Annotated in this window: 106 protein-coding genes, 2 tRNA genes, 4 pseudogenes and 1 riboswitch (2 of these 113 running past the window's edge); of the genes and pseudogenes, 48 read left to right on the forward strand and 64 right to left on the reverse strand. The window is 64.5% G+C overall.

Annotated features, from left to right (window positions below; translation table 11 throughout):
- The 4 genes and pseudogenes from HU772_RS25335 to HU772_RS20740 all read right to left on the reverse strand — a co-directional run.
- Positions 1–31: pseudogene (locus HU772_RS25335) on the reverse strand (methyl-accepting chemotaxis protein) (its annotated part extends 1,043 nt beyond the left edge of the window); the annotation flags it as partial.
- A 180-nt stretch (positions 32–211) separates the two neighbouring features.
- Positions 212–1,042 (reverse strand): regulatory signaling modulator protein AmpE, encoded by an 831-nt coding sequence (gene ampE, locus HU772_RS20730; RefSeq protein ID WP_186658908.1) that lies wholly within the window; start codon positions 1,040–1,042, stop codon positions 212–214.
- A complete protein-coding gene (gene ampD, locus HU772_RS20735) occupies positions 1,039–1,605 on the reverse strand; it encodes a 1,6-anhydro-N-acetylmuramyl-L-alanine amidase AmpD (RefSeq protein ID WP_186658910.1) in 567 nt (188 codons plus the stop codon). The genes ampE and ampD overlap by 4 nt, the downstream gene beginning before the upstream one ends.
- A 313-nt stretch (positions 1,606–1,918) precedes the next feature.
- Positions 1,919–4,069, reverse strand: a complete 2,151-nt coding sequence (locus HU772_RS20740) for a DUF1631 domain-containing protein (RefSeq protein WP_186658913.1) — start codon at positions 4,067–4,069, stop codon at positions 1,919–1,921.
- A gap of 244 nt (positions 4,070–4,313) precedes the next feature.
- On the opposite strand from HU772_RS20740, the gene nadC reads away from it, so the two are divergent.
- On the forward strand, positions 4,314–5,162 hold the full coding sequence (gene nadC, locus HU772_RS20745; protein WP_186658915.1) for a carboxylating nicotinate-nucleotide diphosphorylase: 849 nt from the start codon (positions 4,314–4,316) through the stop codon (positions 5,160–5,162).
- 232 nt (positions 5,163–5,394) lie between these two features.
- On the opposite strand, the gene trxB is transcribed toward nadC, so the two are convergent.
- Complete coding sequence (trxB, locus tag HU772_RS20750) at positions 5,395–6,351, reverse strand: thioredoxin-disulfide reductase (RefSeq protein WP_050703773.1); 957 nt, start codon at positions 6,349–6,351, stop codon at positions 5,395–5,397.
- Between the two features lie 327 nt (positions 6,352–6,678).
- On the opposite strand from trxB, the gene cysZ reads away from it, so the two are divergent.
- Positions 6,679–7,407: a sulfate transporter CysZ gene (gene cysZ / locus HU772_RS20755; protein WP_186658918.1), complete on the forward strand. Its 729-nt coding sequence runs from the start codon at positions 6,679–6,681 to the stop codon at positions 7,405–7,407.
- 144 nt (positions 7,408–7,551) lie between these two features.
- On the opposite strand, the gene HU772_RS25340 is transcribed toward cysZ, so the two are convergent.
- Together HU772_RS25340 and HU772_RS25345 are read right to left on the reverse strand one after the other, a co-directional pair.
- Complete coding sequence (locus tag HU772_RS25340; protein WP_371923703.1) at positions 7,552–7,983, reverse strand: methyl-accepting chemotaxis protein; 432 nt, start codon at positions 7,981–7,983, stop codon at positions 7,552–7,554.
- Between the two features lie 162 nt (positions 7,984–8,145).
- A pseudogene (locus HU772_RS25345) lies at positions 8,146–8,991 on the reverse strand (PAS domain-containing protein); the annotation flags it as partial.
- 44 nt (positions 8,992–9,035) lie between these two features.
- Here HU772_RS25345 and HU772_RS20765 point away from each other — a divergent pair.
- On the forward strand, positions 9,036–10,244 hold the full coding sequence (locus HU772_RS20765; protein WP_186658923.1) for a glycosyltransferase family 4 protein: 1,209 nt from the start codon (positions 9,036–9,038) through the stop codon (positions 10,242–10,244).
- On the opposite strand, the gene HU772_RS20770 is transcribed toward HU772_RS20765, so the two are convergent.
- The 3 genes from HU772_RS20770 to HU772_RS20780 form a co-directional block, all read right to left on the reverse strand.
- Entirely contained in the window at positions 10,213–11,316 is a 1,104-nt protein-coding gene (locus HU772_RS20770) for an NADH:flavin oxidoreductase (RefSeq protein ID WP_186658926.1), read from the reverse strand. The genes HU772_RS20765 and HU772_RS20770 overlap by 32 nt on opposite strands.
- 125 nt (positions 11,317–11,441) lie before the next feature.
- Positions 11,442–11,924, reverse strand: coding sequence for a glutathione peroxidase (locus HU772_RS20775; RefSeq protein ID WP_186658928.1), 483 nt, complete (start codon positions 11,922–11,924; stop codon positions 11,442–11,444).
- Positions 11,925–12,070: 146 nt separating this feature from the next.
- Complete coding sequence (locus tag HU772_RS20780; RefSeq protein ID WP_050706853.1) at positions 12,071–12,556, reverse strand: FKBP-type peptidyl-prolyl cis-trans isomerase; 486 nt, start codon at positions 12,554–12,556, stop codon at positions 12,071–12,073.
- A 14-nt stretch (positions 12,557–12,570) separates the two neighbouring features.
- Between HU772_RS20780 and HU772_RS20785 the strand changes: the two genes are divergently transcribed.
- The 4 genes from HU772_RS20785 to HU772_RS20800 all read left to right on the forward strand — a co-directional run bounded on the left by HU772_RS20785 (position 12,571) and on the right by HU772_RS20800 (position 18,433).
- The gene (locus tag HU772_RS20785) at positions 12,571–12,858 is read left to right on the forward strand and encodes a DUF3565 domain-containing protein (RefSeq protein ID WP_186658930.1); all 288 of its coding nucleotides are present in this window, start codon (positions 12,571–12,573) and stop codon (positions 12,856–12,858) included.
- A 32-nt stretch (positions 12,859–12,890) separates the two neighbouring features.
- Entirely contained in the window at positions 12,891–14,993 is a 2,103-nt protein-coding gene (gene pta / locus HU772_RS20790) for a phosphate acetyltransferase (RefSeq protein WP_186658932.1), read from the forward strand.
- Positions 14,994–15,324: 331 nt separating this feature from the next.
- Entirely contained in the window at positions 15,325–17,331 is a 2,007-nt protein-coding gene (gene lodA, locus HU772_RS20795) for a CTQ-dependent lysine 6-oxidase LodA (protein ID WP_189664962.1), read from the forward strand.
- Positions 17,321–18,433, forward strand: coding sequence for an FAD-dependent oxidoreductase (locus HU772_RS20800; protein ID WP_186658936.1), 1,113 nt, complete (start codon positions 17,321–17,323; stop codon positions 18,431–18,433). Before lodA ends, HU772_RS20800 begins: the two co-directional genes overlap by 11 nt.
- Positions 18,434–18,564: 131 nt before the next feature.
- Here HU772_RS20800 and HU772_RS20805 read toward each other — a convergent pair whose 3' ends face one another.
- The 10 genes from HU772_RS20805 to HU772_RS20850 all read right to left on the reverse strand — a co-directional run bounded on the left by HU772_RS20805 (position 18,565) and on the right by HU772_RS20850 (position 31,491).
- The gene (locus HU772_RS20805; RefSeq protein WP_134690053.1) at positions 18,565–19,284 is read right to left on the reverse strand and encodes a YiaD family glycine zipper/OmpA-like lipoprotein; all 720 of its coding nucleotides are present in this window, start codon (positions 19,282–19,284) and stop codon (positions 18,565–18,567) included.
- A 95-nt stretch (positions 19,285–19,379) separates the two neighbouring features.
- Positions 19,380–20,024: an MBL fold metallo-hydrolase gene (locus HU772_RS20810; RefSeq protein ID WP_186658939.1), complete on the reverse strand. Its 645-nt coding sequence runs from the start codon at positions 20,022–20,024 to the stop codon at positions 19,380–19,382.
- 14 nt (positions 20,025–20,038) lie between these two features.
- Positions 20,039–20,386 (reverse strand): type II toxin-antitoxin system ChpB family toxin, encoded by a 348-nt coding sequence (locus HU772_RS20815; RefSeq protein ID WP_186658941.1) that lies wholly within the window; start codon positions 20,384–20,386, stop codon positions 20,039–20,041.
- Entirely contained in the window at positions 20,383–20,661 is a 279-nt protein-coding gene (locus HU772_RS20820) for an AbrB/MazE/SpoVT family DNA-binding domain-containing protein (RefSeq protein ID WP_202885379.1), read from the reverse strand. The genes HU772_RS20815 and HU772_RS20820 overlap by 4 nt, the downstream gene beginning before the upstream one ends.
- Positions 20,662–20,820: 159 nt before the next feature.
- Positions 20,821–21,513: a sensor histidine kinase gene (locus HU772_RS20825; RefSeq protein ID WP_186658946.1), complete on the reverse strand. Its 693-nt coding sequence runs from the start codon at positions 21,511–21,513 to the stop codon at positions 20,821–20,823.
- On the reverse strand, positions 21,510–23,117 hold the full coding sequence (locus HU772_RS20830; RefSeq protein ID WP_186658949.1) for a tetratricopeptide repeat-containing response regulator: 1,608 nt from the start codon (positions 23,115–23,117) through the stop codon (positions 21,510–21,512). The genes HU772_RS20825 and HU772_RS20830 overlap by 4 nt, the downstream gene beginning before the upstream one ends.
- Positions 23,118–23,267: 150 nt before the next feature.
- Positions 23,268–25,985: a winged helix-turn-helix domain-containing protein gene (locus tag HU772_RS20835; RefSeq protein WP_186658962.1), complete on the reverse strand. Its 2,718-nt coding sequence runs from the start codon at positions 25,983–25,985 to the stop codon at positions 23,268–23,270.
- A gap of 210 nt (positions 25,986–26,195) precedes the next feature.
- On the reverse strand, positions 26,196–27,560 hold the full coding sequence (locus HU772_RS20840; protein WP_186658964.1) for a DUF1329 domain-containing protein: 1,365 nt from the start codon (positions 27,558–27,560) through the stop codon (positions 26,196–26,198).
- A gap of 26 nt (positions 27,561–27,586) precedes the next feature.
- Positions 27,587–29,476: a DUF1302 domain-containing protein gene (locus HU772_RS20845; protein ID WP_186658967.1), complete on the reverse strand. Its 1,890-nt coding sequence runs from the start codon at positions 29,474–29,476 to the stop codon at positions 27,587–27,589.
- A 332-nt stretch (positions 29,477–29,808) separates the two neighbouring features.
- Positions 29,809–31,491: a fatty acid--CoA ligase gene (locus tag HU772_RS20850; RefSeq protein WP_186658970.1), complete on the reverse strand. Its 1,683-nt coding sequence runs from the start codon at positions 31,489–31,491 to the stop codon at positions 29,809–29,811.
- Between the two features lie 187 nt (positions 31,492–31,678).
- Between HU772_RS20850 and HU772_RS20855 the strand changes: the two genes are divergently transcribed.
- The 3 genes from HU772_RS20855 to HU772_RS20865 all read left to right on the forward strand — a co-directional run bounded on the left by HU772_RS20855 (position 31,679) and on the right by HU772_RS20865 (position 34,529).
- Positions 31,679–32,644: a 2-hydroxyacid dehydrogenase gene (locus HU772_RS20855; RefSeq protein WP_186658973.1), complete on the forward strand. Its 966-nt coding sequence runs from the start codon at positions 31,679–31,681 to the stop codon at positions 32,642–32,644.
- Between the two features lie 51 nt (positions 32,645–32,695).
- Positions 32,696–33,694 (forward strand): methyltransferase, encoded by a 999-nt coding sequence (locus tag HU772_RS20860; RefSeq protein WP_186658976.1) that lies wholly within the window; start codon positions 32,696–32,698, stop codon positions 33,692–33,694.
- Between the two features lie 39 nt (positions 33,695–33,733).
- A riboswitch (yybP-ykoY riboswitch) is annotated at positions 33,734–33,854 on the forward strand.
- A gap of 90 nt (positions 33,855–33,944) precedes the next feature.
- Entirely contained in the window at positions 33,945–34,529 is a 585-nt protein-coding gene (locus tag HU772_RS20865) for a TMEM165/GDT1 family protein (protein ID WP_186659047.1), read from the forward strand.
- 109 nt (positions 34,530–34,638) lie between these two features.
- On the opposite strand, the gene HU772_RS20870 is transcribed toward HU772_RS20865, so the two are convergent.
- On the reverse strand, positions 34,639–35,454 hold the full coding sequence (locus HU772_RS20870) for a M48 family metallopeptidase (RefSeq protein ID WP_186658978.1): 816 nt from the start codon (positions 35,452–35,454) through the stop codon (positions 34,639–34,641).
- A gap of 1,331 nt (positions 35,455–36,785) precedes the next feature.
- Here HU772_RS20870 and HU772_RS25350 point away from each other — a divergent pair.
- A pseudogene (locus HU772_RS25350) lies at positions 36,786–36,845 on the forward strand (hypothetical protein); the annotation flags it as partial.
- A gap of 198 nt (positions 36,846–37,043) precedes the next feature.
- Complete coding sequence (locus tag HU772_RS25355; RefSeq protein WP_437182454.1) at positions 37,044–37,748, forward strand: methyl-accepting chemotaxis protein; 705 nt, start codon at positions 37,044–37,046, stop codon at positions 37,746–37,748.
- Between the two features lie 217 nt (positions 37,749–37,965).
- On the opposite strand, the gene HU772_RS20880 is transcribed toward HU772_RS25355, so the two are convergent.
- The 3 genes from HU772_RS20880 to HU772_RS20890 are packed head-to-tail and all read right to left on the reverse strand — an operon-like array spanning position 37,966 to position 39,044.
- Entirely contained in the window at positions 37,966–38,586 is a 621-nt protein-coding gene (locus tag HU772_RS20880) for an SOS response-associated peptidase (RefSeq protein ID WP_186658983.1), read from the reverse strand.
- Between the two features lie 15 nt (positions 38,587–38,601).
- Positions 38,602–38,862, reverse strand: a complete 261-nt coding sequence (locus tag HU772_RS20885; RefSeq protein WP_186658986.1) for a putative signal transducing protein — start codon at positions 38,860–38,862, stop codon at positions 38,602–38,604.
- Positions 38,862–39,044, reverse strand: coding sequence for a CPXCG motif-containing cysteine-rich protein (locus HU772_RS20890; protein WP_056795571.1), 183 nt, complete (start codon positions 39,042–39,044; stop codon positions 38,862–38,864). The genes HU772_RS20885 and HU772_RS20890 overlap by 1 nt, the downstream gene beginning before the upstream one ends.
- A gap of 125 nt (positions 39,045–39,169) precedes the next feature.
- Between HU772_RS20890 and HU772_RS20895 the strand changes: the two genes are divergently transcribed.
- Positions 39,170–40,336, forward strand: a complete 1,167-nt coding sequence (locus HU772_RS20895) for a 1-acyl-sn-glycerol-3-phosphate acyltransferase (RefSeq protein ID WP_186658989.1) — start codon at positions 39,170–39,172, stop codon at positions 40,334–40,336.
- A gap of 116 nt (positions 40,337–40,452) precedes the next feature.
- Here the strand turns inward: HU772_RS20895 and HU772_RS20900 are convergent, their stop codons facing one another.
- Positions 40,453–40,713 (reverse strand): hypothetical protein, encoded by a 261-nt coding sequence (locus HU772_RS20900; protein ID WP_186658992.1) that lies wholly within the window; start codon positions 40,711–40,713, stop codon positions 40,453–40,455.
- 158 nt (positions 40,714–40,871) lie between these two features.
- Here HU772_RS20900 and HU772_RS20905 point away from each other — a divergent pair, with 158 nt between their 5' ends.
- Positions 40,872–41,078: a hypothetical protein gene (locus tag HU772_RS20905; RefSeq protein ID WP_186658995.1), complete on the forward strand. Its 207-nt coding sequence runs from the start codon at positions 40,872–40,874 to the stop codon at positions 41,076–41,078.
- An 87-nt stretch (positions 41,079–41,165) separates the two neighbouring features.
- Here HU772_RS20905 and HU772_RS20910 read toward each other — a convergent pair whose 3' ends face one another.
- Positions 41,166–41,750, reverse strand: coding sequence for a YajG family lipoprotein (locus HU772_RS20910; RefSeq protein ID WP_186658998.1), 585 nt, complete (start codon positions 41,748–41,750; stop codon positions 41,166–41,168).
- 783 nt (positions 41,751–42,533) lie between these two features.
- Here HU772_RS20910 and mqo point away from each other — a divergent pair.
- A complete protein-coding gene (gene mqo / locus HU772_RS20915; RefSeq protein ID WP_186659001.1) occupies positions 42,534–44,039 on the forward strand; it encodes a malate dehydrogenase (quinone) in 1,506 nt (501 codons plus the stop codon).
- A gap of 219 nt (positions 44,040–44,258) precedes the next feature.
- On the opposite strand, the gene HU772_RS20920 is transcribed toward mqo, so the two are convergent.
- The 4 genes from HU772_RS20920 to HU772_RS20935 all read right to left on the reverse strand — a co-directional run bounded on the left by HU772_RS20920 (position 44,259) and on the right by HU772_RS20935 (position 46,185).
- A complete protein-coding gene (locus HU772_RS20920; RefSeq protein WP_186659004.1) occupies positions 44,259–44,549 on the reverse strand; it encodes a PA4642 family protein in 291 nt (96 codons plus the stop codon).
- 70 nt (positions 44,550–44,619) lie between these two features.
- Entirely contained in the window at positions 44,620–45,090 is a 471-nt protein-coding gene (locus tag HU772_RS20925; protein ID WP_186659007.1) for a hypothetical protein, read from the reverse strand.
- A 61-nt stretch (positions 45,091–45,151) separates the two neighbouring features.
- The gene (locus tag HU772_RS20930; protein ID WP_186659010.1) at positions 45,152–45,625 is read right to left on the reverse strand and encodes a WbuC family cupin fold metalloprotein; all 474 of its coding nucleotides are present in this window, start codon (positions 45,623–45,625) and stop codon (positions 45,152–45,154) included.
- Positions 45,626–45,627: 2 nt separating this feature from the next.
- Complete coding sequence (locus HU772_RS20935; RefSeq protein ID WP_134690078.1) at positions 45,628–46,185, reverse strand: hypoxanthine-guanine phosphoribosyltransferase; 558 nt, start codon at positions 46,183–46,185, stop codon at positions 45,628–45,630.
- A gap of 165 nt (positions 46,186–46,350) precedes the next feature.
- Here HU772_RS20935 and upp point away from each other — a divergent pair, with 165 nt between their 5' ends.
- The gene (gene upp / locus HU772_RS20940; RefSeq protein WP_028691132.1) at positions 46,351–46,989 is read left to right on the forward strand and encodes a uracil phosphoribosyltransferase; all 639 of its coding nucleotides are present in this window, start codon (positions 46,351–46,353) and stop codon (positions 46,987–46,989) included.
- Positions 46,990–46,991: 2 nt separating this feature from the next.
- Positions 46,992–48,266: a uracil-xanthine permease family protein gene (locus tag HU772_RS20945; protein ID WP_050703741.1), complete on the forward strand. Its 1,275-nt coding sequence runs from the start codon at positions 46,992–46,994 to the stop codon at positions 48,264–48,266.
- Positions 48,267–48,326: 60 nt separating this feature from the next.
- Here HU772_RS20945 and hemH read toward each other — a convergent pair whose 3' ends face one another.
- Together hemH and HU772_RS20955 are read right to left on the reverse strand one after the other, a co-directional pair.
- Entirely contained in the window at positions 48,327–49,340 is a 1,014-nt protein-coding gene (hemH, locus tag HU772_RS20950) for a ferrochelatase (protein ID WP_186659014.1), read from the reverse strand.
- Between the two features lie 13 nt (positions 49,341–49,353).
- On the reverse strand, positions 49,354–50,259 hold the full coding sequence (locus HU772_RS20955; RefSeq protein WP_186659016.1) for a TIGR01777 family oxidoreductase: 906 nt from the start codon (positions 50,257–50,259) through the stop codon (positions 49,354–49,356).
- A 188-nt stretch (positions 50,260–50,447) separates the two neighbouring features.
- Here HU772_RS20955 and HU772_RS20960 point away from each other — a divergent pair, with 188 nt between their 5' ends.
- From HU772_RS20960 to HU772_RS20985, 6 genes are all read left to right on the forward strand, one after another.
- Positions 50,448–51,434 (forward strand): NAD(P)/FAD-dependent oxidoreductase, encoded by a 987-nt coding sequence (locus tag HU772_RS20960; RefSeq protein ID WP_186659018.1) that lies wholly within the window; start codon positions 50,448–50,450, stop codon positions 51,432–51,434.
- Between the two features lie 107 nt (positions 51,435–51,541).
- Positions 51,542–52,510 carry a YbgA family protein gene (locus HU772_RS20965; protein ID WP_186659021.1) on the forward strand — a complete coding sequence of 323 codons (969 nt, stop codon included), beginning with the start codon at positions 51,542–51,544 and terminating at the stop codon, positions 52,508–52,510.
- The gene (locus HU772_RS20970) at positions 52,500–53,369 is read left to right on the forward strand and encodes a MerR family transcriptional regulator (RefSeq protein WP_186659023.1); all 870 of its coding nucleotides are present in this window, start codon (positions 52,500–52,502) and stop codon (positions 53,367–53,369) included. Before HU772_RS20965 ends, HU772_RS20970 begins: the two co-directional genes overlap by 11 nt.
- Before the next feature lie 22 nt (positions 53,370–53,391).
- Complete coding sequence (phrB, locus tag HU772_RS20975) at positions 53,392–54,834, forward strand: deoxyribodipyrimidine photo-lyase (RefSeq protein WP_186659026.1); 1,443 nt, start codon at positions 53,392–53,394, stop codon at positions 54,832–54,834.
- Positions 54,835–54,836: 2 nt separating this feature from the next.
- Positions 54,837–55,517: an SDR family NAD(P)-dependent oxidoreductase gene (locus tag HU772_RS20980; protein ID WP_496198486.1), complete on the forward strand. Its 681-nt coding sequence runs from the start codon at positions 54,837–54,839 to the stop codon at positions 55,515–55,517.
- A gap of 274 nt (positions 55,518–55,791) precedes the next feature.
- The gene (locus tag HU772_RS20985; RefSeq protein ID WP_217858720.1) at positions 55,792–56,763 is read left to right on the forward strand and encodes an IS110 family RNA-guided transposase; all 972 of its coding nucleotides are present in this window, start codon (positions 55,792–55,794) and stop codon (positions 56,761–56,763) included.
- A gap of 144 nt (positions 56,764–56,907) precedes the next feature.
- On the opposite strand, the gene murI is transcribed toward HU772_RS20985, so the two are convergent.
- Genes murI through hemA form a run of 5 tightly spaced genes read right to left on the reverse strand, consistent with a single transcriptional unit; the run spans position 56,908 to position 61,635 of the window.
- Positions 56,908–57,705 carry a glutamate racemase gene (gene murI, locus HU772_RS20990; RefSeq protein ID WP_186662808.1) on the reverse strand — a complete coding sequence of 266 codons (798 nt, stop codon included), beginning with the start codon at positions 57,703–57,705 and terminating at the stop codon, positions 56,908–56,910.
- On the reverse strand, positions 57,698–58,453 hold the full coding sequence (locus HU772_RS20995) for a molybdopterin-synthase adenylyltransferase MoeB (protein WP_186662809.1): 756 nt from the start codon (positions 58,451–58,453) through the stop codon (positions 57,698–57,700). Before HU772_RS20995 ends, murI begins: the two co-directional genes overlap by 8 nt.
- Entirely contained in the window at positions 58,447–59,277 is an 831-nt protein-coding gene (prmC, locus tag HU772_RS21000; protein WP_186662810.1) for a peptide chain release factor N(5)-glutamine methyltransferase, read from the reverse strand. Before prmC ends, HU772_RS20995 begins: the two co-directional genes overlap by 7 nt.
- A gap of 1 nt (position 59,278) precedes the next feature.
- Positions 59,279–60,361, reverse strand: coding sequence for a peptide chain release factor 1 (gene prfA, locus HU772_RS21005; protein WP_186662811.1), 1,083 nt, complete (start codon positions 60,359–60,361; stop codon positions 59,279–59,281).
- Entirely contained in the window at positions 60,358–61,635 is a 1,278-nt protein-coding gene (gene hemA / locus HU772_RS21010; protein WP_186662812.1) for a glutamyl-tRNA reductase, read from the reverse strand. The genes prfA and hemA overlap by 4 nt, the downstream gene beginning before the upstream one ends.
- Before the next feature lie 33 nt (positions 61,636–61,668).
- Here hemA and HU772_RS21015 point away from each other — a divergent pair, with 33 nt between their 5' ends.
- From HU772_RS21015 to HU772_RS21070, 12 genes are all read left to right on the forward strand, one after another.
- Complete coding sequence (locus HU772_RS21015) at positions 61,669–62,085, forward strand: hypothetical protein (RefSeq protein ID WP_217858797.1); 417 nt, start codon at positions 61,669–61,671, stop codon at positions 62,083–62,085.
- 141 nt (positions 62,086–62,226) lie between these two features.
- A protein-coding gene (locus HU772_RS21020; protein WP_437182400.1) for an IS3 family transposase occupies positions 62,227–63,590 on the forward strand; the annotation gives its coding sequence in 2 pieces (ribosomal slippage) (positions 62,227–62,692 and positions 62,692–63,590; 1,365 coding nt in all).
- 691 nt (positions 63,591–64,281) lie between these two features.
- A complete protein-coding gene (locus HU772_RS21025) occupies positions 64,282–66,003 on the forward strand; it encodes a tetratricopeptide repeat protein (RefSeq protein WP_186661694.1) in 1,722 nt (573 codons plus the stop codon).
- Positions 66,004–66,006: 3 nt separating this feature from the next.
- Positions 66,007–66,624, forward strand: coding sequence for a lipoprotein insertase outer membrane protein LolB (gene lolB, locus HU772_RS21030; protein ID WP_186661695.1), 618 nt, complete (start codon positions 66,007–66,009; stop codon positions 66,622–66,624).
- Between the two features lie 4 nt (positions 66,625–66,628).
- Positions 66,629–67,489 carry a 4-(cytidine 5'-diphospho)-2-C-methyl-D-erythritol kinase gene (ispE, locus tag HU772_RS21035; protein ID WP_186661696.1) on the forward strand — a complete coding sequence of 287 codons (861 nt, stop codon included), beginning with the start codon at positions 66,629–66,631 and terminating at the stop codon, positions 67,487–67,489.
- Between the two features lie 20 nt (positions 67,490–67,509).
- A tRNA-Gln gene (locus HU772_RS21040) sits at positions 67,510–67,584 on the forward strand.
- A gap of 45 nt (positions 67,585–67,629) precedes the next feature.
- A complete protein-coding gene (locus tag HU772_RS21045; protein WP_016391678.1) occupies positions 67,630–68,571 on the forward strand; it encodes a ribose-phosphate pyrophosphokinase in 942 nt (313 codons plus the stop codon).
- Between the two features lie 121 nt (positions 68,572–68,692).
- Complete coding sequence (locus tag HU772_RS21050; RefSeq protein WP_186661697.1) at positions 68,693–69,289, forward strand: 50S ribosomal protein L25/general stress protein Ctc; 597 nt, start codon at positions 68,693–68,695, stop codon at positions 69,287–69,289.
- Positions 69,290–69,368: 79 nt separating this feature from the next.
- Complete coding sequence (gene pth / locus HU772_RS21055) at positions 69,369–69,953, forward strand: aminoacyl-tRNA hydrolase (protein ID WP_050703727.1); 585 nt, start codon at positions 69,369–69,371, stop codon at positions 69,951–69,953.
- Positions 69,954–69,975: 22 nt separating this feature from the next.
- Positions 69,976–71,076, forward strand: a complete 1,101-nt coding sequence (ychF, locus tag HU772_RS21060) for a redox-regulated ATPase YchF (RefSeq protein ID WP_186661698.1) — start codon at positions 69,976–69,978, stop codon at positions 71,074–71,076.
- A 167-nt stretch (positions 71,077–71,243) separates the two neighbouring features.
- The gene (locus tag HU772_RS21065; protein ID WP_186661699.1) at positions 71,244–71,534 is read left to right on the forward strand and encodes a cupin domain-containing protein; all 291 of its coding nucleotides are present in this window, start codon (positions 71,244–71,246) and stop codon (positions 71,532–71,534) included.
- Positions 71,535–71,797: 263 nt separating this feature from the next.
- The gene (locus tag HU772_RS21070) at positions 71,798–72,970 is read left to right on the forward strand and encodes an MFS transporter (protein ID WP_186661700.1); all 1,173 of its coding nucleotides are present in this window, start codon (positions 71,798–71,800) and stop codon (positions 72,968–72,970) included.
- Here the strand turns inward: HU772_RS21070 and HU772_RS21075 are convergent.
- The 7 genes and pseudogenes from HU772_RS21075 to HU772_RS21105 all read right to left on the reverse strand — a co-directional run.
- Positions 72,945–73,871, reverse strand: a complete 927-nt coding sequence (locus tag HU772_RS21075) for a LysR substrate-binding domain-containing protein (protein ID WP_186661746.1) — start codon at positions 73,869–73,871, stop codon at positions 72,945–72,947. The genes HU772_RS21070 and HU772_RS21075 overlap by 26 nt on opposite strands.
- Positions 73,872–73,909: 38 nt before the next feature.
- Positions 73,910–74,848, reverse strand: a complete 939-nt coding sequence (locus HU772_RS21080) for an HlyD family secretion protein (protein WP_186661701.1) — start codon at positions 74,846–74,848, stop codon at positions 73,910–73,912.
- A 9-nt stretch (positions 74,849–74,857) separates the two neighbouring features.
- The gene (locus HU772_RS21085) at positions 74,858–75,064 is read right to left on the reverse strand and encodes a DUF1656 domain-containing protein (RefSeq protein WP_186661703.1); all 207 of its coding nucleotides are present in this window, start codon (positions 75,062–75,064) and stop codon (positions 74,858–74,860) included.
- The gene (locus tag HU772_RS21090; RefSeq protein ID WP_186661705.1) at positions 75,054–77,210 is read right to left on the reverse strand and encodes an FUSC family protein; all 2,157 of its coding nucleotides are present in this window, start codon (positions 77,208–77,210) and stop codon (positions 75,054–75,056) included. The genes HU772_RS21085 and HU772_RS21090 overlap by 11 nt, the downstream gene beginning before the upstream one ends.
- A 58-nt stretch (positions 77,211–77,268) precedes the next feature.
- On the reverse strand, positions 77,269–77,889 hold the full coding sequence (gene ycaC / locus HU772_RS21095; protein WP_186661707.1) for an isochorismate family cysteine hydrolase YcaC: 621 nt from the start codon (positions 77,887–77,889) through the stop codon (positions 77,269–77,271).
- Between the two features lie 34 nt (positions 77,890–77,923).
- Positions 77,924–78,613 (reverse strand): hydrolase, encoded by a 690-nt coding sequence (locus HU772_RS21100; protein ID WP_186661709.1) that lies wholly within the window; start codon positions 78,611–78,613, stop codon positions 77,924–77,926.
- Between the two features lie 259 nt (positions 78,614–78,872).
- A pseudogene (locus HU772_RS21105) lies at positions 78,873–79,613 on the reverse strand (Fic family protein); the annotation flags it as partial.
- 116 nt (positions 79,614–79,729) lie between these two features.
- On the opposite strand from HU772_RS21105, the gene HU772_RS21110 reads away from it, so the two are divergent.
- The 3 genes from HU772_RS21110 to HU772_RS21120 all read left to right on the forward strand — a co-directional run bounded on the left by HU772_RS21110 (position 79,730) and on the right by HU772_RS21120 (position 83,150).
- Positions 79,730–80,119, forward strand: a complete 390-nt coding sequence (locus HU772_RS21110) for a YybH family protein (protein WP_186661710.1) — start codon at positions 79,730–79,732, stop codon at positions 80,117–80,119.
- A gap of 87 nt (positions 80,120–80,206) precedes the next feature.
- Entirely contained in the window at positions 80,207–81,706 is a 1,500-nt protein-coding gene (locus tag HU772_RS21115) for a purine-cytosine permease family protein (protein ID WP_186661711.1), read from the forward strand.
- 13 nt (positions 81,707–81,719) lie between these two features.
- Positions 81,720–83,150 (forward strand): aldehyde dehydrogenase family protein, encoded by a 1,431-nt coding sequence (locus HU772_RS21120; RefSeq protein WP_186661712.1) that lies wholly within the window; start codon positions 81,720–81,722, stop codon positions 83,148–83,150.
- A 179-nt stretch (positions 83,151–83,329) separates the two neighbouring features.
- Here HU772_RS21120 and HU772_RS21125 read toward each other — a convergent pair whose 3' ends face one another.
- The 6 genes from HU772_RS21125 to HU772_RS21150 all read right to left on the reverse strand — a co-directional run bounded on the left by HU772_RS21125 (position 83,330) and on the right by HU772_RS21150 (position 90,505).
- Positions 83,330–85,732, reverse strand: a complete 2,403-nt coding sequence (locus HU772_RS21125; RefSeq protein WP_186661713.1) for a DUF3772 domain-containing protein — start codon at positions 85,730–85,732, stop codon at positions 83,330–83,332.
- 54 nt (positions 85,733–85,786) lie between these two features.
- Positions 85,787–86,845: a bifunctional DNA-binding transcriptional regulator/O6-methylguanine-DNA methyltransferase Ada gene (ada, locus tag HU772_RS21130; protein WP_186661714.1), complete on the reverse strand. Its 1,059-nt coding sequence runs from the start codon at positions 86,843–86,845 to the stop codon at positions 85,787–85,789.
- 177 nt (positions 86,846–87,022) lie between these two features.
- On the reverse strand, positions 87,023–87,649 hold the full coding sequence (locus HU772_RS21135; protein ID WP_186661715.1) for a DNA-3-methyladenine glycosylase family protein: 627 nt from the start codon (positions 87,647–87,649) through the stop codon (positions 87,023–87,025).
- A gap of 85 nt (positions 87,650–87,734) precedes the next feature.
- Positions 87,735–88,892: an MFS transporter gene (locus tag HU772_RS21140; RefSeq protein ID WP_186661717.1), complete on the reverse strand. Its 1,158-nt coding sequence runs from the start codon at positions 88,890–88,892 to the stop codon at positions 87,735–87,737.
- A 125-nt stretch (positions 88,893–89,017) separates the two neighbouring features.
- Positions 89,018–89,161: a hypothetical protein gene (locus HU772_RS21145; RefSeq protein ID WP_186661718.1), complete on the reverse strand. Its 144-nt coding sequence runs from the start codon at positions 89,159–89,161 to the stop codon at positions 89,018–89,020.
- Positions 89,162–89,299: 138 nt separating this feature from the next.
- Positions 89,300–90,505, reverse strand: a complete 1,206-nt coding sequence (locus HU772_RS21150) for an MFS transporter (RefSeq protein ID WP_186661720.1) — start codon at positions 90,503–90,505, stop codon at positions 89,300–89,302.
- 210 nt (positions 90,506–90,715) lie between these two features.
- On the opposite strand from HU772_RS21150, the gene HU772_RS21155 reads away from it, so the two are divergent.
- Positions 90,716–91,648, forward strand: coding sequence for a FecR family protein (locus tag HU772_RS21155; RefSeq protein ID WP_225923066.1), 933 nt, complete (start codon positions 90,716–90,718; stop codon positions 91,646–91,648).
- A 96-nt stretch (positions 91,649–91,744) separates the two neighbouring features.
- Positions 91,745–91,821, forward strand: a tRNA-Met gene (locus HU772_RS21160).
- A gap of 58 nt (positions 91,822–91,879) precedes the next feature.
- Here HU772_RS21160 and HU772_RS21165 read toward each other — a convergent pair.
- A complete protein-coding gene (locus HU772_RS21165) occupies positions 91,880–92,494 on the reverse strand; it encodes a LysE family translocator (protein WP_186661722.1) in 615 nt (204 codons plus the stop codon).
- Between the two features lie 226 nt (positions 92,495–92,720).
- On the opposite strand from HU772_RS21165, the gene HU772_RS21170 reads away from it, so the two are divergent.
- A complete protein-coding gene (locus tag HU772_RS21170) occupies positions 92,721–93,626 on the forward strand; it encodes a LysR substrate-binding domain-containing protein (RefSeq protein WP_186661723.1) in 906 nt (301 codons plus the stop codon).
- On the opposite strand, the gene HU772_RS21175 is transcribed toward HU772_RS21170, so the two are convergent.
- Positions 93,566–94,150: a D-Ala-D-Ala carboxypeptidase family metallohydrolase gene (locus tag HU772_RS21175; RefSeq protein ID WP_186661724.1), complete on the reverse strand. Its 585-nt coding sequence runs from the start codon at positions 94,148–94,150 to the stop codon at positions 93,566–93,568. The two genes, HU772_RS21170 and HU772_RS21175, sit on opposite strands and share 61 nt — an antisense overlap.
- Positions 94,151–94,217: 67 nt before the next feature.
- Here HU772_RS21175 and HU772_RS21180 point away from each other — a divergent pair, with 67 nt between their 5' ends.
- Positions 94,218–95,381, forward strand: coding sequence for a hypothetical protein (locus tag HU772_RS21180; protein ID WP_186661725.1), 1,164 nt, complete (start codon positions 94,218–94,220; stop codon positions 95,379–95,381).
- 59 nt (positions 95,382–95,440) lie between these two features.
- On the opposite strand, the gene rimI is transcribed toward HU772_RS21180, so the two are convergent.
- Both rimI and HU772_RS21190 read right to left on the reverse strand, forming a co-directional pair.
- The gene (gene rimI / locus HU772_RS21185) at positions 95,441–95,896 is read right to left on the reverse strand and encodes a ribosomal protein S18-alanine N-acetyltransferase (protein WP_186661726.1); all 456 of its coding nucleotides are present in this window, start codon (positions 95,894–95,896) and stop codon (positions 95,441–95,443) included.
- Positions 95,893–96,678, reverse strand: coding sequence for an energy transducer TonB (locus HU772_RS21190; protein WP_186661727.1), 786 nt, complete (start codon positions 96,676–96,678; stop codon positions 95,893–95,895). The genes rimI and HU772_RS21190 overlap by 4 nt, the downstream gene beginning before the upstream one ends.
- A gap of 285 nt (positions 96,679–96,963) precedes the next feature.
- Between HU772_RS21190 and mksB the strand changes: the two genes are divergently transcribed.
- The 3 genes from mksB to mksF are packed head-to-tail and all read left to right on the forward strand — an operon-like array spanning position 96,964 to position 101,778.
- A complete protein-coding gene (gene mksB, locus HU772_RS21195; protein WP_186661728.1) occupies positions 96,964–98,253 on the forward strand; it encodes an Mks condensin complex protein MksB in 1,290 nt (429 codons plus the stop codon).
- On the forward strand, positions 98,243–98,950 hold the full coding sequence (gene mksE, locus HU772_RS21200; RefSeq protein ID WP_134693607.1) for an Mks condensin complex protein MksE: 708 nt from the start codon (positions 98,243–98,245) through the stop codon (positions 98,948–98,950). The genes mksB and mksE overlap by 11 nt, the downstream gene beginning before the upstream one ends.
- The gene (gene mksF, locus HU772_RS21205) at positions 98,947–101,778 is read left to right on the forward strand and encodes an Mks condensin complex protein MksF (protein WP_186661729.1); all 2,832 of its coding nucleotides are present in this window, start codon (positions 98,947–98,949) and stop codon (positions 101,776–101,778) included. The genes mksE and mksF overlap by 4 nt, the downstream gene beginning before the upstream one ends.
- Before the next feature lie 129 nt (positions 101,779–101,907).
- Here the strand turns inward: mksF and HU772_RS21210 are convergent, their stop codons facing one another.
- The 5 genes from HU772_RS21210 to rplU all read right to left on the reverse strand — a co-directional run bounded on the left by HU772_RS21210 (position 101,908) and on the right by rplU (position 105,603).
- Positions 101,908–102,354, reverse strand: a complete 447-nt coding sequence (locus tag HU772_RS21210; protein ID WP_139121132.1) for a CreA family protein — start codon at positions 102,352–102,354, stop codon at positions 101,908–101,910.
- Between the two features lie 23 nt (positions 102,355–102,377).
- Entirely contained in the window at positions 102,378–103,496 is a 1,119-nt protein-coding gene (proB, locus tag HU772_RS21215) for a glutamate 5-kinase (protein ID WP_186661730.1), read from the reverse strand.
- 87 nt (positions 103,497–103,583) lie between these two features.
- Positions 103,584–104,807, reverse strand: a complete 1,224-nt coding sequence (gene cgtA / locus HU772_RS21220) for an Obg family GTPase CgtA (RefSeq protein ID WP_186661732.1) — start codon at positions 104,805–104,807, stop codon at positions 103,584–103,586.
- A gap of 187 nt (positions 104,808–104,994) precedes the next feature.
- The gene (gene rpmA, locus HU772_RS21225; protein WP_003247464.1) at positions 104,995–105,252 is read right to left on the reverse strand and encodes a 50S ribosomal protein L27; all 258 of its coding nucleotides are present in this window, start codon (positions 105,250–105,252) and stop codon (positions 104,995–104,997) included.
- Positions 105,253–105,288: 36 nt separating this feature from the next.
- Positions 105,289–105,603 carry a 50S ribosomal protein L21 gene (rplU, locus tag HU772_RS21230; RefSeq protein ID WP_003247466.1) on the reverse strand — a complete coding sequence of 105 codons (315 nt, stop codon included), beginning with the start codon at positions 105,601–105,603 and terminating at the stop codon, positions 105,289–105,291.
- A 245-nt stretch (positions 105,604–105,848) separates the two neighbouring features.
- On the opposite strand from rplU, the gene HU772_RS21235 reads away from it, so the two are divergent.
- The 3 genes from HU772_RS21235 to HU772_RS21245 all read left to right on the forward strand — a co-directional run bounded on the left by HU772_RS21235 (position 105,849) and on the right by HU772_RS21245 (position 107,741).
- A complete protein-coding gene (locus HU772_RS21235) occupies positions 105,849–106,817 on the forward strand; it encodes a polyprenyl synthetase family protein (protein WP_186661733.1) in 969 nt (322 codons plus the stop codon).
- A gap of 185 nt (positions 106,818–107,002) precedes the next feature.
- Entirely contained in the window at positions 107,003–107,344 is a 342-nt protein-coding gene (locus HU772_RS21240; protein ID WP_186661734.1) for a zinc ribbon domain-containing protein YjdM, read from the forward strand.
- Between the two features lie 151 nt (positions 107,345–107,495).
- The gene (locus HU772_RS21245) at positions 107,496–107,741 is read left to right on the forward strand and encodes a PA4570 family protein (protein ID WP_038707330.1); all 246 of its coding nucleotides are present in this window, start codon (positions 107,496–107,498) and stop codon (positions 107,739–107,741) included.
- A gap of 115 nt (positions 107,742–107,856) precedes the next feature.
- On the opposite strand, the gene bamJ is transcribed toward HU772_RS21245, so the two are convergent.
- The 5 genes from bamJ to HU772_RS21270 all read right to left on the reverse strand — a co-directional run.
- Positions 107,857–108,474 carry a BamJ family beta-barrel-assembly machinery protein gene (gene bamJ, locus HU772_RS21250; protein WP_186661735.1) on the reverse strand — a complete coding sequence of 206 codons (618 nt, stop codon included), beginning with the start codon at positions 108,472–108,474 and terminating at the stop codon, positions 107,857–107,859.
- A gap of 86 nt (positions 108,475–108,560) precedes the next feature.
- Entirely contained in the window at positions 108,561–108,866 is a 306-nt protein-coding gene (locus HU772_RS21255) for a DUF6482 family protein (protein WP_186661736.1), read from the reverse strand.
- A 179-nt stretch (positions 108,867–109,045) separates the two neighbouring features.
- Complete coding sequence (locus HU772_RS21260) at positions 109,046–109,534, reverse strand: TIGR00645 family protein (RefSeq protein WP_023631146.1); 489 nt, start codon at positions 109,532–109,534, stop codon at positions 109,046–109,048.
- A 234-nt stretch (positions 109,535–109,768) separates the two neighbouring features.
- A complete protein-coding gene (locus HU772_RS21265; protein ID WP_023631147.1) occupies positions 109,769–110,107 on the reverse strand; it encodes a PA4575 family protein in 339 nt (112 codons plus the stop codon).
- A gap of 163 nt (positions 110,108–110,270) precedes the next feature.
- Positions 110,271–112,380: the 3' portion of a Lon protease family protein gene (locus HU772_RS21270; RefSeq protein WP_186661737.1), read on the reverse strand. 329 nt of this gene lie beyond the right edge of the window; 2,110 of the gene's 2,439 nt are visible here — the last part of the coding sequence; the start codon falls outside the window, past its right edge — the gene reads right to left on this strand; its stop codon occupies positions 110,271–110,273.

Below are 112,380 nucleotides of genomic sequence, written 5' to 3' on the forward strand. Positions count from 1 at the left end.
TGAACTTCATGCCGAAGCTCAGCCGGTTCATCAGTGCGATGGCCGGATAGAGCAGACGCTTCACAGGTCACCTCCTTGAATTCTTGTTGTTCTGCGGGGTAGCACTAGGCCATCTTCGGGCCCGTGCCTTGTATAGCGCAGAATGAACGCAAGGTTTGTAACTTAAGGTTAAGCGCGAAGCAGGTAACGCGGTGGCTGGCTCCTGCACCGTTCAGATCAGCACGGTCCACAAGGCAAAGCAGGCGTACCACAGCACCGCGCAACGCAGCAGCAGTTCCCACAGGCTGTCGAGGCGCTCCAGGCCACGCTGGTGGTCTTCGTCTTCGCTAATGTCGTCCGCCACCCGGCCAACCTTGGCCACCAGATGCGCGGCACTGATGTGCCAGTCGAGCAGTTCGTGGAGCATCACCCGGGTGACCGCGACGAAGTTGCCGACCAGGGCGAAGCTCAGCGTCAGTACCCGTACCGGCAGCCAGTCCATGGCATGGCGCAACTGGCCGGCCAGGGTCTTGAGCGCGGGCTGATCGCTGTTATCGCAGGTCAAGGCCAGCAGCCTGTAGGCCAGTGCGGCGCCCGGCCCCAGCAGGAAATACCAGAAGATCACGGCGAAGAAACTCTGGTAGGCCTGCCACAGCAGATGCCCCTGGACCCGGTTGATCAACCCCGGGGCGTCCTCCGCGGCCAACCCCAGGTCGCGTTCGGCCACGTGCAGGGCGGCTTGCTCGTCACCTCGGCGCCAGGCATCGCGAAACGGCCCCAGGGCCGCCTTCACATCGCCACGTCCCAGGCTGTAGATCAGCACCAGCAGGTGTACGGGCAGCGCCAGCAGGCCATAGGCCACCGGCTCCAGCACATGCAACAGCAGCACCAGCAGCGCCACCGGCGCCAGGATCAGGATCGCCAGGGTCCACCACGGGTGGACCTTGCCGCTGCGCGCCAGGCGCACCAGTTCGCCCAGGTAGAAACCATCACGTTGCACCTGTTGGCGCAGGGCCGAGAACTTCTCGACCCACAGCGCCAACACCAGCACCAGGAAACTCATGCCTTGTCCTCGTTGCGTTGCAGGGCGGCCCGGTAACGTGGCCAGTCGAAGGCCGGGCCCGGATCGGTCTTGCGCTGTGGGGCAATGTCGCTGTGGCCGCAGATGCGCTGGCTGTCGATCACCGGCCAGGCCCGGCGAATCTCGCGGGTCAGTTGCTCCAGGGTGGCGTACTGGGCATCGGTGTAGGGCAGCTCATCGGTGCCTTCGAGCTCGATGCCGATGGAGAAATCATTGCAGCCCTCGCGGTCACCGAAACGCGACACGCCGGCATGCCAGGCGCGCTCGAGCAACGAGACGAACTGGGTCACCGCGCCGTCGCGCTCGACGAACAGGTGCGCCGATACGGTCAGGTGGTTGATGGTCGCGAAATAGGGATGCTCGTCCGGGTCGAGGCGGTTCTGGAAGAACTGCTGGACCTTGCCGGTGCCGAAGCACGCTGGCGGCAGGCTGATGTTGTGGATCACCAGCAGCGAGATGGCCTCGCCGTCGGGGCGGGCGTTGCAGTTTGGCGAGGGGCAGTGGCTGACGCCGGAAAACCAGCCGGTCGCACGGTCCAATTGCATGAAGGCAGATCCTGAATGACGCCACGGGCAGGCGGTCAGTATGCCGTGCCTGTAACGCCGGTGCATGTAAATGATTGTGTGGAAAACTTAGCGCTGCGTGGCTTGCTTCGTGGTGCCTGGCACCGGCTTCGCCGGTGTTCGGGGCGGTGCGGCGGTCCGATAAACCCGCTCCCACAGGGATCGAGCTGGATTCAACCATGCCCTATTGCCTGTGGAGTTCAGCTGGGCTCACGCCATGCCCTATACCTGTGGGAGCGGGTTTACCCGCGAAGCAAACGACGCGGTGTGTCGGCGCGCAGTAGTGTCCTCGGCATCAGCGGGCCTGCTGCAGGCGCAACTGTTCGAGCACGGCATCCAGCGCGCGCTCGAACAACAAACCGTCATCGAGCAAGCGCACCTCGCCCCGACGCAAGGCCACCGCCAGCCCATGGCGGCTCCACTCACGCACCTTCAGCCCAGTACGGTTGGCGAATACGAAGCGGTCATGGCTGTCGATGCGCGCCACCAGCTTGCAGCGCAGCGGCTCGTCATCATCCATCACCTCGACCCAGGAGCCCAGGCGCAGGCGCTCTACCTGACGCAGGGCCGGCTCCTGATCATCCACTGGCGAGCAGGGTACATGGGTCGACTCGTCGGCGATGGCCAACACGATGTCATCCTCCACCCGCACCTCGGCCAGGGCCTGTTCAGGCTCGAGCACGCCGCCACAGGCGCGCAGGTGCAGTTTCTCCAGTTGCAGGAAGAAGTCGCGAGTGGCCGTCGAGTCCAGCGCCACGCCGGCCAAGCCCTCGCGCAACGCCTTGAGCAGCCCTGGCACCTGCTCCAGCAGACGGGCCGGATCGGCGGTCGGCACCAGGCTGCCCAGCAAGCCATCCATCGTCGCCACGCCTTGCGCCCAAGCCTGCGAATCTTCGCCCTGCTTCAACCAGGCCAGCAGCAGTACCTGACTCCAGGCCTGCACCAGCATCTGCACCACCACCTGCGGCAATACCTGGCCGCGCAGGCGCAGGTTCAGCACCTGCTGCACCCGTTCACGGGCCAGCAAGGTACGCGCCCGACCTTCCTCGGCGTCACGGGTGCGCTGCTCGAGCAGCTCGTTGCGACGGCGTTCGTCCTGGCTGAACGACAGAAACTCATCGAGCAGTTCGCTGAACAACCCGCAGTCTTCGGAAAAATCATTGAGCAGGCGCTGGACGATCCGCTCGACCCGCAGGTGCAGGCTGTCACGCTGCTCGTCGCCCTCGCTGTCCCAGCCGATCGCCACCGCGGCGATTTCGTTGAGCAGGCGGCGCGCCGGATGGCTGCCCCGGCTCAGCAGCCCCTTGTCGATCAGGGCCACCTTCAGCAGCGGGATATGCAGGCGCCCGATCAGCGCGCGCAGGCTCGCCGGCAGGTTGTCGTCGGCCTGGATGAAGGCGAACAGCAGCTCGACCAGGTTGATCATGTCCTCGTCGGCGGTGGCAATGCGTCGGCGCGTGCCGCTGCGCACGCTGACGCGCAACAGCAGTTGTTCGAGCTGCTGGCCGAGCTTGAAGTCGTCGGGCTCGCCAGGCGCCGGCACATAGTGCTGCAGATGGGTCAGCAGACGCAGCAGGTCGTCGGTGCTGATCGGCTGGGCCGCGCGGGTCGTTTGCAAGCGCGGCGCAACGCGACCGCGACTGGGTTCGAGCAGCGCCTGCAACGAGCAGAAAAAGGCCTGGCCGGCGCTGTCGGCGTCCGATTCGTGCAAGGCGGAACTACTCGGCGCACGCCGGGCAATATGCCGGCGGTCCTCGGCACGGCGCCGCGGCGCCGGCATCAACTCCGGCAAAACGCCAGCACTGGCCAGCAACAGATTGGCCTCGCCATAGAGCAGGTCGAGGTCACGCAGGACATAACGCTCGAACAGCTTGAGCAGCACCAGCTTGACGTTTGGCCCCACGCCCAGGTCGCGTCCGGCCTGCAGGAAGAAACCACACAGGCTGCCAGGCCCCAAGGGATTGCGTGGCAGTTCGATGGTCAGCTCGAGCAAGGTTTCGAAACGCAGGCTCAACTGTTCGAGCAGGAAGCCGTCGCGGGACAGCACACGGTCGACCATGGCCTGCACCGCCACCGAGCGCTCCAGCGCCGGGTCTTGCTGCGCCAATTGGGCGCTGACCAGCGACGCGAGGGCATCGCATTGGCCAATGCGGGCGAAGGCATCATAGAAGGTATCGAGAAACCCACGCTCGATGCTCTTGCGCTTGAGCCGTACGTCGCGCATGGCTTCGAAATACAGGTTTTGGTCGAGGCGGCCACTGGCCTTGTCGGCCATTTCAAAGAGGGTGTCGTCAGCGTTGTCGAACAACGCCTGCAGACCTTGGCGCAATTGCAGGGCGGCCTTGTCACGCACCTGCAGGAGCAACACTGGAAGGCATGGAGAGGGTGCCCGGGCACCTCGGTCGAGGGTGGTTGCCAGGGGCACCACCTTGCCTTCTTTGTGCATCCCGGACTCCTTGCTGGATGTTACGTTGCGCCATTGGCGTAAAATCGTCAAAGCTATGACGCCAAATACAAGGCGCCATTATCAGGGAAAACGTTGACAGCTGCCAGCGCGCATTCGCACGCCCCCAACTGACCCCGCATTCGGGCAAATGCTCACCCGCCCCGACCAAAGGTCGTTGGCTCAGCGGCTGTACACACCGGCCCCCTGCCCTATAATCGCCGGCACCTAGCTTGTGGAGCCGACCATGCCGAACCTACGCCTCGCCGACCTGACTGCCGAAATCGAAGCCAACGTGCGCCGCGCGTTGCTCGAGGACATCGGCAGCGGCGACATCACCGCCCAGCTGATCCCGGCCGAGCGCCTGGCCAAGGCGACCATCATCACCCGCGAGGACTGCGTGATCGCCGGCACCGCCTGGGTGGATGCGGTATTCCGCCAGCTCGACCCGCGGGTCGCGGTGCACTGGCAGGTGGCGGACGGCGAGCGGGCCACGGCCAACCAGGCGCTGTTCCACCTCGAAGGGCCGGCGCGCTCGCTGCTCAGCGGCGAACGCTCGGCACTGAACTTCCTGCAGATGCTCTCGGGCGTGGCCACCCGCGCGCGCTTTCTGGCCGACCTGGTCGAAGGCACCCAAGTGCGCCTGCTCGATACCCGCAAGACCTTGCCCGGCCTGCGCCTGGCCCAGAAGTACGCCGTGACCTGCGGCGGCTGCCACAACCACCGCATTGGCCTGTACGACGCCTTCCTGATCAAGGAAAACCACATCGCCGCCAGCGGTGGCGTGGCCGAGGCCGTGGCGGCGGCGCACCGCATCGCCCCGGGCAAGCCGGTGGAAATCGAAGTGGAGAGCCTGGATGAGCTGCGCCAGGCGCTGGCGGCGGGCGCCGATATCGTCATGCTCGACGAGCTGACCCTGGACGAGATGCGCGAAGCGGTGCGGATCAATGCCGGCAAGGCCAAGCTCGAGGCCAGCGGCGGGGTGAACGAGACCACGTTGCGGGTGATCGCCGAGACCGGCGTGGACTACATCTCCATTGGTGCGATGACCAAGGATGTGAAGGCAGTGGACCTGTCGATGCGCTTGAGCCTTTAAGGGATCTGGCGCTTGTACTGGCCTCTTCGCGGGCAAGCCCGCTCCCACAGGGATCGCGCTAGCTTTAGCAGTTGAGCAAGACAGTTGCTCCCACAGGGACTCCGCCGACCTCAGGGCATGCACCACACCTGTGGGAGCGGGCTTGCCCGCGAAGAGGCAAGCACAGGTACAGCAAGGTTCCAGGCATGAAAAAACCGGCCAGTGGCCGGTTTTTTCATGCTGCGGTACAGACTCAGGCGTTGGCCAGGCCGTCCAGGTAGCGCTCGACGTCCAGGGCCGCCATGCAGCCCGCACCGGCCGAGGTGATTGCCTGGCGGTAGACATGGTCGGCCACGTCGCCGGCGGCGAACACGCCCTCGACGTTGGTGGCGGTGGCATTGCCTTCACGGCCGCCGTGAACCACCAGGTAGCCGTCCTTGAGGGTCAGCTGGCCTTCGAACAGCGAGGTGTTCGGGGTGTGGCCGATGGCGATGAACACGCCGTCGACCTTGATCTCGTCGAAGCTGCCATCGTTGTTCTTCAGGCGCGCGCCGGTCACGCCCATGTTGTCACCCAGCACTTCGTCCAGGGTGGCATTGAGCTTGAGCTCGATCTTGCCTTCGGCGACACGGGCGTGCAGCTTGTCGATCAGGATCTTCTCGGCACGGAAGGTATCGCGGCGGTGCACCAGGGTCACCTTGCTGGCGATGTTGGCCAGGTACAGCGCTTCTTCCACGGCGGTGTTGCCGCCGCCGACCACGGCGACCGGCTTGTTGCGGTAGAAGAAACCGTCGCAGGTGGCGCAGGCCGACACGCCCTTGCCCATGAAGGTCTCTTCCGACGGCAGGCCCAGGTAGCGAGCGCTGGCACCAGTGGCGACGATCAGCGCGTCGCAGGTGTAGGTGCCGCTGTCACCCTGCAGGGTGAACGGCTTGTTGGCCAGGTCAACGGCGTTGATGTGGTCGAAGACGATCTCGGTCTCGAAACGCTCGGCGTGCTCCTGCATGCGTTGCATCAGGGCCGGGCCGGTCAGGCCATGGGGATCGCCCGGCCAGTTGTCGACTTCGGTGGTGGTGGTCAGCTGGCCGCCGGCCTGCATGCCGGTGATCAGCAGCGGCTTGAGGTTGGCGCGGGCGGCATAGACCGCGGCGCTGTAACCGGCAGGGCCGGAACCGAGAATGATGACGCGCGAATGACGTACTTCAGACATGTCGAACTCCTGTCGAGCGGGCCGCACGGGGCCGGCATCGGGGTACCGGCTGCGCCAGCTGGAATTAAAACGGACCCACGCAGCACTTGGGGAAGGCTACAACGCGTTGGCCCAAAACCGAAAAAGATGAGCGCACTGTAGCGAGGCCGCAGAGATTAAGGAAATATCCTTCGACAATCCACCTTATAGACAGTCTCTATGTTTGGAATAAATCGATAGGGATTGTGCAGCCGCTTTGTTACAGGCCGTTTCCGCCAAGTGCCGTGCCTTTCGTCGCCGCGCCAAACTCGGTAAGGTCAGCGCGTTTTCCTTTTGTGGAGCATTCCGATGCAAGCCCCTGTCCTTTCCGGCCCACAGTACCTGCGCGAAGGCCTGAAACTGATCCTCAGCCCGAGCCTGCGGTTGTTCGTGCTGCTGCCCCTGGCGGTCAACCTGCTGCTGTTCGGCGGGCTGATCTACTTCGCCGGACATCAGTTCAGCCTGTGGGTCGATGCGCTGATGCCCACCCTGCCCGACTGGCTGAGCTTCCTCACCTATATCCTCTGGCCGTTGTTCGTGGCGCTGGTGGTGCTGATGGTGTTCTTCACCTTCACCTTGCTGGCCAACGTCATCGCCGCGCCGTTCAACGGCTTCCTCGCCGAAAAGGTCGAGGTGGTGGTACGTGGCCAGGACACCTTCCCGCCGTTCAGCTGGGCTGAGCTGGCGGCCATGGTGCCGCGCACCTTCAGCCGCGAAATGCGCAAGCTGGGCTACTTCCTGCCACGGGCCATCGGCCTGTTCATCCTGTCGTTCATCCCGGTGGTCAACGTGGTCGCCGCGCCGCTGTGGCTGGTGTTCGGTATCTGGATGATGGCGATCCAGTACATCGACTACCCGGCGGACAACAACAAGATGAGCTGGCAGGACATGCTCGCCTGGCTGCGGCAGAAGCGCTGGCAGTCCATGGGCTTTGGCGGGATCACCTACCTGGCGCTGCTGATTCCGGGGGTCAACGTGCTGATGATGCCGGCGGCGGTGGCCGGGGCGACGTTGTTCTGGGTGCGTGAACGCACCTGAGCCCCCATAAACCTGTAGGAGCGGCCTTGTGTCGCGAAAGGGCCGCAAAGCGGCCCCGGCGATATCAGCTTGATGCACGAATCCTGGGGGCGCTTCGCCCCCCTTTCGCGACACAAGGCTCCTACACAAGCGGTGTCAAGCCGGTCAGTGACTCAGCTGGCTGGAAAACTGCCCCACCGCATCCACCACCTTCTTCGCCCCTTCCTGGATCTCCACGATCACCCCGCCGGTATCGGCGGCCAGGGCCAAGCCTTGCTCGGCCTGGCGCTTGCTGGTGTCGATGATATCCACCGCGGCCTGGGCCAGCTGCTCGTTCTGCTGCACCACCTTGGCGATCTCCTCGGTGGCGCTGCTGGTGCGCGAGGCGAGCTGGCGCACTTCGTCGGCGACCACGGCGAAGCCCCGGCCCTGCTCGCCGGCGCGGGCGGCCTCGATGGCGGCGTTGAGCGCCAGCAGGTTGGTCTGCCCGGCGATGTCACTGATGGTCTTGATGATCGCACCGATCACCTTCGACTGCTTGTCCAGCGCCTGGATGCCATCGGCGGCGTCCTGCATCGAACCTTCCAGGCCACGCATCACCTCGACGGTCTGGGTCACCACGTCAGTGGCCTTGCGCGCACTGCTGTCGGTCTCCAGCGAGGTGGTGTAGGCGATGTCCGCGGCTTGGGCCACGGCCAGTTCCTGATTGACCTGGTCGGTGATCACCGTGGCGAACTTGACGACTTTGTACAGCACGTCATGGGCATCGATGATCGGGTTGTACGAGGCTTCCAGCCACACCACGCGGCCATGGGCGTCGATGCGCTTAAAGCGGTCGGCGACGAACTCGCCACGGCGCAGCCTGTCCCAGAATGCCTGGTAGGCCGTCGAATTGGCTTCTTCCGGCTCACAGAACATGCGGTGGGGTTTGCCACGCACCTGGTCGAGGCTGTAGCCCATGGTCTGCAGGAAGCGATCGTTGGCGGTCAGCACCTGGCCGTCGAGGTTGAACTCGATCACCGCGGTGGAGCGCATCAGCGCCTTGATCAGGCTCTCATGCTCGCGGGACGTCTCGATGGTGCGGGTCAGGTCGCTGGAGTGCAGGGAGAAATACTTGATCCGCCCTTCGCTGTTCTTCACCGGCTGCAGGATCGAGCGCAGCCAGGCCTCCTCGCCGTTGCCGCGCAACAGGCGAAACGCGCCGTTGAGGTGCTCGCCACGGGTAATGGCCTGCTTCATGCGCTGGTAGAAGTCGAGCTTCTTCACGTGGGACGGGACGATGTCCTCGATATTGCGGCCGATCAGCTGCTCGGCGCGGTAGAGCATCTCAGTCTCGAAGTTGCCGTTGACCGACTCGATGCGCCCCTGGGGGTCGAGCTGGAGGACCAGCATCTCGCTGTCCAGGCTGTTCTTGACCTGCTCGATGGACATCAACTCTTCGCGCAGTTGCTGGATTTCTTGCTTCAGTTTGCTGTTGAACATGGCCGCTCTCCCGGAGCGTATTCCTGTAGTCGAATGCAACTGCATCGGCTGCCTGCGGCGAGTTCTTGAGTGCTTTGCAAGGAAATATTCAAACGGGTGAAAGTGCCGAAAATCAGGCGTCATATCCCCGTCACACGGGCGTCACATGGCGGCAGGACACTTTTCCCATGAGCACACCGTCCTTGCGTATCACCCTGGTCAGCGAAACCTTCCCACCCGAGATCAACGGCGTGGCCAACACCCTTGGTCGCTTGAGCGACGGGCTGCGTCAACGCGGCCATCAGGTGGAGCTGATCCGCCCGCGCCAGGCTGCCGACACGACGCCGGACAACCCTGACCAATTGCTGCTGTGCCGCGGCTGGCCGCTGCCCGGCTACCCCGGCTTGCAGTGGGGCGAGGTGTCGATGCACAAACTGTGGCGGCGCTGGCGTCGGCAGCGCCCGGATGTGCTGTACATCGCCACCGAGGGCCCGCTAGGGCTGAGCGCCCTGCGCGCCGCCCGGCGCCTCGGGGTGGCGGTGGTCAGTGGTTTCCACACCAATTTCCCGCAGTACTCCGGCCAATACGGCCTGGGCCTGCTGTCGCGGCTGCTCACCCATTACCTGCGCTGGTTCCACCGGCGTACCGCGATCACCCTGGTGCCCAGCGCCAGCCAGCGCCTGGAGCTGGAGCGTCGCGGCTTCGAACGCCTGGGGCTGATGGCCCGCGGCGTCGATGCCACGCTGTTCAACCCGGCGCGGCGCAGCCAGGCCCTGCGGGAGCAGTGGGGGTTGGCGGCGGATGACATCGCCGTGCTGCACGTCGGCCGCCTGGCGGCGGAAAAAAACCTGGCCCTGCTGCGCCCCTGCATGGCGGCCCTGCACGACAGTTATCCACACAAACGCCTGCGCCTGGTGATTGTCGGCGACGGTCCGGCGCGCGCCCAGCTTGAACAACAACTACCCGAGGCGGTGTTCTGTGGCGCGCAGCGTGGCGAGGTGCTGGCCGAGCACTTCGCCAGCGGCGACCTGTTCCTGTTCCCGAGCCTGACCGAGACCTTCGGCAATGTGGTGCTCGAAGCCCTCGCCTCGGGCCTGGCGGTGGTCGCCTATGACGAGGCCGCCGCGGCCCAGCATATTCGCCATGGCCACAGCGGCGCCTTGGCCATGCCAGGCGATCAGGCGGCGTTCATCGATGCCGCCTGCTGGTTGCTGGAAGAGCAGGAAACCCTGCGCCGGGTGCGTCTGAACGCCCGTCAGCACGCCAGCCGCCAAGGCTGGCCGGCAATCATCGAGCAGTTCGAGGGCTACCTGTACAACGCCTGCCGGGGCGGGCACCCGGTGGATGCACCGGCGCCGCTGCTGATCAAGCCAGAGTCGTCAACGCCTCGCGGCTGAACGGCAACACATCGGCTTCGCGGCCATCACGCACCTTCTGCGCCCACTGTGCATCCACCAGCAATGCCCGGCCCACGGCCACCAGGTCGAATTCCTGGTCTTGCAGGCGGCGCAGCAAACCTTCCAGACTGGCCGGCTTGGCCACCTTGTCGGTATCGACCATGAACTGCAGGAACTCGCCGTCCAGGCCCACGCTGCCCACGGTGATGGTCGGTTTGCCGGTAAGCTGGCGCGTCCAGCCGGCTAGGTTCAGCGCGCTGCCATCGAACTCGGGCTCCCAGAAACGCCGGGTGGAGCAATGGAAGATATCCACACCCGCCTCGCTCAGCGGCTTGAGGAACGCGGCCAACGCCTCGGGGGTTTGCACCAGGCGCGCACTGTAGTCCTGCTGCTTCCATTGCGAGAAGCGGAAGATGATCGGGAAGTCCGGCCCGACTGCGGCGCGCACCGCCTGGATCAGCTCGATGGCAAAGCGTGAACGCCCGGCCAGGTCCCCGCCGTATTCGTCGTCGCGGCGATTGCTGGCCTCCCAGAAGAACTGGTCGATCAGGTAGCCATGGGCGCCATGGATCTCCACGCCGTCCATGCCGATGGCCTGGGCATCGCGCGCGGCCTGGGCGAAGGCCGCGATGACCTCGCGGATATCCGCGTGGCTCATACCCTGCACCAGTACCTTGCCGTCCTTCTCCTTGCCGCTCGGGCCGTGGCCCGGCACGCTGCCATCAGGCTCGGTGCCCAGGCGCCGCACACTGCCCACATGCCACAGCTGCGGCACGATGCGCCCGCCTTCGGCGTGCACCGCCTCGACCACGCGCTGCCAGCCGGCCAAGGCGTCCCCGCCATGGAAACGCGGCACGTTGGGGTAGCCATTGGCGGCCTTGTGCCCGACCGTGGTGCCTTCAGTGATGATCAGGCCGACACCGGCGGCGGCGCGGCGACGGTAGTACTCGACCACAGCGTCATGGGGCACGCCGCCCGGGCAGAAGGTGCGGGTCATCGGCGCCATGACCACACGGCTCGGCAGTTCGAGGCGACCTAGACGGAAAGGCTGGAACAGAGGGTTGCTGGACATGCGGCGCTCCCGACTCGGTGAGGAAATGCGCCTGAGCTTAGGGCCCGTCGAAGGGTGGGCACAGCATTATTGATTGCAGTGATCGAAGGGTATCGCCGATGGGCCGCGGTGCGGCCCTCGGCGGATCAGGCCAGGGCCTTCTCGATGGCCTGGACCACGGTCGGATCGTCCGGCGCGGTACGCGGTGCGAAACGCGCCAGTACCCGGCCATCCTTGCCGACCAGGAACTTCTCGAAGTTCCAGGTGATGTCGCCGGGGAACTCGGCGCCCTCGCCTGCCAGCAAGCGGTACAGCGCATGGCGTTGCGGGCCATTGACCTCGAGCTTGGCGCCCAGCGGGAAGCTCACCCCATAGTTGAGGCTGCAGAAGTCCTGGATGTCTTTTTCGCTGCCCGGCTCCTGGCCGGCAAACTGGTTGCACGGCAACCCAAGCACGTTGAAACCCTGGCCCTTGAACTGCTGGTGCAGTTTCTCCAGCGACGCGTATTGCGGCGTCAGGCCACACTTGGAGGCGACATTGACCACCAGCACCACCTGGCCCTTGAACGGGGCAAGGGGCAGGTCCTCGCCGTTCAGCGCCTTCAACGTCAGGTCGTGAAATGCACTCATGATGAAATCCCCTCTCAGGTTGCCGATTGTCGCTGGGGCGAATCCCGCCCACTAAAAAGGCGCGCGGCCAAACCGTCCACCCTCCCGAGGAGGGCAAGTCCGGCTTGCCCGAGCGCCTGGCGACTCTCTGAGCTTAGCGCAGAAAATCAGTGGTGATGACCACCTTCGCCGTGGATGTGACGGTGGGCGATTTCTTCTTCGCTGGCGTCACGCACGTCGACCACCTTGACCTTGAAGTTCAGGCGCTGGCCGGCCAGCGGGTGGTTGCCGTCGACGGTCACGTCGTCGCCGTCGATGTCGCGGATGGTGACGATCTGCATCTGGCCATCCGGCGCCGAGGCGTGGAACTGCATGCCGACTTCCAGTTGGTCGACGCCTTCGAACATGCTGCGGTTCAGGGTGCTGACCAGCTCGGCCGAGTACTCGCCGTAGGCCTCTTCCGGCTCGATGGCCACGGTCAGTTCGTCACCGGCCTGTTTGCCTTCCAGGGCTTTTTCCAGGCCCGGGATGATGTTGGCGGCACCGTGCAGGTAGACCAGCGGCGCACCACCGGCGGAGCTGTCGATGACCTCACCTGCGTCGTTGGTGAGGGTATAGTCGATGGAGACAGCCTTGTTGGCGGCGATCAGCATGGGGGCGAGACCTTTTGCAAAAGAATGTAGAGCGCACCAGTGTAACCAACGCATCGCGTGATTGCGAACGCGGCTCCGACAATGCACGGCCCATCAGTCGGATCGTCGGCTTTCACCAGGACGAAGAAGGCCACTGGGTGGTCGCGTTGTCGTGCGGGCATACCCAGCACCTGCGCCACCAACCACCCTGGCAGGCCCGCCCCTGGGTGCTCGACGCCGAGCAGCGCGCCCAGCGGGTCGGCCAGGCCTTCGCCTGCGGCTGGTGCGCTCAGGGTGCGGTTAGCGATACCCTTGGCCGCTGAATTCCTTGCACCGCTTATTTCGAGAAGCACGCATGCAGACATTTTTCATCGCGCCGACCGACTTCGGTGTCGGCCTGACCTCCATCAGCCTGGGCCTGGTCCGCACCCTGGAACGCGCCGGGCTCAAGGTCGGCTTCTTCAAGCCGATCGCCCAGCCGCACCCCGGCGACACCGGCCCGGAACGCTCCAGCGAACTGGTTGCCCGCACCCATGGCATCAAGCCACCCACGCCGCTGAGCCTGACCCATGTCGAGCGCATGCTCGGTGATGGCCAGCTCGACGAACTGCTCGAACAGATCATCCGCCTGTACCAGCAAGCCTGCGTCGGCAAGGACGTGGTGGTGGTCGAGGGCATGGTGCCGACCCGCCACGCCAGCTATGCCGCGCGGGTCAACCTGCACCTGGCCAAGAGCCTTGATGCCGAGGTGATCCTGGTGTCGGCGCCGGAAAACGAAGTGCTCAGCGAGTTGTCCGGCCGCGTCGAGCTGCAGGCCCAGCTGTTCGGCGGCCCGCGCGACCCGAAGGTGCTCGGGGTGATCCTCAACAAGGTGCGCACCGAGGAAAGCATGGCCGAATTCGCCACGCGCCTGCGCGAGCACTCGCCGCTGCTGCGCGGCAACGATTTCCGCCTGCTCGGCTGCATTCCCTACCAAGCCGACCTGAACGCCCCGCGCACCCGTGACGTGGCCGAACTGCTCGGTGCCCAGGTGCTCAACGCCGGTGACTACGATCAGCGGCGCATGAACAAGATCATCATCTGCGCCCGCACCGTGGCCAACACCGTGCCGCTGCTCACCTCCGGCACCCTGGTGGTGACTCCGGGCGATCGCGACGACATCATCCTCGCCGTGTGCATGGCGGCGATCAACGGCGTGCCCCTGGCCGGGCTGCTGCTGACCAGCGACAGCAAGCCCGACCCGCGCATCCTCGAGCTGTGCCGTGGCGCCCTGCAGGCCGGCCTGCCGATCCTCTCGGTAAGCACCGGCTCCTACGACACAGCCAACCAGCTCAATTCGCTTAACCGCGAGATCCCGGTGGACGACCGCGAACGCGCCGAGTTCATCACCGACTTCGTCGCCAGCCACCTGGACGCCGCCTGGCTGCACCAGCGCTGCGGCACGCCACGCGAGCTGCGCCTGTCGCCAGCGGTATTCCGCTACCAGCTGATCCAGCGCGCCCAGCAGGCCAACAAGCGCATCGTGCTGCCTGAGGGCGCGCAGCCGCTGCTGGTGCAGGCCGCCGCCCTGTGCCAGGCCCGCGGCATCGCCCGCTGTGTGCTGCTGGCCAAGCCCGAGGAGGTCGAGGCGGTAGCCCGGGCCCAGGGCATCAGCCTGCCGCCGGACCTCGAAGTGCTCGACCCGGAGCTGATTCGCGGCCGCTACGTCGAGCCGATGGTCGACCTGCGCAAGAGCAAGAACCTCAATGCGCCGATGGCCGAGCAACAGCTCGAAGACCCGGTGGTGATCGGCACCATGATGCTCGCCCTGGGCGAGGTCGATGGCCTGGTCTCGGGCCTGGTGCATTCCACCGCCAATACCATTCGCCCGGCCCTGCAGCTGATCAAGACCGCGCCGGGCAGCAGCCTGGTGTCCTCGGTGTTCTTCATGCTGTTCCCCGACCAGGTGCTGGTCTACGGCGACTGCGTGATGAACCCGCACCCCAGCGCCGCGGAACTGGCCGAGATCGCCCGGCAGAGCGCGGAGTCGGCCGAGTCGTTCGGCATCGCCGCGCGGGTGGCGATGCTCAGCTACTCCAGCGATTCGGCGGCCAGCGACGAGGAAGTGGAAAAGGTCCGCGCAGCCACGCGCCTGGCCCAGCAGGCCGAGCACGACCTGCTGATCGACGGGCCGCTGCAATATGACGCCGCCGCCAACCCGGAGATCGCTCGGCAACTGGCACCCTCGAGCCCGGTGGCCGGACGTGCCACGGTCTTCGTGTTCCCCGACCTGAACACCGGCAACACCACCCACAAAGCGGTGCAGCGCAGCGCCGACTGCGTCAGCCTCGGGCCGATGCTGCAAGGGCTGCGCAAGCCGGTCAACGACTTGCCGCGCGGGGCGCAGGTCGAGGACATCGTCCATACCATCGCGCTGACCGCGATCCAGGCCCACCAAGGCGAAAAAACTTCCGCCTAGCGACACCGTCCCGGCCCCGGCCGGGACGTCGCATCACCCCTCGTCGGCGGCCCGACCAACGTCATTTGACTTCCCCTTGGCCAGGGCTAGCGTTCAATGCTGTCAGGATGAAATCACAGCAGGCGTCAAGGAAGCGCAGCGTTCGATCATGCCTGTGACGAACGCGCGAGCATTGCATCCGCCCTCCGCCATTCCCCTGCCATTGATCCCGTCCTCTACTCGCCCTTCCCGGTTCGACCGGGCGGGACGCACCGGCTTGCGTCACCTCGCAAGGCCCAGGCGATCGGGCGTGATCGCGCAGTGAAGGAAAGGCACGACAAGGAGAGTGGTCATGAAATACGTCATAGGCCCCAGCATAGGGGTTGCACGTGTGGGTAACAGCGAGACGGGCTTCTATCTCGCCCCGGAAAAAATCGGCGGCCGACCGCTGGAATGCGATGGGTATGGCAACCAGACGCTCGACCCGCAGCAGCAACCGGTGTACGTCACCCGCTACAAGGATGCCAACGGCAGCGTCAAACGCCAGGCCGCGCGCTTCTGTATCTTCGCCGTGGACGACAACGGCAAGGCCACCGAGCTCACCCTCGACAGCCCTGGTGTCGAGTCCATGACCTGGTCGGTGCACCTGGCCAACAAAAAGGCCATCTGGTACAACTTCGCCGAACTGGAAGGCAACCTGCTGCTGGGTGCGCACAACAGTTACAAGCAACGGCACGTCTCGCTGCGCAACGACAGCGTTACCGACGAGGCCGATCGGCAGAAACTGATCATCGACCCGGGCCCTTACCAGCTGTCCGGCCGTCAGGGCAAGGTCGAGCTGTCGCGGGACAACACCAGCAACGACTACCGCTTCCGCTCGTTCCCGGCACGCGCCACCCAGGGCCAGCAGATCAACACGCTGGGGACCCTGCGCACCGACGCCAAGGGGCGCCTGCTGGTGCTCGGCGGCCATGGCCACGCCGGGGGCAACGAACCGATCAGCAGCTTTGCCGGCGCCGATACCTGGCATGACGATGTGTCCGACGGCCCCGTCACCTGCACCCTCAAGCTGGCCAACCAGCCCGAGCAGACCCTCACCGCCTGGTGCATCGTCGGTTCGCCGAAATTCGCCCCAGAGCTGGAGAACATCGTCACCCTCGACGACCTGGCTTTCGATGTCGCCGTGCGCGAGCTCAACCTGCTGCCCGAGCTGTACCGCGACGGCCAGTACCAGAAGAGCTACATCGCCAACTACGAACGTGACATCGAACCGATCCTGCGCCGCCCCGCCGGCTATCGCTGGGTCGCCGCCATTCCGTCGCTCAACAGCTTCTCGCCGCCACCGTTCGATGCCAAGGACAACACCCAGGCCAACCAGGGCAAGCGCCAGGATTATTTCTCGCTGTTCCGCAACCCAGGCAGCAATGGCTTCACCGACGGCGCCCAGGCACAGTTGTTCGACCAGAAATCCGGGATCCCCTTGATGCCCCTGAACTCGGGTTCGAACTCGGTCAGCAACGACCTGCTGGACAAGTTCCTCACCCTGACCCGAACCCAATACTTCCTGCTGGGACAATGGGCGGCAGGCCAGTTCACCGTGGAACCGCCCAAGCCGCTGCCGGGGGTCAGTGCGCTGGACCAGGCCAGTATCGGCAACTGCGTGGGCGGCCCACTGTGCCCGGGCATCGAGGTGACCTGGAGCCTCTATAGCCCCTCGCTCTACGCCAAGCCATACCAGATCAGGCACCGTCACGACAGCGACTACTACTATGCCCACGGCCTGAGCACCACCGAGAACGAGACCGATCCGGAAGGCCCGTTCCAAGGCTGCGAGCCGGGCGACCTGACCAAGCGCATGGCCATTCCATGGCAGGCCGACTTCTACCAGTGCACGGTGCAGAACGTGAACTTCACCGACCCGGCGGTCAACAAGGAAGACAGCGTACCGAAGGCGCCGTCCTACTACGCCTACTGGTGGCCACCACAAAGCCCGTGGAACGTCATCCCCGCCGACATGACCGCCGCCGCCCAACAGGCTTCGGGGATTTCCGCCGGCATGCAGTCGATCTACAGCCGCGGCATCAACGGCTACACCGAGATGATCCAGGCCTGGCACTACCTGGGCTTCATCACCAATGAAGCCCAGGGACCGCTGCGCGACCTGTACCCGTATTTCGTCGAGACCGAGCGCAACAACGACCGCTTCGTGGCGGCCAGCTTTGCCATCGGCCCGGCCGAGTATGTGTTGAATGGCGCCAGCGGCAACTTCTTCAACACCTGGTACCTCAAGCCGGACGAGAAACTGCCGAGCATCGATGCGCGGCAAGTGGTCACCGCGCGAGGGCATCTTGTTCGCTGAACAACCGAGGACCGTGGATGTGGTAGTCGTCGGGGGAGGGCCGGCCGGTAGCGCGGCCGCCCTCACCCTGCGGCGCCACGGCGGTCACTCGGTGATGCTATTGGAACAACGCGAATATGCCCGGGAGAAAGTCGGGGAAACCCTGTCGCCCAGCGTCTTGCCGCTGCTCGACTACCTCGGCGTGGGCGAGCATTTCCGCCAGGCCGGCTTCAGTCCGTCGTTCGCCTTCACTGCCGCCTGGGGCGACAGCGAGGTGCGTGCCCGGGACTTCCTGTTCACCGGTCGCGGGCATGGTTGGCACCTGGACCGCACGCGTTTCGATGCCGGGCTGGCCAACGCCGCCCGCAGCATGGGCGCACAACTGCTGACCGGCGTGCGGGTACGCGAGGTGGTGCGCGAGGGCGATACCTGGCGGTTGCGGGTCGATGGCCTGGAGGGTGCGCCAGAGGTGCACTGCCGCTACCTGATCGACGCCACCGGGCGCAGCGCCTGGCTGGCCCGGGCAATAGGCGCCAGCCGTCTGCAGCAGGACCGCCTGGTGGGTATTTCGGCGTACTACGCTGCCAGCGCCAGTGTTGTCGAAGGATGCTCGCTGGTCGAGGCCGTCGCCTCAGGCTGGTGGTACAGCGCTCCGGTGCCGGATGGACGGTTGATCAGCGTATTGATGACCGACGCCGACCTGCTCCAGGCCTCGCACGACGACCGGGAATACTTCTGGTCCACGGCGCTCGCCCAGGCGCCCAACACCCGTGCCCGCCTGGGCGAACGGCCGATGGCGGGCAACCTGCGCGTCTGGCCGGCTCACTCGCAGCATCTCGAGCCCTGTTGCGGCAGTGGCTGGGCGGCGGCCGGCGACGCCGTGGCGGCGTTCGACCCGCTGTCGTCGATGGGCATCGGCTATGCCTTGAGCACCGGCATCCAGAGCGCCCGGCTGGCCGCCATCAGCCTCGCCGACACCAGCCACGAGGCCGAGCAGTGCCAGGCCTACCGCAACGACATACAGCGCCACGTCATGGAGTACCAGGCGCTGAAACGTGGGTATTACAAGGTCGAGTCGCGCTACGCCGACCAACCCTTCTGGAAACGCCGCCACGTCGCGTAACCGCGACTCAGGCCCATTCGCGGGCAAGCCCGCTCCCACAGGCTTCGAGCGCACGTACCTGGGGGAGCGGGCTTGCCCGCGAATGGGCTGCAAGGCAGCCCCAATTGAAGACTCTTCGCTAGACCAACGACTCAGGGGTACTGCTGCACGGTGCCTTGCTGGTCATACTGCTGGCCGGGGATCGGCTTGAGGTTGACCTCGACTCGACGGTTCTGCGCACGGCCATTGGCATCGGCGTTGCTGGCGATCGGCTGGTCCGGGCCCATGCCGCGCACGCTGACCCGCGACGGGTCGACACCCTGGGAGGTCAGGTAGGTGCTGACCGCCTGGGCACGGCGCTGCGACAGGTCCATGTTGTGCTGGCGGCTGCCGGTGCTGTCGGTGAAGCCGACCACTTCGATGGTGTTCTGGTTGAACTGCTTGAACGAACCGGCCAGGTTGTTCAGCGGCGCATAGAAGCTTGGAGAGATATTCGCCGAGTCAGTGGCGAAGGTGATGTTGCCCGGCATGATCAGCTTGATCTGGTCGCCCTGGCGCTGCACCTCGACACCGGTGTTGGCCATCTTCGCGCGCAGCTCGGCTTCCTGCTTGTCGGCGTAGTAGCCGTAGCCTGCGGCGGCGGCCCCCACCGCGGCAGCACCGATCAGCGCGCCCTTGCCACGGTTGTTGTGGTCGATGGCGGCACCGGCGATGGCCCCGGCCAACGCGCCCAGGCCACCATACTTGGCGGTCTTGCTCATCCCTGTGGAGCCCTGCGCCTGGCCCTGGCTGTCGTAGGGGTTGGGGCTGGCACAACCAGACATCAGGGCAGCGGCGGTAGCGACGATAATCAGACGACGCATGGTGAACATGGACAAGCTCCTACTGAAATTCATTAGTGCAACGGATCACATACGGATCTATGCCAGCCTTGGATTACAGCGCAGCAGAAAAATTCCATGAAACCTCAGGCACGCACGAAGGGGTTCTCGCGCATTTCATCGCCGAGGCGGGTTTCCGGACCATGGCCGGTCACCACGATGGCCTCTTCATCCAGGCGGTACAGCCGCTCCTTGATGGAACGAACGATAGCCCGTTGATCGCCACCCCACAAATCGGTGCGGCCGACGCCACGGCGGAACAGGGTATCGCCGGCGATCAGCAGCTTGTGTTCGGCGAACCAGAAACTCATCGAGCCGGGAGTGTGTCCCGGTGTGTGCAGGGCCACGCCGCAGCCACAGGCCAGTTCCTCGTCATCGCTCAGCCAGCGGTCTGGCGACGGCACCGGCGTGTAGGGCATGCCGAACATCTGGCACTGCATCTCGAGGTTGTCCCACAGCGGCTGGTCGGCCTTGTGCAGGTGCAGCGTGGCGCCGGTCAGTGCCTTGAGCTTGCCCGAGGCGAGGAAATGGTCGAAATGGGCATGGGTGTGGATGATGCTCACCAGGGTCAGTCCATGGTGCTGCAAGCGAGCGAGGATCTTTTGTTCGTCACCGCCTGGGTCGACGACGATGGCCTTCTTGCTCAGCGGATCGCCGATCAGGGTGCAGTTGCACTGCAAGGGGCCGACGGGGAAGGTTTCGCGGATGAGCGCTGTCGCAGGATTTGCCATGGAGGGATAACCAATTACTCGAATAGTGTTTGAACGCGGGCCAGCGCATCCAGGACGACAGCTTCGGGAACAGACTCGATACGCTTGGCGTTTCTCGCCTCCAGATCGACGATGCGTATCTGATTGCATAGCATGACGCCTTGCGTCTGCGTACCGGCACCGCTTAGCGTCACTGCGAAACCCGCGTGCCGCGCAAAGTCCCCGCCCTGAGAGATCGGCGCGATCACCGCAAGCCCGCTAATGTTGAACGTGTTAGGCGTCAGAACCAACGCAGGTCGCGCTGCGCCCTGCTGCTCCCAACCGACCGTAGGGTCCAGATTGCCCCTGACGATGTCCCCTCTGGCGAACTTGGCACGCCTCACATTTCACGTCCAACCGGACGCAGGGTATTCCAGGCGGCCATGTCCTCTGGTTCTGGCGCGTTCAGATCACATTGCGCCATCAGCTCTTCAAGCGTGTATTTAGGCTTCGCCCTGACAGGCTTGAGCACCATGCTTTCGCCAGCCGTGTCCAGACTCAGTGTTGACCCTACTTCAAGACGCATCTGCTTGAGGACTGTGGAGGGAATTCGAATAGCGGCGCTGTTTCCCCACTGCTGAATCTTGATCTGCATAAGTATCTCCCACGGTAGATACATAGTAGAAACCCTCCCAGCGATAGCAAGTGAAATGTAGAGACCAGGTATCTACACTGCCACCCCTCCAGCGCCCAAGAAAGACCACTTGATGCCAACGGGAAATGCCTTACTTGACCTTGGGAAGCGATCCCTGTTTGGCGACAAAGGACAACATCGTCATCAAGGCAGGTACAGGCGGAACAACCCGCCCCCCAACGCTCCGCCGTTGGCAATCTCGATCCGCCCACGCACGCCGTTGCGCTCGTGCAAGGCGGCGATTCGCGCCGCGAAGTACAGGCCCAGCCCGGTGCTGCCGCTCTGCGAATCGATACCCTGCACATAGTCATGCTGACGTTCGAGCATGCGCTGTGGATAACCGGTGCCGTCGTCGTTGACGCTGATCACCATCTGCTCGCCTTCCTCCTCGATGCTGATCAGCAGGGCGTGGCCAGCATAGCGGATGGCATTGGTCAGCACATTGGCCACCACCGAGGCGACCAGTTCGCGGTCGAAGAAGCCCAGCGGGCTTTGCGTCTCGATACGCCAGGTGGCGAGGATGTCGCGGTGCTTGATCACATCTTCCTGGGCCGCCAGCTGAGCCTCGATGAAGTCGTCCAGCTCGTGGTAGTCCGGGCAGATCGGCAGCTGGTTGACCCCCAGCTTGTACAACCCCAGCAACTGCACGAGCATGCCGTTCAGGTGGCTGAGCTCATGCTCCACCACGCCCTGTTCGGTACCGCCACGCAACTCCTCGGGCAGGCGCGCCAGCCATTGGCTGTGGGCATGGGTCAGGGCCGCCAAAGAGTTCTTCAGGTCATGCACGGTGGAGGCGATCACCGTGGAAAAATCCAGCCCCTGGTTGTCCTGGTTCATGCGCCGAACACCCGGATGTGCAGTTTGCGGTAGCGATCGTAGCGGCTGTCGCTGGTCGGGATACCCGCCACGCTGGTGAGGCAGTCGCGGCATTCCTGCATCAGCGTCGGCGGTGGCGTTTCACCTCCGATGCGCAACAACGCCTGGGCCGTGTTCAGGGCGATGCTGATGTTCTTCGGTTGCAGCGACAGGGCCTTGCGGAACATCCCCAGCGCCTCGTTGAGCTGGCCGCCCTGGTAGCTGCGCACGCCCTGACGGTTGAGGTCCACGGCCTCGGTCACAGCGCCGAGCACCGCCGGGTCGTCAGTGAGCTTGGCCACGCTCTGCATGACCTTGGGATCGTCGCCGTAGGTCTCCACGCAGCCTTTGAGAATCGAGGTGCCCGCAGAGTCCTGCCCCAGCTGCTGCAATTGCTTGGCCACGGTCAGCGCGGCTTCGACCGAGAAGAACTGGTCCATCTTTTCCAGGCGCTGCATGGCCTGCTCGGTGAGCTTGGCCGCGGTGTCCGGATCGCCGGCCTGCTGCAGGCTGGCGGCTTTCATCAGCCGCGCGCGCACCTGCAGCCCCTGGTCCTCGACGTTTTCCTTGGCCACTTCACTGAGCACGGTGTTGATCTCGACCCGGGTCCGGGCATCGAGGCCGTTGCCGGCATTCTTGTTCATCAACGCCTGGACCAGGCCCAGGTTGCTTTCGGCATCCTTGTAGCGCGAACTCTGCCCCTGGTTCACCGCATGGCGGTAGGCCTTGGACGCACTCTCGAAGTCGGCATTGTCCAGCGCCAGCTTGCCCAGCGCGGCTTGACGGCGCACGGCCAGCGGCGACAGGCGCACGGCTTCCTCGAGCATGTGCTGTGCGCGCTTGCCCTCGCCCTGGGCCACCAGCACTTCGGCCATGCCGTCGTACAGGTTGGGCATGATCGGAAAAGCCTTCAGGGCCTGTTCGTAGACCCCTTGGGCCTGGGCATTCTGCCCGCGCTTGTGCAACAGGCTGCCCAACGCCGCATATACCCAGGGTTGCGGCCGGCTGGCGAGGATGTTCTGGAGGAACTTCTCCAGTTCGTCGAAGCGGTTGAGGTCGCGCAGGGCATCGGCGCGATAACGCAGGCACAGCGGCGCGAAACGCGGGTCTTTCTTGCACAGCTCGGCGCAGGCGGCGAGCACTTCGGCCGGGCGGCCGCGGTCCAGGGCCTGGAGAATCGGCTTGAGCAGCGTCTTGCGCTGGGTCAGCTTCTCGAGGCGCTGGGCAAGACCGACGCGGTTGAAAGGTTTGGTCAGGTAGGCGTCGGGTTCATGCTCGATGGCGCTGAGCACGATGGCCTGGCTGCTTTCAGCCGTGACCATGATGAACACGCACTCATGGCTGATCAGCTTGTCGATGATCAGGTCTTCGAGCACCTGCTGGCCGTTCTTCTTGCCATCGCCCAGGTGAAAGTCCTGGAGGATGAAGTCGTAGCGCTTCTGCCCGCACATGCGCAGCGCCTGTTCGCCACTGTCGGCCGTGTCAACGTCGCGTACGCCCAACTCACGGAGCATGGACCGGGTCGAGGTACGAAAGTCGGTGTAGTCGTCGACGATCAGAAAGCTTTTTTGCCCGTACTGCAGCATCAATACGACCTGTACTGGAAAAGAGGGAAAATGGCGCGAAGCGATACATGCCGCCGAGACCTTTATCGGCAGCGCTGCAGAAAAGATGAGTCCACCACGACAGCACCGAACAATGGCTCAATGCCACTATTTTATAGCCCCAGGCGCCTTTCAGGCCAGCAGGCCGAGCGACTTGGCCTTGGCGACCGCCTGGGTGCGGCGCTCGACCCCCAGCTTGCTGTTGATATGGCTGGCGTGGGTCTTGACGGTGTGCAGCGAGATGAACAACTGCTCGCTGATCTGTTGGTTGGAGCAGCCCTGGGCGATCAGGGCCAGTACCGCCAACTCTCGGCCGCTCAGGGCTTCGGCAATGGCGGCGCTGCTGACGATCGTCTCGGGCAGGCGCGCCAGCAGATCTGCCTGCACGGCACAGGCGCTGCGCCCTGCCAGTTGTTCGCGCAACCACTGCGGGTGCTCGTCCAATAGTCGCTGGAAGGCTTGCTGGGCGCCACCCTGGGCGGCCTCCAGCGCTTGGGCCAGCAGCTTCGCAGCCTCGGCTTCCCGCCCTTGCTCCAGCAACAATCCAATCAACTGGCACAAGGCACTGACCACCAGCGTCATCCCGCTGCTGGCCTGCCCACGCTCGACCAAGGCGCGCAGGCGCGCCTCGGCGGCGTCCGGGCGCTCAAGCACCCGCTCCAGCAAGGCCTGCTGCAATTCAATGTGCAGCGGCAGCAACGGGTGGAATTCCGGGGCCGCCGCAGGCTGCTCGCCGCCATAGGTCTGGCCGAGCCGCGTCAGCCAGGATTCGGCCAGGTCGGTTCGCCCCTGGGCCAGCCACAGCTCGCATTTCACCAGAGTGATCATCGCTAGATAGAAGATGGGCGGGACATCCCAGATATGCATCAGCCGCTCGGCTTCGGCCAGTTCCGCAAAGGCCTCGGCGAAACGCCCCTCGCGCCCGTCGAGCGAGGCGATCACGCAGTGGCCGATCAACACGCTGATATCACGGCAACTGCGCGCCTCGCTCAGGCCCGCCCGCAAACGCGCGCGCCCCGCCCCAGCCTGCAGGCGCGCAGCCAGCAGGTAGCCTTCGTACAGTGTGAGGCGGGCCCGCACGGCATACAGGCGCTGGCCTGAGAGCCCTTGCAGACGCTGCAAGCCCTGGCGCACTTCCTCCATCGCCCGCAAGACTTCACCACGGGCGTGCAGCACCCTGGCCCGGTCGTAGTGGGCCAGCGCCTCGAACAAGGGGTTGCCCACCCGCTGAGCGAGTTCCAGCGCCTCACGGTTCCAGCCACGCGCGCGCCAGAAATCGCCATCGGCAATGGCCAGGTTCGACAATGTCGAGAGGCACACCAGGCGCTGCCCATAACGCTTGCACGGCAGGCTCTGCAACGCCTCGCCACAATAAGCCAGCGTCCGCGCGCGATCACCACGGCCGCGGGCGATCACCCCGCTCAAGGCCAGCCACTGGGCCAGCATCGACTTCTGCGCGGTGGCCGAGGGCGCTGGCAAGAAGCGGCTCAGGTGGGCCGACAGCTCTTCGGCGGCATCGAGCTGGCAAGCCAGGCCCAATGCCCAGCTATAAAGCACGATCAGTCGTGGGGTGCTGATCAGTAGGCTGTCGGGCAGGTCCATCTTCCAGCGCAGCAGCATGCCGACGTTCTGTTCCGCCAGCAGTTGTTCCTCCGACAGGCTCTGCACCAGGTCCGCCGCCACATCCAGATGGCCGGCGCGCAGCGCTTGTTCAACGGCCTCGTCGAGCAGACCCTGGCCTTCGAACCAACGACAGGCCCGCAGGTGCAGCCCTGCGAGCGGCTCGCTGGCCTGACGGCTGCGCAACAGATCGGAGAACAAGTGGTGATACCGGAACCAGGTGCCATGCTCGTCCAGCGGCACCAGGAACACCTGGTGAGCCTGCAGGTAGCGCAGCACCTCGGCGCTGTCATGGCGCTCACGCAGGGCATCGCACAGCTCGGCGCAGAATCGCTCCTGGCAGGCGGTGTCGTAGAGGAAGGCCTGCACCGCTGCCGGCAGGATCTCGATCACCTCCTCCAGCAGGTAGTCGCGGATCAACCCCTCCCCGCCATGCAAGGCCTGGGGCAAGGCGTTGTCCTCGCCTGACTCGCTGGCGGCCAGCTGCCAGAAACGCAGGCCAGCCACCCAACCGTCGCTGCGCTGGATCAGGTTGTCGAGGGCCTGGCCACGCAAGCCGGTCGGCTGCCGGCCAATCACCGCCAGGGCTTCGTCCGGGGTCAGGCGCAGGTCTTGCTCGTTGAGTTCCACCAACTGCCGCGACAGCCGCAGGCGAGCCAGGTGCCAGTCGGGGCGCTGACGGCTGGTGACCAGCAGCACCAGCCCAGGCGGCAAGTGATTGAGGAAGAATTGCAGGCAACGGTCGAGCACCGGCCCCTGGGCCAGGTGGTAGTCATCGAGCACCAGCATCAGCGGCGTGTCGGCTTGCAGATAGAGCGCCAGTTCATCGAGCAGGCCATCGAGCCATTCCTCGAAGGCGAACGGCTGGTGGCGCTGGCGCATCTTCAACAGGCCCAGGGCCTGCCCGCCCAAGGCCGGGCAGAATTGCTGCAGGCCCTCGAGCAGGCGCTCGAGAAAGCGACCAGGGTCGGCATCGCGCTGGCTCAGGCCGAGCCACAGGCTACGCCAATGGTTGGGCAGCGCCTGGCAGAACTCGATGGCCAGCGAGCTCTTGCCGAACCCTGCCGGGGCATTCACCAGCAACAGACGCCCCGTCAACCCGCTGTGCAAGCGCTGGCACAGGCGTGCTCGGGGAACGTGCGCCTCCGGCAAAGGCGGCCGGAAGAAACGCCCGTCCAACAGGCCCAGGGCCTGGCTGGCAACTCCATGGGTACGGGACAAGTCTGTCATGGCCGGCTCGTTCTGATTGGAGTAATGCGGCGATATGCAATGTTGCGAGACTAGCGGCAAACGCCGCGTAATTGAAGATGATGGAAACCCATTGCGCCAAAAAGACTACAACAAAAAGAAACAACACTGACGCAAGCCTCGCGCCAGAACAGAAACGCCCCGGCAAGCCGGGGCGTTCTGGGGGATCACACGGAGTGGACAGCGATCAGGTCAACGCACACCAGCCTGACGCAGTGCCGCCGGCTGGAAATCAGCCTTGCTGGCGCTGAAGCCGAAGTTGTATGCGCTCTTTTCTTCGTTCTTCATGCCCAGTGCCAGGTAACGGCCCGATTGCAGGTCGTAGATGGCTTCCAGGGTGTACCACGGTACTTGCACGTTGTAGTACGGCTGGGCGTGGGCTTCCGATACACGCCACAGCTGGTTGCGCCCGTCGTACTGGTCGATCACCGCAGCCTGCCAGGTGTCCTCGTCGATGTAGAAATCACGCTTGGCATAGATGTGGCGCTGGCCAGGCTTGAGGGTGGCGACCACGTGCCAGACACGCCGCAGCTCATAGCGTGCCAGGTCCTGGTTGATGTGCCCGGCCTTGATGATGTCGGAGTACTTGAGCTTCGGATCATCCAGCTTGTAGGCGTTGGAGGCGATGTACATCTCCTTCTTGCCTTCGAGCTTCCAGTCGTAGCGGTCCGGCGCGCCGTTGTACATGTCCAGGTTGTCGGAGGTACGCAGGCCGTCGGCGGCGGTACCCGGGCCATCGTAGGAAACCTGCGGCGCCTGGCGCACACGGCGCTGGCCGGCGTTGTAGATCCAGGCCTTGCGCGGTTCCTTGACCTGGTCGAGGGTCTCGTGGACCAACAGTACGGTACCGGCCAGGCGCGCCGGCGCGGTCACTTCCTGCTTGAAGTAGAACAGGATGTTGCCAGGGTTGGCTGGATCGTAGTCCTTCATCTTGTCGCGGAAGACGAACTGGTCCTGGAAGTACACCAGGCTGTAGGAGCCATTCTGCTGCGGGGTGGCCTGGGTGACCAGACGGGTCACACTGCCGCCCCGGTAGCGGGTGATGTGGTTCCAGATCACCTCCAGGCCGTCCTTGGGAATCGGGAACGGAATCGCCGTGCGGAAGTTCTCCAGGCCGTTGCCGCCGGCGACCAGCGTGGTTTTGGTGGCGTTTTCCTTGATCGCCGCGAACACATCGTCCGGCACGGTGGCGCCGCGGTGGGTCTTGTACACCGGAATCTTGTAGCTGTCTGGATAACGCTTGAGCATTGCCAGCTGGCCAGGCGAGAGCTTGTCCTTGTACTGGTCGGCGTTCTGCGCGGTGATGGTGAACAGCGGTTTCTCGCTGCCGTATGGGTCGGATAGGAAGCCCTTGCTGTCGGCGCTGCCGGCACTCTTGGACAGTGGCTCCCACGGGCCGATGGAGCCGTCGGCGTTGCCGGCCTTTTCCGCGCCCATCGGTGTGAGCGACGCGCCCAGCTTGGCCGCCTGATCGGCGGAAACCGCAGCCATGACGCTGGTCGCCAGCAGGGACATGCCCAGTACCCCGGCTTGCAGCAGACGTGTGGTCATTTTCATTCTGTTGTCGTCCTGGATCAGAGTTCTTAGAAGTTCACGCCGAAGCTGAGGGCGACGAAGTCGCGATCATCCACGGTGGTGTACTTGCCATCGAAGAAGTTGGTGTACGACAGGCTCGCCGTGTAGGTGTTCTGGTACTCGGCGTCCAGGCCCAGGCTGACGGCCTTGCGACCTTCCTCGAAGTTACCGCCAGGGCCCGGGGAGTAACCGGAGACGTCGTGGGACCAGGCCACGCTCGGCTTGAGGTTGACCCCGGCGAAGACGTCGTTGTAGTCCCAGATGGCGCGTGCGCGGTAGCCCCACGAGGTGCTGGTGGTGAAGCCGTCACCTTCGCAGTTGCGCGTGAGGTTGGCGTTCGAGCTGCCCAGGCCGGAGCCACTGATGGTGCTGGCATTGAGCAGGCGGCAGGCATTGCCCGGCAGGTCGCCCGGGCCGTAAACCGGATCGCGGCCATAACGGGCCTTGTCACGGCTTTCCAGGCCACCGACATGGGTGACACCGACCTCACCCACCAGGGTCATGCGGCTGGCGCCCATCACCTGGTCGAAGAAGTGGGTGAAGGTGGTCTGGAACTGGGTGATTTCCTTGCGACGATAACCGTGCAGGTCTTGTCCCGGCTGGCCGTTGAGTACCGAGGCATTACCGAACAACGGCCCGCCCAGCGGCTTGACGCCGGCAAACAGGATGTCGGTACTGTTCAACTGCACCGGTGCGTTGGGGCGATAGCTGATCTCGCCGCTCCAGGCGGTACCGGTGGGCAGGGTGGTGGAGAAGCTGAGGCCGTAGAGACGAATGTCCTCGGGGTATTCGACGAAGTACTGCGAGTTGCCGGCCACGACCAGTGGCGCAAGCCCCGCCAATGGGGTGGTCGCCAGCGCACGGGCGCGGGCGAAGGCGGCAGGCGAGGCGCCGGTGGCGCTGAAGATCGGTGCCCGGCTGTGGTAGTTCATGAAGTAGGCGCCGAACTCGGTGTCCAGCGGCTCGTACATGTAGCGGAACGCCAGGCCCCACTGGCCGCTGTCGCGGGCATCGCGGTCAGCGCCGCGGCGCACCAGCACGCCTTCTTCGTTGTAGTTGACATTGTTGGCCGCGAGCACGCCCCGCGCGGCGGCCGGCAAGGCATTGAGGGTACGGCTGCTGTTCAGCACGCGCAGGTTGTTGGTGCAACCGTCGGCAATGATGTCGGGCTGCGAGAAGAACGTGCCGCAGTTGTCGACGACCGTCTGGTCCCATTCGATCTGGTAGAACGCTTCGGCCGACAGGTTGTCGGTGAGGCTCTGGGAGATGTAGAACATGTTGACCGGGATCAGGCCTTCCTTCACCTCGGAACCCGGACGGCGGAACGCGGACACGTCGATCGGGTTGATCGAGTTGATGCCGCCGCCGATGAAGGTGCTCTCGCCCCAGCTCACCACCTGCTTGCCCAGGCGCACCGAGCCCGGCAGGTCGGCGATGGAGTAGTTGTGATAGACGAAGGCGTCGAGCAGCTCGGCACCGGAGGACTTGGCGCCCTCCTTGCGGTTGGAGTCGCTGATGTCCTTGAACTCGCGGCCTTCGTCCTTGAGCTCGAAGTCGTACCAGTACTTGCCCCGGACGAACACGCCGGTGTCGCCGTACTTGAGCTCGAGGTCGTGGATACCCTTGAAGATCTTCGAGAAGGTTTCGCCCTTCTTGAAGTTGAGGTGGCCGTCGTCGGAGGTCTGCGACAAGCCTTTGCCGCCGTTGTTGACCCCGATGAGGTTCTTGTTCGGATTGGCAGTCGACCAGCTGGCGCCAACGGAGAGCGACGAGTCGAACTGGCCTTCGATTTCACCGATGTTGAAGCTGACCGCGAAAGCTGGACTTGCGAGCGTGGAAGCGAGGCTGACGGCCAGAGGCAGACGAGCCCGGCGCCAGAACGGGTTTGCAGATGTCATCGACGCTACTCCATGTACTTTTTTGTTATGGCAGTGAGTCCTTTCAGAAACGGCTTGAGCGCCTGGTTGAAGCAGGCTCCTGCCCAAGGCACCACGCGCAGGATGCGCGGTACCCTCCCCCATTCCTGAAAATCCCCTGACCCGACTATAGCCAGCGGTCACAGGTGCTTGATCCCTCTAAAGTGTGATTTGCGCGCCTGGGTGAAGCCCCACCCCGATTGGCCGCCCTGCGTGCCGGCAGTGCTCAAGCATGGCTCAATTTCATCGTTTGACAAGGCGCGATCCCCTCTAGCTTGCGGGTCGTACTCGCAGTAGCACGACCCGCGCAGCGGTTACAGGGTAGAGAGGAAGGCGCTGTTACTGGCTTGCCACTGGCTGATATCCAGGCGGATGCGCTTCTTGTCGAGCTTGCCGACGCTGGTCTTGGGAATTTCAGTAACAAGGGCGATCTGGCTGGGAATCGCCCATTTGTTGATATGCCCCTGTTCGACAAAGGGCTTGAGGTGTTCCTTGAGCGCCCGGGCATCGATGTGCATGCCGTCACGCGCCACCAGCAGGGCAAAGGGCCGCTCGCCCCACTGCGGGTCGGGCACGCCGACCACCGCCACTTCGCGCACCGCCGGGTGGCGGCTGACCAGGTCCTCGAGGTCGAGCGAGGAGATCCATTCGCCACCGGTCTTGATCACATCCTTGATGCGATCGCGAATATCGATGTAACCCATGCCGTCGAGGGTGGCGACGTCACCAGTGTGCAGCCAGCCGCCCTGCCAGAGTTCCTCGCCCTTTTCCGGCTCGCGGAAGTAGCCCATGGTCAGCCACGGCGCGCGCAGCACCAGCTCGCCCTGGGTTTCGCCATCGGCGGAGAGGAAGTTGCCATTGCCATCGACGATGGCAGCCTCGACCAGTGGCACCGGCACGCCCGCCTTGATCCGGTAACTGGTGCGTTCATCCTCGCTGCCGGCCTGCAGCTCGTCGTTCAGGTGCGCGGCACTGATCAGCGGGCAGGTTTCCGACATGCCGTAGGCGGCGGTGAGCTGGATGCCCCGGGCCAGCGCTGCCTGATACAAGGCGCGATTGAGCGCGCTGCCACCGATGATGATCTTCCAGCCACCGAAATCCTGGCCGGCCGCCGACGGGCAATTGAGCAGCATCTGCAGGATGGTCGGCACGCAGTGGGAGAAGGTGACCTTTTCCTCGCGCCACAGCTTGATCAGCATGTCCGGCTCGTAGCGCCCAGGATAAACCTGCTTGATCCCCATCATGGTCGCCGCATAGGGGATGCCCCAGGCGTGCACGTGGAACATCGGCGTGATCGGCATGTAGACGTCGTTGCTGCTCAGCAACCTGACGCTGTCGAGGCTGCCAAGCACCGAGGTTTCGGCCAGGGTATGCAGCACCAGCTGGCGATGGGTGAAGTAGACCCCCTTGGGATTGCCGGTGGTGCCGGTGGTGTAGAAGGTGGTGGCCACCGAGTTTTCGTCGAAGTCGGGGAAGTCGTAGTGCGGGCTGGCCGCGGCCAGCAATTGCTCGTACTCGCCCACCAGGTTCGGCAGCTCGGCGGCCTTGTCTGGGCCGTCGGTCAGCAGCAGGGTCTTGTCGACCGTGCTCAGCTGGCCGGCGATGGCCTGGTAGAGACCGATGAAATCACTGTTGACCAGCACGAAACGGTCTTCGGCGTGGTTCATGGTGTAGAGGACTTGCTCGGGCGACAGGCGCACGTTGATGGTGTGCACCACCGCGCCGATCATCGGGATGGCGAACATGCACTCCAGGTAACGGTGGCTGTCCCAGTCCATCACCGCCACGGTATCCCCGGCCTTGACCCCGGCTTCGGTCAGCACGTTGGCCAACCGGGCGATGCGCTCGCTCAGTTGCGGGTAGGTCAGACGGATCTGGTCGCGATAGACGATCTCGCGGGTTTTCTCGTAACGGCTGCCGGACATCAGCAGGCGCTTGATCAGCAGTGGGTACTGGTAGGCGCCCTCGGCGGGCTTGATGATGCGCGTCTGCAACATGGGTATCCCTTTTCTTCAAAGCGGGCAGGACGGTTCAGGCCTCCACTGTAGTTCGGTGACGCACCGGTCAAATCAGCCGAAGGAATGATTTGCGCTCCTCGAGGTATGAGTGCCGCGACATTGACGAAGGGCGCCAACGGGCCAGACACTGCGACGACACCTTGCCGTCCAATCACCGGAGCCCCTGATGCCCAGCCCACGTCGCGCCGTGTTCCTCGATCACCAGTCACTGGACCTGGGTGACCTCGACCTTGCGCCGCTGCATGCCCAGTTCGATGAACTGCTACTGCACGCTGCCACCACGGCACAGCAGGTCGCCGAGCGCCTGCAAGGCGCAACGGCAGTGATCAGCAACAAAGTGCTGCTCGATGCCGCCACCCTGGCCGCCAACCCGCAACTCAAGCTGATCCTGGTCGCCGCCACCGGCACCAACAACGTCGACCTGGCCGCCGCCCGCGCCCAGGGCATCACCGTGTGCAACTGCCAGGGCTACGGCACCCCCTCGGTGGCCCAGCACACCCTGGCGCTGCTGCTGGCCCTGGCCACGCGGCTGTGTGACTACAACCAGGCGGTGAAGGCCGGGCAATGGGCCAAGGCCAGCCAGTTCTGCCTGCTGGACTTCCCCATCGTCGAGCTGCAGGGCAAGACCCTCGGCCTGCTCGGCCACGGCGAGCTGGGCGGTGCAGTGGCGCGCCTGGCCGAAGCCTTCGGCATGCGCGTGCTCAGCGGGCAGATTCCGGGGCGCCCACCGCGCGCCGACCGCCTGCCGCTGGACGAACTGCTGCCGCAGGTCGATGCGCTGACCCTGCACTGCCCGCTCAACGAGCAGACCCGGCACATGCTTGGCGCCCGCGAGTTGGCCCTGCTCAAGCCCGGCGCGCTGGTGGTCAACACCGCCCGCGGCGGACTGATCGACGAACAGGCCCTGGCCGACGCCCTGCGTGCGGGGCGCCTGGGCGGCGCGGCCAGCGATGTGCTCAGCGTCGAGCCACCGGCCAATGGCAACCCCTTGCTGGCGGCGGACATCCCACGCCTGATCATCACCCCGCACAGCGCCTGGGGCGCAGTGGAGTCGCGGCAACGCATCGTCGGCCAGCTCGCCGAAAACGCCCAGGCCTACTTCGCCGGCCAGCCACGGCGAGTGGTCGGCTGAGGCCCTGGCGCCTCTGGTACACTGCGCCACTTTTTTCAGGAGGCGTCGTCCATGGACCCGCGCAGTGAAGTGTTGCTCCGCCAGGCGGACCTGTTCCAGGGCCCGCTGCTGATCGCCGGCGCCCAGGCCGACGGCCTGCTTGGCCAATTGCCCGAAGCCCATGGCTGGACCTGGCATGCCGGCGACCAGGCGCTGCTCCAGAGCCGTTTCGCCGGACGCAGCCACTACGGGGTCGAGGTGCCCGAGGTGGCGTTCGACACCGCCGTGCTGTTCCTGCCCAAGTCCCGCGACCTCGCCGCCTACCTGCTCAACGCCCTGGCCTCGCGCCTGGCCGGCCGCACGCTGTACCTGGTGGGCGAGAAACGTGGCGGCATCGAAGGCGCGGCCAAGCAACTGCAGGCCTTCGGCAAACCGCGCAAGCTCGACAGCGCGCGGCATTGCCAGCTCTGGCAAGTGACCGTCGACAACGCCCCGCAGGCCAAGCCCCTGGAAAGCCTCGCCGAACGTTTCGAACTGGCGCTGGCGGATGGCCCGCTGCAGGTGATCAGCCTGCCAGGCGTGTTCAGCCACGGCCGCCTGGACAAAGGCACGGCCCTGCTGCTGGAACACCTCGACAACCTGCCCAGCGGCGCCGTGCTGGACTTTGGCTGCGGTGCCGGGGTGCTGGGGGCCACGCTCAAGCGTCGTTATCCACAGAGCCGGGTGACCCTGCTCGATGTCGACGCCTTCGCCGTTGCCGCCAGTCGCCTGACCCTGGCCGCCAATGGCCTGGAGGGCGAGGTGATCAGTGGTGACGGCATCGATGCCGCCCCTGCCGAACTGGACCTGATCCTGAGCAATCCCCCCTTCCATACGGGGGTGCACACCGATTACCAAGCGTCGGAAAACCTGCTGAAAAAATCCAGCAAACATCTGCGAAAAGGCGGCGAAATACGGCTGGTTGCCAACAGCTTCCTGCGCTACCAGCCGCTGCTCGAAGAGGCCCTGGGCAACTGCGAGATCCGCGCCGAGGCACAGGGCTTTCGCATCTACCGAGCAACACGCGGATAAAAACAGGGCTTGCCGAAAACGATTCGCCTAGGCAGAATCCGCCCCGTCCTAGGGGAGTAGTCTCCCGCGAGCGCCCTGCTCGCCCGGCACGCGTCAACACACTTGGCCCACAGGCCATGGCGCGTGCGACCCACGATCCACGCAGATGGATCCAGGGTTTGACAAGACCTATGACACGCACACCTTACCCGGGGCGGGGAGGTCGTACGTGTCATAGCCGTGTCGGCCCGCCCCCGTAGGAATCCTGATGCTGGAATCGCTGCTCGTCCCCACCGCCATCGTTGCCCTCGCCGAAATCGGCGACAAGACGCAATTGCTCGCGCTCATCCTCGCCGCACGCTTTCGCAAACCCTGGCCGATCATCGCCGGCATCATCGCCGCGACCCTGGCCAACCATGCCGCCGCGGGTGCCGTAGGCGCCTGGGTCAGCAGCTTCTTCACCGAGTCGGTGCTGCACTGGATCCTCGCCGCGAGCTTCACCGCCACGGCGTTGTGGACCCTGGTACCGGACAAAATGGACGACGACGAAACCAGCAACGCGCGCCGTTTCGGGCCGTTCGTGACGACGCTGATCGCATTCTTCCTGGCGGAAATCGGTGACAAGACCCAGGTGGCCACGGTGATGCTGGCGGCACAGTACCCGCACCTGATCATGGTGATCATCGGCACGACGCTGGGCATGCTGATCGCCAACGTGCCGGTGGTGCTGGCGGGCAACTTCGCGGCGGAGAAACTGCCGCTGACGCTGATCCGTCGCCTGGCGGCGGCCGCGTTCTTCGTGCTGGCCGTGGTCGCAGTGTATTCGGCGATGAAGACCAGTGGCTGGATTGGGTAAGACGGCGGCAAGCTGCAAGCTGCAAGCTGCAAGCTGCAAGAAAAAGTGTATTGGCTTGTTCTTGAAGCTTGAAGCTTGTGGCTTGTGGCTTGTGGCTTGTGGCTAATTTTTACTTCTTGGCCGCTTGATACAACGGCATCACCTTGGGGATCGCCGCCTGCAACGAAGCGATCCGGCTGCTCGAGGCCGGGTGGGTACTCATGAACTCCGGCGGCGCGCCTTCGGACGCCTGGCTCATCTTGTTCCACAGGGTGATCGCGGCGTTCGGGTCGTAGCCGGCGCGGGCCGACAGTTCCAGGCCGATCAGGTCGGCCTCGTTCTCGTTGGCGCGGCTGTTGGGCAAGGTCATGGCGTAGTTCACCACGGCGTCGGCCATAGCGACGCTGTCCTGGCCAAGGCCCAGGAAGGCCGTGGCGCCCTGACGGGCCATCTCTACGCCATATGCCTTGGACATCGCCTCGCGGCTGTGCTCGCGCAGGGCATGGGCGATCTCGTGGCCGACCACGGCGGCGATCTCGGCATCGGTCAGCTTGAGCTGGTCGATCAAGCCGGTGTAGACGATGATCTTGCCGCCCGGGCCGCAGTTGGCGTTGAGCTCGTCGCTCTTGATCACGTTGACTTCCCAGTTCCACTGCGCGGCATCCGGGCGGAACTGTGGTGCCTGGGCGATCAGGCGCGTGGCGATGGCCTGTACGCGCTTGGCATCGTTGCTGGTCTTGTCCAGCACGCCCTTGTTCGACGCCTCGCCGAGGGTCTGCTGGTACGACTGGGCGTACATCTGGTTGACCTGGTCGGTCGACAGCATGCTGAACATGTACTGCTGGCGCTGCACGCCCACGGCGCCGCCGCTGGTGGTATTGACCGCCTGGCAGCCAGCCAGGAGGACACCGGCGGCCAGCAGGCTGACAACGAATGACTTACGCATGAAAACACTCCCTTTTTACATGCCGCGTATCCTAGGCCCAGTCGCCCGCCCCTGCCAGAGCCGCAGGGAAGATTTCTCGCCGCGTCCTCATGCTTTGGTATTACCCCGCCGATAACCCCGGTTAACGACCTCCTTGCGCGCGGAGCTTTGCCATGAAGTTCAAGTCGATCCAGTTTTCCGTGGCCGCCCTGGCCGGTGCCATCGTGCTGAGCATTGTGGCGGCACTGGTGCTGTATGCGGTGTATGCCGGGCAACGGACCCAGGCGCTGGTGCAACAACGCACCCAGCAACAGTTCGAGAACGTCATCGAGCAACGCCTCGCGGCCCTGGCCCGCACCCAGGTCAGCGAGATCCAGCGCGGCCTCGAGGCACCGCTGGCGATCGCCCGCGGCCTGGCCACCGGCAATGCGATGATCGGCATGCAGGGCGCCGACGGCCAGCCGTTGATGCGCGTTGACCGCGAACACCTGATCAACCAGCTCAAGCGCACCGTGGAGGCTAACCCGAGCGTGCTCGGCGCCTACCTGGGCTGGGAGGCAAACGCCCTCGACCACGCCGATGCGCGCTATGTCGGCAGCCCGCTGGTAGGCATCGACAGCGCCAGCGGACGTTTCCTGCCCTGGTGGTTCCGCAACGCCGACGGCAGCCTGGGCCAGGACAAGCTGGCCGATGTCGACGACCGCACGGTGCTGGCCACCGGCGTGCGCGCCAGCGAATACTACCTGTGCCCGAAGGAATCGAAGAAAGCCTGCGTGATCGACCCGGCGCCTTATAAAGTGGGCGACAAGACAGTGATGCTGGCGTCGTTCGTCGAACCGATCATGATCGACGGCCAGTTCCAGGGCATGGCCGGCGCCGACCTGTCGGTGAACTTCATCCAGGACCTGCTCAACAACGCCGATCGCCAGCTGTACGACGGCGCCGGCGAGCTGGCCCTGGTATCCAGCAACGGGCGCCTGGTCGCCTATACCCGCGACCCGGCCAAGTTCGGCGAAAAAGCCAGCGACGTACTGGACAGCGAGGAAGCCGCCACCCTGAAGAGCCTCAGTGGCGAGCAGCTGCACTACGAAGTGGACGCCAGCAAGGACCGTATCGAGCTGTACCTGCCGTTCAAGGTCGCCAGCACCGACGCGCGCTGGACCCTGCTGCTGGAGTTGCCGCTGAGCACCGTCATGGCCGACGTCAAGCAGTTGCAGCAGGACCTGGCCGATCAGCGCCGCACCGATATCACCGGCATGACCCTGGTCGGCCTGGGCATCGCCGCCGTCGGCCTGCTGGTGATCTGGCTGCTGGCCCTGGGCATCGCCCGCCCGCTCAAGCAGATGGTCGCCATGCTCGACGACATCGCCCAGGGCGAAGGCGACCTGACCCGCCGCCTGCACAGCGACCGCGCCGACGAACTGGGCGCCATCGCCAGCGGCTTCAATACCTTCCTGGCCAAGTTGCAGGCGATGATCAGCCAGGTGGTCAGCTCGGTGCAGAAAGTCAGCGATTCCTCGGAACACACCGCCGATATCGCCATCCGCACCAACCAGGGCGTGCACAAGCAGATGGCCGAGATCGACCAAGTGGCCACGGCCGTGCACGAAATGACCGCCACGGCCCAGGATGTGGCGCGCAATGCCACCCAGGCGGCCCAGGCCGCCAGCGAGGCCGACCGCGCGGCCAACCAGGGCCTGGATATCGTCCGCGACACCTCCCACGCCATCAGCGCCCTGGCCAGCGAGATCGGCCGGGCGGTAACCGTGGTCCAGGACCTGGCCCGCGACAGCGAGAACATCAATGCGATCCTGGTGGCCATTCGCGCCATCGCCGAGCAGACCAACCTGCTGGCGCTCAATGCCGCCATCGAGGCGGCCCGCGCCGGCGAACAGGGCCGCGGCTTCGCCGTGGTGGCCGACGAGGTGCGCAACCTGGCGCAGAAGACCCAGCAGGCCACCGAAGAAATCCAGCAGATGATCCAGCAGTTGCAGCAAGGCACCCGCGAAGTGGTCAAGGTGATGGAGGACAGCCAGGGCAAGACCGACGACAGCGTGCTGCAGGCCAGCCGCGCCGCCGAGGCGCTGGAGAGCATCACCCAGGCGGTATCGGTGATCAACGACATGAACACCCAGATCGCCAGCGCCGCCGAGGAGCAGAGCGCCGTGGCCGAGGACATCAACCGCAACGTGATCAATATCGGCCAGGTGGCCGGTGAAGTGGCCGGTGGCGCCGACGAGTCGAGCCAGGCCAGTGCCGAGCTGACCAAGCTGGCGGAGCAGCAGCGGCGCTTGATCAATCAGTTCAGGGTGTAACGGGCTCCTGTAGGAGATCAGCCAACCCTTTGGTGCTGCGCTGCCGCGAGGGAACGGCTATCCCTGTGGGAGCGGGCTTGCCCGCGAAGCAGGCGCCGCAGTGCTTGGCACCGGCTCCGCCGGTGTTCGCGGGCAAGCCCGCTCCCACTGGCCCAACGCCTTGGCAAGGCCGCTCCCACGGCGTTGCGTATCCGGACACACCGAGAGTCGACAGCCTTCACGCCGGCGTCAGGCACTCCGGCCCATTGAGCTGCGGGTCGTTGACGAAGTACGCCAGCGCCCGCTCACGCAGGGCCGTCGGCGGCTTGGCCAACAACTCGTGCAATCTCGCCATCGGTGTTTCAGGATCCAGCCACAGCGCCTGCTCGGCCTCGTCCAGGATCAGCGGCCGACGCTGGTTCATCGCCGCCTGCGTCACCACCGCGCAACTCAGCCACTGCTGCTCCTGCACCGGATAGACTTCCCACAACGCCGCGAAGAACAACGACGCGCCCTCCCCCGGCGTGACCCAGTACGGACGCTTGCGCGCCGTGCCACGCCACTCATAGAAGCCGTTGGCCGGCATCAGGCAGCGCCGCTGGCGCAGAGGCTCACGGAACATCGGTTGCTCGGCGATGGTTTCGGCGCGGGCCTGGGCGGGGGTGCGGGACAGGTCGGTCAACCACGCCGGGGTCAGCCCCCAACGGGCGCTGGCCAGTTGCAGCTGGCCGTCGAGCTGGCGCTGGATCAGCACCGAGGCGCCGGGCGAGATGTTCCATTGGGCCTGCTGGCCCGCCGGGAAACCGGGCAGGCCGGCAAAGGCCTGGGACCAGCGAAACAGGGCGTAGCGTCCACACATGGGCGAATTCAAAACCTAGCAGATCAGGGTTCCGGGATAACTCTCCGGTTCGTCGCCGGCAAGTGGCTGGGCGGCATTGTACGCATCGATCAACTGCCGTGCGTATTCGGCCTGCTCATCGGCCACCGCCAGGCCAAGCAAGCCCTGGATCGGCAGCTCACCCATGGCGCCCATCAGGTCGCGCCCCACCAGGTGCACCTCGATGCCTTCGCTGGCCAGCATGCCCACCAGCATCTGCGCTTCCAGCAGGCTTTCTGGTTCGTAGATCCGTTGCATCAATCGTTCTCGCCGTAGACATCCAGCATCCATTCCTCGCCATGTACCTGCAGCACGAAGCGGATAGGCTTGCAGCATACCTGGCAGTCCTCGATGTACTCCTGATCGCCCGCGGACAGGTCGACCGTGGTTTCGACTTCTTCGCCACAATAGGGGCAATCGTAGATCGCAGTTTCCAGCATCGCGGCCTCCGGGGTGACTTGTGCGTATAATTGCCGGTCTGTTTACAGGGCCTGTGTGTGTCCGAGCCGTTTTTCGGAGCCCGCCCCTACCTTATTACCCTAGCCGTTTCCAACAAGAGAGCATGATGGGCGAATTCGATGCCATCCGACCGTACGACGACGCTGAGGTCCCTGCCGTTCTGGCACGCCTGCTCAGCGACCCGGCATTCCTCGATATCCTCACCCACTTCCGCTTCCCGCGTGCGGCGGGCGCCTTCGGCTGGCTGCTCAAACCGCTGATCGCCCGGCGCCTGCGCCAGGAGTTCGCCGGCGTCAGTTGCGTCTCCACCTTGCAGGACAAGGTCGAGTACTACGTCGACCGCACCATCGACCGCGCCACCGACGGTGTCACCTACACCGGCGTCGAACAACTCAAGTCCGGTACCGCCTACCTGTTCCTGGCCAACCATCGCGACATCGTGATGGACCCGGCCTTCGTCAACTACGCGGTCTACCACGCCGGCCTGCCGACGCCGCGCATAGCCATCGGCGACAACCTGCTGCAAAAGCCGTTCGTCAGCGACATGATGCGCCTGAACAAGAGCTTCATCGTGCACCGCTCGATCAGCGGCCGCCGCGAGAAGCTGGCCGCCTACCAACAGTTGTCGGCCTACATCAACCATTCGATCCGCCACGACTGCGTGTCGATCTGGATCGCCCAGGCCGAAGGCCGCGCCAAGGACGGTGACGACCGCACCGACTCGGCGATCCTCAAGATGTTCCACATGAGCCGCAAGGACGAGCCGTTTGGCGCGGTGATCCAGGGCCTGAACCTGACGCCGGTGTCGATCAGCTACGAATACGACCCGTGCGACCTGGCCAAGGCTCGCGAGCTGTATATCCGCGCCACCACCGGCAGCTACAAGAAGGCACCGGGCGAGGACGACAACAGCATCGCCCAGGGCATCACCGGCTACAAAGGCCGGGTGCACATCAACTTCGCGCCACCGGTGACCGAGTACCACGAGGACACCAAGCAGCTGGCCCAGGCCATCGACCGACAGATCCTCGGCGGCTATCGGTTGTTCCCGGTGCATTACCTGGCGTATGCGATGTGGGCGGAGAAGGACGCGACGCTCGAGGTGCCGAGCGCGGAGAAACTGTTCCCGGTCGACGAACTGACCAAGGCGAAGCAAGAGTGGCAGCGCCGGCTCGACGCCTGCCCGGTCGAGCATCAGCCGTACCTGGTGCAGCAGTATGCAACGCCGGTGCGCAACCAGTATCAGGTGAAGCGCCAGCCGGCTTCAGCCTGAGAACGCACCTGTAGGAGCGGGCTTGTCCCGCGAAGGCGTCAGATCAAGCAATGATGGGTCTGATATGACGCCTTCGCGGGACAAGCCCGCTCCTACACAGAGCAGGTATCAGCGATTCAGACCCAGGTACTGAACCAGGACAGCAGCAGGGCCATCGCCAGGCAACAGAAGCCGAGAATGTAGTAATAGCGCGGCACCCGCTGTTCGAGCCCATCCACCACGCCCTCATCCACCGCCAGACTTTCCCGGCGCAGCGCCTCGCGACGCCGCGCGCTGTGCAGCAGCAAGCCACCCGGGCAGGTAATGAACAGCGCCAGCAGGTTGATCAGCTTGGCCGGATGGGCGGCCAGAAAGCCCCAGAACACTTGCAACGACATTGCGCGACCTCGGTATCACATGCGGCAAAGCCCGGCATTCTACCCAAGCCCAGGCCCGCCACCGCGACTTTGCGACCAGCTGTCATTTAATTTCATCTGTCACACGCCCGTCATCAAGGCAGGCCACTCTGTCGGCCTTCAACTGATCGGAGCTTGTCATGCTGCACGCCGAAAACCAGGATCGTCTCTACCTCGTTGCCCAGAGCGACGAGCAGCAGGCGTTGATCGATGGTTTCGCCATCAATGTCCAGGACCGTCAGTGGCTGGTCTATTGCGCCCTCGGCGGGCATGCCCACGACGACCTGCCGGAAATCGACCCGCACACCGGGATCAGCCTGCTGGACTTCAATGTGCTGGCGGCCTGAACCGCGCTGCCCGCGAAGACTTAGGTACAGACAACAAAAAACCCGCGGCCTGATCACAGGCGGCGGGTTTTCTTCAGCGCAAAAGCCTTACTCGCCCAGTACCTGACCGACGGTCGGGTCCTTGAACAGGCGGGTCAGGGCATCGCTGAGCACATCGCTCACCAGCTTGGTGTTGGTTTCCTGGTTCGGCGCCATGCCGAAGCGCTGATCCAGGGAGGCACCGTAACGGCCGCTGTAGCGGCGGTTGGCGTTGGACACGTCGGCACGGAAGGTGGCACCGATGGTCGCCTCGGTCACGTACATCTTGTCCTTGGGCGACTGGTACTTGAGCTCGGCCAGGGTCACGGTCAACTGCGGGGCATTGTAGGCGCTGGGCGTCGGGGTGAAGCCAAGCAGACGCACGGCCGCTTCGGCCTGGGCCTGCAGCTTGGGTACCACGTCATTGCCATTGACCGTGATGGTGCTGGTCTCAGGGTACATGCCGCCGCGGGTGCCCAGCGACTGCGAAGCGCGCCCATCGACGACCTTGACCACCACCGGCTGGCCGTGCCCGACCGGGGCCAGCTGCTGGGTAAGCTTGGGTTGCGGGCTGAGTTGCTGCGGGCTGTGGGCACACCCGGCCAGGCTCAGGCTGGCCACCGCGAACAAACCGACCAACAGACGTTGCAACATGCGCGTTTCTCCAGAAAAAGCCGCAAAGGCGCACAGTATACCCAGCGACAAGCGCCAAGCGATAAGCCACAAGAAAAAGCCATCATGACCGCGTGGCCAGCTGTTCCCTTGCATGCCAGGCCCTGGGGTTGCGCCCATGCAAGCCGCCACTGGCAACAATGCATCCCAGCCAGCTGACAAACGCCGTAATAAAAACCCAACAAGTACGCCCTTTCCGCCCGCGACATCGTTATAATCTCCCCCCGATTATAAGGACGTCTCCTGATCGGGCCCCGCATTCGCCGCTTGACCCCGGCACCCTCGACGCTTCGCCCACAGAGAGCCTTCCACTCAGGTCTTGCATTGGCTGTCGCGCCTGCTGTTTCCGGCCTTCTGCTTCGCATGAACCTGCGGGTTGCCATCGCGCAGTCCACTTTTGAGGTTCACGACTCCAAAAGAGCGTGAAAAAACGGTTTTTCACAACTTCACGAGAGTGTGGCGAGCAAATGAACAGTCTGGCATGTGTAAAAGCGGCAGATGTGTCCCGAACAGCCCTGAACAGACGGCAAAAGCGCTCATCCTGGATGGGAGCCTGAGGCCACTCCATAACGCACGACGGATCACTTGACCATAAGTCGAATTGCCGCACCCGTGGCAAACGGCGTTCAATACCTGAACACCCAAGACTGATTGGCGGTGTCCGCGGAAGTTGCAAGAACTGCGAAGAGTCGGACATGGCGATCCTGGCCACCCCAGGGATCCTATGCTGTCAATTAGGTGCTGTAGATTGTGGAGACGCGTTAAATGGCGCAGAACGAATCGGTTGATGTGGTACTGGTAGGCGCAGGCATCATGAGTGCCACCCTGGCCGTACTGCTCAAGGAGCTCGACCCGACCCTCAAGCTGGAGGTCGTCGAGGCGATGGACTCCGGGGCCGCGGAGAGTTCCAACCCCTGGAACAACGCCGGTACCGGCCACGCCGGCCTGTGCGAGCTGAACTATACCCCGCAGGCCGCCGATGGCAGCATCGACATCAAGAAGGCCGTGCACATCAACACCCAGTTCGAGGTTTCCCGCCAGTTCTGGGCATACCTGAGCAAGAAGGGCAGCTTCGGCTCGCCGCGCGCCTTCATCAACCCCGTGCCGCACCTGAGCTACGTCGAAGGTGACAAGGGCGTTTCCTTCCTCAAGAAGCGTTTCGAGATGCTCAAGCAGCATCACGCCTTCGCCGAGATGGAATACACCGAAGACAAGGCCGTGATGAAGGACTGGATGCCGCTGATGATGCCAGGCCGCCCGGCCGACCAGCACATCGCCGCCACCCGTGTGCTCAAGGGCACCGACGTCAACTTCGGCGCCCTGACCAACAAGCTGCTCAAGCTGCTCGGCGACACGCCGAACGCCCAGGTCAAGTACAGCAAGAAGGTCGTCGGCCTGCGCCGCAACGGCAGCGGCTGGACCGTGAGCATCAAGGACGTCAACAGCGGCGGCAGCCGTGAAGTCGACGCCCGCTTCGTCTTCCTCGGTGCCGGCGGCGCCGCCCTGCCGCTGCTGCAGCTGTCCGGCATTCCGGAAAGCAAAGGCTTCGGTGGTTTCCCGGTCAGCGGCCAGTGGCTGCGTTGCGACAACCCGGAAATCGTCAAGCAACACCAGGCCAAGGTCTACAGCCAAGCCGCCGTTGGCGCGCCACCAATGTCGGTACCGCACCTGGATACCCGCGTGGTCGATGGCAAGAAATCGCTGCTGTTCGGGCCTTACGCCGGCTTCACCACCAAGTTCCTCAAGCACGGCTCGTTCATGGACCTGCCACTGTCGGTGCGCATGGGCAACATCGGCCCGATGCTGGCCGTGGCCCGCGACAACATGGACCTGACCAAGTACCTGGTCAGCGAAGTGATGCAGTCGATGGAACAGCGCCTGGAGTCCCTGCGCCGCTTCTACCCCGAGGCCAAGGCCGAGGACTGGCGCCTGGAAGTGGCCGGCCAGCGCGTGCAGATCATCAAGAAGGACCCGAAGAAGGGCGGTATCCTGCAGTTCGGCACCGAGCTGGTCTCGGCTCAGGACGGTAGCCTGGCCGCGCTGCTCGGCGCCTCGCCAGGTGCCTCGGTAACGGTGTCGATCATGCTCGAGCTGATCGAGCGCTGCTTCCCCGAGCAGGCCAAGGGCGCCTGGGCCACCAAGCTCAAGGAGATCTTCCCGGCGCGCGAGAAGACCCTGGCCACCGACGCTGCCCTGTACCACAAGATCAGCGCCGACAACGACGTGGCGCTGGAACTGGTGGAAAGCAGCCCGGCCAAGCACTACGCCTGATCCAGCTGAAACGAAAAAACGCCCCTCGGGGCGTTTTTTTGTACCTGCCTCGCCAGGCTGACCTCCCTCTTGTAGGAGCGGCCTTGTGTCGCGAAAGGGCTGCAAAGCAGCCCCGGCAATGTTACAGGAATGCTGAAATCTGGGGCCGCTTCGCGCCCCTTTCCGGCCGGTCCGACGCCTCGGCAAGGCCGCTCCTACAGGAGAAGCCAAAAGGTGAAATCAGCCGCGGGCCTTGTCGATGATCTCGATGTACTCCGGCGCATTGCGCTGGTCGGCGATTGCCTCGACAAAGGTCTTGCCATGCTCGTCCTTGCCATCGAGGTCATAACCCGCTTCGACGAAGAAGCCCACATAGCGCTCGAAGTCATCGACCCGCAGGCCGCGGTAGCCCTTGATCAGCTTGTGATGGGACGGCGAAGTCAGGCCATCGGCCGGCTCGAACTGCAGGAAGGTCTTGATGTAGTCATCGCTGATCTCGTCACCAATCACTTGTTTCTTGTCTTTACGCATCGCCGACTCCAACTGGGCCATCACGGGTATTTTCGAAGGCCGGCAGTGTACCCTCGCGCGGCGGCGGGCCTCAACGCGTACGTACGGTGCCGGTGTGCAGGTCGGCCCATATATGGCCATTGGCATAGGTGAGGAACTGCACGTAGAGGGTCTCGTTGCGCAGCAGGTCCATGATCACCCGGTAATCGGCCGGCGGGTAGTTGAGGGTCAGGGTGCGGGTCTTGTCGTCGTAGGCCGGTTTCTTCAGGCTCTTGCCGCCTTCACCGTCGAAGTTGATCAGCACCTGGCCGATGGTCGAGCCCTTGCTCAGCGGCTTGCCTTTCAGGCGCATCTGCAGCGAGGCGGTGATCGGGATCGGCTGCTGGTCGGACTGGCGCTGGGCGCCGACCACCACGGTGTAGTCGGTGACTTGCAGCAACTGCTGGCTGGTCGGTGCTTCCTGGCGCAGGGACAGCTCGTCGGGCGGCAGGAACTGGCTGTGCAGCGGGGCAGCGGACAACGGCAGGCTCACCGCCAGCAGCAGGGGGACGATCGCGCGCATGTGAGGCTCCTTGGTATGAGCAGGCACTCTACGCACAGCCTCCCCCATGGGGCAAGCCGGCTCAGTCGAACTGCGCGCGCATCCAGGCCTGGTACTCGGCAACGCCCGGCTCGCCTTCACGCGGGGCCCAGTGGGCATGCTCACCCTCGGCCAAGGGGCGATAGGGCCCGGCCTTGCCCTCGAACAGCACGCTGTCCTGCTCGAGCACCACCAGGCCATGGTAGGTGCCTGGCGCCAGGTCGGCCCCCAGGCAGTCGCCGCCGGCCTGCAGCAGGCGCTTGTCGAGCAGCGCACCCTGATCATCGAAGATCAGCAACCCCAGGCAGCCCTTGAGCACGATCAGCACTTCGGCCTTGTCATCGCTCAGGTGCCGGTGCGGCGGGATGTACGTCGACGGCTGCAGACCAACCGCCAGGCGGTGACAGGGTTCATGCATTTCATGGAAGTTATGGTGGTAACGACCACGAGGGCTTTCGCTGGCGTTCTGCGCCAGCCCGGCGAACAACGACTGATCGAGGAACCCGGGCTGGCGCATGCTCACAGGCCCTTGACCGCGAAGATGCCGTTGGCGTTGCGCCAGTAGCCCTTGTAGTCCATGCCATAGCCGAAGATGTAGCGGTCCACGCAGGACAGGCCGAAGTAGCTGGCCTTCAGGTCCGGGCTGGCCTTGCGGTCGTGGTCCTTGTCGATCAGCACCGCAGTGTGCACCGCGCGGGCGCCGGCGTGCTTGCAGAACTCGATGATGGCGCTGAGGGTGTGGCCTTCGTCGAGGATGTCATCGACGATCAGCACATCGCGGTCAATGAACGACACTTCTGGCTTGGCCTTCCAGAACAACTCGCCGCCGCTGGTCTGGTTGCGGTAGCGGGTGGCGTGGATGTACGAGACTTCCAGCGGGAACTGCAGGTGGGTCAGCAGTTTGCCGGCGAAGATCAGGCCGCCATTCATCACGCAGAACACAACCGGGTTCTTGTCGTGCAGATCAACGCAGATGCGTTTGCCGACCTCGGCGATGGCCACCTCGACCTCGGCTTCGTTATACAGGCAATCAGCCTCGTGCATCACTTGACGGATATGCTCGAGATCGGCGGACATGGCGCGCTCCAGGGGGTGCATTTTGGAAAAGCGGGCAAAGGTACGCATCCGCTCGTCTCAGATCAAGCCTTTATGGACTAACGTGCACAATGACTGCACGACAGCAAAGACTGAATAGATTAATCTAGCGCGGTTTTTTTGCCCGCCTCCCGGAGCCCTCCCCCTATGCCTACTCGTGAGATCCGCCATCCGCTGATCCGCCACAAGCTCGGCCTGATGCGCCGTGCCGATATCAGCACCAAGAATTTTCGCGAACTCGCCCAGGAAGTCGGTGCACTGCTGACCTATGAAGCCACCCAGGATCTGCCGCTCGAGACCTACGAGATCGACGGCTGGTGCGGCAAGGTGCAAGTCGAGAAAATCGCCGGCAAGAAGATCACCGTGGTGCCGATCCTGCGCGCCGGTATCGGCATGCTCGACGGCGTGCTCAGCCTGGTGCCTGGCGCCAAGGTCAGCGCCGTCGGTGTCGCCCGCAACGAGGAAACCCTCGAAGCCCACACCTACCTGGAAAAGCTCGCGCCGGACATCAACCAGCGCCTGGCCCTGATCATCGACCCGATGCTGGCCACCGGCGGCTCGATGGTCGCCACCATCGACCTGCTGAAGAAAGCCGGCTGCAAAGAGATCCGCGCCATGGTCCTGGTCGCCGCCCCCGAAGGCATCGCCGTGGTGGAAAAAGCCCACCCGGACGTGCAGATCTACACCGCCTCGATCGACCAGCGCCTGAACGAGCACGGCTACATCGTGCCGGGCCTGGGTGATGCCGGCGACAAGATCTTCGGCACCAAGCAGAAGGACGCCTGACCATGCAGGACGGCTTCAACGACCCGCTCTGGCGCCAGGTCGTTTCGGGCGCGCAGATGCTCTTCGTGGCATTCGGCGCGCTGGTGCTGATGCCGCTGATCACCGGCCTCGACCCTAACGTGGCCCTGTTCACCGCCGGTATCGGCACCCTGCTGTTCCAGTTGGTCACGGGCCGTCAGGTCCCGGTATTCCTGGCCTCGAGCTTTGCCTTCATTACCCCGATCATTCTCGCCAAAGGCCAGTTCGGCCTGGCCGAGACCATGGGCGGCGTGATGGCGGCCGGCTTCGTGTACACCTTCATGGGCCTGATGGTGAAGATCAAGGGCACCGGCTTCATCGACCGCATGCTGCCGCCGGTGGTGATCGGCCCGGTGATCATCTCCATCGGCCTGGCCATGGCGCCGATCGCCGCCAACATGGCGATGGGCAAGGGCGGCGACGGCGCCGCGCTGATGCCCTACAAGACCGCCATGCTGATCTCCATGCCAGCGTTGCTGACCACCTTGATCGTCGCCGTGTTCGGCAAGGGCATCTTCCGCCTGGTACCGATCATCGCCGGCGTGCTGGTGGGCTTTGCCCTGTCGTTCGCCTTCGGCGTGGTCGACACCGCCAAGATCGCCGCCGCGCCCTGGCTCGAGCTGCCCAACTTCACCGCGCCGGCATTCAACTGGCAAGCCATCCTGTTCATCGTCCCGGTCGCCCTGGCGCCGGCGATCGAGCATATCGGCGGGGTGATCGCGGTCGGCAGCGTAACCGGTCGTGACTACCTGAAGAAGCCCGGCCTGCACCGCACCCTGCTGGGCGACGGCCTGGCGACCACCGCCGCCGGCCTGTTCGGCGGCCCGCCCAACACCACCTACGCCGAAGTGACCGGCGCGGTGATGCTGACCAAGAACTACAACCCGAAGATCATGACCTGGGCGGCGATCTTCGCCATCACCCTGGCCTTCATCGGCAAGTTCGGCGCCCTGCTGCAAAGCATTCCGGTACCGGTGATGGGTGGCATCCTGTGCCTGCTGTTCGGTTCGATCGCGGCGGTGGGCATGAACACCATGATCCGCCATAAGATCGACCTGGCCGAAGCGCGCAACCTGGTGATCGTCTCGGTGACCCTGGTATTCGGTATCGGTGGCGTGCTGATCGGCAGCGGTGACGGCCCGGACGACTGGGGCCTGAAAGGCATCGCGCTGTGCGCGGTGGTGGCCATCGCCCTGAACCTGATCCTGCCGGGCAATGACGGCTGGAAGAACAAGAAGCTGGATGATCAGCTGCCTTGAGTCTTTCTTGAAATCCTGGGGCCGCCTTGCGGCCCCTAGATTCAAAGCCAGGCGAGTTTCTCAAGCCTTCTCGCACATCCCCGCCAACACCTTCACCCACTCCGGGTGATCATTCAGGCACGGCACCAGCACCAGCTCCTTGCCGCCAGCCTCGATGAACTGCTCGCTGCCGCGCATGCCGATCTCCTCGAGGGTTTCGATGCAGTCGGCAACAAATGCCGGGCACATCACCAGCAGCTTCTTTACGCCCGCCTTGCCCAGCTCGTCGAGCCGCGTTTCGGTATAGGGTTCGATCCACTTGGCCCGCCCCAGGCGCGACTGGAACGACACCGACCACTTGCCATCCGCAATACCCATCTTCTGTGCGAAGGCCTTGGCCGTGGCCAGGCACTGGCCGCGATAGCACACCGCGCGCATCTCGGCGCTGGCACCGGCGCAGCAATCGGCGGCCTGGAAATCGTGGTTGCCGGTAGGGTCGAGCTTCTTCAGATGGCGCTCGGGCAAGCCGTGGAAGCTCAGCAGCAGGTGGTCGTAGTCCTGCTCCAGGTAAGGCCGGGCACTGGCGGCCAACGCCTCGATGTAGTCGGGGTGCTCGTAGAACGGCTGAAGAATGCGTGTTTGCAGCGCCAGCTTGCGCTCGGCGATGGTCTGCCTGGCCAGTTCGACCACCGTGGTCACGGTACTGTCGGCGAATTGTGGATAAAGCGGCGCCAGGGTCACCTTGCGCACACCCTGGGCGGCCAGGCGCTCAAGCACCTCCGGCAGCGCCGGTTCACCGTAGCGCATGGCGATTTCCACCGGGCCATGGGGCCAATGGGCGGTCATCGCCTGTTGCAGGCGTCGGGTCAGCACCACCAGCGGCGACCCCTCGTCCCACCAGATCGAGGCGTAGGCGTGGGCCGACTGCTCCGGGCGCTTGATCAGGATCAGCGACACCAGCAGCCGCCGCACCGGCCAGGGCAGGTCGATCACGTACGGGTCCATGAGGAACTGGTTGAGATAACGGCGCACGTCAGCCACCTTCGTTGAGGCCGGCGAACCCAGGTTGACCAGCAGCAGGGCGTGATCGGTCATGCAGCGTCCTATGTCAGAGGCGGCTGGACAAGTCGTCCAGGGCCGATTGCAGATCGTTGAAGCGGAACGTGAAACCCGCCGCCAGCAAGCGTACCGGGCGAGCGCGCTGGCCGCCGAGCAGCAGCGTCGACAGCTCGCCGAGCCCGGCCCTGAGCAACAACGCCGGCATCGGCATGAACGCCGGGCGGCGCAGGGCGCGGCCCAGGCACTTGGCGAACGCGCGGTTGCGCACCGGCTCTGGCGCGCAGGCATTATAGGGACCGCTGGCGTCCTTGTGCTGCACAAGAAAATCAATCAGGGCGATCTGGTCCTCTATATGGATCCAGGGCATCCACTGCCGGCCATCGCCCAACGGCCCGCCCAGCCCCAGTTTGTAAGGCAGGCGCAGGCGCGACAAAAAGCCGCCATCGGCGGCCAGCACCAGCCCGGTGCGTACCAGCACCACACGCATGCCCAAGGCCTGAGCGCGCTGCGCGGTTTCTTCCCAGGCGATGCACAGCTGGCTGGCGAAATCCTCCTTCACCGGCGCAGAAGCCTCGGTGAGTTCGCGCTCGCCGCCATCGCCATACCAACCCACCGCGGAGCCCGACACCAGCACCTGCGGTCGCTGTTCGCGGCGCTCCAGCCAGGCCAGCAGTTGCTCGGTCAGGGTCACCCGACTGGCCCACAAAAGGGTGCGCCGCGCTGCGGTCCAGGGCCGGTCGGCAATCGGCGCGCCGGCCAAATTGACCACCGCGTCCACCGCGTCATCGGCGTCAATGTCGTCCAACCGGACAACGCCGCGCACACCGGCGCCACAGATTTTCGCCACCTCGTCGGGGCGGCGGCTCCACACGGTCAGCCGATGCCCCTGCCCTCGCCACAGCTGGCAGAGGTGTTGGCCGATCAGGCCGGTACCGCCGGTCAGCAATATATGCATGGCTGTGTCCTCACACTTCGCGGCCGTGGTCTATTTTTAAGATCAAGGCACTTTTTTGACCGAACGCTCTCGGATAAACATAGGCCAACCTGCCCTACTCGAGCGGAATAACCTTATACAAAGATTGTGCATTGTACAGGTTTGCCTGGCAGCGTAGGCTGCATACAGCTAGGTTCGAAGAGGCCATCATGACAGTACCTATTGCCATCATCGGTGCCGGAATCGCCGGCCTGTCCGCCGCCCAGGCCCTGCAAAAGGCCGGGCAGACCGTCCATCTATTCGACAAAGGCCACGGCAGTGGCGGCCGCATGGCCAGCAAGCGCAGCGAGGCCGGCGCGCTGGACCTTGGCGCCCAGTACTTCACCGCCCGCGACCGGCGCTTCGTCGAACAAGTGCAGCATTGGGTCGCGGATGGCTGGGCGGCGCAGTGGAAGCCACAGCTGTACAACTACCGCGATGGCGAGCTGACGCCCTCTCCCGATGAACAGGTGCGCTGGGTTGGCGTGCCACGCATGAGCGCCATCACCCGTGGCCTGCTCAAGGACGTCACGGTGAACTTCGGCTGCCGCATCGCCGAGGTGTTCCGCGGCAAGCAGTACTGGCACCTGCAGGACACCGAAGGGTGCAGCCATGGTCCGTTCAGCCGCGTGGTCATCGCCGTGCCGGCACCCCAGGCCACGCCATTGCTGGCCGCCACGCCGAAACTCGCCGCCGTCGCCGCCGGCGTGCAGATGGAGCCGACCTGGGCCATCGCCCTCGGTTTCCAGACCCCGCTAGACACCCCCATGCAAGGTTGCTTCGTGCAGGACAACCCACTCGACTGGCTGGCCCGCAATCGCAGCAAGCCAGGCCGTGACGAACAGCTCGATACCTGGGTGCTGCATGCCACTTCCAGCTGGAGCAAGCAACATATCGACCTGCCCAAAGAAGAAGTGATCGAACAGCTGTGGGGCGAGTTCGCCGAGCTGGTGGGCTGTGTGGTTCCGCCCCCGACTTTTGCCCTCGCCCACCGTTGGCTGTATGCCCGGCCGGCCAGCAATCACGAATGGGGCGCGCTCGCCGATGCCGACCTGGGCCTGTATGCCTGTGGCGACTGGTGCCTGTCCGGTCGGGTCGAAGGGGCATGGCTCAGCGGCCAGGAGGCGGCAAGGCGCCTGCTGGAGCATCTGGAATAGCGCGCCAGCAGACTTATACAAAAAAGTTGCTTTGTATAAGTTTGCACTTGTGCTGGAATTGACTTGTACAACTAGCACCCTCTGTACAAGTCACTCCGGAGACAGCGATGAACGCGCCCCCGCTCGCCCACAAGCCACGCCTGGCCATCAGCGCCTGCCTGACCGGCCAACCGGTGCGCTACAACGCCGGCCACAAAGCCTCGTCCCTGTGCCTCGAACTGCTTGGAGAACATTTCCAGTGGCTGGCACTGTGCCCTGAAATGGCGATAGGGCTTGGCACCCCGCGCGAACCCATCCGCCTGGTCGGCGACCCCGAGCACCCCGCCGTGGTCGGCACGCGCACGGGCGGCACCGATCTGGCCGGGCCGTTGCGCGCCTATGCCGAGCAGATGGCCGAAGAGGCTGACGACATCTGCGGCTATATCTTCATGCAGAAGTCGCCGTCCTGCGGGCTGGAACGGGTCAAGGTCTACCAGGACGACGGTCGCCCGGCGCACCAGGGCGGTCGCGGCGCCTACGCCGCAGCGTTCTGCGCGCGCCGTCCGGACCTGCCGATCGAGGAAGAGGGACGCCTGCACGATCCGGTATTGCGGGAGAACTTCATCGCCCGCGTCTATGCCTACGCCGACTGGCAACAGCTGCTGCGCCAAGGCCTGACCCGCGGCGCGCTGATCCGCTTTCACTCGCGCTACAAGTACCTGCTGATGGCCCACAACCCTGAGGCCTACCGCCGCCTGGGCCGACTGCTCGGCAGCTTGCGCCGCGACGACGACCCCGCGCTGGTCGGCCCGCGCTACTTCACCCAGTTGATGCAGGCCTTGCGCCGCTGCGCCAGCCGCGGCACCCATGGCAATGTGCTGCAGCACCTGAGCGGCTACCTGCGCAACGGTCTCGACCAGGCCGACAAAGCCGAACTGCGACAGATCATCGATCAGTACCAGCACGGCGTAGTGCCCCTGGTCGTACCGCTGACGCTGTTGCGCCACCATCTGCGCAACCATCCCGACCCCTACCTGCTGCAACAGGCCTACCTGCACCCTCACCCACCGGAGCTGGGACTGCGCAATGCCATCTGACGAACTACTGCCCATCGGCGAGGTCGCCCGCCTGACCGGGGTCAACCCCGTCACCCTGCGCGCCTGGGAACGTCGCTATGGTCTGATCAAACCCCAGCGCACGGCCAAGGGGCATCGGCTTTATCCACAGGACCAGGTGCAGCGCGTGCAGGACGTGCTGCGCTGGCTGGAACGCGGCGCGGCAGTGAGCCAGGTGCGCGAGCTGCTGGAACATGCCACAGATGCGCTGACGCCAATCCAAGGCGAGTGGGGCGAACGCATCGAACAATTGATCGATGCCATCGCCCGCCTGGCCCAGCGCCCGCTGGACCAGTTGCTGAACCAGGCGATGGCCCTGTATCCGGCGGTTACCGTCTGCGAGCGCCTGCTCCTGCCCCTGCTCGATGCCCTCGACCTGCGCTGGCGCACGCATTTCGACGCACGCCTGGAGCAAGTGTTCTTCCACACCTGGCTGCGCAGCAAGCTAGGCGCCCGGGTGTACCACGACCATCACTCGCTGGCCGGCCCCTGTGTCCTGCTCGCGCGCACCGACGATGCGCCTTTCGACGCCGACTTCTGGCTCAGCGCCTGGCTGCTCAGCAGCAGTGGCCAGCCCCTGGAGCTCCTCGAATGGGCCGTGGAGCCTCGCCAGTTGCAGCATGCCATCAACCAGTTGCAACCCAGGGCACTGGTGCTGCACCTGGGGCGCCACCCAGACCTGCCCGGACTCGCACGCGCCCTGCATACCGTCGAGATACCGAAACTCCTGGGTGGCGCCACGGTCCGGCTACATGAGGCAGCGCTGAAAGACCTGGCACTGCCCGGCCTGGAGCTGTTCGACACGCCAGCGGCCGCACTGCGCGCGCTCCAGCACTCATGATCTTTCACAGGGCATAAACAGCATGCAACTGATCTGGCTGCGCAGCGACTTGCGCATCGACGACAACACCGCCTTGGCCGCCGCCTGCCAACGCGGCCCGACCCTGGCGCTGTGGATTGCCAGCCCCGGCCAGTGGCTGGCGCATGACGATGCGGCGTGCAAGGTCGACTTCTGGCTGCGCAACCTGCGCCAACTGCGCCAGGCACTGGAGGCGCTGAACATTCCCTTGCTGATCCGTACCACCGATACCTGGGCCTCAGTGCCCCAGTGTGTGCTCGAGGTCTGCCAGCAACACCGCGTGCAAGCGGTGCACTGGAACGACGAGTACGGCATCAACGAAACCCGACGCGACCAGGCCACCCGCCAGTGCCTGCGGCAAGCCGGCATCGAAACCACCAGCCATCTCGACCAGTTGCTGTTCAAGCCGGGCAGCATCCTGACTCGCGGTGGACATTACTTCCAGGTGTTCAGCCAATTCAAACGCGTCTGCCTGGAGCACCTGCACCGAGACCTGCCCGCCCTGGTACCGCCAGTAAGCCGCCAGGCGCCTGTCGCGGTCCCCAGCGACCCGATCCCTTCGCATATCGACGGCTTCGATGCCCCTGCCGAGGCGTTGCGCCAACACTGGCCCGCAGGTGAGGAACAGGCCCGTTACCGCCTGAAAAGCTTCGTCGATGAACATATCGAGGACTATCAGCAGCAGCGTGATCTCCCGGCCAGGCCCGGCACCAGCCAGCTCTCGCCGTACCTGGCCGCTGGCGTGCTTTCGCCCCGCCAATGCCTGCACGCGGCGCTGGCCGGTAACCGTGGCGAATTCGATAGCGGCAATATCGGCGTGCAGACCTGGATCAACGAACTGCTCTGGCGTGAGTTCTACAAGCACGTGCTGGTGGGTTACCCGCGTGTCTCGCGGCATCGCGCGTTCCGCCCGCACACCGAGGCCCTGCCCTGGCGCCACGCACCCGACGACCTGGAGGCCTGGAAACAAGGCCGCACCGGCTTCCCGATCATCGATGCGGCGATGCGCCAATTGCTGGAAACCGGCTGGATGCACAACCGCCTGCGCATGATCGTCGCCATGTTCCTCAGCAAGAACCTGTTGATCGATTGGCGTCACGGCGAGCGTCACTTCATGCGCCACCTGATCGACGGCGACCTGGCCGCCAACAACGGCGGCTGGCAGTGGAGCGCCTCGACCGGCACCGACGCAGTGCCCTATTTCAGGATCTTCAACCCGATCACCCAGTCACAGCGCTTCGATCCGCACGGGCGGTTCATCCGTCATTGGCTACCCGAGCTAAGCGACAAAGACGATAAATCGATTCATTACCCAGTGAAATCTTCCGATCTATTTGCTACTAATTATTACTCGAGTCCGATAGTCGATCTCGACAGCAGTCGCCAGCGCGCCTTGGCAGCCTTCAAGGATTTGCCCAGCTGGCAGGATCAGGGGGCCTTGCCTTGAATATGAAACGCAGTTTCTGGGTTACAGGCGCCAGCCAAGGACTAGGGCTGGCCATGGTGGAACAGTTGCTCGATCAGGGGCATCGGGTGGCCGCCAGTGGCAGGGATAGCCAGGAACTCGATGCCTTGGGTAAAACCCATGCAGGTACCCTGCTACGCCTGCCGGGCCTGCTGACCGAGGAGCCCGATGCCATCAGGCGACGGTTGCTGGACAAGTGGGGCGCGCTCGATGGCTTGATCATCAATGCGGGTGCCTGCGACTATTTGCCGGACAACGTTACGCCGGGCAACCTGTTCGAGATGATCGTCCACAGCAACATGGATGCCACCGAGCATGCATTGCTCAGTGCCCTGCCCGCCCTGGTCAACGGCAGTCAACCGCAGATCATGGCCATATTCAGCCGTTACTCGGCCCTGCAGCTGTATGCGCCTACTCAGCCTGCCAACGACGCCAACAGCCTTCCACATTGGGTACGAAGCCAACGCGACATCTTGAAAAGACAGGGTATCGACCTGACGGTGGTGGCGCCGCCGTCGCCACAGGACCCCGTCATGCCTGAAGCCTGGACCGCTCAGGCCGCCGCCATGGTACTGATTGCCGAGCTGGATCAGCGCCAGCCCGAATTGTCCCTGGAGGCCTTGGGCATGAACAGCTTGTGGCCTTTGCCGGAGGCCCTGCGCTGACTACGTAGCCGCCCATACGCCTCGGCAAGGCCGCTCCTTGTATCTCGACTTTCGCCTCCCTAGAGGCGAAAGTTCTCGACTGATCATCGAGGGAAGGCCTTGAAGCAGAGCCGCTCCAAGGGCATCAAGCCCGCACTGTAGATAACGCTCTGGTCTTCCAACCCCACTCGACGAGTTCGAACGGTATCTAGTGCCCGCCCCCGGCGTGAGCACGCATTAACAAGGTTGAACTGAGTGTAGGGTGATCGACTTTCGTAGTTTGAAGGAGGAGATCATGTCCGTCTTTGTTGGCGTTGATGTCGCCAAAAAATCTTTCGACATTGCCATCCCGCTCCCCAATGGCAAGATGCGCACCAAAGCCAAGCTGTCCAATGATCCTGGAGGGTTCAGGCAGTTTAGCGACTGGCTTGAGCGCCATGCTGAACCAGGCGCCTGGATTGTTATGGAGGCTACAGGCATCTATCACGAAGCGCTGGCCGAGCACTGTCACAACCAAGGTTATCGGGTGTGCATTCTGAACCCGGCGGTGATTGCGAAATTCGCTGACGTGGAGCTTCGGCGCGTCAAAACAGATAAGGCTGACGCCAAAGTCATTGCTGCCTATGGCCAACAAAAGGCTGTCTCGCTTCGCCAGTGGGAGCCTGAGCCCCCTGCGCAGCGCCGCTTGCGTGCTCTGGTGCGGCGACTGGACGACCTCAAGGAAATGCGCCAGATGGAGCAGAATCGTTTGGATGTCGCACTAGATGCGGTACAGCAGTCGATTCAAGACGTAATCGGGCACATCAACGAAGAGCTGGAAAAGACCAGGAAGGCCATCGAGCAGACGATCGATGATGATCCAGACCTGCGCAAGCGACGTGAGCTGATTACCTCGATTGATGGTTTGGGTGACACCACTGCTACGTTGCTGCTCGCCGAACTGGGCGATCCACTGAAATACCAAAGCCCTTCTGCGATTGTCGCGTTTTCAGGCTTAAACCCAGTGGTGCAGCAATCGGGAGAGTTCATAGGTAAGAGCACTATTTCGCGTACAGGCGCCTCAAGGCTGCGTGCAGGCTTGTGGATGTCAGGCACTGTCTCAATCAGACATAACCCTGTTGTGAAGGAACTGGCAGAGCGGTTGAGCAGCCGGCACAAAGCTTACAAACAGATCGTCTGCGCGGCGATGCGCAAGCTGCTGCACCTGGTTTACGGGGTGGTGAAGTCGGGGATACCGTTTGACCCCAAAATCTCTCTTGCGGGGTGAGGGTCAAGACGGTATCTACAGGACGGCGCGGTCACCTGTAGGAGCGGCCTTGCCGAGGCGTCGGACCGGTCGGAAAGGGTCGCAAAGCGACCCCGGCAAGTCTAAGTCGGACGCCAATTCTCAACACCTTGAAAGGGCTGGGCCTTACAGTGGAAAACGCTGCACGCTGCCAGCCTTGCCCCACAACTGCGGCAACACGCGCTGCAGGCCATCGGGATCGGCACTGCTCCAGAAGGCCGTATCCCGTGACGGCCCATCAGCCAGCAACACCTGCGCGCCCAACAACCGCTGCAACTGCCGCGCCACGGCGGCGCCCGTGTCGATGATCGCGGTCTGGGCCGGCACTATCTGGGCCAGCATTGGCCGCAGGAAGGGATAGTGGGTACAGCCAAGGATCAACGTGTCGCAACCCGCCGCCAGCAGGGGTTGCACATACCCCTCGAGCATCTGGCGCAGATGCTGGCTGCTCAAGTCGCCGGCCTCGATGCACTCGACCAACCCTGGGCACGGCTGGGTGACGACCCGCACATCATTGGCGAAGCGGTCGAGCAAAGCGGCGAACTTGGCGCTCTGCAGCGTGCCGGTGGTGGCCAGCACCCCGACCACCCCGGAGCGGGTCGCCGCCGCAGCCGGTTTGACCGCCGGCTCCATGCCCACCAATGGCCAATCCGGATACAACTCGCGCAGGTCGGCCACTGCCGCCACAGTGGCGGTATTGCAGGCCAGGACCATGGCCTTGGCCCCTTGCTCGTGGAAGAATGCGGCGATATGGCGCAGACGTTGGCGAATATAGTCCGGCGACTTCTCGCCATAGGGCACATGGCCGCTATCGGCAACGTACAGCAGCGATTCGTTGGGCAGCAGGCGCTGGATCTCGGCGAGCACCGACAAGCCGCCGACCCCCGAGTCCATCACGCCCACTGGCGCCGAACGCTCAGCCATGGCGGTTGGCGCACACAGCGCAGGCCGGGTCGCGCTTGACCCGCAGCTCTCGCATGCGCGTGCTCAGCGCGTCGATCAGCAACAACCTGCCCACCAGCGGCTCGCCAAAGCCCGCCAGCAGCTTCAGCGCCTCGAGCGCCTGCAGGCTGCCGACCAGGCCGACCAGCGGGCCGATCACCCCGGCCTCGCTACAGGTCAGCTCGGCCTCGCTGCCGTGGCCATACAGGCAGTGGTAGCACGGGCTGGTGTCATGGCGGGTGTCGAACACCGACAGCTGACCCTCAAGACGGATCGCCGCGCCGCTGACCAAAGGCTTGCCGGCCACAACGCAGGCCGCGTTGACCGCCTCGCGGGTTGCGAAGTTGTCGGAGCAGTCCAGCACCACATCGACCGCCGCCACGGCGGCGGCCAGCGAGTCCTCGTCGAGCGCCTGGCGATGGGCGACCAGCGTGATTTCTGGGTTGATCGCCTGCAAGCGCTTGATCGCCGAGTCGACCTTACTCATGCCAACGCTGGCGCTGTCATGGATCACCTGGCGCTGCAGGTTGGTCAGGTCGACAGTGTCGAAGTCAGCCAGGTGCAGTTCGCCAACACCCGCCGCGGCCAGGTAGAGCGCCACTGGCGAGCCGAGCCCGCCCAGGCCGATCACCAGGGCCTTGCTCTGTTTCAGGCGCAGCTGGCCGTCGATATCTATCTGCGACAGCAGGATTTGCCGGCTGTAGCGCAACAGCTCCTGGTCGCTCAGCATGGCAGGCGCCCCAGGCTGATACGCTCATGGCCACCCAGGTCGAAGCGGCTGACCACGTCGACGAAGCCACCGGCAGCCAGCAGCTCGCGCACTGCCGGAGCCTGGTCGTAGCCGTGCTCGAGCAACAGCCAACCGCCCGCTAGCAAGTGCCGGGGAGCCTGGGCGACGATCACGCGCAGGTCGTCCAGCCCGTCCTCGCCGGCCACCAGCGCACTGCTGGGCTCGAAGCGCACGTCACCGGCCACCAGGTGCGGGTCGGCGGCGCGTATATAAGGGGGGTTGCTGAGAATCAGGTCGAAATGCTCGCCTTCGAGGGCGTCATACCAGTGGCTGGTGCGCACCTGGACGTTGCCCAGGCCCAGGCGCTGGCGATTGCGCTCGGCCAGGGCCACGGCCTCCGCGATACGATCGACCGCGGTGACCTGCCAGGCCGGACGCTCGCTGGCCAGGGCCAGGGCAATGGCCCCGGTACCAGTGCCCAGGTCGAGCACGCGGGCCGGCGTGCCAGGCAGCAGCTCGAGCGCGGTCTCCACCAGCAGTTCGGTATCGGGGCGCGGAATCAGGGTGTGCGGCGCCACCTCCAGGTCGAGCTTCCAGAACCCTTGCTGGCCGAGGATATAGGCCACCGGCTCACCGGCGCGACGGCGCTCGAGGTAGCCGGCATAGGTCTCGGCCGCCTCGCTGCTGACGATGCGCTCGGGCCAGGTATGCAGGTAGCTGCGCGACTTGCCCAGGGCGGCAGCGAGCAGCAGCTCGGCATCCAGCCGTTCGGTCGGTGACTCCGGCAGCTGCGCATTGCGCAGCAGGCTGGCGATGATGGTCATCTCAATCCCCCAGGGCGGCCAACTGATCGGCCTGGTATTCGGCCAGCAGCGGCTCGATCACGGCGTCCACGCCACCGGCGAGGATATCGTCCAGGGAGTAGAGGGTGAGGTTGATGCGGTGGTCGGTGACCCGGCCCTGTGGATAATTGTAGGTACGGATGCGCTCGGAGCGGTCGCCCGAGCCCACCAGCAGCTTGCGTTCGCTGGCGATGGCGTTCTGCGCGGCGCTGGTCTGCATGTCGTTGAGCTTGGCCGACAGCCAGGACATGGCGCGGGCGCGGTTCTTGTGCTGCGAACGCTCTTCCTGGCACTCGACCACGATGCCGGTGGGCAAGTGAGTGATGCGGATGGCCGAGTCGGTCTTGTTGACGTGCTGGCCACCGGCGCCGGAGGCGCGGTAGGTGTCTACCCGCAGGTCGGCCGGGTTGATCTCGATCGCCACCTGCTCGTCGGGCTCGGGCAGTACCGCCACGGTGCAGGCCGAGGTGTGGATACGGCCCTGGGATTCGGTCTCGGGCACGCGCTGCACACGGTGCGCGCCGGACTCGAACTTGAGCTTGCCGTAGACGCTGTCACCCTCGACGCGGGCAATGATTTCCTTGTAGCCGCCGTGCTCGCCCTCGTTCTCGGAGAGGATTTCCAGGCGCCAGCCGCGCTTTTCGGCATAGCGCGAATACATGCGGAACAGGTCGCCGGAGAAGATCGCCGCCTCGTCGCCACCAGTACCGGCGCGGATTTCCAGGAACACGTTGCGCCCGTCGTTGGGGTCCTTGGGCAGCAGCATGCGTTGCAACTGCGACTCCAGGCCCACCAGTTGCTCCTTGGCTTCGCGCACTTCCTCGACGGCCATCTCGCGTAGGTCGGGGTCGGCGTCCTTGAGCAAGGCCTGGGCGCCCTCGAGGTCGTCCTGCACCTTGCGCCACTCTTTATAGGCGCCGATCACCGGCTCGACTTCGGCGTACTCGCGGGAGTAGGCGCGAAAGCGCGTCTGGTCGGAAATGACTTCGGCGTCACCGAGCAGCGCGGTGAGTTCCTCGAAGCGGTCCTGGAGCGTGTCCAGTTTATTCAGCAGCGACGCTTTCATTGCGGGGTTTTATCCGTCGAGCCCTCGTCGAGGGCAAAGAGTTCCTGAGCCATGGCCAGCGCATCGAGGCGGCCTTCGGCGGAGAGCTTTTTCAGTTGCACGCTGGGCGCGTGCAGGAGTTTGTTGGTCAGGCCCCGGGCCAGTTGCATCAGCACATCCTCGGGGTTGCCGCCGTTGGCCAGCAGGCGCTGGGCCTTTTGCAATTCTTCGTCGCGCAGGCGCTCGCTTTGCTGGCGATAGGCCTTGAGCACATCCACCGCGGCCAACTCGCGCAGGCGCACCATGAAGTCGTCGGCGCCGGCCGAGACCAGCTCTTCGGCCGCCTGGGCCGCGCCCTGACGGCTCTTGAGGTTCTCCGCGACCACTTCGTGCAGGTCGTCGACGGTGTACAGGTAGACGTCATCGAGCTCGCCGACCTGCGGTTCGATATCCCGCGGCACGGCGATATCGACCATGAAGATCGGCTTGTGCCGGCGTTGTTTCAGCGCGCTTTCCACCGCGCCCTTACCGAGGATCGGCAGTTGGCTGGCGGTGGAGCTGATGACGATGTCGCTGTTGGCCAGTTCCTGGGGAATATCGGACAGCAGCACGGCGTGGGCGCCGAACTGCTCGGCCAGGGTGCTGGCGCGTTCGAGGGTGCGGTTGGCCACGACGATGCGGCGCACGCCCTGTTCGTGCAGGTGGCGGGCGACCAGGGTGATGGTTTCGCCGGCACCGATCAGCAAGGCCTGGCTGCGCCCGAGGTCGGAGAAGATCTGCTTGGCCAGGCTGACGGCGGCGAACGCGACGGATACGGGGTTCTCGCCGATGGCGGTATCGGTGCGCACCTGCTTGGCGGCGCTGAAGGTGGCCTGGAACAGGCGGCCAAGCAGTGGGCCGACGGTGCCGGCTTCGCGGGCCACGGCGTAGGCGGACTTCATCTGGCCGAGGATCTGCGGTTCGCCGAGCACTAGCGAGTCGAGGCCCGAGGCCACGCGCATCATGTGCCTGACCGCGTCGTGCTCCTCATGGACGTAGGCGCTGGCGCGCAGTTCGTCGAGACTCAGTTGGTGATAGTCGGCCAGCCATTGCAGCACGGCGTCGGCGGCAAGGTGGTCCTGCTCGATGTAGAGTTCACTGCGGTTGCAGGTCGACAGGATCGCCGCCTCGCGGCTGGCGGTCAGTCGGCACAGCTGCTGCAGGGCGTCGACCAGCTGCTCCGGGGTAAACGCCACGCGCTCGCGTACGTCTACCGAGGCAGTCTTATGGTTGATACCAAGTGCAAGAAAGGCCATGCAAGGTCGCTGATTGGGACGTGAAGCCGGTAATTGTCCTACTTCGCAGGTTCCAGAACAACCACCGTTCGCTATTGTGCTGATGAGGCCAGGCTATCGCCCGCCCCGCCGCCCGTCCCGCCATCTCCATCTGCTTGCGCCTTTGCCTTTGCCTTTGCCTTTGCCTTTGCCTTTGCCTTTGCCTTTGCCTTTGCCTTTGCCTTTGCCTTTGCCTTTGCCTTTGCCTTTGCCTTTGCCTTTGCCTTTGCCTTTGCCTTTGCCGATCAAGAGTCTATCGCCAAACCCAGCGAGCGACAGCTGCGCCAGCCCAGGCGCCGCCCGTACTTTCGCGACTTCAGGAGGCCGAACGCAGGCCTTGCGGAGGGAGGTGACGGGCATGGATGCCCGTCAAGCGCTGCGCCCCAGGATGGGGCGTTCAGCGCGGTCCTCCCGGGAGCAAGGCCGGAGTGAGGGAACCCGGAGCGTAGCGGAGGGCCGGATGAATGGAGCGCAGCGTTTTTTGGTTACTTTTTGTCGCGTTTGACAAAAAGTGACTCGCCGTTGAACTGACCCCCGAAAGTTGGACGCCTGACCCCAAGCGGAGGGTGTTCCATGACGAAATACGACCTAGCGCTCAAGCAAGCACTCATCGAGGAGTGTCTTTCTGCCCGGAGTGTTCATGAGGTGGCACTGAGGCATAGCCTGAGTGCATCGCTGCTGCGCCGTTGGATAAAGGGCTATGAGCAACACGGTGCTGCAGGTCTGGCTACCAAGTACAGCCACTACGACGCCCAGTTCAAGTTGAAGGTTTTGCAGTGCATCGAGCAAGACGGACTGTCAGCCCAGCAAGCCTGCATACAGTTTGATATTCGTGGCCCGAGTAGCATCAGGCAATGGAAAAGGTTGTACGATGAAGGCGGACTAGAAGCACTTCACCCGCATCGTGCCCGAGAATCCAGTATGCCCCGCAAAGCATCAGAACAACCCAACGTAAGCCCTGCTAAGCCTGCAGATGCTGAGTTGACACCTAAGCAAATGCTCGAAGAGCTGGAGTATTTACGTGCGGAGAATGCCTATCTAAAAAAGCTCGATGCCTTGATCCAAGCGGATCCACGCACTGCGCAACCAAGAAAGCGCAGGCTGTCCAAGGATTGAGGCATGAACATCGACTGGCTCTGCTGTTACGTGCTGCAGGGCTGGCACGCAGTACCTTCTATTACCAAAGCAAAGCCTTGGTGGCCGACAAGCATGCGGCCCTCAAAGAACGCATCAAGAGTGTCTATCACAGGCATAAGGGGCGGTACGGCTATCGCCGCATCACCGCCGTGCTTGGGTGCCATGGCGAGGTGATCAATCACAAGAAGGTGCAGCGGTTGATGCAGTTAATGGATCTGAAATCGCTGGTAAAAGTGAAGAAATATCGCTCCTACCGAGGTTCCGAAGGGCTTGTTGCATCTGATCTGCTCAAGCGTGAGTTCAAGGCGGAAGCCCCTAATCAGAAATGGGTAACCGATGTGACAGAGTTCAAGGTGAAAGGGCAGAAGCTGTTTCTTTCGCCTGTGATGGACCTGTACAACGGCGAAATTCTTGCCTATCAGATCAATCCGCGCCCTGAGTTCAAGATGGTGTCGGCGATGTTGGAGCAAGCTTTCGAGCGGCTGAACCCAGATGACAAACCGATATTGCACTCCGATCAGGGCTGGCAATACCGACAGCCCGCTTATCGACATATGCTGGGCAGAAAGAAAATACAACAGAGTATGTCGCGTAAGGGTAACTGCCTGGACAATGCCGCGATGGAAAGCTTCTTTGGCACACTCAAGAGCGAGTTTTTCTATTTGCAATCGTTTGAGAGTGTTGAACAACTGGCGTCAGGCCTTGAGGACTACATCGCCTACTACAACCAAGAGCGTATAAGTCTAAGACTGAATGGCTTGAGTCCGGTACAATTTCGGACCCAAGCGCTGAACCCATAGCGTACCCCGTCCAACTTTCGGGGGTCAGTTCACGTAAGGGCGAAAAGGTGACTATGCGTCGACACCGCAAATGAATGCGCTTACATCTGTAGAAACCCACGCCGACCGACTTTGACTTTGACTTTGACTTTGACTTTGACTTTGACTTTGACTTTCAGAGCGTGGGTCTTGAAAGTTATACGCTCATTCATTGGCGATGGCGACGCACAGTCACCTTTCCGCCCTTACGGCGGGTCCCTTTTTGAAGGATCAAAAAGGAACCCAAAAATCCTCGCTCCATTCATCCGGCCCCTACGCTGCGCTCCGGGGTCCCCTCGCTCCGTTCTTGCTCCCGTGTGGACCGCGCTGAACGCCCCATCCTGGGGCGCAGCGCTCGACGGCCATCCATGGCCGTCGCCCCACTACGCAAGAACTCCGCTCGGCCTCCTGAAGTCGCAATTGGTGTCGTCTGAACTACCGCGCACTTAGAAGCAAAAGCAAAAGCAACAGCAACAGCAACGGCAACGGCAACGGCAACGGCAACGGCAACGGCAACGGCAGGGTGTCGCAAGGCCGCTTGCGAACCACCACCGCCACGCATTGTCCCTATACTCCGAAGCACCGCTTCACACCACGACCTTCGCAGGTGGGTTTGCCATCGCGCTTGTGTCATCATGCTCCGACCGCCGGTTTAGCCCCTTTATAAGCCTCTATGAACAAATCCTACGCATTGCTGCTTGCCCTCGCCCTGCTTCAAGGCTGCCAGAGCCTAGCCCCGAAGACGGACGCCCAGACGCCCGCCGCCGATGCCGGCAAGAGCGCGGAAAAGCCCGTGGTGTATGGCTCGTTCAAGCAGGACACACTGTACAGCCTGCTGGTGGCTGAGCTGGCCGGCCAGCGCAACCGCTTCGACATCGCCCTGGCCAACTACGCCGACCAGGCCGAAAAGACCCAGGACCCCGGCGTCTCCGAGCGCGCCTACCGTATCGCCGAATACCTCGGCGCCGACGAGCCGGCCCTCGACAGCGCCCTGATCTGGGCCCGCAACGACCCACAGAACCTCGACGCCCAACGCGCCGCCGCCATCCAGCTGGCCCGCGCCGGGCGCTACGACGATTCCATGGTCTACATGGAAAAAGTCCTCCAGGGCCAGGGCGACACCCACTTCGACTTCCTCGCCCTGTCCGCCGCCGAAACCGACCAGCACACCCGCGACGGCCTGATGCAGAGCTTCGATCGCCTGCTGGTGAAATACCCCGACAACGGCCAACTGGTATTCGGCAAGGCCCTGCTGCTCAACCAGGACGACAAGCCCGAACAAGCCCTCGAACTGCTTGAAAGCCACCCACCACAAAACGGCGAAATCGCCCCGGTGCTGCTCCGAGCGCGCCTGCTGCAAGCGCTGGACCGCGGCCCCGAGGCCCTGCCACTGCTGCGCGGCGCCATTCGCGACAACCCCGACGACAAACGCCTGCGCCTGACCTACGCGCGCACCCTGGTCGAACAGGACCGCATCGACGACGCCAAGGCCGAATTCGAGAGCATGCTGCAGCAGTACCCGGAAGACGACGAGATCCGTTATTCCCTGGCCCTGGTATGCCTGGAAACCAAGCACTGGGACGAAGCCGAAGGCTACCTGCAGGAGCTGGTCGAGCGCGACGCCAACGTCGATGCCGCCCACCTCAACCTCGGCCGCATCCGCGAGGAACGCAGCCAGCCGGCCGCCGCCCTGCGCGAATACGCCCTGGTCGGCCCCGGCCCGGACTACCTGGCCGCGCAACTGCGCCAGGCCGACATCCTCATCGCCAACGGGCGCAGCGCCGAAGCCTCGCGCCTGCTCGCCGAGGCCCGTGAAGCACAGCCCGACTACGCCATCCAGCTGTACCTGATCGAAGCCGAAAGCCTGGGCAACAACGGCAAGGAAGCCCAGGCCGGACAAGTGCTGGAACAAGCCATCAAGCGCTACCCGGACGACCTCAACCTGCTCTATACCCGCGCCATGCTCGCCGAGAAACGCGACGACCTGGCGCAAATGGAAAAGGACCTGCGCGCCATCCTCGCCCGCGAGCCAGAAAACGCCATGGCCCTCAACGCCCTCGGCTACACCCTGGCCGACCGTAGCACCCGCTATGCCGAGGCCAAGGCCCTGATCGACAAGGCCCACCAGTTGACCCCGGACGATCCGGCGGTGCTCGACAGCCTGGGCTGGATCGCCTACCGCATGGGCAACCTCGAGGAGGCCGAACGCCAGTTGCGCCTGGCCTTCGAGCGCTTCCCCGACCATGAAGTCGCCGCCCACCTGGGCGAAGTCCTGTGGGCCAACGGCAAGCGCCGCGAAGCCCGCCAGGTCTGGGCCAAGGGCTTCGCGGCCCAGGCCGACAGCCCCATCCTGCGCAAGACCCTCCTGCGCCTGACCGGATCCGAGAGCCTGTAAACCATGTTCCTGCGTCATTGCATCACCTTCACCCTCATCGCCCTGCTCGCCGGCTGCGCCGGTTTCGGCAGCAAGGAAGCCGTGCAAGGCCAGGGCAATCCGCAGCTGTGGCGCGAACACAAGCAACAGCTCAGCGGCCTCGACGGCTGGCAGATCAACGGCAAGGTCGGCATCCGCGCCCCGCGCGACTCCGGCAGCGGCACCCTGTTCTGGCTGCAACGCCAGGACTACTACGACATTCGCCTGGCCGGCCCGCTGGGCCGCGGCGCCGCACGCCTGACCGGGCGCCCCGGCGGCGTGGTACTGGAGGTGGCCAACCAGGGCCGTTTCGAGGCGCCGAACCCCGAGGCGCTGCTGGAAGAACAGCTCGGCTGGCGCCTGCCGGTGTCGCACCTGGTGTGGTGGGTGCGTGGCCTGCCCGCCCCCGACAGCAAGAGCCAGTTGACCCTGGACGGCGACAGCCGCCTGGCCGGCCTGACCCAGGACGGCTGGCGCGTGGAATACCTCAGCTATATAGAGCAGAACGGCTACTGGCTGCCCGAACGCCTGAAGCTGCATGGCGAAAACATCGACGTCACCCTGGTGGTCAAGGACTGGCAGCCACGCCAGCTGGGGCACTGAGGCGATGCAAAAGCTCACCCTGCCGGCCCCGGCCAAGCTCAACCTGTGGCTGCACATCACCGGCCGCCGCGCCGACGGCTACCATGAGCTGGAAACCGTGTTCCAGTTCCTCGACCACGGCGACGAACTGAGCTTCGCCCTGCGCGACGACGGCCAGATCCGCCTGCAGACGGAAATCGCAGGCGTGCCCCACGACAGCAACCTGATCGTGCGCGCCGCCCGCCAGCTGCAAGCGCAGTCCGGCACCACGCTGGGCGCCGACATCTGGCTGGACAAGGTGTTGCCCATGGGCGGCGGCATCGGTGGCGGCAGCTCGGATGCGGCGACCACCCTGCTGGCCCTGGCTCATCTGTGGCAGCTCGACTGGAGCGCAGACCGCCTGGCCACATTGGGCCTGACGCTCGGCGCCGATGTACCGGTGTTCGTTCGTGGCCACGCCGCGTTCGCCCAAGGTGTCGGCGAGCAACTCACCCCGGTCGACCCCGCCGAACCCTGGTACCTCGTGCTGGTGCCGCAAGTGTCTGTCAGCACAGCGGAAATTTTTTCGCATCCAGAGTTGACACGTGATTCCCTCCCCCTTAAGATGCGCCCCGTTCCCGAGGGAAACAGTCGAAATGACTGCCAACCGGTGGTTGAGCAACGGTATCCAGAAGTTCGCAATGCGTTGAATTCACTGGGTAAATACACCGAGGCTCGAATGACCGGCACTGGAAGTTGTGTGTTTGGGGCCTTCCCAAGCAAAGCCGAAGCTGATAGAGTTCTGGCCCTTCTTTCAGAGACCCAAACAGGGTTTGTGGCGAAAGGAAGCAATATTTCGATGTTGCATCGCAAGCTGCAAAGTCTGATCAAGAAGTCGAGTTCATAAGAATTCGCAGCAACAGATACAGGGGCGTCGCCAAGCGGTAAGGCAGCAGGTTTTGATCCTGCCATGCGTTGGTTCGAATCCAGCCGCCCCTGCCATTTCTTATACTCATCCAGGTTACCCTCAGCCTTCAGGTACTGCGCGTGTCCAAGATGATGGTCTTCACGGGGAATGCCAACCCCGATCTGGCTCGGCGTGTCGTACGTCAGCTGCATATTCCACTGGGTGATGTTTCTGTCGGTAAATTCTCCGACGGCGAAATCAGTGCTGAAATCAATGAAAATGTCCGCGGTAAGGACGTCTTCATCATTCAGCCCACCTGTGCCCCAACCAACGACAATCTGATGGAACTGGTAGTGATGGCCGATGCCTTCCGCCGCTCCTCAGCGTCGCGAATCACCGCCGTGATTCCTTACTTCGGATACGCCCGCCAGGACCGCCGTCCGCGTTCGGCACGTGTAGCCATCAGCGCCAAAGTCGTCGCTGACATGCTCACTGTCGTGGGTATCGACCGTGTACTCACCGTCGACCTGCACGCTGACCAGATCCAGGGTTTCTTCGATATCCCCGTCGACAACATCTACGGCTCGCCCGTACTGGTCGACGACATCGAAGACCAGCGTTTCGAGAACCTGATGATCGTCTCCCCGGACATCGGTGGCGTGGTACGTGCCCGTGCCGTCGCCAAGTCCCTGGGCGTTGATCTCGGGATCATCGACAAACGTCGCGAAAAGGCCAACCACTCCGAGGTGATGCACATCATCGGCGACGTCGAAGGACGCACCTGCATCCTGGTAGACGACATGGTCGACACCGCCGGCACCCTGTGCCACGCGGCCAAGGCCCTGAAAGAACACGGCGCGGCCAAGGTATATGCCTACTGCACGCACCCTGTCCTGTCGGGCCGCGCGATCGAGAACATCGAGAAGTCGGTACTGGACGAGCTGGTGGTGACCAACACCGTTCCGCTGTCCGCCGCTGCTCAGGCCTGTGACCGTATCCGCCAGCTGGATATCGCACCGGTCGTCGCTGAAGCGGTACGCCGCATCAGCAACGAAGAATCGATCAGCGCGATGTTCCGCTAAGCGGAACACTCGCTGACGAAAAGCGCCCCGCCCCGACACTGGTTGTCGGGGCGGGGCTTTTTTGCCATCCCCGTTGGCGCTGGTCGCAAACGCCCTCGGGAGGCTATTTTGGAGAAACAAAATGACTGACTTCATCCTGAACGCCCAAGCGCGTACTGACCTGGGGAAAGGTGCGAGCCGCCGCCTGCGTCACTCCGCCAACATCCCTGCCGTTGTCTACGGTGGCGATAAAGAAGCCCAATCCCTGACCATCGTGGCCAAGGAAATCGCCAAGCTGTTCGAAAACGAAGCTGCCTTCAGCCACGTGATCGAACTGAACGTCGATGGCGCCAAGCAGAACGTCGTGGTCAAGGCCATGCAACGTCACCCAGCCAAAGGCTTCATCATGCATGCCGACTTCGTTCGCGTCGTTGCTGGCCAGAAGCTGACCGCCAAGGTTCCAGTTCACTTCGTCGGCGAAGAAGCCCCGGTCAAGAAAGGCGGCGAGATCTCGCACGTCGTTTCCGAGATCGAAGTGTCCTGCGAAGCCAAGGACCTGCCTGAGTTCATCGAAGTCGACCTGGCCAAGGCCGAAGTCGGCACCATCATCCACCTGTCGGACCTGAAAGCTCCGAAAGGCGTAGAGTTCGTCGCTCTGGCCCACGGTGATGACAAAGCTGTTGCCAACGTCCACGCCCCGCGCGTTGCCGCTGACGCTGCTGAAGGCGCTGCCGAGTAATCCACTCGCACGCCGGCGTTGATCGGGTTACAGTGCCGCGCGCACCGTAACCCACCAACTCCAAGGAAGAGCCCCTGACGTGACCGCCATCCAGTTGATCGTCGGCCTGGGTAACCCCGGCCCCGAATACGAACAGACCCGGCATAACGCAGGGGCTCTTTTCGTTGAACGCCTTGCCAGCGCCCAGCGCGTCTCGCTGTCCGCTGACAAGAAATATTTCGGCCTGACGGCTAAGTTCAGCCATCAGGGCAACGATGTTCGCCTGCTGATTCCCACCACCTACATGAACCGTAGCGGCCAGTCCGTGGCGGCTCTGGCCAATTTCTTCCGCATCAAGCCGGAAGCGATCCTGGTGGCGCATGACGAACTCGACCTGCCTCCGGGCGTCGCCAAGCTCAAGAAGGGCGGCGGCCACGGTGGGCACAACGGCCTGCGCGACATCATCGCGCAGCTCGGCAACCAGAACGACTTCCACCGCCTGCGGCTTGGCATCGGCCACCCGGGCGACGCCAAACTGGTCTCCAACTTCGTCCTGGGCCGCGCGCCGCGCGCCGAGCAGGAGAAGCTCGACGCCAGCATCGATTTTGCCCTCGGCGTGATGCCCGACGTGCTTGCCGGCGACTTCGCCAAGGCGATGCGCGAGCTGCACAGCCAGAAGGCCTGACACTTTAGAAAGGGGAATTCCCATGGGTTTCAATTGCGGCATCGTCGGCCTGCCCAACGTCGGCAAGTCCACCCTGTTCAACGCCCTGACCAAGTCAGGCATCGCGGCGGAGAACTTCCCCTTCTGCACCATCGAGCCGAACAGCGGCATCGTGCCGATGCCCGACGCACGCCTGGCGGCGCTGGCGGAAATCGTCAAGCCTAACCGCATCCTGCCGACCACCATGGAGTTCGTCGACATCGCCGGCCTGGTCGCCGGTGCCTCCAAAGGTGAAGGCCTGGGCAACAAGTTCCTCGCCAACATCCGCGAGACCGACGCCATCGCCCACGTGGTGCGCTGCTTCGAAGACGAGAACGTGATCCACGTTTCCAACAGCGTCGACCCCAAGCGCGACATCGAGATCATCGACCTCGAACTGATCTTCGCCGACCTCGACAGCTGCGAGAAGCAACTGCAGAAGGTCGCGCGCAATGCCAAGGGCGGCGACAAGGACGCCCTGGCGCAGAAGGCCATCCTGGAAAAGCTGATCCCGCACTTCACCGAAGGCAAGCCGGCGCGCAGCCTGATGAAGCACATGGCCGATGACGAGAAGGCCATGATCCGCGGCTTCCACCTGCTGACCAGCAAGCCGGTGATGTACATCGCCAACGTCGCCGAAGACGGCTTCGACAACAACCCGCACCTGGACGTGGTCAAGGCCATCGCCGAGGAAGAAGGCGCGGTGGTGGTGCCGGTGTGCAACAAGATCGAAGCCGAGATCGCCGAGCTCGACGACGGCGAAGAGAAGGACATGTTCCTCGAGGCCCTGGGCCTGGAAGAGCCGGGCCTGAACCGCGTGATCCGCGCAGGTTACGAGCTGCTCAACCTGCAGACCTACTTCACTGCCGGCGTGCAGGAAGTGCGTGCCTGGACCGTGCGCGTAGGCGCCACCGCCCCGCAGGCGGCCGGCGTGATCCACACCGACTTCGAGAAAGGCTTCATCCGCGCCGAAGTGGTGGCCTACGACGATTTCATCCAGTTCAAGGGTGAGAGCGGCGCCAAGGAAGCCGGCAAGTGGCGCCTGGAAGGCAAGGACTACATCGTCAAGGACGGTGACGTGATGCACTTCCGCTTCAACGTCTAAGCCAACAGGCCACGATGGGAAAAGCCCCTTGAGCGTTCGCGTTCAAGGGGCTTTCTTTTTTCTGCGGATCAGGTGAGCGTTTCACTGACTGACTGCCAGCAGTTTTGCATTTATCGCCTGCGCAGCCGGGTTCAGGCTAGACGCTTTTGCGCAGACAGGACCCGCTCATGAAGCACCCTCGCCCCCAGGCTATCCCCACCGTGCAGGTGGATACCGACGAAGTAATAGTCACCGAGTGGCGCTTCGCGCCTGGCGCCGAAACCGGGCGTCACCTGCATGGCCATGACTACGTGGTAGTGCCAATGACCGACGGCACCTTGCTGCTGGAGACCCCGGAAGGTGAGAAACGGGCGGCACTGGTGATGGGGCAGAGTTATTTTCGCAAGGCAGGGGTCGAGCACAACGTGATCAATGCCAGTGACCACGAGATCGTGTTCATCGAGACCGAACTCAAATAGCTCAGCCTGTACGCGCCCTTGCAGGCCCGGCCGGAAAGGGCCGCAGAGCGGCTCCATACTCAAGCCGGGGCTGCTTGCGCAGCCTTTTCGCGGCACAAGGCCGCTCCTACAGACAGCTCGGACACAACTGTCTACAATCATCCACTGCTTGAACCGGGATAACCGAAGCACTGCCTCGAAACCCGATGGACCTGACCCTGGCCGGTCAACCGTCGGGACAAATGGGTCCGGACCTTGGCCGGCCCGTTTATCGGAGGCAACACATGAGACCGCGTATCTGGCTGCTGGCCCTGGCGACGTTCGTCACCGGCATGGCCGAAAACATCACCGTCGGCATCCTGCCGTCCCTGGCCACTGGCCTGGCCGTACCGCTCGGCGTCGCCGGGCAACTGACCACGGTCTTCTCCCTGAGCTTCGCCCTCGCCGCCCCCTTCTCGCCCCTGCTGACCACTCGCCTGCCCCTGCGGCGCCTGCTGTGCATCACCCTGGCACTGTTCGCCTTGTGCAACCTTGCCGCGGCCCTGGCGCCGGGCTACACCGCGTTGCTGCTCGCCCGCATCGGCATGGCCGTCACCAGTGCCCTGACCTGCCTGACCTGCACCCTGATGGCCACGCGCATGGTCCCCGAGGCCCTGCGCGGCCGAGCGATCGGGGTGATTTTCATGGGCATCTGCAGCTCGTTGGTACTGGGCGTGCCCGCCGGCATGCTGCTGGGCGACGCGCTTGGCTGGCGTGGCGTGTTCGCCGGGCTGAGCCTGCTGGCACTGGCCGTACTGCTGATGGCCTGGCGCGGCCTGGAACAGTTGCAAAGCAGCGAGCGTATCGCCCTGGGCAGCTACCTGCGTCACCTGCGTAACACTCGGCTGCTCGCGGCCCAAGGGGTTTCGCTGCTGATGATTGCCGGGCACTTCACCGTGTTCGCCTACCTCGCGCCCTATGCCCTGCAGGTCGCCGAGGTACCCGCGCATTGGCTGGCGGCGCTGTTCGCCGCCTTTGGCATCGCCGGGGTCTCGGGAGGTTATGTCGGCGGCTGGATGGCCGACCGGCTCGGCGCGAGCAAGTCCATCGCCCTGGCACCGCTGCTGTACCTCGCCAGCCTGCTGGTGTTGCCGTTGAGCGCCGGCACGCCCTGGCTGTTCCTGCCGGTCATGATGCTGTGGGGCGGCTTGAGCTGGACCACCTCGCCCGTGGTGCAGAACTACCTGGCAAGCCGTGGGCCGGACACCTTCCCTGCGGGCATGAGCCTGAACATGTCCGCCATGCACCTGGGCGTCGGCCTGGGTTCGGCCATTGGCGGCGTGGTGATCGGCACGGCGACACTGTCGGCCACCCCCTGGGCGGGTGCCGCACTGACCGCCGTGGCCGCGGTCCTGGCGCTCTGCTCGGCGCGCCCTGCGGCCTCGACCACGCTCAGCGAGCGCGGCTTGGCTTCGTAGCCACCGGCTCTTGCTCGAACGCCTCGACCAGGAAGTCTATCAACTTGCGGACCGCGGGCATCAGCCCGCGCCGGGAAGGAAACAGCGCCACCACTTCGCCTTCGCGTGGCGCCCAGCCTTCGAGCACCTGGACCAGCCGCCCGCTGGCAAGATCGGCGGCAACGGCCTCCTCGGGCAGCAAGACCACGCCGACCCCGGCCAGAGCTCCCTCGCGCAATACCGCCAAGTCATCCGAGACGATACGTGGGCGAAACGGCACGGCGGCCTCGACGCCCTCGGGGCCCTCCAGCAGCCAGGTGAAATCCTGCACATTGACGCCCCAGCACAGGCTGGGCAATGCCTCTAGCTGCTCAGGCTGTTGCGGCTGGCCGTGCTCGGCCAGTAGGCCAGGGGACGCCACCAGGCACTGTCGGCTCGGCGCCAGGCGGCGCATGACCAGCTCACTGCTTTCCAGCGGCTGATGACGCACGCTAAGCACCAGGTCGAAGCCTTCGCCGATGACATCGACACGGCGGTTGTAGCTCTTGACCAGCAGCTCGACCACCGGGCATTGCGCCATGAAGCGCGCCAGGATCGGTGCCAGCCGCGAATCGAGCAACGCCGTGCTGCTGGCCAGGCGCACGATACCGCGTGGCTCGGCGCGGTTGCGCTCGATGGCATCCTCTGCGGCGACGGCCTGTTCGAGCATGCCCAGGCAGTGGCGGTAGTATTCCAGCCCCACCTCGGTGACCTGGAACTGCCGGGTCGAACGCTGGATCAGGCGCACGCCCAGGCGCTCCTCGAGCTTGGCCACTCGCCGGCTCAGGCGCGACTTGGGCAGGCCGAGGATACGCCCGGCCGGCGCGAATCCACCGTACTCCACCACCTTGGCATAGAGGTACAGGTCATTCAGATCGAACATCGGCAACGCGCGTCCACGGCTCACCACGGCATCCTCCGTCATGGCTCGAGGATCGTCACGGTCGCGGTGGTGCCGGCACGCAACACCTGCTCTGGTACCGGGTCAAGGCGCAGCCGCACCGGCACGCGCTGGGCCAGCTTGACCCAGGTGTAGTTGGGGTTGACGTTGGCCAGCAGACGGCTGCCGGGCTGGTTCTCGCGGTCGGTGATCGCGTAGGCGATGCTATCCACCGTCCCATGCAGGGTTTCACCACTCATCAGCACCACCTTGGCCCGGCTGCCGACCTGGATACGCGGCAGCTTGGTTTCCTCGAAATAACCGCTGACATGGAACGAGTCGCTGTCCACCAAGGCCAGCAGCGCCGCGCCTGGCTGGGCGAAGTCGCCCTGGCGGGTCAACAGGTTGGTGACATGGCCGTTCACCGGCGCCACTACGCGGGTGCGTTGCAGGTCCAGGCGCGCCTGCTCCAGGGTCGCCTCGGCCAGTTGCACGTTGGCCTGCGCCAGGCCGAGGCTGGATTGCTCGCGCAGCAGGTCGGCCTGGGCCACCGCCACCTCGGTGCGCGACTTCTCCCACTCCTCGGCAGAGATCGCCGACAACGATTGCAACTTGCGCCGGCGCTGCTCCTCGCTGCCGCGTTGCTTGAGCAGCGCCTGGTTGGCGACGATGTTCGCCTGCGATTGCCCCAGGGCCGCACGGGCCACTTCGACCGCCCGCTGGGCATGCAGTACCGCCAACTCATAGCGGGCCGGGTCGATCTGCAACAGCAGGTCGCCCTTGTGCACGAACTGGTTGTCGCGCACTGGCAAGGCCACGATCGGGCCACTGACCTCTGCGGCCAGGGTCACCACATCGGCGCGGACCCGGGCATCGCGGGTCCAGGGGGCCTGGGTGTAGTGCGTCCAGGCCAACCACCCCAGCACGATGGCCACGGCCACCACCACCAAGGTCACGCTGCGCGACAGCAAGGATTTCATCGACGGCATCTAGGCGCTCACTCCCATCCACAACAGCAAGGCCGCGCAGATCGCGGCGTACACGGCGCCCTGGAACAGCGCCGGGTGCCAGACCAACGCCAGCACGCCGACCCGGCGCAACAGGGCATCGACCAGCAGGAACAACGGCAGCGCCAGCAGCAGCGCCTGGGCGATGGGCGGCAGGTAGACCCCACCCACCTCGAAATCAATGGGCATCCACCACCTCCGTCAGTGGCGCCGGGATATCCGTCGCCAGTACAGCGCGATAACGCGCCAGCAATTGCCCGGCGACCGCCAGCGCCACCCGCAGGATGAACAACTGGCGCAGCGCTTCGCGCCCACCGGGCACCAGCGCGCCGTGCAGGGTATCGAGCACCTGGCCCTGGCGCTCGACGTCCTGCAACAGCGCGTCGAGTTCGACCGCGCCTTGACCGCCGATGACCTCGGCCATCCCCTGCAAGCCTTCGAGCAGGCGCTGCCGGGTCAGCAGCGGCAAGGCCAGCTCGCCCTCGCACAGGCTGCGTGCCTGCGCCAGGGCAATCGCCAGTGCCGGGCACACCAGCGCACAGTCGAAACGCTCGCGCGAAGCCGGGTCGGTGACCGCCGGCAGCAGGCCGATCATGGCCGACAGACGATCGAGCTGGCGGCTCTCGAAGGCGAACTGCCCGGCCAGTGTGCCTGGGGCGACGACCTGCCGGTGGACATCCTCGCGGGTCAATTGGAACAGCCTGGCGATACGCCGTTGCGGGTTGAACGGGAACACCAGGGCAAACACGATCATCGCCAGCACGCCGGCCATCAGGTAGCCGCCGGCGAACTCGAACCACTGGATATCGCTGTTGTGATAGGCGCCGACATTCTGCGGGCCGATCATCAACAGGCTGATCAGGCCGATGCCCATGCCAATCCCTGCGGTCATTGGGTTGGCCAGCCCCACCGCGGCCAGGTAGAGCAAGGGCACCAGGCACAGCGCCAACATTTCAAAATCGCTGAACAGGGGCAGCAAGGCGAACTGGTAGAGCGCCGACAAGCCCATGCCCACCAGCAGCCCGCGGTTGTAGTTCTGGCTGGCCAGCAACGGGCGCGGCAGGGTTGCCATCAGCGAGCACATCACCCCCATCAGGATCACCGCCGAACGCGCGCCGTCCCAGGCGCTCTCGATCCACAACCCGCCGATCAGCAACAGCGCCAGGCAGGCGCGCACGGCGTTCATCCCCGCCAGCGGCCAGTCCAGGTGCAACGCACCGGCGCGCCCGGGCTGTGCTGGACAACTGGCCAGGCGCCCTTGCTGGATTGCCTCGTTGAGTTCGATCAGCTCATCCAGTTGCTGCAGCAGGCGCGCCTGCTCCCAACGCAAGGCCCAGGCCAGCGCGCGCAATTTCGGCGGCAAGGGTTCGCTGAGGAACTCGGCGCGGTCGGCGGCTTCATCGAAGCCTTTGTGCAAGGTACGCAGGGTTTGCCGGTTTGCCGTCGACAGGGCCATGCCCTCTCGCGCCAAGGCTTCTAGGCTGTCCAGCTCGGCATCGCGCAGCAGTTGGATATCCGTCGGCAACGGCCCCTGCCAGTGTGCCTTGACCAGCTCTCGCTGCTGGCGCAGCACCAGCAGCCGTGACACCAGCAATACCAGCTGGTTGGCGAACAATTGCACCAGCCCGTCACCGCTGCGCAGGTGCGGGGCGTCGAAGTACAGGTGCCGACGCAGGCCCTCCAGGGCGCTGATTTCAGCGATCAGCTGGGCCTGGCGCTGGCGAAACGCGGCCTCGTCCTCTTCGGTACGGACCACTTCGGCGGCATGCCGGGCAATCAGTTTGAGCAGGCTGTCGACCTTGGCGAAGTAGCTCTTGGCCACCGCCTGGGGGCGCGCCGTCAGCAGGCTGACCACCGCCACGCAGGCCACCGCCAGCAAGGTCTCGGTCACCCGGGTGACCGCCAGCATGAAGGTTCCCTCGGGCTCCGGGACGGCGAGCATGGCCACCACCACCGCGGTAAAACCACTGAGCACGAAGGCATGGGAATCGGTATAGCGCAGCAAGGTGCCGCCGGCGGTACACAGCCCCAGCCACAGGGCCAGGCTGGCCACCAGGGTGTAGGGCATCTGCGCGAACAGCGCCATCAACAACACCGCCACCGCCGCGCCGACCACCGTGCCCAGCACCTGGGCCAGGCTGCGCTTGAGGGTCATGCCGGCCAACGGCAGGCTGATGATGATCACCGTCATCAACGCCCACTTGGGTTGTTCCAGGTCGAACACGAACGCCAGGTAAAGACACAGCAGACCGGCCAGCACGGTGCGCAGCGCGAACAGCAGCACATCGCGACCGGGCTTGAACGCCAGCCTGAAATAGGCAATCAGTGGGGCCATCCATTACCTCGTAACCGGGGTGACACGCCCGGGCCCGTGCACGGGCCCGGGCGGGCTGTCACTTGTTCAGCTTGTTGAAGCTGGTCATCAGGTTACGGTAATCCGGGATGTGATTGGAGAACAACGTGCCGAGGCCTTCGATGTCGTTGCGCCAGTCGCGGTGCAGCTCGCAGGCCACGCCGAACCAGGTCATCAGTTGCGCCCCGGCCGCTTCCATGCGGCGCCAGGCCGAGTCACGGGTCAGTTCGTTGAAGGTGCCGGAGGCGTCGGTGACGACGAACACCTCGAAGCCCTCCTCCAGCGCCGACAAAGCCGGGAACGCCACGCACACCTCGGTGACCACACCGGCGATGATCAGTTGCTTCTTGCCGGTGGCCTTGACCGCCTTGACGAAGTCTTCGTTGTCCCAGGCGTTGATGTTGCCGGGACGGGCAATGTACGGCGCGTCGGGGAACTGCTCCTTGAGCTCGGGCACCAGCGGGCCGTTGGGACCGTTCTCGAAGCTGGTGGTGAGGATGGTTGGCAGCTTGAAGTACTTGGCCAGGTCGGACAGCGCCAGCACGTTGTTCTTGAAGCGGTCCGGATCGATGTCGCGCACCAGTGACAACAGCCCGGTCTGGTGGTCGACCAGCAGGACGGCGGCGTCGTTCTTGTCCAGACGCTTGTATTGGAATGTCATGGTGGATCTCCTTGCGTGGATTGAAAGCGCAAGCTCAACTGCGTTGCGAGTCGAGCTGTTCGTGTTGGCTGATCACGGCCTGGGCCTTGGTGTAGCTCTCGATCAGCAACTGGTAGTGCGGGAACACCGCGCTGTAGGCCTCGGCCCACTCGGCGGCATCCGGGCGGTTCCAGGTGCGCTGGACCTCGGAGCACACGGCGGCGGTGTCCATCGGCACCACGCCGGCCTGGACCACCCGGGCCAGGGTGATTTCCTGGGCCATCTTGGAGTAGGTGCCTGACGCGTCGATGACAGCGAACACCTGGTAGCCGGCGGCCACCGCGCTGATGCTGGGGAAGGCCATGCACACGCTGGTGATGGTCCCGGCAATGATCAGTTGCTTGCGCCCGGTGGCCTTTACCGCGGCGACGAACTCGGGGTTGTCCCAGGCATTGATCTCGCCCTTGCGCGCGACGTATTGCGCATGGGGCGCGGCCTCGTGGATTTCTGGAATCAGCGGGCCGTTCGGCCCTTGCGGCACCGATGCGGTGGTGATGACCGGGATCTTCGCCAGGCGGGCGATCTTGGCCAGGGTGATGGCATTGGCCCGCAACTCGGTCATGGGCATGTCCTTGACCGTCTGGAACAGACCGCTCTGATGGTCGATCAGCAGCATCGTGGCATTGTCGGGATCGATGCGTGGCACCTGCCCTTCGAAGTTGGCGGCTTGGGCGAAATTGCTCATCGTTCTCTCCTCTTGGTGTGGAGAACAGGCCATCCTGGCCGCTGCGGTCAAACCGCGCCCCACAACTCCCAGGTGGGATTAACAGAGTAGGCAACGCAGGCTGAACGAAGCGACCGTCAGTCGGCGGGCCATGGCAAATGCCCGTGCGGCCTGGGGCCAGGCGGGCGACAGGGCTAACGGTAGAGAGGTGGAACGCGGGCCGGTAGGCCCATGGGTGAACCCTCAGCGTTCCATCTGGAGAACAATGAGGTGGGCACCGTTATCGTGAGGTACGACGATATTGCTGCATCGGACTGCGCGGGGCTGTCGGATCGGTCATCTCGATAAGACCGGCCGCCAGCGCCGGTTTGAGATAGTTCGCTCTGAAGGTATGCCGATGAGACAGCTCGAGGCGCTCCATCAGTTCATTGGCACGCAGCGCGAGACCCGGTTTCAGAACCTCCAGGAGACGTGCTACTTGGTCGGTTACTTGGTCGGTCTCACTCGCCTCGGCCAATGCCTGCCGAAGTGCCTGGAGCATGAACTCGACAAAAGGCGTGGCCTCGCCAACCTGATCCGCAGCCGCCAAGGCACCGTAGTACGCCTCCTGCTGGGCACAGATCACCGACTCCACCGGCAGGTAGGCGAGTACCGGGCGCCAGCGGCTCAGTATCAGCGTCTGCCACAGACGCCCCATTCGCCCGTTGCCATCAGCGAAAGGATGGATGAACTCGAATTCGTAGTGAAAGATGCAACTGCTGATCAACGGGTGCCAGTCACTGGCGCCCAGCCAACGCAGCAGGTCATGCATCAGCGGCTGCAAGCGACTGGCAGGCGGTGCCATGTGCAACAGACGCTGGCCGCGATAGATGCCGACACCTCCTCGGCGAAACTGACCCGCGTCGTCGATCAACCCCATCATCAGCAGCTTGTGGGCAGCCAGCAGATCAGTCTGACGCTCGGGCAGCCAGCCGCTCATCGCTTCATAGGTGGCAAAGGCATTGCGCACCACCTGGATTTCACACCCCTTTGGTTCAGGATTTCCTGAACTGATTATTTGCCCGCAGCGATTTTTCTCCTCGCCCGCCCCCACCAGAATCGCTTCACCATAATCACAATAATCGTGAGGCCACTCCCGTGGACCAGACCCTCCAGGTACGGCAGGCCGCCGCCGACCTCGTCGCCGCCTTCGCCAGCAATGACACCGCCCGCTACTTCGCCTGCTTCAGCGAAGATGCCACCTTCCTTTTCCACACCGTGCCGCAACCGCTGTTGTCGCGCCGCGCCTATGAAGACCTCTGGGCCAGCTGGCTGGCGGACGGTTTCGCCGTGCTCGGCTGCGAATCCGGCAACGCCCAGGTGAGCCTGCAGGGCGACGTGGCGATCTTCATCCACGATGTAGCCACGCGTCTGCGCGTCGCCGGTGAAGTGCTCGAGCTGAGCGAGCGCGAGACCATCGTCTTCCGTCTGCAAGGCGAACGCTGGATCGCCTGCCACGAGCACCTGTCGGTCGTCTCGCTGAGCTGATCACTTTTCAAGCGGCCCTGCCGCCCTGCCATCGCACCCACAACAAGGCCGCCCGACGGCCGACAACATTCGCGCTGGAGCCCCACCATGAGCCACTCGACCGGTATCGAGACCAATGGCGTCGAACAGATCCCCGACGATCAACGCGACGCCGCCCCGCTGGACCTGTTCCGCCTGATCTTCGGCGGCGCCAACACTTTCGCCACCGCAGTGCTGGGCAGCTTCCCGGTATTGTTCGGCCTGTCGTTCCAGGCCGGACTCTGGGCCATCCTGCTGGGGGTCGGTGTGGGCGCGCTGATCCTTGCGCCCATGGGCCTGTTCGGCGCGCTCAACGGCACCAACAACGCGGTGTCGTCCGGCGCGCACTTCGGCGTGCACGGGCGCATCGTCGGCTCGTTCCTGTCGTTGCTCACCGCCGTGGCGTTCTTCTCGCTGTCGGTGTGGAGCTCGGGCGATGCCCTGGTCGGCGGTGCCAAGCGCCTGGTCGGCCTGCCGGAAACCGACCTGACCCTGGGCCTGGCCTATGGCCTGTTCGCGGTGCTGGTCCTGGTGGTGTGCATCTTCGGCTTTCGCTTCATGCTGTGGGTCAACAAGATCGCCGTGTGGGCCTCGAGCCTGCTGTTCCTGCTGGGCATCGTCGCCTTCGCCGGGCCCTTCGACGCGGGCTATGCCGGCAACGTCAACCTCGGCCAGGCTGGTTTCTGGGCGGCGTTCGTCGGCGCGGCGATCCTGGCCATGAGCAACCCGGTGTCGTTCGGCGCCTTCCTCGGCGACTGGTCGCGCTATATCCCGCGGCAAACCCCCAAGTCACGCATCATGCTGGCAGTGATCCTCGCCCAGGCCGCCACCCTGATTCCGTTCCTGTTCGGCCTGTGCACAGCCACCCTGGTGGCCAGCCAGGCGCCGGACTACATCGCCGCCAACAACTACGTCGGCGGCCTGCTGGCGATCTCGCCGGGCTGGTTCTTCCTGCCGGTGTGCCTGATCGCGGTGATCGGCGGCATGTCCACCGGCACCACGGCGCTGTACGGCACCGGCCTGGACATGTCCAGCGTGTTCCCGCGCCTGCTCAGCCGCGCTGCCGCTACCCTGCTGATCGGCGTGCTGGCCATCGGCTTCATCTTCATCGGCCGCTTCACCTTCAACCTGGTGCAGAGCGTCTCGACCTTCGCCGTGCTGATCATCACCTGCACCAGCCCGTGGATGGTAATCATGATCCTCGGCCTGATCACCCGCCGCGGCTTCTACCACGCCGACGACCTGCAGGTGTTCACCCGTGGCCAGCAAGGCGGCCACTACTGGTTCGACCACGGCTGGAACTGGCGCGGCATGGGCGCGTGGATCCCCAGCGCGGCCATCGGCCTGTGCTTCGTCAACCTGCCGGGGCAGTTCGTCGGACCACTGGGCGAGCTGGCCGACGGCATCGACCTGAGCCTGCCGGTGACCCTGGGCATCGCCGCCGTGCTGTACCTGATCCTGCTCAACCTGTTCCCCGAACCCGCTGGCGTGTATGGCCCCCAGGGCCCGCGCTGGGTGCGCTGCAAAAGCACGCCCGTGAAGCCTGTGACCACCGCCGAAATGGCCTGACTGGAATCCGACCATGACCACTTCTCACTACATCGACGGCCACTGGGTCGAAGGCCAGGGCAGCGACTGCATCGTTGTCCACAACCCGTCCGACGGCCAGCCATTCGCTGAACTGATGGCCGCCAGCACCGCCCAGGTCGACCAGGCCGTGGCCGCCGCGCGCCGTGCCCTGACCTCCTGGAAGACGGTCAGCGCCGCCGAGCGTGCCAGCTACCTGCGCGGCTTCGCCGAACAGCTCGGCCAGCGCCGCGACGAACTGATCGCCCTGCAGATGCGCAACAACGGCAAACCGCGCCACGAGGCCGAGATCGACCTGGACGACGCCATCGCCACCTTCGCCTACTACGCAGGCCTGGCCGAGCAGTTGCCGGCGAAAAACCGCGACGTGCCCCTGGCCGCCCCAGGCTTCAGCGCCCGCACCCGCCTGGAGCCGGTGGGCGTGGTCGGCCTGATCGTGCCGTGGAATTTCCCGCTGGTGACCAGCGCCTGGAAACTCGCCCCGGCGCTGGCCGCCGGCTGCACCGTGGTGCTCAAGCCCTCGGAAGTCACGCCGCTGATCGAACAGGCCTACGGCCAGATCGCCGAGCGGCTGGGCTTGCCGGCCGGCGTGCTGAACATCGTCAACGGCAAGGCCGAGACCGGCGCTGCCCTGAGCGGTCACAACGGCCTGGACAAGCTGTCGTTCACCGGCAGCAACGGTGTCGGCAGCCAGGTGATGCGCGCGGCGGCGGCCCAGTGCCGGCCAGTGACGCTGGAGTTGGGCGGCAAGTCGGCGATCGTGGTGTTCGACGATTGCGATGTCGACCAGGCGGTGGAATGGATCGTCGCCGGCATCACCTGGAATGCCGGGCAGATGTGCTCGGCCACGTCGCGCCTGCTGGTGCAGGAGACGATCGCCGATGCACTGCTGCCGCGCTTGCGCAAGGCACTGGAAGCGCTGCGGGTGGGTAACCCGTTGCAGGAAGAAGTCGACATGGGCCCACTGACCAGCCAGGCGCAATGGTTGAAGGTTGCCGGCTACTTCGCCACCGCCCGGGAAGAGGGCCTTGAGTGCCTGGCCGGTGGCAAGGCGCTGGAGCGCGAAGGTTGGTTCGTCAGCCCGACGTTGTACGTGGACGTCCCCGACAGCAGCCGCCTGTGGGGCGAGGAGATCTTCGGGCCAGTGCTATGCGCCCGGCGCTTCGCCAGCGAAGCCGAGGCCATCGCCCAGGCCAACGACAGCCGTTTCGGGCTGGTTGCCACGGTCTGCAGCGCCGACCTTGAGCGCGCCGAACGTGTGGCTGACGCACTGGAGGTGGGCCATGTATGGATCAACTCAGTGCAGGCGGTGTTCGTCGAAACCTCGTGGGGCGGCACCAAGGGCAGCGGCATCGGCCGCGAGCTTGGGCCTTGGGGGCTTTCGGGGTATCAGTCGGTGAAGCATGTGACGCGCTGCCTGGGGTAAACAGCTTGGGCTGCACTTGCGTGCTGACGCAGAGAGACTTGCCTAGCGCGATCCCTGTAGGAGCGGCCTTGTGCCGCGAAAGGGCCGCAAAGCGGCCCTTTCCGGTCAGTCCGGCACCCCGGCAAGGCCGCTCCACAAGGGCGCGCGGGAGCGGCGGTGCGACGGCCCCCGCGATGGCATCAAGCGGGCTCGTCGGCCGGCCGACCATTCTCCTGCACCAACACCATGCTCTGTGGCGACGACAAGGCGATCCCCGCCTCGCGCAGGTGCCCGAGAATGGTGAACAGCAGGTCGCTGCGCGTGCTCGACACCTGCCGTGGCGAACCCACATAACCGCTGACCGCGATCACCATGCCGCTGCTGGTCAGGTCCTTGAACGTCACCGAGGTCGCGGGCGCGTCGAGAATCGACTCATGCGCCTTGTAAGCCGCCAGCAGCAGCTCGCGCACGTGGCTGGCGTCGGTCTCCAGTGGCAGCGTCAAGGTGATGCCGACCACGCCCAGGGCATTGGCCATGGTCACGTTGCGCACGTTCTGCGAGATGAACTGCGAGTTGGGGACGATCACCGTGGAACGGTCGGACATCTGGATCTCGGTGGCACGTACGTTGATTCGGCGGATATCCCCTTCCACCCCCGCCAGGCTCACCCAGTCACCGACCTTTACCGGACGCTCGGTGAGCAGGATCAGGCCGGAAATGAAGTTCTGCACGATCTGCTGCAGGCCGAAACCGATACCCACCGACAGCGCACTGACCACCCAGGTCAGGCTGGTCAGGTTGATGTGCAGGGTGGACATCACCAGCATGGCCAGGAACAGGAAGCCCAGGTACCCGACCAAGGTCACCAGCGATGCACGCATGCCGGCGTCCATGTCGGTTTCCGGCAGCAGGCGCTCGCTGAGCCAGCGCTTGACCACGCGGATGGCGAACCAGCCACCGAGGAAGATCGCCACGGCCAGGAGGATGTCCTGGGGCACGATCTTCAGGTTGCCCAGCACCTTGCCGCCGCTGGCGTCCCAGTCGGCCAGGCTCAGCAGCAGCTCGCCGGGGCTGGTGCCCGAGGGCATGAACACCAGCAACGCCGCCGCGAACAGCAGCAGGGTACGACCGATGCCCGCGAGGATGGTGCTGGCCTGGGCCTGGTGACGCTGCTGCAGGCCCAGTGCCGAGGCCAGGGCCAGGCCACCGGGCTGGCGCGGTGACAGCAGGGTTTCGCAGAGGTCGCCGAACACCGTGATCAACAGGTAGGCACAGGTGATGACCACACTGACCCACAGCAGCTTGCCGGTCAGGTAGAACGCCAAGGTGAGATAACCCGCAAGCAGGGTCAGCAGGATCACCCCCACCCACACCACGATCACCGCCGGGATCAGCCCGGCCAGGCCAGTTGGGCGCGGCAGCTCGTGCTGGCGCAAGGTCCGGCGGTAACCCAGCAAGGCGAAGACGAACAGCAGCGACACCACCAGCGCGGTCAGGCCGTTGGTGGCCAGGGTCAATGCCAGGCTGGTACCGATCACGCTGTTGATGCGTTCCTGGGTCAGCATCACCATCAGCACCAACGCCAACACCTTCGGGAACCAGGCCAGGGCACTGGCCACCTCGTCAGGGATCGGCGGCAGCCGCCACGAAGGGCGCTGCAGCATGAGCATGGCGCGCCCCAGGCCGGAAATGAACGCGCTGAACACCACCAGGGTCAGCACATGGTTGGTCAGGCTGGCGATATCGGTGCCCAGCTCGGCGCTGCTTTCCAGGCCCCAGCGCAGCAGCGACACCGAACCGGCGATGGTGCCCAGGGTCGCCAGGCTCACGCTCAGGGCCAGGGCGCTGCGGCGCAACCGACCTTCGGGCAGCCAGCGCACCATGGCATTGGCCAGCAGGCGCTCGAGCATGCGCCGCACCCAGGTCCAGACCAGCACCGCGGCAATCAGGGTGCCGAAAAAGAACCAGCGATGCTCGGCGCTGGTGGCGCTGGCCAGGGCATCGGCCGCTTCGCCACGCAGGTCCCGCAGGCGCGCCAGGTCTTCGTCGGTGGGCCGGATCAGGCTCGACCAGAAGGCCGGGCTCAAAGGGCTGGCCGCACGGCTGGTGACTTGCGAGTTGAACAGGCTGCGGCGCAGGTTGACGATCTGCGTGGAGAGGTCGCGGGCCGACTGAGTCAGTTGCGTCGCTTCCTTTTGCTCGGCGAGCACCGCGTTCTTTTCCGCCACCAGCTGCTGGCGTTGGCGGGTCAGGCTCTCGGCCTCGTCGGGCTGTGGCGGGCCAAAGACATTGAGCTGGTCGTCCAGGCGCTCGACATCGGCGCTGCGCTGGGTCGCCAGCGCATCGGCCTGGCGCTGCACCTGCAGGGCCTGCTGGCGAAGCTGCGACAGCAGGTCGTCGTTGGCATTGGCGCTGACGCCTTGGCGGATCTGGTCGAGGTGCTCGCTCAGTTGCTCAAGGCTGGCGTCTTCTTGCAGCACCTGCTGCTCGGCCACGGCCAGGCGCGACACCGGCGTGACCGGAGCGGCCCAGGCCGGTAGCGCCGCCCACAGCAACAGGGCCAGAACGCTTGCGTAAAATCGGTCAAGGCTGACACGCCTCATCGAATGTTCCTCTATACAACTCGACAGGGCGCAAATTCTACGCGTTCCGCAGGGTCAGGAGTGTGCCGTTTCTCGGGCCAACAGCTGGCGTTTACGCTCCACGCCCCAGCGATAGCCGCTGAGATCACCGTCACGACGCACCACCCGGTGGCAGGGAATGGCCACGGCAATGCAGTTGGCCGCGCAGGCCTGGGCCACCGCGCGCACGGCCTTGGGCGCGCCGATGCGCTCGGCGATCTCGGTATAGCTGACCCGGCTGCCTGCCGGCACCTCGCGCAAGGCCTGCCAGACCCGCTCCTGGAACGCCGTGCCTTGCACATCCAATGGCAACGCCAGGCCCAGCGCCGGCGCCTCGACAAAGCCGATCACCTCGGCGACCAGGCGCTCGAAGGTGGCATCGCCACCGATCAGGCTGGCCTTGGGGAACTTGTCCTGCAAGTCCTGCAACAAGGGCTCGGGCTCGTCGCCCAGCAGAATGGCGCAGATGCCCCGCTCGCTCTGGGCCACCAGGATCGCCCCCAGGGCGCACTGGGCCAGGGCGAAGCGGATGGTCGCGCCCTCGCCGCCGGCGCGGTATTGCCGTGGGCGCATGCCCAGGCGCGCGTCGGCGCTTTCATAGAACCGGCTGTTCGAGTTGTAGCCGGCCTCGTAGATCGCCTCGGTAACGCTGGTGCCGGTGTCCAGCTGTTCGCGCAGGCGCCGGGCGCGATAGGCCGAGGCATAGGCCTTGGGCGTGAGGCCAGTCTCGGCCTTGAACAGGCGATGCAGGTGGAAGGGGCTCAGATTCAGCTCGACACCGAGCTGATCGAGGTTCGGCGCCGTGTCACTGGCCTCGATCAGGCGACAGGCACGGGCCACCAGCTCGGTGCGCCGATTGACCTGCCCGCCCTTGCAGCGCTTGCAGGCGCGGTAGCCTGCCGCTTCGGCCTGGCTGGCGTCGGCAAAGAACTCGACGTTCTCGCGCTTGGCCAGGCGCGAGGTGCAGGCGGGCTGGCAATACACACCGGTGGTGCGCACGGCGTAGACGAAATGGCCGGTGGCGGCCGTGTCGCGAGCCTGCACGGCATGCCAGCGTTCAGCGTCGCTGGTGTAAGTGGTCGGGGCGGGCTTCATGACGCCTCTCCTGCTGAGTGATGCGATGAGCTTGGCTGGGTATCCGGCAGCGAACACTCCGAATCTTGCGTTGTCTTTGACGGCCCTTTCGCGGGCAAGCCCGCTCCCACAGGCATTGTGCCGGACCTGTGGGAGCGGGCTTGCCCGCGAAAGGGCCAGTGCAGCAGCCCACCCTCGTCAGGCCCGCCACAGGTACCAGGCCGCCACGGTGCGATGAGGGCTCCACGCCCCGCCCAACACCCGCATCCGCGCAGGTGTCGGCGCCTTGTCCAGCCCCTTCATGCGCCGATACCCCTCGCGCACGCCAAAATCATCCACTGGCAGGATATCCGAACGCTCGAGGCTGTAGATCAACAGCATTTCCACCGTCCAGCGTCCGACCCCGCGCAAGGCCACCAGGCGTTCGACCAGTGTCTCGTCATCCAGCGCCAAGGCCTGCGCCCGGCTCGGCACGCTACCTTCGAGGCTGGCCTGGGCTATGCCGTGCACTGTTGCCGTCTTGCTCACGGAAAGCCCGCAGGCACGCATGGTTTCAGGCGTCACGGCCAGCAATTGCGCAGGCGTGGGGAACGCCGTTGCGGGAAACAGCGCCAGCAAGCGGCCGAGGATCGCCTCCGCCGCCCGGGCATGCAACTGCTGGTAGGCAATCGCCCGCACCAGTGCCTCGTAGGGCTCGCGTCCGGGTGTGGCACGGTGCAGGCAAGGCCCGACCGCAGCGATGTGGCGGGCCCAGTCGGCATCCAGGCCGCTCAGGTATTCGGTGGCCTGAATGATCGCCTGCGGCGAAAGGTCTGCAAGGATCATCGGTGGTTTGCGCCCCGTGCAAAACCTCCAGCCTAGCCCAGACCCCGAACGATCAAACGCCGTTTCTTGCGCAATGCATCGCCGTTCAATCCACTGCTGCCTGCAGCTTGCCCGCCCGCCGGTAGGCCTGGCGCGCAAAGCACACGAACAACCCGGCCATCAGCGCCAGGGCCATCGGCAAGCCATGGGGCGCCACGTCCATCGCCGCGCCGCTGACCAGCGGCCCGACCAGGCTACCCACGCCCCACAACAAACCGACGCTGGCATTGGCGGTCACCAGGTCCTGGCCCTTGAAGCGCTGGCCGATCAGCACCAGCGCCAAGGTATAGATGCCCCCGGCCACCGCGCCAAGCACCACCAGCAAGGGCCACAACAGCCAGGTCATCTGCAGCAGCCACGGCAAGGCGATGCCGATTGCCATGGCCGCCAGCCCGCACACCAGGTGCAGCCCCGTGCGCTCGACCCGGTCGGCGAGCCAGCCCAGGGGCAACTGGAAGATCATGTCGCCGGCGAAGACCACGGTCACCATCAGCGCCGCCACGCCTACGGCGAAGCCATGGCTGGTGGCGTACACCGGCAGCAGCGACAGCACCACGGCATCGAAGAACGAGAAGAACAGCACCGCCACGCACAACGCCGGGGCCACCCGGAAGAAGCCGGCCAGGCCGAAGCTCTTGGCATCTTCCTCGTGCTCGACATGGTCGTTGGGCACGGTGAACAGGATGCACAGCAAGGCCAGGCCGTAGCAGGCGGTGACCACCCCGGTCAGCCACGGGCTGTTGGCGCCGAGCAGCGCCAGCAACGCCGGGCCGAGCACCTGGAAGCCGGTGAAACTGGTGGCGTACAGGGCCATGATCTTGCCGCGGTTGTGCTCCGGGCACAGCTCGTTGACCCACGACTCGCCGAGGATGATCGCGATGCCCATGCCGATGCCCAGCCCCAGGCGCAGCAGTGCCAGCCACAGCATCGAGTCGAAGGCCCACTCCAGCAGGGCGATGCTCAGGGTGCACAGGCTGAAGCTGAGCAGGTAGATGACGCGGCGGGTCAGGTGCTTGCAGCAGGCGTCGACCATGAACGCCGAGAGCATCATGCCTGCCGCCGGGATCGCCGAGATGACGCCGATCTCCAGGGTCCCCGCCCCCGCCTCGTGCAGGCGCAACGACACCAGCGGCAGGCTCGCCCCAAGGCTGAAACCGACCACCGACACGGCGAACAACAGGCCCGCCAGCAAACGCATGTTCATGTACCACTCCTTGCAAGCCGACGCGCAGGGGCTCTGGCCCTGGCCGACTGGAAAATCCGCTGAAAGATGTTCGAACGCAGGCGCCCGCGATCACGCCGGGAAGGCGCTGGGTGCAGGGGCGCGGATCAGTTCAGGGCAAGGTGTGGCGAGAAGGTGAAGGCGAACAGCACGCTGCGTCGACGCTTGAGCACCGTGTCGCTCGGCCACGCGCGGCGCGCTGTCGGGGCGACAGGCTGGCGGTGTGGGCGGATCACATCGGTACGGCGCATCAAGTGAACTACGCAGGTCAATGAAAGGAGGCGGCACTCTAGGCCAGCCATGGATGTTTCGTCAATCGCGGGTCAAGCCCGCTCCCATGCCTGATGGACAAATAGCGTGGAAGCGGGCTTGACCCGCGCTTTCGGTCCTCAGCGTTTGCCAGTAGCCGGCAAAAACACCGCCAGCAACCCAAACAACGGCAGGAACGAGCAAACCCCATACACGTATTCGATCCCACGCAGATCCGCCACATACCCCAGCAGCGCCGCGCCGATGCCGCCGAAGCCGAACATCAGCCCGAAGAAGATCCCGGCGATCATCCCCACGTTGCCCGGCACCAGTTCCTGGGCATACACCACGATGGCCGAGAACGCCGACGCCAGAATGAAACCGATCACCACGCTGAGCACGGTGGTCCAGAACAGGTCGGCATACGGCAGCGCCAGGGTGAACGGCGCCACCCCGAGTATCGAGAACCAGATCACCGCCTTGCGCCCGATACGGTCACCAATCGGCCCGCCGAAGAAGGTGCCCGCGGCCACCGCGCCAAGGAACAGGAACAGGTGCAGCTGCGAACTGGCCACCGACAGCTGGAACTTCTCGATCAGGTAGAAGGTGAAGTAGCTGGTGAAGCTGGACATATAGAAGTACTTGGAAAACACCAGCAAGCCCAGCACCACCAATGCCAGGATCACCCGCTGGCGCGAGATGCCGTGGGTGGCCTGCACCGCCTTGCGCGCCTTGGCCTGGTTGAGGTGCTCCTTGTACCAGCGGCGCAGCATCAAGGTCACGGCGAAGAAGAACAGCCCGGCCACGCCGAACCAGGCGACATGGGTCTGGCCGAAGGGAATCACGATCGCCGCCGCCAGCAGCGGGCCGAGGGCTGAGCCGGCGTTGCCGCCGACCTGGAAGCTCGACTGCGCCAGGCCGAAGCGCCCACCGGAGGCCAGGCGGGCAATGCGCGAGGTCTCGGGGTGGAAGGTCGACGAGCCAATGCCCACCAGCGCCGAGGCCAGCAGGATCATCGGGAAGCTGCCGACGAATGCCAGCATCACGATCCCCACCAGCGTGCACAGGGTGCCCATCGGCAGCAGGTTCGGCGTGGGCCGTTTGTCGGTAAAGAAGCCCACCCAGGGTTGCAGCAACGAGGCGGTGATCTGGAAGGTCAGGGTGATCAGGCCAATCTGGGCGAAGCTCAGGTCGTAATTGGCCTTGAGCATCGGGTAGATCGCCGGCAGCACCGACTGGATCAGGTCGTTGATCAGGTGCGCCAGGGCACAGAAGCCGATGATGCGCATCACCAACGGGGTGGCCGGGTTGCTCGCAGGGGTGGTCGGGGAGCTGCTGATGGCCATGGGCTGGAGATCCGTGCGCAGGTTGGGCCCTGATTATCGTGAAACAAATAGATACGAAGCTAGCTTTTTATTTCCCGCACCCTGGCGCTCACGGGGTCGACCTGCCAACGACATACTTGCAAATAATTCTCAATATAATTAGCATCTCAGGCACTCCAATCCCCGTAAACACTGGGCCAAACCACCCTCCCCCGCGAGCAGACCGACCCTATGAGCCCGATGCCCGCCTTGCAGCCGCCGCCCGATCCCGAACACGAAGCTCTGGAATGGTTTGCCCGCTTGCGCCAGCCCGGCTGCGACGAACGCCTGCGCCAGGCCTTCGCCCTGTGGTGTCAGGACCCACTCAACGCCCGCGCCTACGCAGCGCTCGAAGCCTACTGGCAGCAGTTGCAGGTACCAGCGCCGCGCCCACGGCCCCGGGCCGTCAAGGTCCGGCGCAGCCGGGTAGGGCTGATGCTGGGGGTGTTGTTCCTGCTGCTGCTGGCATTGCTGGCCTGGCTCTATTGGCCGACACTGCAACGCCTGGGCAGCGAGCTGCACACCGACGCCGGCGAACGGCGCAGCGTGCGCCTGGCTGACGGCTCGACCCTGCACCTGGACAGCGCCAGCGCGATGAATGTCGACCTGCGCGGCCGTACCCGCCAAATGCAGTTGGTCCAAGGCCAGGTGTACCTGGAAGTAATGCTCGATGGCCGGGCGCTGGAAGTGCAGGTCGACGACACCCGCATCCAGGTGTTCGGCACCCGCCTGCAGATCACCCGCCACGGCGACCATGACGAACTGGTGGTGATCAAGGGCAAGGCCACCGTCAGCCAGGGCGCCGACCAACGCATGATCAACGCGGGCGAGCGCGTGACTTTCAGCGCAGCGCATATCAACCCGGTGGAAAAGGTCGATATCCAACTGGTCGATGCCTGGCGCAGCGGCCAACTCAAGGCCAGGAACCTGCCGTTGACCGAGGTGCTGGAACGCCTGGCCGGTTATCAAGGACAGCGTGTCTGGTTGCTGGACGAGCAGGCGGCGCATCGACGCATCAGCGCGGACTTCGACCTGGATCACCCGGCCCAGAGCCTCGACAAGCTGGCCGCCGAGCAACAGCTGCGCCTGCAAGGCGTGCTTGGCCACTGGCTGCTCGTGCGCTGAGCCGGGCATTCCCGCTAAGTTTTTGAAAGGTTGGAAAATTTTTTTAAAAACGTTGTTGACAGGATCGCGATTCACGCTAATAATGCGCGCCAAGTTGGCTACATAGCTCAGTTGGTTAGAGCATAGCATTCATAATGCTGGGGTCCGGGGTTCAAGTCCCTGTGTAGCCACCATCTTTTAAAAGGGCTTATCGAAAGATAAGCCCTTTTTTTCGCCTGCTAAAAAGTACGCCTAGCGCACCCCCGCCGTCAGCACAGCCAGCCCCAACCCTATCAACGCCACACCGATCACCCGATCGACCACCACCTGCCGCTCGATCATCGCCCGGCGCAGCAAGTGATTGGAGAAGAACACCGCCACCAGGCTGAACCATACCCAGTGGGCGAACGACATGAACGCGCCATAGGCGAAGTCCAGTGCCAGCGGGCTGCCGGGCTGCACCACCTGGGTGTAGGCGCTGACCACGAAAAGCATGGTCTTGGGGTTCAGCGCGTTGGTCAGGAACCCCGTGCGCAAGGCGCTCGCCATGCTGGCCTCGCTGTGCGCAAGGCCGTCGAGGCGGATGCGCGTGGTGTTGGTCAGCGACTTGTAGCCCAGGTAGACCAGATAGCCCGCCCCCACCACCTTCATGGCCAGGAACAGGGCCGGGCTCTGGCTGATGATCACGGCAATGCCAAGCACGGTGTACAGCACATGCACCTGCACACCCAGGGCGATTCCCACCGCTGCGGCGAGGCCGGCCTTGCGGCCCTGTGCATAACTGCTGCGGGTGACCATGGCAAAGTCGGCGCCAGGGCTGATCACAGCCAGGAGGGTGAACAGGGCGACGGCGATGAGTTCATTCACGAACGGTTCCTCAATAGACGATGAAAATTCACTTTTCCCGTCATTATCGAGGCAGTACTCACCAGCAAAAATCGATTTATAGTGAGACAAATACGCTAGTTAATCTCACAGACTCCTGTAGCTGCGCAGGCCTCTTCGCGGGTAAACCCGCTCCCACAGCGACCGCGCTAGCTTTAGCAGTTGAGCAAGACAGTTGCTCCCACAGGCCGGCAAGGACGACATCCCCATGAAACTGCCTCCCCTCACCGCCTTGCGCTACTTCGATATCGCCGCCCGCAGCGAAAGCTTCGTGCGCGCCGCCGAACACCTGCACGTCACCCACGGCGCCGTCAGCCGCCAGGTCCGCCTGCTCGAGGAAAGCCTCGGCGTGGAGCTGTTTGAACGGCGCAACCGGGCGATCTTCCTCACCCACGCCGGGCGTGACCTGCAGGCCACCACCCAGGCGATCTTCGAGCAGTTGGAAGACGCCGTGCAGCGCCTGCACCAGCAAGCCCACGACACCGTGCTGGTGCTGTCCTGCGAGCCGACCATCGCCATGCGCTGGCTGATCCCGCGCCTGCCGCGCTTCCACGCCGCCCACCCCGACCTGCAACTGCACCTGGTGGCCGCGGGCGGCCCGGTGGACTTCAGCCGTGGCGGCATCGACCTGGCCCTGCGCCGCGACGATTTCCACTGGGACCGCCAGTTGCACAGCCTGAAAATCTGCGACGAATGGATCGGCCCGGTCCGCGCGCCTGGCTACCAGGGCCAGCGCCTGCTGCACAGCGCGACCCGCCCCAGTGCCTGGCCGACCTGGCTGCGCCTGAGTGACCAGGCCATCAGCCAGGGCGAGCGCAGCGACTACGAGCATTTCTATTTGTCGATCCAGGCCGCCAGCGCTGGCCTGGGCCTGGCCATGGCCTCGGCGCTGATGGTTCGCGACGAACTGGACAGCGGCCAGCTACAAGCGCCGTTCGGCTTCCTGAAGGAGGGCTCCAGCTATCACCTGCTCAGCCCGCAGCCGCTGAACGACGGCGGCAAGCGCCAACGTTTCGCCGATTGGGTCCAGGGTGAATGCCAGGCCTGCCTGGCTCACCTGGGCTTGCTGCAGAACGACGAGCCCGGGCTGCCATCGCCACCCCAGGTGCGATAACCCGCCGTATCGAGGTGGATGCGCCCCGACGGATAGCGCCCCAGCCCCATGTTCCAGGTTTGCCCATGCTGCTGCCAGAATTGGCACAGCGGGTTGGGGTCGGCCCAGGCCGGCAACAGCAGGTCCACCGCGAATGCACGCATGTGCGCACTGCTCGGCGCGCCACCGGCGCAAGCATTCAGACGCGGATCGCGGTACGCCGAGACCACTTCGAACTGACGCAGGACGCCCTGCTCGCCCAGCACCTTGAGCAGCGACAGGGTCGAGCGCACCGCTGGCCAATGGGTGGCCGGCGGCACCGCGAACGGCGACGCCTTGCACAAGCGCCAATCCGACGCCGAACGCAACAGCTGGTGGATCGGCACCACCCCATACAAGCGCGCCGCCACCAGCATCTCGCGAAACCCGCGATTCTCGTGATCCCCCGCCCACTGGGCGAACATCCACACATCACGCTCGTCCGCCTGGGCCATGCCGAGCCCGGACAACGCAATAGCCAGTAGCCAGTACTTGGCGCTTTTCATGCCCCCTCCTGTTCATCCACCATGGGTAGCGCCCGCCATCCTGGCGGCCACTGACAAGGAGTTAAGCATGCACAAGATGGCGGTATCGGGGCTGGTCGCCCTCACCTTCAGCGGCCTGGCCATGGCCGACGCACAGATCGACCTGGGCGACGCCCAGCGCGTGACCCGGCTGTTCGCCTACCCCAACAACTGCAACGTCATCTGCTACCGCGACTGGACCCTGGAACAGACCGTGGAGCACTACCTGAGCCAAAGCGTGCAACGCGACGGCTACGCCAGCGCTCAGGTCAAGGTGATCCGCGAACATGACCAGCTACACGCCCGCATCAGCGGCGTGCCGACCAGCTATACCGAGCCCTTGCGCAAGCTGCTCGACAGCGGCGAGCTGGCCTACCAAGGCGCGACCCAGCTCAATCAGAAAGGCGGCTGGGACTACAGCTGGTACCTGTTCCTGCCCCTGGGCATGGCCCTGGAGAACCGCCGCAGCATCGAACTGCTGCACTTCCCGCCGGATTACTCGCTGACCCGCTACCAGGACTACCTGAAGTCCAACACCACCGACCGCTGGGCCCAGTTGCTCACCTTCAACGGCGTCGAGGCCACCCAGACCCCGGCCTACCAGACCATCGTCGACATCGCCCCGATCGCCGCCCCGGCCAGCGCCGGCAAGGATCTGGAGGGTGTCTACGGCTACTTCAGCGACTATCAGGTGCGCATGGTCAAGGAGGTTGCCCTCACCCACAACGGCAAGAGCGCCCTGCCGATGGTCGCCTTCGGCGCGCCGGTACGCGCCTGGATCCAGCAGCAGTATGGGCCGAAGGTGGACGTGCTGGGGCTGGTGAGCATCAGCCCCGAGGCCGGCAGCGCCAAGGTGCCGGTGCTTGGCGCCAACCACCCGAGTGCGATCTGGTACGCCGCCGACCCGAAAAGCTACGACGGCGACCAGGACAAGGCCGACGCGGCGGGCCTGAAGATGATGGGCCAGGACCTGACGGCCGCTTGCTGGCAGGCCGGCATGGGGCGCAACCCCAAGGCTGACGCCAAGCTCACCCTGGAGGCGTGCAGCGGCAAGTGGCAGGTGACGCAGAAGAAGCAGACCTGCGAGCTGTTCTACCGCACCATCCGCGAGATGACCCCGGAGCAGGCCGCGGCCAAGTGCAATACCGGGGCGGTGACACGTAGCCTGCGGGATCTGCGCAAGCCGATCGAAGTGCAGCATCCGCAGATCTGAGGCGCCTGCTCACGCGCCCCCCTGGAGCGGCCTCGTGCCGCTCCTACTGGGCATAGTGCTCAGTCTTCGAGCAACGTACAGGCCATCACCAGCGCATCCTCGCGCCCACCCGCCAGCGGGTAGTAGTCGCGGCGCCGGCCAATCTCGTTGAAACCATAGCGCTCGTACAGCCGATAGGCCGACTGGTTGCTGGCACGCACCTCAAGGAAGCACTCGCGGCCATTGAGCTGGTAGGCCCGCGCCATCAGTTGCTCGAGCAGCCGCAAGCCCAGCCCGCGCCCCTGGTTCTCTGGCTTGACGGTGATATTGAGCAGGTGCGCCTCGTCAATGATCACGTTGATCACACCATGGCCAACCTGCTGCTGGCCATCGAACATCAACCACACTTCATAGGACTTCAACGCATCCTGGAAGATGCCACGGGTCCAGGGATGACTGAACGCGGCATATTCGATCTTAAGCAGGGCATCCAGGTCCGCCTCGGTCGCCGGGCGGAAACTGATCGAGTCACTCATTTAACGCTCTTCCAGCGCGCCATCAGCTGGCGCATGGCTTTCCAGACGTCCGCCTTGCGCTGCGGCTCGTCCATCAACAGTTCAAGGCCGGGCAAGGCCCAGGCGTCGCCGAGCAGGTCGACCTTGAGTTCTTGGTAATAGGCCTCGGCTTCGGCCTGGCCGGCATAGCGAATGGCCGGCAGGCCGATCAGCCACAGGCAGGCGCAGGGCGCCTCTTCCAGGCGCGCGGCGATAAAGCCCTGGACGAAGTCGCGGGCGGCATCGGGGCCCTGGTCCATGTTGCCGCGCACCAGCAATGGCCAACGTACCGGCTCGCCGATGAGCTGCGGCGCGTCCGGCAGGCCGGCGGCGCGCAGCATGTCCTTGAGCAGCAGGTAGGATGGGTCGCGGCTCTGGAACGGCTGGCCGGTGGCCAGCTCGACCAGCAGCAAGCAACGACCGGCACGCAGCAGTTGCAGGGCGAAACGCGGCGGCGGCACCCGCACCGGACGTGGCGCGGGAGGCTGCTCTTCGGCCTCGACCGGCTTGGCGGCAGGCTTGGGCGCGCTGCCCGGCCTTGGGATCTCGATCTTCGGCCGCTCCGCCCGGGCCTGGGGCGCTGCCGGGGCCGCGCTTGGCGCAGGCTGCGCCGGGCACGCCTCGAACTCCAGGTCCTCGACCGGCGCCACCGGCAGCAGCAATTCGGGCCGTGACGGTGCGGCGAACGGCAGTTCGGCGCGCGGCAACCAGTGCACCACTTGCATGGCGGACAGGTAGGCGCGGCGGCGGGACTCGATCAGCAAGGCGCGGGTATCCGGGGAAGACGAAACAGTCGGGCATTCTAACGCCGTTGGGCAGATAGCGCTGCAACAGGTGGGCGGAATTTATCGCCTGTACCGGCCTCTTCGCGGGCAAGCCCGCTCCCACAGAGACAGCGCAAGGCCTGTGGGAGCGGGTTTACCCGCGAATGGGCCAGTGCAAGCCACCCTGTAACTCAGGTTATCCCCCATTACAGACCAAGGGGTGAAATCCTCCCCCCCGGATGCAGTACAATCGCCCCTTTTATTTGGCAACGAGTCGACCCGCCAATGATCGAACCCAAGCGCGTCCTGCGCGCCCTAGCCGAACACTGGGCCTTGATCGAGCCGCTGTGCGAGCGCTTCGACCAGGGCACCCTGAGCCTGGTCGAGCTGCGCCAGCAGCTGGCCCGCCAGCAGGTGGAAAGCACCCCGCAGGACATCACCCAGCTGCTCGACGTATGGATCCGCCTGGACATCCTGGTCCCAGTGGCCAAGAGCCCGAACCGCTTCGAGCTCAACGCGCAGATCCACGACTTCCTCGCCTATCTGCGCCGCGAGCACCGCCTGGGCCTGTGCCTGGAGATCGAGGCCTACCTGCGCCACCTGGAACGCCTGGCCGGGCATATCCAGGATGCCTTCGACAACCGCGACAGCGACGACCTGGCGCGCCAGTTGCGCCTGCTCGACATGCGCGTGCGCGACGTGCTGAAAAAACTCGACAACGACGAGCAGGCCCTGCAGGCCGTGGCCGAGCGGGCCAAGACCAGCAACCGGCAGATCCCCTTGCGCCAGCGTTACGCCGAGGTCCTGGCGACCTGGGACGAATATGTCGAGCCGATGATCCAGCTGGTCAACGCCGACGGCGCCTTCGAACAGGGCGTGCGCAAGGTCGAGACCGTGCTGCTGCGCCTGCTGGGCGAGCAGGCGCGCCTGGGCCACCTGGTCGACGACGACATGCTGCTGCGTACCCACGCGCGCATCCTCGAAATGCAGACCAGCGCCCAGCTGACCCTGCGCCACGCCCGCGAGCTGCTGTTGCCGCTGCGCGAGGAGGCCCGCCGGCACAACGCCGTGACCCGTGGCGCGGCGCTGGCCCTGTCGGTGATCCGCAAGAAAGGCATCGACGCCGTGCCGCAAGCGGCCATGCCGATGTTCACTCGCCCGCAGAGCACCTTCCTCGGCAGCGCCAGCCAGGTCGAGGCCTACGTCTATGCCCTGGCCCGCTTCGAGCCCAAGCCGGCGCGCTTCCCCAAGGCGCACAAGACCCACAAGGGCCCGATCCCGCGCGCGCCGCGCACGGTCAAGGAAGTGCTCGAGCGCTGCGAAGACGCCCTGCCGCTGCCAGACCTGATGGTCTGGCTGCTGGAGCAGGAGCCCGAAGGCGCCACCGACGAGCTGCTGTACTGGTTCTCGCGCCTGTCGCGGGAAAAGCGCTTCAGCCGCCAGCGCCTCGACCGCCAGGAATACACCACCCGCGAACACCTGGTCAGCCTGCGCTCCTTCGCCCTGACGTCCAGCCGCGCAAACCAGCCGGCCACCACGACCGAATCCACCGCGAGCACCACCCATGCATCTTGATCTTTCCGAACTGTCCCAGCTCGCGCCGATCTTCCGCGAGCTGTTCAAGGGTTTCCACGTCAGCCGCCGCGACCCGGAGCTGTACGCCCAGCTGTCGAACTTCCAGGACCAGTACCGCACCCTGTTCAAGGCCCTGGGCTTCGAGCTGGTGTGCGACACCCGCGGCTTCTACTACTTCGTCCCCGAGCAGGCCGCCGCGCAGGTGAACAAGACCGCCCAGCGCCTGTCGCTGTTCACCTTCATCCTGGTCGAGCACCTCGCCGACCAGGGCCGCGACCCGATGGTGGTGCTCGACGGCGGCAGCATCGGCCGCGACGAGCTGCCGTCGCTGCTGGACAAATACCGCGACCTGTTCCTGCAGGCCGAAGTGCAGACCGTCGAGGAGCTGGAAGAAAAGATCCTGCGGCGCATGACCCAGCTCGGCTTCGCCCACGAGGAAGGCGGCATCTACCGCTTCCTGCCCCCCATGCACCGTTTCCTCGATGTGTGCCTGTCGGTGCAGCAGGACCGCGACCTGGCCGCCACCCTGCACAGCGACCTGCCGCTGCCGGTGCCGGTGCTGGTCGAGGAAGAAACCCCCGAACAACTCAACCGCACCGACGACCCGCTCGACCTGTCGCCCTTCGATGGCGAAGAGAGCGAGGAAGACGCCCTGGCCCGGGCGATCCGCGAAGAGCAACAGGAGATTGACGCATGAGCCAGGAACGCTACGGCATTCGCCGCTTCGCGCTGCTCAACACCGCCGGCTACAGCCTCGGCCTGTTCCCCCTGGAACACCCGCTGTCGGTCTATGGCGCCAACAACCTGGGTAAATCGGCGTCGATCAACGCCCTGCAGTTCCCGATCCTGGCGCGCATGTCCGACATGAGCTTCGGCAAGTACAGCCTGGAACAGTCGCGGCGCTTCTACTTCGCCAGCGACACCAGCTACATCCTCTGCGAACTGAACCTGCCCCACGGCCCGCACGTGATCGGCGTGGTCGGCCGCGGCCCGGGTGGCGGCTTCGGCCACCAGTTCTTCGCCTACCAGGGCGAGCTGGACCTGGCCCACTACCAGAAAGACGACACCTGCCTGCGCCAAAAGGAACTGTTCACCAACCTCGAGCGCCATGGCCTGAAGGCCTACGAGCTCAAGCCGGACGAACTGCGCCGGCTGCTGGTCGGCGGCCACACCTCGGTGCCGCTGGACCTGACCCTGATCCCGCTGCGCTCGACCAGCGAGCAGAGCCTGAAGACCTTCCGCGCGCTGTTCATCAACCTGCTGCACATGCGCGAGATCACCGCCGCCAAGCTCAAGCAGCTGTTCCTCGACGCTTTCGAGCACAGCCTGCGCTCGGGCAGCGTCGACTACATCGCCGCCTGCGAAGAGGCCTTCCGCGACGTGCGGCGCATGGAGGGCGACTACAACGCCCTGGTGGCAGCCGGCCCACTGGTCGAGGCCCTGGCCGGCGGCGTGGCCCAGCGCGACATCCTGCGCGGCAAGCTGCACCGCATCTCGCCGCTGCTCGACAACCTGCTGGGCACCTGGCAGGAGTACGCCATGGCGCGCAAGGAAGAGCTGACCATCCAGGCCGAGCACTACCGTGGCGAGCAGGACCGCCTGCAGAACGACCAGCGCGGCGGCACCCAGGAGCTGATGCGCCTGGAGCGTGAAATCACCGGCATCCAGCGCTGGCTGGGCGAGCTGTCGGTGCTCAAGCACCGCTTCGCCCTGGTCGACGACGTCAAGGTCCTGGAGCAGCAACTGCTGGCGGCCAAGGACGCCCACGACGAACTGGCCGGCGCCCTGGCCCAGTCGCGGCAGTTCTCCGCCGAGGACCTCGACGAGCGCGTGCGCGACCTCGAGAAACGCGTCAAGGCGGTCAAGCAGCAGCTCGACCACGCCGACAACAACAGCTATGCGCGCCTGCGCGAAGAGTTCTCGCAACAGGACGTCGACCGCCTCATGCGCCTGTTCAACGGCGCGCTGTTCAGCCTGCCGCTGGGTGATCGCGGCATCGAGCTGGACGACAGCGACGTCTGGGTGAAAACCCTCGAAGGCGTGCTCGATCGCTTCAAGGGCGAGCGCTTCGAAGTGCCTGGCCTGTCCATCGACATCTCGCACATCGACCCACCCGCGCTGCAGGCCCTGGCCGACCGCGCCGCCCTGCGCGACCAGAAAGAACGCCTGGAAAAAGAGCTCAAGCAGCTCAAGACCCAGCAGGCCGTGGCCCTCGACCGCGCCGCCAGCAAGGCGCAGACCGAAGCCCTGTACCAGCAGGTGCTGGATGCGCAAAAAGCGCTGGAAGACTACCGCCGCACCGAAACCCTCAGCGCCGAAGAGCCGGAGAAGCTGGAGCAACTGAGCCAGCTGGAAGCCGCCCAGGACGAGCTCAAGCGCTCCAGCGACGCCTTCACCGAGCGCGTCCAGCAGCTGTCGGCCAAGCTGCAACTGGTAGGCCGGCAGATCGCCGACCTGGAAGCCAAGCAACGCACCCTGGAAGACGCCCTGCGCCGTCGCCAGCTGCTACCGGCCGACCTGCCCTTCGGCACGCCGTTCATGGAAGCCATCGACGACTCCATGGACAACCTGCTGCCGCTGCTCAACGACTACCAGGACAGCTGGCAGGCGCTGCAGCGCGTGGACAACCAGATCGAAGCGCTGTACGCCCAGGTGCGCCTGAAAGGCGTGGCCAAGTTCGACAGCGAAGACGACATGGAGCGCCGCCTGCAGCTGCTGATCAACGCCTACTCGCACCGCACCGAGGAAGCGCTGACCCTGGCCAAGGCCCGCCGCGCGGCGGTCACCGATATCGCCCGGACCCTGCGTAACATCCGCAGCGACTACGACAGCCTCGAACACCAGTTGGCGCTGTTCAACCGCGAGATCAACAAGCGCCAGGTCTCGAACCTGGAGAGCTTCCGCGTGGTGCTGGCGCCGAACAAGGAAGCGCTCAAGCACATCGACCAGATCATCCACAGCGCCGGCCAGTACGAGGAAGGCGAGACCCTGTCGGTGTTCGACCTCACGCAAAGCGCCGAGCAGGATCACAAGAACGAAGAGGCCAAGGAGTACCTGGCGCGGCTGGTGGCGGCCAACCACAACCAGCTGGGCTTGAAGGACCTGTTCGAACTGGCCTTCGAGATCACCAAGATCAACGGCCAGCCGGTGATCCACGCCGACATCGACGGCGCGGCGTCCAACGGCACCACCATGACCATCAAGGCGCTGACCAACATGTACCTGTTGCTGCACCTGATGGACCGCGACCTGGCTGGGCGCATTCGCCTGCCGTACTACCTCGACGAGGCGGCTGACATCGACGAACGCAACCAGGCGGCGTTGCTGGAGACCAGCCAGCAGCTGGGCTTCGTGCCGATTCTGGCGAGCGTGAAGCCGCAGGTGTCGGCACGGGTGGCGATCGACCTGGAAGGCGGCAGCGGGCCGAATGGCATCTACATCGACGAGGCGGACTGGAAGTACATCAGCCGCCTGGACGAGGTAAAGGCCATCGTGCGCGAGGATGAGGCCGAGGAGCTGGCCTGATTCGATGTATTGGGGCCGCTTTGCGGCCCTTTCGCGGCACAAGGCCGCTCCTACAGGGATATGCGTACCCCTTGCAGGAGCGGCCTTGTGCCGCGAAAGTAGGCCAAAGGCCTCCCAAAATTCAGAAAGTTATTGCTGCGCCCAAGGCACAATCGGAATCGCCGTCACCGCATTCTGCGGGCTACCTTCGATCAACCGATCGCTATACACCAGGTACACCAGGGTATTGCGCTTCTTGTCGAGAAAACGCACTACCTGCATGGTCTTGAACACCAGCGAGGTGCGCTCCTTGAACACTTCCTCGCCATCCTTCAAGTCACCCTTGAAGTGGATCGGCCCGACCTGGCGACAGGCGATCGACGCCTCGGCACGGTCCTCGGCCAACCCCAACCCACCCTTGATACCGCCGGTCTTGGCCCGCGACAGGTAGCAGGTCACGCCATCCACCTTCGGGTCGTCGAATGCCTCGACCACAATGCGGTCATTCGGCCCGACAAACTTGAACACGGTGGACACCTGGCCGATCTCCTCGGCCCCGGCCAGCATCGGCAGCAACAGCGCCGCCACGGCAAACATCCTCTTCAACACGGTGCTCTCCCTCAGACCAGGACCAGGTTGTCGCGATGCACCAACTCGGGCTCCGCGCTGTAGCCCAGCAGCTGCTCGATGGCATCGGACGGCTGGCCGATGATCTTCTGCGCCTCCAGGGCGCTGTAGTTGGCCAGGCCCCGGGCGACTTCCAGGCCGTCGGGGCCGACACAGACCACCATCTCGCCACGGCGGAAGCTGCCCTGCACGGTCTTCACGCCGACCGGCAGCAGGCTCTTGTTCGACTCGCGCAGCGCCTTCACCGCGCCGTCGTCGAGCACCAGGGTGCCGCGGGTCTGCAGGTGGCCAGCCAGCCACTGCTTGCGCGCGGCAAGCATGCCGCGCTCGGGCGACAGCAAGGTGCCCAGGCGCTCGCCGGCCTTCAGGCGATCCAGCACACGCTCGATACGCCCGCCGATGATGATGGTGTGGGCGCCGGAACGGGCAGCCAGGCGCGCGGCGCGCAGCTTGGTCTGCATGCCGCCGCGGCCAAGGGCGCCACCGGTGCCGCCAGCCACCGCGTCCAGCGCCGGATCGTCGGCACGGGCCTCGTAGATGAGCTGGGCTTCGGGGTTGTTGCGCGGGTCGGCATCGAACATGCCGTCGCGGTCGGTGAGGATCACCAACAGGTCGGCCTCCACCAGGTTGGCCACCAGCGCCGCCAGGGTGTCGTTGTCGCCGAAGCGGATCTCGTCGGTGACCACGGTGTCGTTCTCGTTGATCACCGGCACCACGCCCAGGTCGACCAGGGTGCGCAAGGTACTACGGGCGTTGAGGTAACGCTTGCGGTCGGACAGGTCGTCATGGGTCAGGAGGATCTGCGCGGTGTGCTTGCCGTGCTCGCCGAAGCTCGACTCCCAGGCCTGCACCAGGCGCATCTGGCCGATCGATGCCGCGGCCTGCAGCTCGTTCATCGCACTCGGTCGCGAGGTCCAGCCCAGCTGGCTCATGCCCGCCGCCACGGCCCCGGAGGAGACCAGCACCAGTTCCACGCCCGCTTCACGCAGGGCCACCATCTGCTCGACCCAGACCGCCATGGCGCCCCGGTCGAGGCCCTTGCCGTCGGCGGTCAGCAGCGCGCTGCCGATCTTCACGACCCAGCGCTTGGCGCCAGTCACCTTGCTTCGCATCTTCTCTTCCAACCTATGTCGAATCTGTAGATACCTTGGATACAAAAACGCCGCTCCAGAGAGCGGCGTTTAGTGTATAGCAACCGATCAGTCGCGCACGTAAATGATTTCCGGGCCGTCTTCGTCGTCCTCGAAATCATCCCAGTCGTCATCGTCGCCGATGTCGTGCACGCTCTTGACGCCGGTACGGCGCAGGGTACGGGCGTCGTCCAGGGCCTGCAGCTGGGCGCGGGCCTCGTCTTCGATGCGCTGGTCGAGCTCGGCCAGTTCCTCGGCGTAGGCCGGGTCGTTGGCCAGGCGGTCGGCGCGGTCTTCGAGGTAGCGCATCAGGTCGTGGCTGAGCTTTTCGGTGCCCTGCTTGGCGATGGCCGAGATCACGTAGACCGGGCCGTCCCAGTTCAGGCGCTCGACCACTTCCTTGACGCGCTCGTCGCGCTCGTCGTCCATGATCATGTCGGCCTTGTTCAGCACCAGCCAGCGCTCACGGTCGACCAGCGCCGGGCTGAACTGCGCCAGCTCGTTGATGATGATCTCGGCGGCGTCGGCCGGGCTGCTGCCATCCAGCGGCGCCAGGTCGACCAGGTGCAGCAGCACGCGGGTACGGGCCAGGTGCTTGAGGAAGCGGATACCCAGGCCAGCGCCTTCGGAAGCGCCTTCGATCAGGCCGGGGATGTCGGCGATGACGAAGCTCTTCCAGCGGTCGACGCTGACCACGCCCAGGTTCGGCACCAGGGTGGTGAACGGGTAGTCGGCGACTTTCGGCTTGGCGGCCGAGACCGAGCGGATGAAGGTGCTCTTGCCGGCGTTCGGCAGGCCCAGCAGGCCAACGTCGGCCAGCACTTTCATTTCCATTTTCAGGTCGCGCTGGTCACCCGGCTTGCCTGGGGTGGTCTGGCGCGGCGCACGGTTGGTGCTGGACTTGAAGCGGGTGTTGCCCAGGCCGTGCCAGCCGCCCTGGGCGACCATCAGCTTCTGCCCGGGGGTGATCAGGTCGCCGATGACTTCCTGGGTCGAGGCGTCGATCACGGTGGTGCCGACCGGCACGCGCAGGAACAGGTCCTCGCCCTTCTTGCCAGTGCAGTCGGTGCTGCCGCCATTCTGGCCGCGCTGGGCCTCGTGGTGACGGGTGTAGCGGTAGTCGACGAGGGTGTTGAGGTTCTCGTCGGCCACCATGTACACCGAGCCGCCATCGCCGCCGTCGCCACCGTTGGGGCCACCGTTCTCGATGAATTTCTCGCGGCGGAAGCTCATGCAACCGTTGCCGCCATCACCGGCTTTTACCCGGATCGATACTTCGTCTACAAACTTCATTCAAAACCGCCTCTCGTCGGACGACGAGTCGAAAACCAGAAAACCTTGAGGCTCTTGCAAAAATGAGCGCGGCGGCCCCGTACCATCAGAAACCAACGCCGGCAGCCCAGACAAACAGCTTTGCAAGAGGCTCATCACAAACGAAAAAGCCCCGTCGCATGACGGGGCTTCTGGAGCGACGTCGCGATTAAGCGGCGACGATGCTCACGTAACGGCGCATGAACTCGCCTTTCTTCTCGAACTTGATCACGCCTTCGATCTTGGCGAACAAGGTGTGATCCTTGCCCATGCCAACGCCGTAGCCAGCGTGGAATTCGGTACCGCGCTGACGGACGATGATGTTGCCCGGCTTGATAACCTGGCCGCCATACATCTTCACGCCAAGGCGTTTCGATTCTGAGTCGCGACCGTTACGAGTACTACCACCAGCCTTCTTGTGAGCCATGGTTCAATTCTCCTAATAAATTCAGGGGACCGAGGCTTAAGCCTGGATACCGGTGATTTTGATCTCGGTGAACCACTGGCGGTGGCCCATGCGCTTCATGTGGTGCTTACGACGACGGAACTTGATGATACGAACCTTGTCGTGGCGGCCTTGCGAAACGACTTCGGCGACAACCTTGGCGCCGGCGACGACTGGAGCGCCGATGGTGACTTCTTCACCGTTGGCAACCAGCAGAACGCGATCGAAGGTCACGGATTCGCCAGTGGCGACTTCCAGCTTTTCGATCTTGAGGAATTCACCTTCAGCGACTTTGTACTGCTTGCCGCCGGTAACGATTACTGCGTAAGACATTTTGAATCTCCGATAATCCTGCTCACCCAGCGCTTTATATGATGAGTATTGGCTGGCATGGCTGCACAAGGCTGGAACGGCCCGGTGCAATTGCGTAAGGCAGGTGCTGCCCAGGAAAGTTAGGGTGCGCGATTGTACGCAACCCTAGAAATGCTTGCAAGTGCCGGCCCCGGGCCACGGCCCACGCGCCTTGACACACCGGTACCTGCGACCTAGCATGCCGCGCAACCTCAATGGAGCAGCCGATGCAACCCCAATCTTTCTACCGCGCGGTAGCTGACGATTTCAGCGCCGTCGACGAGATCATCAAGAAGCAGCTGACCTCGCGCGTGCCGCTGGTATCGAAGATCGGCGACTATATCACGTCCGCCGGCGGCAAACGCCTGCGCCCGCTGCTGGTGCTGCTGTGCGGCAAGGCCCTGGGTCGCGAAGGCGACGACCTGCGCCTGCTGGCGGCGACCATCGAATTCCTGCACACCGCCACCTTGCTGCATGACGACGTGGTCGACATGTCCGGCATGCGCCGTGGCCGCTCCACCGCCAACGCCCTGTGGGGCAACGCGCCGAGCGTGCTGGTGGGCGACTTCCTCTACTCGCGCTCGTTCGAGATGATGGTCGAGCTGGGCTCGATGCCGGTCATGCAGATTCTCTCCAAGGCCACCCGGGTGATCGCTGAGGGCGAGGTGCTGCAGCTGTCGCGGGTGCGTGACGCCAGCACTACCGAAGAGGTGTACATGGACGTCATCCGCGGCAAGACCGCGATGCTGTTCGAAGCCTCGACCCACAGCGCTGCCGCGCTCGCCCAGGCCAGCGACGAACAACGCGAGGCCCTGCGCACCTTCGGTGACCACCTGGGCGTGGCCTTCCAGCTGGTCGACGACCTGCTGGACTACAAGGGCGACTCGGAAACCTTGGGCAAGAACGTCGGCGACGACCTGGCCGAAGGCAAGCCGACCCTGCCGCTGATCTACACCATGCGCGAAGGCACCGCGGAGCAGGCCGCACTGGTACGCCAGGCGATCCAGAAGGGTGGCCTGGAAGACCTGGAGCAGATCCGTATCGCCGTCGAGGCGTCCGGCGCCCTGGACTACACCGCGCAGATGGCCCGCGACTACGTCGCTCGCGCCATCGCCTGCCTCGAAGTACTGCCGGCCAGCGAGTACCGGGATGCCCTGGTCGAGCTGAGCGAGTTCGCCGTAGCACGCACGCACTAAACCAATCGCGTCGCCTTCTTCGCGGGTAAACCCGCTCCCACAGGTATCCCATTGCTCCTGAACGGCATGGATTACCTGTGGGAGCGGGCTTGCCCGCGAGTGCTTTTGTACAGGCAAAGCACATTTTCTCGGCAAAACCTTATACAATGTGCGCCTTTACCCGCCTGTACTTGAAAGGAAAAGCCGTGAGCACTCTGCCACCCTGCCCCCAATGCAACTCCGAATACACCTATGAGGATGGCACCCAACTGATCTGCCCCGAATGCGCCCACGAGTGGTCGGCCAACGGCGAAGCCGAAGCCGCCAGCGATGACGTGGTGAAGAAGGATTCGGTCGGCAACATCCTCCAGGACGGCGACACCGTCACCGTGATCAAGGACCTCAAGGTCAAGGGCTCGTCCCTGGTGGTCAAGGTCGGCACCAAGGTCAAGAACATCCGCCTGTGCGATGGCGACCACGACATCGACTGCAAGATCGACGGCATCGGCGCGATGAAGCTGAAGTCGGAGTTTGTACGCAAGGTCTGATGCCCTGCCCTTCGGGGCTGCCCCATGGGCGGCCCTGACAGATCCTGCAACAGGATCGCCTGCACCATTCGGAAGAATTCTTCCAATAGTCCCTTGCTATTTTGATAATAAGAATTATTCTCATTGGAAACGTTATCCAAGGAGAATAGCCATGACCTATCTGATCGACGCCTGGCTCGACCGCCCTCATCCTTACCTGCGCATCCTGCACCGCGAGACCGGTGAGGTCTGTGCCGTGCTCGAGGAAGACGCGCTCGACGAACTGCGCGACCAGGGCGACCTGGACTTGATGGGGTTGAATTCGAGCGAACCGGGGGTGCTCAAGGAGCTGGTGAGGAACCTGTTTCTGTTCTGCTATGCGCGGGCGTTGCGCCCTGGGGGAACAGACTGGAATTGAGGCCGGCATCGCTGGCCTCTTCGCGGGCAAGCCCACTGCCACAGGAACCTCGCTGCAATCGAGCGCAATGAGATACCTGTGGCTGCGAATGGGCCGCTAAGCGGCCCCGGCGGTATTACAGAACGTCGAGCAGCTCGACGTCGAACACCAGCACGCTGTGCGGCGGGATGCTGCCGACGCCCTGGGCGCCATAGGCCAGCTCGCTCGGCACGTACAGACGCCATTTGCTACCGGCGTTCATCAGCTGCAGGGCCTCGGTCCAACCGGCGATCACGCCACCAACCGGGAATTCGGCAGGCTGGCCGCGCTCGTAGGAGCTGTCGAACACGGTGCCGTCGATCAGGGTGCCGTGGTAGTGGGTACGCACGTTGTCTTCGCGGGACGGCTTGGCGCCCTCGCCTGCGGTCAGCACTTCGTACTGCAGGCCCGAGGCCAGGGTGACGATACCTTCGCGCTTGGCGTTGTCGGCGAGGAATTCCTTGCCAGCGGCGGCGGCGGCTTCGGCCTTGGCGGCAGCTTCGGCCTGCATCACTTCACGGATCACCTTGAAGGCGGCCGAGAGGTCTTCTTCGCTGACGCGGCTGTCGGCGCCGTTGAAGGCGTCGGTCAGGCCGGCAACGATGGCGTTCAGGTTGACGCCTGGTGGCGGGTTGTCACGCAGCTGGCCGCCCAGCTGACGGCCGATGCCGTAGCTGACGCGGGATTCGTCGGTGGACAGGTTGAGTTCGGACATTGGCTTGCTCCACATAAGGGCGCACTGCATCCGCGCCCTTGTTGAAAAGGGCGAGCAGCCTAGCACACTGGCGCCGCGTGAAGCAGCTACCAGGCCGAACGCTGGGAAATCGGGACCTTGAGGTCTTCCTCCGGATGCAAGCCCAGGCCGCACATCTCATCCTGCACGGACCAGTGCACCAGGTTCATCGACAACAAGGGGAGCGCTTGCAGGAGCTGGCGCGCATCTTCGACCGAGTGCACGCGCAGGCGCTGGCCGCGGGTATCGGCCAGGGGGTGCGGACGGCCCTTGACCCGGGCCTCGAGCAGGTAATCTCCGCCTTCGATGGCGATCAGGTTGAGTTCGTCGACATGGCCAGCCCTGGCCTCGGTATTGAGCTGATGCAGGTTCATGGGCGCACCTCGCTGCGGGAACCACGCATGAGTGCTCATTTTTTGTACAGAACCTTGGATTAGACAAGGCACCGCTCGTCAGTTGCAGCGCGTCGCCTTGTTCGCGGGTAAACCCGCTCCCACAGGGTTGGCAGAGAACCTGTGGGGGCGGGTTTACCCGCGAATGGCCCTTGCAGGCATCAGTGCTTGGTAATGCGGTCCAGGTACCCCATGACGAACGCCGAGATGACGAAGGTCATGTGGATGATCACGTACCACATCAGGTAGTCGGTGGAGATGTTCTGCGCATCCATGAACACCCGCAGCAGGTGGATCGAGGAGATGGCGACGATCGACGCGGCGACCTTCATCTTCAGCGACGAGGAATCCATCTTGCCCAGCCAGTTGAGCTTTTCCTTGCTCTCGTCGATGTCCAGCTGCGAGACGAAGTTCTCGTAGCCGGAGATCATCACCATCACCAGCAGGCCGCCGACCAGCGACATGTCGATCAGCGACAGGATCACCAGGATCAGGTCGGCTTCGGCGAGGGTGAACACATTGGGCAGGACATGGATGATTTCCTGGAAGAACTTCAGGGCCAATGCCAGCAGGCCCAGCGAGAGGCCGAAATAGATCGGGGCGAGCAGCCAGCGCGAGGCATACATCGCGTTTTCGAGGATACGTTCCATGGACAGGGGAGACTCGTGAAGTGACTGGAAAAGCGAGCGCGAGTATAGCCAGCCACCTGTGACAGCAAAAGCCTGCGGCGGGTTCTGTACGCGAACCACGGCCTTCCTGTAGGAGCGGCCTTGTGCCGCGAAAGGGCCGCGCAGCAGCCCCAGTACTTCAGTGTTGATGCATAAATCGCTGGGGCTGCTTTGCAGCCCTTTCGCGGCACAAGGCCGCTCCTAGAGGAACTGCGCTCAGGTTTCCGGATGGAACTGATAGTCCCCGAGATTGCGGCAGCGTTCGCCGTTGATCCGGCGCAACTGCGCCTGCAGATGCAGGCACCAGATCTGTGGGTCTTCCGCGACCTGGTAGCCATGAAGGGTGAGGCTGTCGACGATGGCGTTCATCACCGACTCGGCCACCATCGGCCCATGGAACGGGCCCTGGGCCTTGATCGCCGAGGGTTGTTCGCCGGCCATGCCGGCAGCGAACAGCAAGGTCCACATGCCATTGTCGCCGGCCAGCGGACGGATGCTGCATTCGATGCGAGTCACCAGGCCCAGGCACTGGCGAGTGAGGCTGAGGTTGCGCATGGCGGCGTCCCCTCCGTAAAGCCTTGTTCAGCCCGAAACCACCAGGCTGTTTCCATCCTGAACCCTGACAACGTCCTTAAGTTCCACTCTAGCCGACCTGCAGCATAAGTTAGAAAACCGGCGCTGAACGGTAGCACCTGGCCGTTAGCGCCGGTTTATTGACTCAAGCCGGCTTGGCCTGGGCCGCCATCTCCTCCAGGCGTTCCTTCTCGGCTTCCTTGATCTCCTCCTCGCTGATCATCTCGGCGATCTCACGCAGGCGCTCTACCACCCGGGCGTTGACGCTGCCTTCGGCGAACTGGCCCTTGTCGTCCAGCGCACCGGCCTCCTCGCCTACCAGCAGGCTCAGGGCTTCGTCGGCCTGGCTGACGGCGTACACATGGAACTGCCCGGCTTCCACCGCCTGCAGCACGCGCTCATCGAGCATCAGCGTGGCGACGTTGGCCCGCGGGATGATCACCCCTTGCTCGCCGGTCAGGCCACGGGCATCGCACAGGCGGAAGAAGCCCTCGATCTTCTCGTTGACCCCACCCACCGCCTGCACTTCACCGAACTGGTTGATCGAGCCGGTGATGGCGAAACACTGCTTGAGCGGCGTGCGCGACAAGGCCGAAATCAGCGTGCAAGCCTCGCCGAGCGAAGCGCTGTCGCCGTCGACATAGCCATAGGACTGCTCCAGGGCGATGCTCGCCGAAATCGCCAGGGGGAATTCCTGGGCATAGCGGCTGCCGAGGTAGCCGGTGAGGATCATCACGCCCTTGGAGTGGATCGGCTGGCCCAGGTTGACCTCGCGCTCGATGTCGACGATGCCGCTGCCGCCGGGGTAGACGGTGGCCGAGATGCGCGCCGGCATGCCGAATGCCGAGTCGCCGACCTCCAGCACGGTCAGGCCGTTGCACTTGCCGATCGCCGCGCCCTCGGTGTCGATCAGGATGATCCCGGCGAGCATGTCGTCGAGCACCCGCTGCGACACCCGCCCGGTACGCGTGGCCTTGGCCTTGAGCGCGCGCTCGATGTGCCCGGCGTCGGTCATCGCCTCGTTGGCCAGCTGGCGAATGAAGTCGGCCTCGCTGACCAGCTGGAACAGGTCGCCGATGCGCGCCGACAGCCGCGACTGGTTCTCGGCCAGGCGCGCGCTATAGGTAGCCAGGCGCGCCACCGCATCGCTGGTCAGTGGCGCCATGCCTTCCTCGTTGGTGCGGGTGCGCAGCAACTGGGCGAACTGCTCCAGGTTCTCATCGACCATCGGCATGTCTTCGTCGAAGTCGACCAGCACCCGGAACATCTCCTGGAAGTCCGAATCATGGTCCTGCAGCGCGTAGTACAGCTGGCGCGAACCGATGATGACCAGCTTGACGCTGAGCGGGATCATCTGCGGCGTCAGGCTGACGGTGGCGACACGGCCCAGTTCGCCCAGCGGCGATTCCATTTTCAGCTTGCGCGACTGCAGGGCGCGCTTGAGGGCATCCCAGACGAAAGGTTCGCCGAGCATCTTCTCGGCTTCCAGGATCAGGAAGCCGCCGTTGGCGCGATGCAGCGCGCCTGGGCGCAGTTGGCGATAGGAGGTGTACAGCGCGCCTTGGTCGGTGCTGTATTCGATACGGCCGAACAGGTTGTCGTAGGTCGGGTGCGGCTCGAACACCACCGGCGCGCCGCCGTTGGCGCAGTGACCGACCACCAGGCTCGGCGCGTACTGCTCCTCGAGCATCTTGCGCGCCACGGCGTCGGTCTTGCTGTCCTCGACCAGTTGCTCGACCACGGTTCGCAGCAGGTTCAGCTGCACCGACTGCAGGTAGGCACAGACCGCGGCGTTTTCCGCGTACTTCTCCGACAGCGGCGCCAGCAGTGGCTGCAGGGCCAGGGTGATGGTCTCTTCGTTGAGCTGGCGCAGCTGGTTGTTCGACTCGCGCTTCCACTGCGGCAGGCTCGACAGCTCCTCGTTGAGACGCTCCTCGAGCTCGGCGATGTCTTCATGGAACTGCTCGCGCACCGCTTCGGGCAACTGGGCGAACTCGGCCTCGTCCAGCGCCTTGCCGTCGGCCATGGGGGTGAAAGCGACGTTGCTGCTGTCGCGGTACAGGGCCACGTCCTTTTCCAGCGAGGCGCGCTCGATCACATCGAGGGCGCGGTCGTAGCGCTGGTTGAAGGCGCGGTCGATGGCGCCTTTCTTCTGCTGGTAGGAGGGGTGCTCGAACACTGCCGGGAAGGTTGCCAGCAGGTTGTCGATCAGGCCGCTCATGTCGCTGATGAAGGCGTGCGCGCTGCCGGCCGGC

It is taken from the genome of Pseudomonas xantholysinigenes, assembly GCF_014268885.2.
Lineage (GTDB): Bacteria > Pseudomonadota > Gammaproteobacteria > Pseudomonadales > Pseudomonadaceae > Aquipseudomonas > Aquipseudomonas xantholysinigenes.

Excerpts from the sequence above, each read along its gene's own strand:
- HU772_RS20955 (WP_186659016.1), bottom strand. The coding sequence starts at position 50,259 with ATGCATATATTGCTGACCGGCGGTACCGGCCTGATCGGCCAACACCTC.
- ispE (WP_186661696.1), top strand. The coding sequence starts at position 66,629 with ATGCAAAAGCTCACCCTGCCGGCCCCGGCCAAGCTCAACCTGTGGCTG.
- HU772_RS20830 (WP_186658949.1), bottom strand. The coding sequence starts at position 23,117 with ATGCTGCAGTACGGGCAAAAAAGCTTTCTGATCGTCGACGACTACACC.
- HU772_RS20810 (WP_186658939.1), bottom strand. The coding sequence starts at position 20,024 with ATGGCAAATCCTGCGACAGCGCTCATCCGCGAAACCTTCCCCGTCGGC.
- cysZ (WP_186658918.1), top strand. The coding sequence starts at position 6,679 with ATGCAAGCCCCTGTCCTTTCCGGCCCACAGTACCTGCGCGAAGGCCTG.
- lolB (WP_186661695.1), top strand. The coding sequence starts at position 66,007 with ATGTTCCTGCGTCATTGCATCACCTTCACCCTCATCGCCCTGCTCGCC.
- hemH (WP_186659014.1), bottom strand. The coding sequence starts at position 49,340 with ATGACCGATCACGCCCTGCTGCTGGTCAACCTGGGTTCGCCGGCCTCA.
- HU772_RS20845 (WP_186658967.1), bottom strand. The coding sequence starts at position 29,476 with ATGACATCTGCAAACCCGTTCTGGCGCCGGGCTCGTCTGCCTCTGGCC.
- HU772_RS21210 (WP_139121132.1), bottom strand. The coding sequence starts at position 102,354 with ATGTTTGCCGTGGCGGCGCTGTTGCTGCCGATGCTGGCCGGGGCCGAG.
- HU772_RS20855 (WP_186658973.1), top strand. The coding sequence starts at position 31,679 with ATGCCCAGCCCACGTCGCGCCGTGTTCCTCGATCACCAGTCACTGGAC.
- HU772_RS21090 (WP_186661705.1), bottom strand. The coding sequence starts at position 77,210 with ATGGCCCCACTGATTGCCTATTTCAGGCTGGCGTTCAAGCCCGGTCGC.
- HU772_RS21235 (WP_186661733.1), top strand. The coding sequence starts at position 105,849 with ATGCAACCCCAATCTTTCTACCGCGCGGTAGCTGACGATTTCAGCGCC.
- proB (WP_186661730.1), bottom strand. The coding sequence starts at position 103,496 with ATGCGAAGCAAGGTGACTGGCGCCAAGCGCTGGGTCGTGAAGATCGGC.
- HU772_RS20910 (WP_186658998.1), bottom strand. The coding sequence starts at position 41,750 with ATGTTGCAACGTCTGTTGGTCGGTTTGTTCGCGGTGGCCAGCCTGAGC.
- HU772_RS21265 (WP_023631147.1), bottom strand. The coding sequence starts at position 110,107 with ATGCGCAACCTCAGCCTCACTCGCCAGTGCCTGGGCCTGGTGACTCGC.
- HU772_RS21085 (WP_186661703.1), bottom strand. The coding sequence starts at position 75,064 with ATGCCCATTGATTTCGAGGTGGGTGGGGTCTACCTGCCGCCCATCGCC.
- HU772_RS25340 (WP_371923703.1), bottom strand. The coding sequence starts at position 7,983 with ATGCGTGGCCTGGAAGGTTCGATGCAGGACGCCGCCGATGGCATCCAG.
- HU772_RS21180 (WP_186661725.1), top strand. The coding sequence starts at position 94,218 with ATGCACAAGATGGCGGTATCGGGGCTGGTCGCCCTCACCTTCAGCGGC.
- HU772_RS21175 (WP_186661724.1), bottom strand. The coding sequence starts at position 94,150 with ATGAAAAGCGCCAAGTACTGGCTACTGGCTATTGCGTTGTCCGGGCTC.
- prmC (WP_186662810.1), bottom strand. The coding sequence starts at position 59,277 with ATGACCATCATCGCCAGCCTGCTGCGCAATGCGCAGCTGCCGGAGTCA.
- HU772_RS21120 (WP_186661712.1), top strand. The coding sequence starts at position 81,720 with ATGACCACTTCTCACTACATCGACGGCCACTGGGTCGAAGGCCAGGGC.
- mksB (WP_186661728.1), top strand. The coding sequence starts at position 96,964 with ATGATCGAACCCAAGCGCGTCCTGCGCGCCCTAGCCGAACACTGGGCC.
- HU772_RS20895 (WP_186658989.1), top strand. The coding sequence starts at position 39,170 with ATGGGCGAATTCGATGCCATCCGACCGTACGACGACGCTGAGGTCCCT.
- HU772_RS20980 (WP_496198486.1), top strand. The coding sequence starts at position 54,837 with ATGAAACGCAGTTTCTGGGTTACAGGCGCCAGCCAAGGACTAGGGCTG.
- mksE (WP_134693607.1), top strand. The coding sequence starts at position 98,243 with ATGCATCTTGATCTTTCCGAACTGTCCCAGCTCGCGCCGATCTTCCGC.
- HU772_RS20860 (WP_186658976.1), top strand. The coding sequence starts at position 32,696 with ATGGACCCGCGCAGTGAAGTGTTGCTCCGCCAGGCGGACCTGTTCCAG.
- mqo (WP_186659001.1), top strand. The coding sequence starts at position 42,534 with ATGGCGCAGAACGAATCGGTTGATGTGGTACTGGTAGGCGCAGGCATC.
- HU772_RS21070 (WP_186661700.1), top strand. The coding sequence starts at position 71,798 with ATGAGACCGCGTATCTGGCTGCTGGCCCTGGCGACGTTCGTCACCGGC.
- HU772_RS21115 (WP_186661711.1), top strand. The coding sequence starts at position 80,207 with ATGAGCCACTCGACCGGTATCGAGACCAATGGCGTCGAACAGATCCCC.
- mksF (WP_186661729.1), top strand. The coding sequence starts at position 98,947 with ATGAGCCAGGAACGCTACGGCATTCGCCGCTTCGCGCTGCTCAACACC.
- upp (WP_028691132.1), top strand. The coding sequence starts at position 46,351 with ATGCCTACTCGTGAGATCCGCCATCCGCTGATCCGCCACAAGCTCGGC.
- HU772_RS20965 (WP_186659021.1), top strand. The coding sequence starts at position 51,542 with ATGAACGCGCCCCCGCTCGCCCACAAGCCACGCCTGGCCATCAGCGCC.
- HU772_RS20880 (WP_186658983.1), bottom strand. The coding sequence starts at position 38,586 with ATGTGTGGACGCTACGCCCTGTTTCGCTGGTCCCAGGCCTTTGCCGGC.
- ada (WP_186661714.1), bottom strand. The coding sequence starts at position 86,845 with ATGAAGCCCGCCCCGACCACTTACACCAGCGACGCTGAACGCTGGCAT.
- HU772_RS20995 (WP_186662809.1), bottom strand. The coding sequence starts at position 58,453 with ATGCTGAGCGACCAGGAGCTGTTGCGCTACAGCCGGCAAATCCTGCTG.
- HU772_RS21125 (WP_186661713.1), bottom strand. The coding sequence starts at position 85,732 with ATGAGGCGTGTCAGCCTTGACCGATTTTACGCAAGCGTTCTGGCCCTG.
- HU772_RS21155 (WP_225923066.1), top strand. The coding sequence starts at position 90,716 with ATGAGCCCGATGCCCGCCTTGCAGCCGCCGCCCGATCCCGAACACGAA.
- HU772_RS20905 (WP_186658995.1), top strand. The coding sequence starts at position 40,872 with ATGCTGCACGCCGAAAACCAGGATCGTCTCTACCTCGTTGCCCAGAGC.
- HU772_RS20850 (WP_186658970.1), bottom strand. The coding sequence starts at position 31,491 with ATGTTGCAGACGCGCATCATCAAGCCCGCCGAGGGCGCCTACCAGTAC.
- HU772_RS21145 (WP_186661718.1), bottom strand. The coding sequence starts at position 89,161 with ATGCGCCGTACCGATGTGATCCGCCCACACCGCCAGCCTGTCGCCCCG.
- HU772_RS20930 (WP_186659010.1), bottom strand. The coding sequence starts at position 45,625 with ATGCGCCAGCCCGGGTTCCTCGATCAGTCGTTGTTCGCCGGGCTGGCG.
- HU772_RS21245 (WP_038707330.1), top strand. The coding sequence starts at position 107,496 with ATGACCTATCTGATCGACGCCTGGCTCGACCGCCCTCATCCTTACCTG.
- pta (WP_186658932.1), top strand. The coding sequence starts at position 12,891 with ATGCAGACATTTTTCATCGCGCCGACCGACTTCGGTGTCGGCCTGACC.
- HU772_RS21140 (WP_186661717.1), bottom strand. The coding sequence starts at position 88,892 with ATGAACATGCGTTTGCTGGCGGGCCTGTTGTTCGCCGTGTCGGTGGTC.
- rimI (WP_186661726.1), bottom strand. The coding sequence starts at position 95,896 with ATGAGTGACTCGATCAGTTTCCGCCCGGCGACCGAGGCGGACCTGGAT.
- HU772_RS25355 (WP_437182454.1), top strand. The coding sequence starts at position 37,044 with ATGACCGCCACGGCCCAGGATGTGGCGCGCAATGCCACCCAGGCGGCC.
- HU772_RS20885 (WP_186658986.1), bottom strand. The coding sequence starts at position 38,862 with ATGCAACGGATCTACGAACCAGAAAGCCTGCTGGAAGCGCAGATGCTG.
- trxB (WP_050703773.1), bottom strand. The coding sequence starts at position 6,351 with ATGTCTGAAGTACGTCATTCGCGCGTCATCATTCTCGGTTCCGGCCCT.
- HU772_RS20890 (WP_056795571.1), bottom strand. The coding sequence starts at position 39,044 with ATGCTGGAAACTGCGATCTACGATTGCCCCTATTGTGGCGAAGAAGTC.
- HU772_RS20770 (WP_186658926.1), bottom strand. The coding sequence starts at position 11,316 with ATGTCCAGCAACCCTCTGTTCCAGCCTTTCCGTCTAGGTCGCCTCGAA.
- HU772_RS20765 (WP_186658923.1), top strand. The coding sequence starts at position 9,036 with ATGAGCACACCGTCCTTGCGTATCACCCTGGTCAGCGAAACCTTCCCA.
- HU772_RS21050 (WP_186661697.1), top strand. The coding sequence starts at position 68,693 with ATGACTGACTTCATCCTGAACGCCCAAGCGCGTACTGACCTGGGGAAA.
- HU772_RS20820 (WP_202885379.1), bottom strand. The coding sequence starts at position 20,661 with ATGTATCTACCGTGGGAGATACTTATGCAGATCAAGATTCAGCAGTGG.
- HU772_RS20740 (WP_186658913.1), bottom strand. The coding sequence starts at position 4,069 with ATGCACAAAGAAGGCAAGGTGGTGCCCCTGGCAACCACCCTCGACCGA.
- HU772_RS20935 (WP_134690078.1), bottom strand. The coding sequence starts at position 46,185 with ATGTCCGCCGATCTCGAGCATATCCGTCAAGTGATGCACGAGGCTGAT.
- HU772_RS20970 (WP_186659023.1), top strand. The coding sequence starts at position 52,500 with ATGCCATCTGACGAACTACTGCCCATCGGCGAGGTCGCCCGCCTGACC.
- phrB (WP_186659026.1), top strand. The coding sequence starts at position 53,392 with ATGCAACTGATCTGGCTGCGCAGCGACTTGCGCATCGACGACAACACC.
- rplU (WP_003247466.1), bottom strand. The coding sequence starts at position 105,603 with ATGTCTTACGCAGTAATCGTTACCGGCGGCAAGCAGTACAAAGTCGCT.
- rpmA (WP_003247464.1), bottom strand. The coding sequence starts at position 105,252 with ATGGCTCACAAGAAGGCTGGTGGTAGTACTCGTAACGGTCGCGACTCA.
- lodA (WP_189664962.1), top strand. The coding sequence starts at position 15,325 with ATGAAATACGTCATAGGCCCCAGCATAGGGGTTGCACGTGTGGGTAAC.
- HU772_RS20870 (WP_186658978.1), bottom strand. The coding sequence starts at position 35,454 with ATGCGTAAGTCATTCGTTGTCAGCCTGCTGGCCGCCGGTGTCCTCCTG.
- HU772_RS20835 (WP_186658962.1), bottom strand. The coding sequence starts at position 25,985 with ATGACAGACTTGTCCCGTACCCATGGAGTTGCCAGCCAGGCCCTGGGC.
- HU772_RS20825 (WP_186658946.1), bottom strand. The coding sequence starts at position 21,513 with ATGAACCAGGACAACCAGGGGCTGGATTTTTCCACGGTGATCGCCTCC.
- HU772_RS21065 (WP_186661699.1), top strand. The coding sequence starts at position 71,244 with ATGAAGCACCCTCGCCCCCAGGCTATCCCCACCGTGCAGGTGGATACC.
- HU772_RS21075 (WP_186661746.1), bottom strand. The coding sequence starts at position 73,871 with ATGTTCGATCTGAATGACCTGTACCTCTATGCCAAGGTGGTGGAGTAC.
- HU772_RS20945 (WP_050703741.1), top strand. The coding sequence starts at position 46,992 with ATGCAGGACGGCTTCAACGACCCGCTCTGGCGCCAGGTCGTTTCGGGC.
- cgtA (WP_186661732.1), bottom strand. The coding sequence starts at position 104,807 with ATGAAGTTTGTAGACGAAGTATCGATCCGGGTAAAAGCCGGTGATGGC.
- HU772_RS20840 (WP_186658964.1), bottom strand. The coding sequence starts at position 27,560 with ATGAAAATGACCACACGTCTGCTGCAAGCCGGGGTACTGGGCATGTCC.
- prfA (WP_186662811.1), bottom strand. The coding sequence starts at position 60,361 with ATGAAAGCGTCGCTGCTGAATAAACTGGACACGCTCCAGGACCGCTTC.
- ampD (WP_186658910.1), bottom strand. The coding sequence starts at position 1,605 with ATGCAATTGGACCGTGCGACCGGCTGGTTTTCCGGCGTCAGCCACTGC.
- HU772_RS21170 (WP_186661723.1), top strand. The coding sequence starts at position 92,721 with ATGAAACTGCCTCCCCTCACCGCCTTGCGCTACTTCGATATCGCCGCC.
- HU772_RS21260 (WP_023631146.1), bottom strand. The coding sequence starts at position 109,534 with ATGGAACGTATCCTCGAAAACGCGATGTATGCCTCGCGCTGGCTGCTC.
- murI (WP_186662808.1), bottom strand. The coding sequence starts at position 57,705 with ATGGCTGAGCGTTCGGCGCCAGTGGGCGTGATGGACTCGGGGGTCGGC.
- ampE (WP_186658908.1), bottom strand. The coding sequence starts at position 1,042 with ATGAGTTTCCTGGTGCTGGTGTTGGCGCTGTGGGTCGAGAAGTTCTCG.
- HU772_RS20960 (WP_186659018.1), top strand. The coding sequence starts at position 50,448 with ATGACAGTACCTATTGCCATCATCGGTGCCGGAATCGCCGGCCTGTCC.
- hemA (WP_186662812.1), bottom strand. The coding sequence starts at position 61,635 with ATGGCCTTTCTTGCACTTGGTATCAACCATAAGACTGCCTCGGTAGAC.
- HU772_RS21080 (WP_186661701.1), bottom strand. The coding sequence starts at position 74,848 with ATGAAATCCTTGCTGTCGCGCAGCGTGACCTTGGTGGTGGTGGCCGTG.
- HU772_RS21100 (WP_186661709.1), bottom strand. The coding sequence starts at position 78,613 with ATGAGCAATTTCGCCCAAGCCGCCAACTTCGAAGGGCAGGTGCCACGC.
- HU772_RS21255 (WP_186661736.1), bottom strand. The coding sequence starts at position 108,866 with ATGAACCTGCATCAGCTCAATACCGAGGCCAGGGCTGGCCATGTCGAC.
- HU772_RS20985 (WP_217858720.1), top strand. The coding sequence starts at position 55,792 with ATGTCCGTCTTTGTTGGCGTTGATGTCGCCAAAAAATCTTTCGACATT.
- bamJ (WP_186661735.1), bottom strand. The coding sequence starts at position 108,474 with ATGTCCGAACTCAACCTGTCCACCGACGAATCCCGCGTCAGCTACGGC.
- HU772_RS21025 (WP_186661694.1), top strand. The coding sequence starts at position 64,282 with ATGAACAAATCCTACGCATTGCTGCTTGCCCTCGCCCTGCTTCAAGGC.
- nadC (WP_186658915.1), top strand. The coding sequence starts at position 4,314 with ATGCCGAACCTACGCCTCGCCGACCTGACTGCCGAAATCGAAGCCAAC.
- HU772_RS20920 (WP_186659004.1), bottom strand. The coding sequence starts at position 44,549 with ATGCGTAAAGACAAGAAACAAGTGATTGGTGACGAGATCAGCGATGAC.
- HU772_RS20900 (WP_186658992.1), bottom strand. The coding sequence starts at position 40,713 with ATGTCGTTGCAAGTGTTCTGGGGCTTTCTGGCCGCCCATCCGGCCAAG.
- HU772_RS20780 (WP_050706853.1), bottom strand. The coding sequence starts at position 12,556 with ATGCTGATCGCCGCCAACAAGGCTGTCTCCATCGACTATACCCTCACC.
- HU772_RS21135 (WP_186661715.1), bottom strand. The coding sequence starts at position 87,649 with ATGATCCTTGCAGACCTTTCGCCGCAGGCGATCATTCAGGCCACCGAA.
- HU772_RS20925 (WP_186659007.1), bottom strand. The coding sequence starts at position 45,090 with ATGCGCGCGATCGTCCCCCTGCTGCTGGCGGTGAGCCTGCCGTTGTCC.
- HU772_RS21150 (WP_186661720.1), bottom strand. The coding sequence starts at position 90,505 with ATGGCCATCAGCAGCTCCCCGACCACCCCTGCGAGCAACCCGGCCACC.
- ycaC (WP_186661707.1), bottom strand. The coding sequence starts at position 77,889 with ATGACATTCCAATACAAGCGTCTGGACAAGAACGACGCCGCCGTCCTG.
- HU772_RS20775 (WP_186658928.1), bottom strand. The coding sequence starts at position 11,924 with ATGAGTGCATTTCACGACCTGACGTTGAAGGCGCTGAACGGCGAGGAC.
- ychF (WP_186661698.1), top strand. The coding sequence starts at position 69,976 with ATGGGTTTCAATTGCGGCATCGTCGGCCTGCCCAACGTCGGCAAGTCC.
- HU772_RS20805 (WP_134690053.1), bottom strand. The coding sequence starts at position 19,284 with ATGTTCACCATGCGTCGTCTGATTATCGTCGCTACCGCCGCTGCCCTG.